Here is a 115343-nt window from a genome sequence, read left to right on the forward strand (position 1 = left end):
ACCACCAGCATAGGCAGCGTTTAGCTTCGCTTCTTCAATACTACCATCTTTATGTTGAATTTTAGTCAGGATATCACGTTCCAAACTCATCATCGTCGTTTTCTTTGTGTGAGGATTGACAGTCAGCAAAATCATACTGTCACTATTTCCAGCCCATTGATCTGTACGCTCTACATTCCCAGTATCAACCCCCATTAACAGAATGGTCAAAGGCTCTGTTGCTTCAATAACCTTGGTTTCTTCCCCTATTTTTTTATAGGTCTTTGATAAGGTTTGTGTGCCTTGCTGATAAATAGTATAAGCAAAAACACCGACACCCAAAACTGTCACAGCTAGAAAAGCTAATACCATTCCAATAATTTTTTTAACCATATTTCTACTAATCTATCAGTTTACCCATCAAGTAAACATCGATAAATTTCCCTTCTTCTATATATGCTCCACGCTCTTGGCGACCTTCAATTACAAAGCCATGCTTTTGATAAAGATGGACTGCTGCTTGATTACGAGTTTGGACAGTCAGCTGGAGACGACGCAGAATGCCACTTGCTTGTGCCCACTCTATCGCTTCTTCTAACAACAAACTTCCCAATCCATTATTCCAATATCTTTTTCCAATCACAATGAAGAGATCTCCAATATGACGGACTCTCTTACGCTGGTCAGCTGTAATATTTACAATACCAGCAATTTTATCATTTAAGAATGCAAGTAAGGTTATCTGATTGTCCGAACTAGCTTGCTTGTTGAGAAATATTTCCATCTCCTCACTGGTCAAGAGAATACCATCTCTGTCTAGGCTGGTAAAATCTGTCTCCAAACTTACACGATTTAAAAAGGCCACTAATTCAGCTGCATCTTTAGGCTCTGCTTCCCTAATGAGCAATTCATACTCCATGTTGAAGCTCCTCTAAAAGCTTTTCTGCACGCAAACCCTTTGCTTGGAAATGTAATCTGCGACCGTCTTCTTCTTTTAGAATTTCCAACTCTAAATAAGTATCTGGCAAGGCATCTCCTAAGAGATTTCCCCACTCGATAACAGTCACCCCGCCACCAAAGAGAAATTCATCTAAATCAATAGAATCAGCATCCCCTTCAATACGATAAACATCTAGGTGATAAAGTGGCAGTCTGCCTTCATACTCTCTTACGATAGTATAGGTTGGACTTTTAATCATTTGAGAAATCTGTAAACCTTTAGCAAGTCCTTTAGTAAAGGTCGTTTTACCTGCACCCAGTTCTCCAGTTAAGATTAAAACATCATTCTTTTCTAATAAATGGCCCAAACACTCCCCTAAGGCTTGCAGCTCTTCTTCATTTTTTGTGTACATACTCTTATTATACCAAAAACTTTTCTTTTGTGTCTATTTTCCTGCTAAACTTACCATCATAACATCCATAAAAACAAGCTTTCTCTAAAAGAAAATGAGCATAGCAATGACCAATACAAGATCTCGGAAAATATGACCATAAAAGGAAACTTCCTTCTTGACCGAATTTGGGACAAGATAGGCTGCAAAAAACAAACCCAGTCCAATATAAATCAAAAGAGAGACAATGGTCATTGGATTTCTTAAGAAGAGAAGTGTTGCTAAAATAGTCACCAAAACTGTCTTTTTTCTGTCTAGCAGGACAAGAAAATCGCGCATGTATTTTTTCAAGGGTAAAAAAATCAGCAAATCTAGCCCAAATAGAAAGAAAAAGGATGGCAATAAAAAGTCGACTAATTCTTGCTGCAACGTATTTTTGATGAACAAGTTGTCTGACAAAACAAGAACAGCTCCTAACAAATTAATTAAGAGTAACATACTGTAAAAAAGCTTCACCGACTTCTTACTGGCTAGGACACTATGGACTTCTTGCTTACGGGTATAAAGATAATTTACTCCAGCACAGATTCCTGAAACGAAGACCATACTTCCGATGAAAAAACCTGTACTTTGTTTAAAGGACAAGATGCACTCTTTCCATAGGAAACAGCTACTCAAACTGATTTGAATTAAGGCTAACAAAAATAAGATTCTCATTGATTTCATCTTTTCTCTCCCTTCCTACCAATCATTATACTAGGAGAAAAAGAATAACTGTTTCTAATCTTCTCAAATGTCTCTTTTAGACGCTAAACAAACACCAGAGGCTAATACTCAATAAAAATAAGGCTGATAGTATTAATTTCACTATCAGCCTTACAGGTTATTTAACGTTTCAGAAAAACTATAATGTCAAGATTAACTAAACAGTATCTAATTCCTTCAAATAATTTTCTATCTTCATCAACATTAAAGGATTGTTATAAATCTTACATAACTCTCTTGCTTCTATATAATAATTTTTGACTTGTTCTTTGTCTAGAAATTTGGCTCCAGCATTTCCTACAAGAATAAGTAGGGGAGCCAGTTGGTAGCTTGTCTGTCTTTGTTTACAGAGTTCAATCGTCTCAAGAGCTTCTTGGATGGCTTCGTTATATTTTTCCTTTGATACTAGGTAGTGAGCGTAGTTGTAACGAACTCTGATGTAGCCAAATAAAAACTCTTGATGCTCAAAATTTTTTGTCTGATATAACTCCATTAAATGAAAGTAGTTTGCCTCATATTCTTGTTCACGACCCACTAAGGAATAGAAATTAGATAGAGTATTCAATGCCTTTAAATAAATCAGAGTATTTGAGGAGACTTTTAATAATATATTTTCCAATGAAGAAATAGCCTCACACTTACTGTCATATTGATAGAAGTCAATAATAGCTTTAATCCATTCAAGGTAAGTTCGGTCTTCTAGTGTTAGAAAAGTACTTCGTTCAATCTCTATTCTATAAATATATTCCAAATCGTCATAATTTCTGTCATCTAATAGTCGAGCAGATAATTGCTTGAAATTAGAGAGGTTAGATTTAATTTCAATTTGTTCATTAAAAAAATAATCTAATGGCACTTCAAGTCGTTGAGAGAGTTTGAATAACAAGTCTGCGGAGGGAATAAAATGACCTCTTTCAATTTTACTAATCTGGCTTTGTTCACAAATTCCTTCTGCAAGAGTTTGTTGGGAGAGTCTCAACTCTTTTCTTTTCAATCTGAATTTCTCTGCGAGTGTATTCATTAAAGATAATAAACCTTCCTATTTGCTTAATTTCATTATAAAGTTTTTAGTTCAAAATAGCAAGTTAAAGGAATAAATAATTCCTTATGGTAATAAACTGTAAAAAAAGTCAAAAATTACATAAAAATGCTTGGCTAAATAAAATATATCTGTTAAAATAATGATAATGAAAAAGAAAAGGGTTTCACGAATGAAGAAAAATTGTGGAATTCAAAAATTAGCTATATTTGCATTACTAGGTGTTTTTATGTTTAGTAATACAATTCCTTACCAACAGTTTATTCAGAAGAATAAACAATTGGAGATTCGAGTCCAATCACAAAAGAAGTCCAATGGTTTTGATGTTGGGAAGGCTGATTGATTTCGTATTACTTTAAAATTCAACTATTTAGAGAAAGGTATTCTGATGAGAGCTTGTAACAATACCAGATAGATATAAGAATGGAGATGTTTGATAAAATGCTTTCATAGCTAACCAACTGTTGAAAATTATGAGTTACAAAATCTAAAGTATTTAAGATTGGTTTATAAAATTAGGTCTCTGTCTGTAGAAAGGAACGTGCAGTTAGAAAGGAGGAAAAAATAGGATACTATAATTCAGACTGAGATTTCTAATTAAAATATGTAGTTGCATCATCCCTTGCCGTTTTGGCATTTAGTTTGGCTCTTCCTGTTTTGGTAGCTTCTCACCGTGGTGGCGAGTGGACCTATGGAGGCTATCATGATCCAAATAATTGGGGAGCAAATTACATTTGATGCGGGATGGTAAAGAATAATTGAAGAAGATTCTTTTATCAATAGTTTAGTAAGCTTGTTAGTTTATAGAGGGCATGGGTATTTCTGTCCTCTATTTTAGAATAAGGAATGCACTATGAAAAAATTATTTATACTCATATCCAACCTGCTTGCTAGTTTGTTCTTTGTTTGGGTATTTACCATTTGGACTGATACATATGTCTCCAATTATTACCCCAACGTTGTTGTACGTGATTCTTCCCCTGAAACAACTTTTCAGCATGTTGCTACACGCTTGGAAAAACTAGCAGAAGAAACGGATAGCTTTATTGCGATTCAACACCAGGATCTTAACTCAGAAGGTACTCCAGTGTTTTCTTATACGACCTTTGGGAACGGAAAGTTGCCTGATGGGCTACAGGAAAAAAATCTAGAAGATGCTCAAAGTAGTAGTGTTGAAACAAACTATTTTGTATTCGATGGAAACCTTGATATTCACTTGCTAAGGGAGGAGCTAAGTCAACTTGGCTTGACTAACATGCACCTGATAATTCCATCTAAACTATCTACGTTAATGGCTATCTTTAGTAACGGATTTCAGTTAATCAGTTTATTGATTTTCATCTTAACCTTTTGAGCACTGACTTTAATTAGTCAAATTAGCCAATTACGGTCGTCGGGCGTTCGCCTCATTTCAGGAGAGAAACGGTGGTCCATTTTCCTTAGACCAGTTGGTGAGGATTTGAAAGGGATAGCTGTTGGTTTCAGTTTAGCTGGCGTGCTCGCCATTCTTATGCAAAAAATTCTGTCGCTTCCAACGCAATCCCTAATGACCATAGGAGAAGGCTTGCTCAGTTATAATCTCATCTTGTTGTCGATCTCCCTGTTTTTCGCTCAACTCTTCGCAGTTGGGATAAAAAAGATACACCTGATGCAGATTATAAAAGGGCAAGTGCCTGTCAGAGGAATCATTAGTTTGATTTTAATCGGTCAACTATTAGCGATTATTATTGTAACGCTGGGAATAGGGAGTAGCTTAAAGTATTCCCAAGCCTGGCAACAGCATCGGATTGGACAAGAGGCTTGGAGCCAGGAAAGGCAACTGATTACCCTATCATTCAGCCGTGAAGGAGCGGGTCCTGGTTTTGATGAACAAGCTCAAAGGAAACTCAGAACTTGGTATCAATTGATGGATTTGGCTGTTTCAGAAAAAAAGGCTTTCTTATCTAGACACCAGTTAATTGACCGTTCTTTGCAAAATGGCATGGCTTCCTCCAAAAACTTGACAACCTCTACAGAATGGCACGATTACAGCCCGAATGGCAATGTCCTTATCGTCACACCGCAATACTTGGAGCGTCAAAACATTCCTGTAGATACAACTATTGAGCAAAAGATGAATCACCTTGATGTAGGGGAGTTTGTCTTATTGCTGCCTGAACACCTCCGTTCAGAGGAAGAACATTATAAATCTGTTTTTGAAGACGACTTAACCAGTCGCATGTCTAGTCGAAATGAACGACAGCAAATGACTGCTACGGTAGGTTATTTGGAATCAGGTCAGGATCGTTTTGTGTATAATACGACCCCTATTTCTTACCAGCAGTTTTTGAAAGATCCAATCATCATTGTTATAACACCCCAATCAACTGGTCCACAGTCCGTTTTGTTTTGGGTAGACGCAGTACAAAACTACGTTCTCTTTAATCAATTGTCTGATGCCCAGGAGCTTATCCAGAGACAAGGCATTGAAAATTGGGTCTCAGAAATGCAAACAGGTTACCACAACTACATCACATTATTGGATAATATCCAGAGGGAACGTTGGGTAATGCTAGCAGGAGCTGTGCTTGGGATTGCAACTTCAATCTTGTTGTTTAACACTATGAATAGGCTCTACTTTGAAGAATTTAGACGTGCCATTTTTATCAAACGCATTGCAGGTCTCAGGTTCTTAGAAATCCATCGCACTTATCTCTTTGCTCAACTGGGTGTGTTTTTACTGGGATTTGTTGCGAGTGTATTTCTTATGGTAGAGATAGTAGTTGCTTTCTTAGTCTCGTTACTCTTTACTGGTCTATCTCTTTTACAGTTACATGTCCAAATGCGGAAAGAAAACAAGATGTCCATGCTTGTTTTGAAGGGAGGTTAATATGATTGAACTTAAACAGGTGAGTAAATCTTTTGGAGAACGAGAGTTATTTTCGAATCTTTCAATGACATTTGAGGCTGGAAAAGTCTATGCCTTAATTGGTTCAAGTGGTAGCGGAAAAACAACCTTGATGAACATGATTGGGAAATTAGAATCTTATGATGGGACGATTTTTTACCGAGGTAAAGACTTGGCCAATTATAAATCGAGTGATTTTTTCCGTCACGAATTGGGCTACCTCTTCCAGAACTTTGGCTTAATTGAAAACCAAAGTATTGAAGAAAACCTTAAGCTAGGTCTCATTGGTCAAAAGTTGAGTCGGTCGGAACAGCGGTTGAGGCAGAAGCAGGCTTTAGAACAGGTCGGCCTGACTTATCTTGACCTAGATAAGCGCATCTTTGAGTTATCGGGCGGAGAATCGCAACGGGTTGCCTTGGCAAAAATTATCTTAAAGAATCCACCCTTTATTCTGGCAGATGAGCCAACAGCTTCAATAGACCCAGCAACCTCTCAGTTGATTATGGAGATTTTGCTATCTCTTCGAGATGATAATAGGCTAATCATTATCGCAACACATAATCCGGCAATTTGGGAGATGGCTGATGAAGTGTTCACGATGGATCGTCTGAAATAAAAATCCTTGTTTTTAATTGCACGATGAGTTACTGAAATATTATAATGAATCAATAATTGGAGTTAATTTAGAATTGTACTTTATTAATATTGAGGTAACTTTTTCTTGATAAAGGAAGAAATAGTGGAGAGGAAGTTAGAATGAAAAAATTCGACAATTATATTATTGAGAAGCCTTGCGATTCTAATTCAGATAAACTGCAAAAAATCTTAATAATTGAAAGTTTGGTAGATGATATTTTGCAATTTTCTCTCAGAATCAATAATAGTGTAGGAGAGATTTTCCTCCTACAACCGTTTCAAAAGAAAACTATCTTTATTCCATGTTATTTTGAGGAAGACATTGTGAAAGTCAAAGATGATGATAAAGTTGAGTGGAATTTGTTAGAATTTCAAAAATTTAGAGCATTTTTGGCTTAGTAATCTGTGTTGAAGGTTCAAAACCTATGGTAAAAAAGTAGCTTTGAAAACGTATTGCCTCCAAAGATTTAGTTAAATAATGATTTAACACAAAAAGAAATTATTGAAGTTCTGGAAAGATGTTGTTTCAGTATTGAGAAAAAGTGGGAAAAACTTGCGATTTTCACAGAGAAAGAAAAAGTATAGAAATATAGTCAATTGAAACAAGAATAGGACAAAAGAACCCTTTGTGCCATATTTTTCTCCTTTCACTTTACAATTGGCTTGAACACCTTTATTGTATCGCGTTTGGAGTTTTTTTGGTATAACCTTCGACGCGCACCCGCATAGCGGGTGATTTTTTTGTCTCGCACCTAGCGGAGCGAGACGAACTAATAGTCACTTAATCAAAAAACGCACCATATCAAAAACTAAAAAGTTTGATATCATGCGTCATGTCTTAAACTAATTGACTATACTTTCTATTCAAATGGGCTTTTAACCAATTGATTGAGCCAATCCACTCTTAAAACCAAAGAGCAATTTCTCGCTTAGCTGACTCTTCTGAATCTGAACCATGTACAACATTTTGGATAACCTCATTTTCTCCAGCAGCTTTTGCAAAATCACCTCGAATAGTGCCTGGTAAAGCTTCTTCTGGACGAGTCGCTCCCATCATAGTCCGCCAAGTTTCAATTACTTTGGGACCTGAAATAACACCCACAATAACTGGGCCTGAAGTCATAAATTCACGAATCGGTGGATAAAAACTTTGGCCAACCAAGTCCTGATAGTGCTGGTCAATCAACTCTTCTGAAACCTGTAAACGCAACTCCAATTTTTCGATTGTAAATCCACGCTGTTCGATGCGTTTCAACACCTCACCCACTAATCCTCTTTTTACACCGTCTGGTTTAATGATAAAAAATGTTTGTTCCATACCCGTCTCCTTTGTCAGCTTCTTTCTTTTATTTTACCACATTTCATGGAAAAATGGAGAAAGTTTTCAGAAAAGAGAAAGAGAACCCGAAGGCTCTCTCATCTGCTTTTATTCTACTGTTTCTTCCACAGTTTCAACGGCAGTATCCACAACTACTTCTGTTGTTTCTTCATTTCCTTCTTCCTCTACTGGAGGATTAAGGTATTCTTCTTCGTTGATAGCATGTGGTTCAAGGTTGCGGTAACGAGCCATACCAGTACCTGCTGGGATGATCTTACCGATGATAACATTTTCTTTAAGTCCAAGGAGATGGTCTTTCTTACCACGGATAGCCGCATCTGTAAGGACACGAGTTGTTTCCTGGAAGGAAGCCGCTGACAAGAAACTGTTTGTTTCAAGTGAGGCTTTGGTAATTCCCATAAGGACTGGGCGACCTGTCGCTGGAACTCCACCTGCGATAAGAACATCTTTGTTGGCATCTGTAAAGTCATTGATATCCATAAGGGTACCCATGAGAAGGTCTGTATCTCCTGGATCCATGACACGGACTTTACGGATCATTTGACGAACCATTACCTCGATGTGTTTGTCACCGATTTCTACCCCTTGGCTACGGTAAACTTTTTGTACTTCACCTAGAAGGTAAGTTTCAACCGACAAGACATCACGAACTGCAAGGAGACGTTTTGGTTGGATAGAACCTTCTGTAAGAGCAGCACCACGCGCTACTTGGTCCCCAACTTCGACACGCATACGGGCGGTAAATGGAACAACATATTCACCTTCACCAGTTTCACCCTTAACAAAGACTTTCTTAGTACGAGTTGATGCATCTTCTTCGATAGCCGTAACTTGTCCTTTCACCTCTGTGATAACCGCTTCCCCTTTAGGATTGCGTGCTTCAAAGATTTCTTGGACACGAGGAAGACCCTGAGTGATATCGGTATTTGAGGCAACCCCACCCGTGTGGAAGGTACGCATTGTAAGCTGTGTACCAGGTTCCCCGATAGATTGGGCAGCGATTGTACCAACTGCTTCACCAACTTCAACCGCATCACCAGTCGCCAAGTTGATACCATAACAGTGACGGCAGACACCATGACGAGTGTTACATGTAAATACAGAACGGATAGTCACTTCTTCCACACCAGCATTAACAATTTCACGCGCCTTGTCTTCTGTAATCAATTCATTTGGACCAATGATAACTGCACCAGTTTCTGGATGTTTAACAGTTTTCTTAGTGTAACGACCATTGAGACGCTCTTCGAGTGACTCGATCATCTCTTTTCCTTCTGCGATAGAGCGGATCAAGAGACCACGGTCAGTTCCACAGTCGTCCTCACGGATGATAACGTCTTGGGCAACGTCAACCAAACGACGAGTCAAGTAACCTGAGTCGGCTGTCTTAAGGGCCGTATCGGTCATACCTTTACGCGCACCGTGAGTTGAGAAGAACATTTCCAATACCGACAAACCTTCGCGGAAGTTTGAAAGGATTGGCAATTCCATGATACGTCCGTTCGGAGCCGCCATCAGACCACGCATACCGGCAAGCTGTGAGAAGTTTGAGATATTACCACGAGCTCCAGAGTCCATCATCATAACGATTGGGTTCTTAGGATCTTGGTTGGCAATCAAACGTTTCTCTAGTTTTTCACGGGCAGCACGCCATTCAGCTGTAACAGCATTGTAACGCTCGTCGTCTGTGATCATACCACGACGGAATTGTTTTGTGATTTGTTCTACACGTTTGTGTGATTCTTCAATGATTTCAGCCTTGTCATCAACGACTGGGATATCGGCAATACCCACTGTCAATCCTGCAAGAGTTGAGTGGTGGTAACCGAGGTTCTTCATACGGTCAAGTAGGGCAGAAGTTTCTGTCGTACGGAAACGTTTGAAGATTTCAGCGATGATATTTCCAAGGTTTTTCTTCTTGAATGGAGGATTAAGCTCAAGATTGCTGATAGCTTCCTTGATATCTCCACCAAGTGGCAAGAAATATTTAGCTGGAACGCCTTCTGTCAAGTTGGCATTGTTTGGTTCTTGCAAGTATGGTAGACCCTCTGGCATGATGTCGTTGAAGAGGATTTTACCAACTGTTGTAAGCAAGACTTTATGTTTTTGCTCTTCTGTCCATGGTTTGTTGAGGCTGTCTGTTGCAATACCAACACGTGAGTGGAGGTGAACATAACCATTACGGTAGGCCATAACCGCTTCGTCACGGTCCTTGAAGACCATTCCTTCACCTTCACGACCAGCTTCTTCCATGGTCAAGTAGTAGTTACCCAAAACCATGTCCTGAGATGGAGTAACAACTGGTTTACCATCTTTCGGGTTCAAGATATGCTCAGCAGCTAGCATCAAGATACGAGCTTCTGCTTGAGCTTCTTCTGAAAGCGGTACGTGGATGGCCATTTGGTCCCCGTCAAAGTCGGCATTGTAGGCTTCACAGACAAGTGGGTGCAAGCGAAGGGCCTTACCATCAATCAAGACTGGCTCGAAGGCTTGGATACCCAAACGGTGAAGGGTCGGTGCACGGTTCAAAAGCACTGGGTGTTCTTTGATCACTTCTTCAAGAATATCCCAGATACGCTCATCTCCGCGTTCCACCAAGCGTTTAGCAGCTTTGACGTTTTGCACGATATCACGGGCAACGATTTCACGCATCACGAATGGTTTAAAGAGCTCGATTGCCATTTCACGTGGCACACCACATTGGTACATCTTAAGAGTTGGACCAACGGCGATAACGGAACGGCCTGAGAAGTCAACACGTTTACCGAGCAAGTTTTGACGGAAGCGTCCTTGTTTACCTTTAAGCATGTGGCTCAATGATTTCAATGGACGGCTACCTGGTCCTGTAATTGGACGACCACGACGACCATTGTCAATCAAAGCGTCAACCGCTTCTTGAAGCATACGCTTCTCATTTTGAACGATGATACCTGGTGCATTCAACTCAAGCAAACGAGCCAAACGGTTGTTACGGTTGATAACACGGCGGTAAAGGTCATTCAAGTCAGATGAAGCAAAACGACCACCATCCAACTGCAACATTGGACGAAGATCTGGTGGAATAACCGGAAGGATGTTGAGAATCATCCATTCAGGTTTATTTCCAGACTTGTAAAAGGCATCCAAAACATCCAAACGACGGATAGCTTTGACACGTTTTTGTCCAGTCGCTGTTTTCAACTCTTCTTTGAGTTCAGCAATTTCTTTTTCAAGATCTACTTGTTTCAAAAGGTCTTGGATGGCTTCGGCACCCATTTTGGCAACGAATGATCCATAACCATACTCACGCAAGCGCTCACGATATTCGCGCTCTGTCATGATAGACTTGTGCTCAAGTGGTGTATCCTTAGGATCAATCACCACATAAGCCGCAAAGTAGATAACTTCCTCGAGAGCACGAGGGCTCATATCAAGGGTCAAGCCCATACGGCTTGGAATCCCCTTGAAGTACCAGATATGAGATACAGGAGCTTTCAACTCGATGTGCCCCATGCGCTCACGACGAACTTTCGTACGCGTTACTTCAACCCCACAACGGTCACAAACAATCCCTCTGTAACGAATGCGTTTGTACTTACCACAAGCACATTCCCAGTCTTTTGTAGGACCAAAGATAACTTCATCAAAGAGTCCTTCACGTTCTGGTTTCAAGGTACGGTAATTGATTGTTTCAGGTTTTTTGACTTCTCCATAAGACCATGAACGGACTTTACTTGGAGAAGCTAGGGTGATTTGCATACTTTTAAAACGATTTACATCAACCACTATTTCTTCCCTTTCTATTCTAAGTGAACTGCTTATTCTTGTTCAGCAGCTTCTTCTGTTGCTTCCGCTTTTGTTGCTTTCTCAGCTTCTTCAGCTTCAAAGGCTGCTTTAGCCTCTTGTGCTGCTTTTTCGCGGGCTTTTTCAAGGTCATCTACGTGGATGACATCTTCGTCCATTCCTTCATCCAAGTCGCGAAGTTCCACTTCTTGATCATCTTCGTCAAGGACACGCATGTCAAGACCAAGAGATTGCAATTCTTTTACAAGAACTCGGAAGGATTCTGGAACACCTGGTTTTGGAATTGGTTTTCCTTTTGTAATAGCTTCATAAGCTTTCAAACGTCCGTTGATATCGTCAGACTTGTAAGTCAAGATTTCTTGAAGGACATTTGACGCACCGTAGGCTTCAAGAGCCCAAACCTCCATCTCACCGAAACGTTGTCCACCAAACTGAGCTTTACCTCCGAGTGGTTGTTGAGTAACAGTTGAGTAAGGTCCAACTGAACGCGCGTGCAATTTATCATCAACCATGTGGTGGAGTTTAATCATGTACATGACTCCGACAGAAACACGGTTATCAAACGGTTCACCAGTACGGCCATCGTAAAGGATTGTCTTGGCATCGCTATCCATACCTGCTTCTTTAACAGTTGACCAAAGGTCTTCAGAACTTGCTCCGTCAAAGACTGGTGTTGCGATGTGGATACCAAGAGTACGAGCCGCCATACCAAGGTGAAGCTCCATAACCTGACCGATATTCATACGTGATGGCACCCCAAGTGGGTTCAACATGATGTCGACTGGAGTTCCGTCTGGAAGGTAAGGCATATCTTCTACAGGAACGATACGAGAGACAACCCCTTTGTTTCCGTGACGTCCGGCCATCTTATCTCCGACCTTGATCTTACGTTTTTGAGCGATGTAGACACGAACCAGCATGTTAACACCTGATTGCAACTCATCTCCATTTGCACGTGTAAAGATCTTAACATCACGAACAACACCATCGGCACCGTGTGGTACACGAAGAGAAGTATCACGAACTTCACGAGACTTGTCTCCAAAGATAGCGTGCAAGAGACGTTCTTCAGCTGAAAGGTCTTTCTCACCCTTAGGTGTTACTTTACCTACAAGGATATCACCTTCTTTAACCTCAGCACCGATACGGATAATACCCATTTCGTCAAGGTCTTTAAGGGCATCTTCCCCAACGTTTGGAATTTCGCGAGTGATTTCTTCAGGCCCAAGCTTTGTATCGCGTGTTTCTGATTCGTATTCTTCAAGGTGGACAGATGTATAGACATCGTCTTTAACCAAGCGTTCGCTCATGATAACGGCATCCTCGAAGTTGTAACCTTCCCAAGTCATGTAGGCAACGATTGGGTTTTGTCCAAGCGCCATTTCTCCATTTTCCATAGAAGGCCCGTCAGCGATGAAATCGCCTTTTTCAACGACATCACCAACTTTAACAAGCGTACGTTGGTTGTAGGCAGTACCTGAGTTTGAACGACGGAATTTTTGAATATGGTAAACGTCTAATGAACCATCTTCACGACGAACTTCTACCTTGTCAGCATCTGCATAAGTAACTTTACCATCATACTGAGCAATCACAGCAGCTCCTGAATCGTGGGCTGCTTGGTACTCCATACCAGTACCAACGTAAGGTGCCTGAGGATTGATCAATGGCACAGCCTGACGTTGCATGTTGGCTCCCATGAGGGCACGGTTGGAGTCATCGTTTTCCAAGAAAGGAATACATGCTGTCGCAACGGCAACTACCTGTTTTGGTGATACGTCCATGTAGTCAACAACATTCGCTGGATACTCTTGGTTGACCCCTTGGTGACGTCCCATGACAACTTTCTCAGCAAATGTTCCATCTTCATTCAGACGAGAGTTAGCCTGTGCTACAGTAAATTCATCTTCTTCATCGGCTGTCAACCAAACGATTTCGTTTGTGACAACACCTGTTTCACGGTCAACCTTACGGTATGGTGTTTGAACAAAACCATACTTGTTCAAGTGTCCGTAAGATGACAAGTTATTGATCAAACCGATGTTAGGTCCTTCAGGTGTCTCGATTGGACACATACGACCGTAGTGAGTGTAGTGCACGTCACGTACTTCATATCCAGCACGGTCACGTGTCAAACCACCGGGTCCTAAGGCTGACAAACGGCGTTTGTGAGACAACTCAGAAAGTGGGTTGTGTTGGTCCATGAACTGTGACAACTGTGATGAACCAAAGAATTCTTTAACCGCAGCTGTTACAGGACGGATATTGATAATTTGTTGTGGTGTCAAGACTTCGTTGTCCTGGACAGACATACGTTCACGGACATTACGTTCCATACGAGAAAGTCCAAGACGTACTTGGTTGGCAAGCAATTCACCAACTGCACGGATACGACGGTTCCCAAGGTGGTCGATATCATCTACACGGCCAAGCCCTTCAGCCAAGTTGAGGAAGTAGCTCATCTCAGCAAGGATATCTGCAGGAGTGACGATACGAACCTTGTCATCTGGATTAGCATTACCAATAATAGTTACAACACGGTCTGGATCAGTTGGAGCAACAACCTTGAATTTTTGAAGAACAACTGGCTCAGTCACAACCGCAGCATCATTTGGAATGTAAACAATCTTGTTCAAATCACCATCCAAATGGTTTTCAATGCTTTCAATCACACTACGAGTCATGATTGTACCAGCTTCTACCAAGATTTCGCCTGTTTCAGGGTCTACCAATGGTTCCGCAATTGTTTGGTTGAGCAAGCGTGTTTTGACATTGAGTTTTTTGTTAATCTTGTAACGACCAACTGCTGCCAAGTCATAGCGACGTGGATCAAAGAAACGAGCCACAAGCAAGCTACGTGAGCTTTCAGCAGTCTTAGGCTCACCTGGACGAAGGCGTTCGTAAATTTCTTTCAAGGCTTCGTCTGTACGAGAATCCATTGGGTTCTTGTGGATATCTTTTTCAACAGTGTTGCGAACCAATTCGCTGTCACCAAAGATATCAAAGATTTCATCATCACCTGAGAAACCAAGGGCACGAACCAAGGTTGTAAATGGAATCTTACGAGTACGGTCGATACGAGTGTAGGCGATATCTTTTGAGTCACTTTCAAGTTCCAACCAAGCTCCACGGTTAGGGATAACCGTTGAACCGTAGCCCACTTTACCGTTTTTATCAACTTTATCGTTAAAGTAAACACCTGGTGAGCGGACCAACTGAGATACGATGATACGTTCACCACCATTGATGATAAAAGTACCCATCTCTGTCATGATTGGGAAGTCTCCAAAGAATACTTCTTGAGTCTTGATTTCGCCTGTTTCTTTATTGATCAAGCGGAAGGTTACAAAAATTGGTGCTGAATAGCTAGCATCGTGGATACGAGCCTCTTCTAGCGTGTATTTTGGTTCCTTGATTTCATATCCAACAAATTCCAACTCCATTGTGTCTGTGAAGTTTGAAATTGGCAATACATCTTCAAACACTTCCTTAAGACCATGGTCTAGGAAATCTTTGAATGAGTCAGTTTGAATTTCAATCAAATTTGGTAAGTCAAGAACTTCTTTGATTCTTGAAAAACTACGACGGGTACGATGTTTCCCGTATTGAACGTCATGTCCTGCCAAGATGATTCTCCTTTGTAAATAAGTTCCAAGCCTTGTCAATCAGGCTTTCTAATCGTCATATGGTTGTAAAACCCCTATCACCGTGTCCCTTTGATAAATTTTCAGAATCTTTAAGTCTTTGTTACAAGTACTCAAATTCCTGAAAAAAAGCACAAAAAGAGCAGCTAAATCTGACTTTTTCAGAAGATTTAACTGCTGTGAGCCTTGTCTGGACAATATTTCAGACAAAACCTACGACAAATGATTACTCATATTATACCCTATTTAGCTAGATTTTTCAAGGGGATTAACGATTTTTTGACAAAATCTTTTCCTATAAGAAATACTAGCTAAATCGTAGCAAAACCTGTTGCGATTTTCTTTTGTTTTAATTTTGAGAAAACGCTTGCATATTGTTTTACTACATGCTATACTGATATAGAAATTTATTGATTGGAGAATCATCATGAGAAAAACACCAGCTCAAACTGAGAAAAAAATGGTCTACAGCATCCGTTCCCTCAAAAATGGAACTGGTTCTGTCCTTATTGGAGCAAGCCTTGTCCTACTTGCCATGGCTACACCAACTATCTCAGCCAACGAAAATACACCAACCACTAACGCAAGTAATAGTGAAACTACTACTGCCCTTGCCCAACCTCTTACTGATACAGCAACGAGCACTGGTAAGAAAGAAAGCGATTTTTCTTCACCTAACAATGCAAACGCTTCCCTAGAGAAAAAAGAAGAAAAACCTGCAACAGAGCCAACTACTCCTGTTGCAGGCCCAGCCGATTCAGCACCACAAACCGGGCAAGATCGTTCAAGTGAACCAACTACTTCTACGAATCCAGTAACAACTGAAACTAAGGCAGAAGAGCCAATCGAAGACAACTACTTCCGTATCCATGTCAAAAAACTTCCTGAAGAAAACAAGGATAGTCAAGGACTATGGACTTGGGATGATGTTGAAAAACCTTCTGAAAATTGGCCAAACGGAGCCCTGTCCTTTAAGGATGCCAAAAAAGATGACTACGGCTACTACCTAGATGTCAAATTAAAGGGAGAACAAGCCAAAAAAATTAGCTTCCTCATCAATAATACAGCTGGAAAAAATCTAACCGGCGATAAATCGGTAGAAAAACTGGCACCAAAGATGAATGAGGCTTGGTTAGACCAAGATCACAAGGTTTTCTCTTACGAGCCACAACCTGCAGGAACTATTCGCGTCAACTACTACCGTACAGATGGCAACTATGACAAGAAATCTCTCTGGTACTGGGGAGATGTGAAAAATCCAAGTAGCGCTCAATGGCCTGACGGAACAGACTTTACAGCTACAGGCAAATATGGCCGCTATATCGACATTCCTCTTAAGGATGCCGCCAAAGAATTCGGCTTTTTATTACTAGATGAGAGCAAAAAAGGAGACGACGTGAAAATCCGTAAAGAAGATTATAAGTTTACAGATTTGAAAAATCATAGCCAAATTTTCCTAAAAGACGATGATGAATCGATTTACACAAATCCATACTATGTCCATGATATCCGTATGACAGGTGCCCAACATGTAGGAACTTCTAGCATTGAAAGTAGTTTTTCAACACTAGTCGGTGCCAAAAAAGAAGATATCCTCAAGCACTCCAACATCACTAATCACCTAGGAAACAAAGTAACTATCACCGATGTTGCAATCGATGAAGCTGGTAAGAAAGTGACCTACAGCGGAGATTTCTCTGACACAAAACATCCATATACTGTTAGCTACAATTCCGACCAATTCACTACCAAAACAAGCTGGCGCCTGAAAGATGAGACTTACAGTTATGATGGCAAACTGGGAGCTGACCTAAAAGAAGAAGGAAAACAAGTTGATTTGACCCTTTGGTCACCAAGTGCTGATAAGGTTTCTGTCGTTGTCTACGACAAGAATGACCCTGACAAAGTAGTTGGAACTGTCGCTCTTGAAAAAGGGGAAAGAGGAACTTGGAAACAAACTCTAGATAGCACAAACAAACTCGGAATCACTGATTTCACTGGCTACTATTATCAATACCAAATCGAGCGTCAAGGGAAAACTGTTCTTGCACTCGATCCTTACGCTAAGTCCCTCGCTGCTTGGAATAGTGACGATGCCAAGATTGACGATGCCCATAAAGTGGCTAAAGCCGCCTTTGTAGATCCAGCTAAACTAGGACCTCAAGACTTGACTTATGGTAAGATTCACAACTTCAAGACTCGTGAAGATGCCGTTATCTACGAAGCTCATGTGCGTGACTTCACTTCAGATCCGGCCATTGCAAAAGACTTGACCAAACCATTTGGTACTTTTGAAGCCTTTATCGAAAAACTAGACTATCTAAAAGACTTGGGTGTAACCCACATCCAGCTCCTTCCAGTCTTGTCTTACTACTTTGTCAATGAGTTGAAAAACCATGAACGCTTGTCTGACTATGCTTCAAGCAACAGCAACTACAACTGGGGATATGACCCTCAAAACTACTTCTCCTTGACTGGTATGTACTCAAGCGATCCTAAGAATCCAGAAAAACGAATCGCAGAATTTAAAAACCTCATCAACGAAATCCACAAACGTGGCATGGGAGCTATCCTAGATGTCGTTTATAACCACACAGCCAAAGTCGATATCTTTGAAGATTTGGAACCAAACTACTACCACTTTATGGATGCCGATGGAACACCTCGAACTAGCTTTGGTGGTGGACGTTTGGGAACAACCCACCATATGACCAAACGGCTCCTAGTTGACTCTATCAAATACCTAGTTGATACCTACAAAGTGGATGGATTCCGCTTCGATATGATGGGAGACCATGACGCCGCTTCTATCGAAGAAGCTTACAAGGCTGCACGCGCCCTCAATCCAAATCTAATCATGTTAGGCGAAGGTTGGAGAACCTATGCCGGTGATGAAAATATGCCTACTAAAGCTGCTGACCAAGATTGGATGAAACATACCGATACTGTCGCTGTCTTCTCAGATGACATCCGTAACAACCTCAAATCTGGTTATCCAAATGAAGGTCAACCTGCTTTTATCACAGGTGGCAAACGTGATATCAATACTATCTTCAAAAATCTGATTGCTCAACCAACCAACTTTGAAGCAGACAGCCCTGGAGATGTCATCCAATACATCGCAGCCCATGATAACTTGACTCTCTTTGACATCATCGCTCAGTCTATTAAAAAAGATCCAAGCAAGGTCGAGAACTATGCTGAGATTCATCGTCGTTTGCGACTTGGAAACCTCATGGTCTTGACAGCTCAAGGAACTCCATTTATCCACTCTGGTCAGGAATATGGTCGCACCAAACAATTCCGTGATCCAGCCTACAAGACTCCAGTAGCAGAGGACAAAGTTCCAAACAAATCTCACTTATTGCGTGATAAGGACGGCAATCCGTTTGACTATCCTTACTTCATCCATGACTCTTACGATTCGAGTGATGCTATTAACAAGTTTGACTGGACTAAGGCTACAGATGGAAAAGCATATCCTGAAAATGTCAAGAGTCGTGACTATATGAAAGGGTTGATTGCCCTTCGTCAATCTACAGATGCCTTCCGACTCAAGAGTCTTAAAGATATCAAGGACCGTGTCCACCTCATCACTGTTCCAGGACAAAATGGCGTGGCAAAAGAGGATGTAGTGATTGGCTACCAAATCACTGCTCCAAACGGAGATATCTACGCAGTCTTTGTCAATGCGGACGAAAAAGCTCGTGAATTTAATTTGGGAACTGCCTTTGCACATCTAAGAAATGCTGAAGTTTTAGCAGATGAAAACCAAGCAGGGCCAGTCGGAATTGCCAACCCGAAAGGACTCGAATGGACTGAAAAAGGCTTGAAATTAAACGCCCTTACAGCTACTGTTCTTAGAATCTCTCAAGGCGGTGCCATCGTTGCCCCAGCTGTGGAAGAAAAACCAGAATTTGACCTTTCTAGCTTAAAACAAGAACAAGGGCAAAATAACAGCCAAGACAATATGTCAAACCGAGTAGTCAAACCGGAACAGCAAACTCCAGCTCCACAAACTAAACCTGATTCTGCAAAACCAGATACAAAAGTAGCTGATGCAGAAAATAAACCTAACCAAGCTACAGCTGATTCACAAGCTAAACTACCAAATACAGGAACCAAAAATGATCACAAACTCCTGTTTGCAGGAATTAGTCTCCTTGCCCTTCTAGGTCTCGGGTTCTTGCTAAAAAACAAAAAAGAGAACTAAACTAGCCCTCCTATAGAACAATCCCCCAAGCCTTAACGCTCGGGGGATTGATTTTTGCACAATATTTGTAGTCCTAATAAGCTCGATTAGGATTTTTTATTAAACCTCTTTCATGGCAAAGTAAGCTCGGATTTTCGGTGCCACTTGCGTTCCGAAGAGTTCAATAGCTCTCAGGACTTGTTCATGTGGCATAGAACCAAGCGATAGGTGCAACATAAAACGATCCAAACCTAAGTCTTCAATCATGCGAATCAATTTTTCGGCCACCTGATCTGGATTGCCCACAAACATAGCACCATTTGGCCCAACTTGCTCCAAATATTGCTCATAACGCAATTCCTGCCAGTGCGGACGGTCTTTGGAAATAGCATCCACCACTTGCTTAGTCGGATGGAAATAATCTTTTACCACTTGCTCGCCCTCCTCAGCAATCCACCCCCAAGAATGGGCTCCAACCTTTAGTTCATGACTGGCATGACCCGCTTCGCTCCCAATCTCACGATAAGCCTGAATCAACTTTTTAAAATAACGCGGATTGCCACCAATAATAGCATAGACAATCGGTAGGCCTGCCTGAGCAATCTTCACTGTTGATTCGACATGACCACCTGTCGCTATCCACAAGGGTAATTTGTCCTGAACTGGACGAGGATAGACTTCTTGACCAGAGATTGTTTGGGTCAAGCGACCTTGCCAGTCTAACTTGGTCTTTTCATTGACTAACTGGAGCAAGTCTAATTTCTCATCAAAAAGGGCTTCGTAGTCTTTCAAATCATATCCAAACAAGGGAAAAGATTCCGTGAAAGAACCCCTTCCAGCCATAATCTCCGCACGTCCATTTGACAAAGCATCGATAGTAGCATACTGTTGGAACAAGCGAATCGGATCCATGCTCGAGAGAATACTAACTGCGCTGGTCAAACGGATTTTCTTGGTATTGACTGCCCCAGCTGCTAGTACAATCTCTGGAGCTGATACCGCAAAATCTGCTCGATGATGCTCACCAATCCCATACACATCCAAACCAACCTTATCAGCCAGCTCAATCTCCGCCACCAACTGGCGAATACGTTCGGCATGACTGTAAGTCTGTCCAGTCCCTTCAAGCTCCGTTGTTTCTCCAAATGTTGAAATTCCCAATTCTACCACAGTGATTCTCCTTGTCTACCTCTGTCCTTCAATTTGAAAAATTATTCTAACACGAATCTTGACTACAAGCAACCCATTTGCTCACAAGAAAAAGCCTAGATAACTAGACTTTTTTAGCTTATTCTACCGTTACTGATTTAGCAAGGTTACGTGGTTTATCCACATCCAGACCACGGTGTAGTGTTGCAAAGTAAGCGACCAATTGCGTTGGTACGACCATTGAGATTGGTGAGAGGTAAGGGTGTACGGTTGTAAGAACGATATCGTCTGTATCTTTGGCAACATTTTCTTCTGCGATTGTAAGCACCTTGGCACCACGGGCTGTGACCTCTTGGATATTTCCACGAGTGTGGTTAGCAAGGACTGGGTCAGACAAGAGGGCCAAGACAGGTGTTCCTTCTTCAATCAAGGCAATGGTTCCGTGCTTGAGTTCTCCTGCCGCAAAACCTTCACACTGGATGTAAGAAATCTCTTTAAGTTTGAGGCTTGCTTCCATAGCTACGTAGTAATCTTGGCCACGTCCGATATAAAAGGCGTTACGAGTTGTTTCAAGAAGCTCACGAACCTTGGCTTCGATGGTTTCTTTCTCTGAAAGAGTTGATTCGATAGACTGAGCTACGATTGACAACTCATGAACAAGGTCAAATGCTTGCGCTTTGGCATTGCCGTTTGCTTCACCGACTGCTTTTGCTAGGAAGGCAAGGGCTGCGATTTGTGCTGTATAAGCCTTAGTTGATGCCACGGCAATTTCAGGACCTGCATGAAGCAACATGGTATGGTTGGCTTCACGTGAAAGGGTTGAACCTGGCACGTTTGTCACTGTCAAGCTTGGGATTCCCATTTCATTAGCCTTGACCAAAACCTGACGGCTATCAGCCGTTTCGCCAGACTGACTGATAAAGATGAAAAGTGGTTTCTTGCTGAGAAGTGGCATACCGTAACCCCACTCAGATGAGATTCCAAGTTCGACTGGTGTATCTGTCAATTCTTCCAACATCTTCTTAGAAGCAAATCCTGCATGGTAAGATGTTCCAGCCGCAAGGATGTAGATGCGATCCGCCTCTTGAACAGCCTTGATGATAGCTGGATCTACGACTACTTGACCAGCCTCATCTGTGTAGGCTTGGATGAGTTTACGCATAACCGTTGGTTGCTCATCAATTTCCTTGAGCATGTAGTAAGGATAAGTTCCCTTACCGATATCTGACAAATCAAGCTCAGCAGTGTAGCTAGCACGCTCACGACTATTACCATCATAGTCTTGAACTTCTACACTGTCAGCCTTGACGATTACCAACTCTTGGTCATGAATTTCCATGTATTGGTTGGTCTCACGAATCATAGCCATAGCATCTGAGCAGACCATATTGTAGCCTTCCCCAAGACCAATCAAAAGTGGTGATTTATTCTTAGCTACGTAGATAACTTCAGGATTTTGTGAGTCAACCAAGGCAAAGGCATAAGAACCACGGATGATGTGAAGAGCTTTTTTGAAGGCTTCAAGAACTGAGAGACCTTCTTCTGCAAATTTTCCAATCAAGTGAACGGCGATTTCCGTATCTGTTTGCCCCTTGAAGTGGTGTCCTGCAAGGTATTCTTCCTTGATTTCAAGATAGTTCTCAATCACCCCATTGTGAACCAAGACAAAACGTTCTGTCTCAGAGCGGTGTGGGTGAGCATTATCCTCAGTTGGTTTCCCGTGAGTTGCCCAACGAGTATGTCCGATACCAGCTGTTCCCTCAACACCAGCTGTCTTGGCAGACAATTCTGCAATACGACCTACAGCCTTGACTAGATGGTTTTCAGCACCACCTAGGACAAAAATTCCCGCAGAATCATAGCCACGGTATTCGAGCTTTTCAAGCCCTTGAATCAAAATATCAGTTGCATTTGTGTTCCCAACAACACCAACAATTCCACACATAGTATATACGACACAGACCAGCTGTGCTTTCTCCTTAAAATTGGTATAGTCTAATTCCTCTTTTATAGAACCAGCAAGAACAGTATATACTTGTTTCTTTCACTTGTCAAGAGTAAAAATTGGTATAGTTCATATTAACTTCTTGTAAACAAAAAAACTCTGACCAATTAGGATAATCAGTCAGAGTCCTTTTTTAAAATCCATTATTATCGCTTAATTCCTTGAACCAGTTCCCTGATTTTTTCAGACGACGTTCTTGCGTTTCCAAGTCTAATTCGACCAAACCATAGCGATTTTTATAGCTGTTGAGCCATGACCAGCAATCAATAAAGGTCCAGATTAAGTATCCTTTACAGTTGGCTCCATCTTCAATGGCACGGTGCAGTTCACGCAGATGACCTTTTACAAAGTCAATACGGTAATCATCTTGAATCATTCCATTCTCACGGAATTGTTCTTCCCCTTCAACACCCATACCATTCTCAGTCAACATCCACTCGATATTACCATAATTTTCCTTGATATTTTGGGCGATGTCATAAATCCCTTGCTCATAAATCTCCCAGCCACGATGAGGATTGATTTTACGTCCAGGCATCACATAAGGCTCGTAAAAATGTTCTGGTAAGAGTGGACTCTCTGGATGCTTAGCAAATCGAGGCGCCATAACACGCAAAGGTTGATAGTAGTTGACACCAAGGAAGTCCACCGTATTATCACGAATGAGTTCCAACTCCTCCTCCGTAGTATCAGGTAAGAGACCGTGTTCATGCAAGATTTCTACCAACTCCTGTGGGTAAGTCCCCAAAACAGATGGGTCTAAAAAAGATTGAGCCTGGAAAAGGTCTGCAATACGAGCAGCCTTGACATCAGCAGGATGCTGGCTACGTGGATAAGCCGGTGTCAAGTTTAAAACAATCCCAATCTTGGAATCTGGCAAAAGTTCATGACAGGCCTTAACCGCCCGACTGCTAGCCAATTGTGTATGATAGGCTACTTTAACGGCTGCTTCTGCATCCAACTTATGTGGATAATGGGCATCGTAAAAATAGCCAAACTCTACAGGAACGATGGGCTCGTTAAAGGTAATCCATTGATCCACTAAATCTCCATAAGTCTCAAAACAAAAACGAGCATAATCTTCATAAGCTGAAACTGTCGCCTTATTTTCCCAACCATCACCAGCTTCTTGAAGAGCAAAAGGCAAATCAAAATGATAAAGATTCACTAAAAGACGAATCCCTTTGGCCTTAATAGCCTCAAAAACCTTACGGTAAAAGTCTACACCTTGAGGATTGACTTCCCCACGCCCTTGTGGAAAAATCCGTGACCACTGAATAGAAGTCCGAAAGGCCGTGTGACCAGTTTCTAACAGTAGCTCAATATCCTTTTCCCAGTTTTCATAAAAGGTTGATGTTTTATCTGGACCAATCCCATTATAGTAACGATTTGGCTCCACTTGGTACCAATAATCCCAGAGATTATCTCCCTTGCCGTCACCAGCTACACGCCCTTCTGTCTGCGGCCCAGAAGTGGAGGAACCCCAGACAAAATCCTTTGGAAATCTTAGCATACATTTACCTCTTTATCTACTCATTTTTCCCATTATACAGAAAAAACAAGGTAAAAACTAGTTACATTTTTTCCTTGTTTTTCTTCTGATTATAGTTTTTATTTCTTGCTTAGGATTTCAAGCGTTTCGAGCACATTATCTGCATGAACTTCGATAGTGTCACCAGTCGCTTTAATCTTGACTTCTACGATACCATCAGCTGCTTTCTTCCCAACAGTGATGCGGATTGGCAACCCAATCAAGTCGCTGTCGCTGAATTTGACTCCGACACGTTCGTTACGGTCATCTGTCAAGACTTCGTAACCAGCTCCCATCAAGCTTGATTCAAGTTTTTCTGTCAAGTCTTGCGCTTCTTCGTCCTTGACATTGACAGTAATCAAGTGCACATCAAATGGTGCCAATTCTTTAGGGAAGTTGATTCCCCAAGCGTAACGGTATTCACCTTTTGGCGTTTTGTTAACAAAGAGGCTAGCGTGTTGCTCCATCACTGCTGAAAGGAGACGGCTGACACCGATACCGTAACATCCCATGATAATTGGCACAGCACGGCCATTTTCATCCAAAACATCTGCTCCCATGCTTGCTGAATAGCGAGTGCCGAGTTTGAAGATGTGACCAATTTCGATACCACGCGCAAAGTTAAGGACTCCTTGCCCGTCTGGGGAAATTTCACCCTCACGAACTTCACGTATATCCACATATTCTGCAGTAAAATCACGACCTGGGTTCACACCAGTCAAGTGGTAGCCATCTTCGTTAGCACCGACAACTGCATTGTGAACATCTTGCACCTTACGGTCTGCAATGATTTTAACATTCTCTGGCAAACCAACTGGTCCAAGTGAACCGAACCCTGCTTGAACAAGATTCGCCACTTCTTCTTCGCTCGCAACGTCAAAAAAATCTGCTCCCAAGTGGTTCTTCAACTTAACTTCATTGAGTTGGTCATTTCCAACTAGAAGGGCCGCAACAAGCTCCCCATCTGCCATGTAGAAGAGGATTTTGATCGTTTGTTCTTCTGGAACGTTTAGGAAGGCTGCCACTTCATCGATTGATTTAACATCTGGCGTTGCAACACGAGTCACTTCCTCTTCAGCGACAACACGGTTGCTTGGTTTGTACTCGTTTGTTGCCATTTCCAAGTTGGCCGCATAGCTAGATTCACTTGAGTAGGCGATGGTATCTTCACCAGAGACCATCCATTTAAGCAATTCTGCCTTGATTTCTTCTTGCACCTCTGCAGGAATCTCATCAAATGAGGCAACTGACTTGTCCAAAACAACCCAGCGGTCAAGGTCTGTACGAGCAGGTGTAATGGCCATAAATTCTTGGCTGTCCTTACCACCCATGGCTCCACCGTCACCAATGATAGCCTTGAAGTCTAAACCACTACGAGTGAAAATACGCTCATAAGCAGCCTTGTACTCATCATAAACACTATCCAAGCTATCATAGTTAGCGTGGAAGCTGTAGGCATCTTTCATGATGAACTCACGTGTACGGAGAAGTCCATTACGTGGACGTTTTTCATCACGATACTTAGGTTGGATTTGGTAAAGGTTAAGTGGCAATTGCTTGTAAGACTTAACAGAATCACGGACAATAGCTGTAAAGGTTTCTTCGTGAGTTGGACCTAGGATAAAGTCTGATTTTTCACGGTTTTTTAGTTTGTAAAGGTCTTCACCATAAGTTTCGTAACGACCTGATTCGCGCCACAATTCTGCACTGAGAAGGGCTGGAGCTAACATCTCAACGGCACCAATCTTGTCGAATTCTTGACGCATGATATTTTTAGCTTTTTCAATCACACGGTTGGCAAGTGGTAGGTATGAATAAACACCTGCTGAGACTTGACGAACATAACCAGCTCGCAACATAAGAGCATGGCTGATAACTTGAGCATCGCTTGGCATTTCGCGAAGCGTTGGGATAGGCATTTTACTTTGTTTCATAATATTCCTCGATTATCTAAAAAAGAGTCGCATGATGTCATTCCAGGTCACAGCAATCATCAAGACAACCATGATGACCACTCCGGCCAAGGTGACATAGGTTTCAATTTCTTGTTTCAATGGTTTGCGGCGGATAGCTTCTAGGATATTGAGCACAATCTTACCACCATCCAGAGCTGGAATCGGAATAAGATTAAAAATCCCGATATTGATGGAAATCATTGCCAAAAAGTCCAAGACATTCTCAATTCCATTTTTAGCAGCATCACTACTTGCCTTAAAGATGGCAACAGGTCCACCCAGCTTGTTCAAATCCGGTTGGAAAATCAGATTTTTCAGAGCTGAGAGAATTCGGAGAGCCGAGTCAGCAGCAGTTGTAAAACCACCCACAAACATAGATAGAAAATCTGACTTAATTCCCGGTTGAACGCCTAGAAGGTAACGACCTTGACTTTCTTCAGGAGTAACAGTGACTTGTTTGTCACTCCCCTTTTCAGAAATAGTCACATCCAAGGTCGGGGCCGTCTTATCTTTGGTTTCTGCTTCCACAGCCTGGATCAAACTTTCCCAGTTGCTAATCTCATGTGAACCAATCTTGGTAATCTGAGCTGTCTCTGGTACTCCCACCTTAGCCAAGGCCCCTTGGGGCATAATATGGAACTGGTTGGTATCGACATCTCTGACACCACCCTGCATAAAGATTAAAATCCAAAAAACAACGACACCTAAGATAAAGTTGTTCATAGGACCTGCAAAGTTGGTAATCAGTTTGCCCCAGATAGTTGCATTTTGATATTGTACATCCAAGGGAGCAATCCGAACCTCAGTTCCATCTGCTTCCACAACCGTTGCATCGTGATTCACTGCAAATGTTTTTTCTTCTTCCAGAACCAAGCCCTTGATAAAGAGCTTGTCTTCAAAGTCAAACTGGGTCACCTGCATAGGGAGGGCCGTTTGATCCAACTTTTTACCTGAGAGATTGATGCGTTTAACCTTACCGTCATCAGTAAGCGTCAAACTGACAGGAGTCCCTGTCTTGATTTCAGTCGTATCATCACCCCAACCGGCCATACGAACATAGCCACCCAAAGGCAAGATTCGAATGGTATAGGCCGTTCCATCCTTACCAATATGAGAAAAGATTTTGGGTCCCATACCAATTGCAAATTCACGCACTAGAATTCCTGATTTCTTGGCAAAGTAGAAGTGTCCGAACTCGTGCACCACCACAATAATCCCGAAAACCAGAATAAAGGTTAAAATTCCGAGCATAGTATTTCCTCCGTCTTTTGATTAAAAGAGTCCAAATAAGTGCATGATTGGAAATACAAGCAACATACTATCGAAACGATCCAAAACACCACCATGTCCAGGGATAAATTTCCCAGAATCCTTAACACCAAAGTGACGCTTAATCGAACTTTCTAGTAAATCACCAAATTGTCCAGCTATGCTAAAGAAAATAGCAAAGACTGACATCTTGTAAATTCCATACGGAAGAGCAACTGTACTGTCAACTATCATAAAGATAATGGTTACTAAAATTGCTCCTAAAACACCGCCAAAGGCACCCTCAAGTGTTTTATTAGGCGATACCCTTGGTGCTAATTTTCGTTTCCCATAGTTCATCCCAGCAAGATAGGCACCACTGTCGGTCGCCCAGACGATACACAAAGCTAAGAGAGCCTTGTCCAAACCTGCAACACGAGCATCTAGTAAGGCATTAAATCCAAAGCCCACATAGAAACTCATAGCAAGAGGGAAAACAGCATCCTCAATCGTATAAGACTTGCTAAAAACAGTCGTTCCTAACATAATTGAAATCAACACACTATAGGCAACCACATTCCCATCAACTGGCAAAAAAGTCAGGTAATTCTCCAAGGGAATGGTCAGGGCAAAGGTTGCAAAGAGGGTCAAGAGCCCCTCCATAGTCATGGTCTCTAAACCTCTCATCTTCAAAAGTTCATGCATGGCTAGCATGGCTATAATTCCAATTGCTATCTGAAGCAAGAGTCCCCCAATCATCAAAATCGGTAGGAAAATAGCCAGGGCAATCCCTGCAAACAAGGTTCTTTTTTGTAAATCCTTTGTCATATCTCCTCCTAAACTCCTCCAAATCGGCGATGACGACGATTGTAGGCAAGAATGGCTTCCTGCAAGGCTACTTCGTCAAAGTCAGGCCACAAGGTATCTGTAAAATAGAGTTCACTATAGGCCCCCTGCCATGGAAGGAAATTACTCAAACGTAATTCTCCACTAGTACGGATAATCAAGTCCGGATCTCGTACATCCTTAGGCAAATGCTGGGTGAAGAGATAGTTGCCAATCAATTCCTCTGTGATGTCACCTGGGTTGATTTTGTCATCTAAAACATCCTGGGAAATCAACTTAAGCGCCTGTGTAATCTCAGCACGTCCACCATAGTTGAGGGCAAAATTAAGAATCAATCCTGTGTTGTTCTTAGTCAATTCCTCAGCCTTGGTTAAAGCTTCAAAGGTTTGCTTAGGCAGGCGATCTGTCTCCCCAATCATTTGAATCTTAACATTATTCGCATGCAATTCCGGGACATAATTGTCATAAAACTCTACTGGTAAGTTCATGATAAACTTGACTTCCTGATCGGGGCGGGTCCAATTTTCCGTAGAAAAAGCATAAACTGTAATAACCTTAACTCCCAGTTTGTTGGCTGCCTTGGTCACAGTTTGCAATGCTTCCATGCCCGCCTTGTGTCCGAAGACTCGCGGTTGCATACGTTTTTTAGCCCAACGGCCATTGCCATCCATGATGATGCCGATATGAGCAGGAACCTGTGTCGGAACTTCTACTTCCACAGCCTTATCTTTCTTAAAAAATCCAAACATGATCTTATTCCTATTCAAAAATCTATCGTTTCATTATACCATATTTCCCTATTTTCTTCTATCACTAAGCTATTTATACTCTTCGAAAATCTCTTCAAACCACGTCAGCTCTATCTGCAACCTCAAAACAGTGTTTTGAGCAACCTGCGGTTATCTTCCTAGTTTGCTCTTTGATTTTCATTGAGTATTATTCTCAGGCACAAAGCCCATTTCCAAAAAAATAAGCCGCCTGATTGGGCGACTTTATTTTTTATAGGGAGATTATTATGAAAAAGTTTTAGGAGTTTAAGTTAAGGTCTTCTTAACTTATGTACTTAGTATACACTTCCTAGCTTAAAGTTTCCTTAAGTATTTTTAAAAATCAAATTTTTCCATTTCTCCTGCCAATTTTTCTTGGATAAACGTGTTTGATAGAGCTCCATTCGGTCTTCATTTTCTAAAAAATGAGGAGTTGGGCAAACTTGAAAATTCAAAATATCCTCAAGTCCATAAGGAGTAAAAAGTTCCAAAGCGGAGTCTTCATTCAAGCGAAGCCCAACTGCCGTACACCGTTCTGGATACTTACTCATAGCATCACGAGAGCTGGTATAGGGCGCAGTATGAGGACTGTGCTGGTGCATATAGACCTGATTTTTCAATTCCCACTGGTACTGAGGAAAATCCGCTCTCAACTTTTTCTCTAGGGACAAGGTTTCCTCGTAAGAAAGATCTGAATCAAAGAAAATCACATCCACATCCGTTTCACAGTCAAAAGGGGGTTTCTCTGACAAAAGATTCCAGATAAAATTTCTGACAGAACCTGCTGCCAACCACGAGTCTTTCAGACCAAGGTCTCGTATAATCGTCAGAATAGCCATCATATCCGGATTTTCTCTGAAAGCTTCTAGAATTTCTTGCTTATTTTTCACTATATTCATAACCCAAATGCTCATAAGCCTTAGCCGTTGCCACCCGTCCAGACCGTGTTCGCATGATAAAACCTTTCTGGATTAGGTAAGGTTCGTACATATCCTCAACCGTCTCACGCTCCTCAGCAATATTAACAGAAAGAGTTCCTAATCCGACAGGACCACCACCGTACATCTCAATCATGGTCCGAAGGATTTTCTGGTCTACATAGTCCAAACCTTCATGGTCAACATCCAGCATGGCCAAAGCCTTATCGGTAATAACATCATCGATCACCCCATTCCCCATTATCTGGGCAAAATCTCGCACGCGCTTGAGGAGACGATTAGCAATACGAGGGGTCCCACGGCTACGTAGGGCCAACTCAGACGCTGCCTCATGAGTGATTTCCATCTCAAAAATATCTGCCGTCCGCTCGACAATTTCTGTCAAGTCAGCATGGGCATAATACTCCATATGACCTGTAATTCCAAAACGTGCCCGTAGCGGATTTGACAGCATACCAGCCCGAGTCGTCGCACCAATCAAGGTAAAAGGTGGCAACTCCAAATGAACACTGCGACTGCCTTCACCAGCACCAATCATGATATCAATGTAAAAGTCCTCCATGGCACTATAAAGCACCTCTTCCACTGACATTGGCAAACGATGAATCTCGTCTATAAAGAGGACGTCCCCAGGTTCTAAGTCATTCAGAATCGCTACCAAATCACCTGCTTTTTCAATGACTGGACCCGAAGTCTGCTTGAGATTGACACCTAGTTCGTTGGCAATAACAAAAGCCATGGTCGTTTTCCCGAGGCCTGGAGGACCAAACAAAAGCACATGATCCAGCGCCTCATCCCGCATTTTGGCAGCCTCGATAAAGATTTGAAGCTGATCCTTGACCTTGTCCTGCCCGATATATTCACGTAAGTACTGAGGACGGAGCGTGCGTTCTACTAACTCCTCGTCCCCCATTATCTCATTATCTAAAATTCTACTCATAGCTCTATTATATCAAAAAACCAAGCCACAAACAAAAAAGCCACTGGATTGGTGACTCCCGAGTTTAACACTTATGTGGAATAATATTATACGGCACTTCTACACCGCCTACGAAAGGAGGTGAGATAGCCCATGATGGAATTAGTGCTCAAAACTATCATCGGACCAATTGTGGTCGGTGTCGTTCTTCGATTAGTCGATAAATGGCTAAACAAGGACAAATAGTGTCAAAAAAGACCTCAAGCTTATTTGGTCGTGAGCTTGGGGGCTTTTCTAGCCTATGATATAGAACTAGTATTCAATTCCTTTTTATTATCCCACAGTTCACAAATTTTGTCAAAGATTTATATCCTCATCTACTCAGCTTGTCATTTATAAGCAAAAATAATGTTCATCATGCGTTTATCTGCCAACAAATAAAGGAGACATGCCACCAAGGTAACTAGCCATATGGCATATACAAAAACTGTTAAAACCGTGAAGTCCTCCATGATGATTAGTAGTAAATTTGCCAGATAATACCGCCCAACAACCGTTGTTAAAGCAAACAAACCTGCAAATGACAATAAAAAGGCAAGTGGTAGGGCAAGGATAAGTTCCTTCCGATATTTTCCTAAGAAGAGGACAATAATACCAGCAGACAGTGTATAAGCAAAAGCAATTGCTCCATAAACAAGTCCCCAAGATAACATTGCAAGACTAGAGAAAGCAAAATCACCATCCATTAGCTCCAGGGCAAGCATAGTTAAAAATGCAATCTCGCTAACTAGCAGATTTATCAACAAAGCAAGCATAAACTTCGCTTGGAGTAATTGTTTCAAATCGACAGGAATCAGTCTGAGATTTGAAATCGTTTTAGACACTTGTTCTATTCTTATCAAATCCACTAAAATCATGCTCGCAAAAGGGAGGAGAAAATAGTAATTCAAAAAGAAGAAACCATTTTCTACATACCAGCCATTCACACTACCGTACGAATGCCCTTGATAAATCTGATGACCAATCATAAACTCTAACAAAAAGAGCAGGATGGCTACAAAGGGAATCATATACAGTATCTTTCGCCTTCTTAGTTTAGTCAATTCTAGCATCAACATTTATTCATCCACCTTTCTTAACCAAGATTTAATGGACAAGAAAGACAAAAAAAGTAAAGATAAACCTAGTACAACAATCGATAAGATAGTTGGCTGTTGAAGCACCACTCCTTCTCTGTTTCCTTCCCAGATTAAACTGTTAGCACTTGTTACTGGACTGATATTTGGACTCGTCCTTGCTAAAAAAAATGACACTAAAACATACATGACACCGACCAAATTCCCAACTATCTCCTTGCCTCTGACTTTTATCATGACCAAAGCAACTAAAGGAAATACTCCCATGGGAATTAAGATACCACTACTCATACAAAGATAGAAGAATCTTAATAATAAAGACAAACTGACTGTCGAAGAAAAGCGGGATAGTAGTGCGAATAAGGAAACCGAAATATAGGTGAATAACATGATACACAGAGCGTTGATTTCTATATACAAAATCTTAGCCCAGAATGTCTTCATTAGATTTGCTGAAGCGAGTTTCAAGTTGTTCATGATGCGATAGCGATATTCTACACCAAATGCCTGTATTGTATAGGAAACACAATACAAAGGGAGAATCAAAAAGTTTAAATAAGACAAAGAGAATTTATAGACAAAGGGAAAGGAGTCAAACAAGCCTCTCGCATCATTTACATAATAACAGATGAGAGCTAGGTAGAGGGAAACAACACCATATACGACAAAATTCAGTTTTTGATGCCTTTGTTTGAGAAATTCAATCTTCACTAAATCAAGCAATTCCCTCACCTCCTGTTATCCGCTTAAAGTAATCCTCTAAACTTTCATTGTTTTTATAAGAATATTCTTTTAGAACTATTCCGTTGTCTTTTAAGGAGTTAGATACGACTGCAATGTCAAAAGTAGGTAATTCTCCCTGAAGTTCAAGTTCTATATCCGAAAGAATACTAATCTGTTCTTGCAGATTTATCCTGCAAAGCACTTCCTTAGCTTGAGGAGCATCCGAAACAATTAGGTGGATTTTCCTTTTATCTGCACCATCTATTAATTCCTTCATAGTCTTTTCAGCCATAAGGTGGGCATCATGCAGTATCCCAACTCTATCTACAAGCTTTTCAAGTTCTGAAATAATGTGGCTGGATATTAAAATCGAAATGCCATGATTGGTACTGAGTTCCTTTAGATAACGGCGCATTTCAAGGATACCAATAGGATCCAAACCATTTGTTGGTTCATCTAATATCAGAATTTTCGGCTGGTGCATAATAGCGTTAGCAATTGCTAACCTTTGCTTCATTCCCAGAGAATACTGCTTGAATAGTTTTTTATTTTCCCCATCTAATCCTACTACTTGTAAAGCTTGCTCCACCTGTTTTAGCGAAATCCCTCTCAATCTTGCAAAAATAGAGAGATTTTCAGGTCCCGTTAAATTAGGATAAAAAGAAGCACTGTCCAATACCACACCGATTTGAGATAGCAAATCCTTAGAAAATTCACCTAACAGTTTTTCAGATAGAATATTCACTTCACCACTATCCATAGCTGTCAAGCCTAAAATAGCCTTGATAAAGGTTGTCTTTCCAGCGCCATTTCTTCCTAGTAAGCCATAAATTTCACCCTGTTTTAGCGTAAAATCTATCTTATCTAAGACAATTTTCCCATCATAGGATTTTGATAAATTAGATGTCTGTATTACTGGATTTCTCATTTTATTCTCCTCCTAACATCTATACACCCACATCAAGAGATATAATAGAGTAGTTCCTGTATAACCACTTATATGAGAAGGTAATAGGGTATAGCAAACTTACAATCCCCCTTTAAGTCCTTCAATCTGTGGCACGATCCATTTTATAAATGTTACTTCACAAAAAGTTTAATAAATCAATCCGCCAGCTCAAGATCAACTCCACTAGTTGTTGCAGCTTATTGTATAACTCTCGAACCCCAAATATATTGTGATTGATTTACAGTTTTTAAACGCAATCGCTTACAAATAATCCTGAAAAAAGATAATCTAAAAATGATTTTACGAAACTTTGCTAAAATACTCATATTAACCACCTTTTTCTTATCTTTACACTTGTAAGTGTACTACTTTAAATATTCTTTGTCAATAAAAAGTATTCTTTTTTTCAGTTTATTTTCTATTAATTCTTTTAAGACTATTTTTGTGCCAGGAAGTTGAAAAATAGAGATTAAAAGTATATAATTAATCATAAATTTATTTAAAGAAGGTTTAAAGATGAGCATATTATCTGACAAACTAAAAGCAAAGAGGAAAGAAAAAGGCTTCTCACAAAAAACACTTTCCGAAGGAATTTGTGAGCAAAGCCAAATCAGCAAAATAGAACGTGGCAACTATATGCCTGCTGCTGATTTACTCTATAAACTTGCAAATCGGCTTCAAGTTCCTTTAGAATATTTTTTCGATGAACAGATTGAAATGACTTCCAATATAACACCGTTTAAGAAATTAGCAGAAAAATTACTTGAAGATCGTAATTACGAGGATTTAGAATACCTCTTAAACTTAGAAAAAGAAAAGTATCAGTATCTGTCTACTGAGGATGAATTTTATCTTCTATGGATTCAAGCGATTATCCTTTTCTACTTACATAGTTCCAAAGATGAAGCTATCGCCAGTCTAGAAAACGCTTTGCCAAAGCTTTCGGTCAGCTCATCTGTATATCTTAAACTTCTCAATACTTTATCTAATTTTTATTTTTCTGTAGGGCGTGATGCAGAATACGAAGAAAATAACTCACTTCTTATCAGTTTGTATCAGGAAAAAGATTTAAACCACCAAGAGTATTTATTTGGTTATATTCGAGTTAAACATAACTTCGCCTATTATTTACACTCTAAAGGGAAGGAATTAGAAGCCGTCCAGGAAGCCTTGGAAACCATTGACTTTTGTAAACAAAAAGAGACCAGCTATCAGCTGGCGCCTCTTTTAACTATCGTTGCAAATGCCGGAAAAGATTTTTTAAAGCACGATGAAATTCTTGACTATTATTTACAGGCGCGTGATATCTGTAAAATATACGAGCACAAGCTCATGATGGCTAAGATTGATCATTTTTTGAAAGATAAGGATAGGTGACTTCAATCGTAATAAGTTATAATTACCAATTAGCTATAAACGTAAAAGTGGAGAGAAACTAATGTCGTTTTCTCCACTTTTGTTAATATCCCCTCTTCCACTTGTATCCTGCCCAGCATGCTAAAGCAAGTAAAACTAAATTAAAGATGATAAACAAAGTCGTAAAATCAAATAATCCATTTTGTGACAAATCTGCCGTGTAAAATTCAGTTTCTGTAAAGAGAAGGTAAGAAAACTGACAAAACCAAGCATGAGTCTGAGAAAAAAGTCTTTAAAATCAAAAAACGTATAATATCAGGTGTTGAAAAACCTTGATACTATGCGTTTTATTGTGGAAAGATTTACTTCATTTTCTCCTGAAATTGAGTTTTTGTCCAATTTCTCTTTTATGGTATAATATTGTTCGGCACTGCTACACCGCCTACGAAAGGAGGTGAATTAGCCCATGATGGATACAATACTTAAAACTATCATCGGACCAATTGTGGTCGGTGTCGTTCTTCGCTTAGTCGATAAATGGCTAAACAAGGACAAATAGTGTCAAAAAGACCCCAAGCTTATTTGGACGTGAGCTTGGGGTCTTTTCTAGCCTATGATATAGACACAATACTTAATTCCCTTTTATTATCCCATAGTTCACAAAATTTGTCAAAGGTTTATATCCTCTTGAACCTCTGTACTACAAGACGTTCAAGATTAAGCGAAAGCTATCGGAAAATGATGTTTAGAAAACTCCCGAAAAGCCTGAAATAGAGCCAAAAAACTCCACCTGATTGGGTGACTCCCGAGTTTAGCACTTATGTGGTATAATATTGTTCGGCACTGCTACACCGCCTACGAAAGGAGGTGAGATAGCCCATGATGGAACTAATCCTTAAAACTATCATCGGACCGATTGTGGTCGGTGTCATCCTTCGCTTAGTCGATAAATGGCTAAACAAAGATAGATAGTGTCAAAAAAGACCCCAAGCTTATTTGGACGTGAGCTTGGGGTCTTTTCTAGTCCATGATATAGAACTAATCCTTAATTCCTCTCCATTATCCCATAGTTCACAAAATTTGTCAAAACTTTACAACCTCAGCTTCTCAAGCTTTAACCGCTTTACAACAAAACGGTCAAGATTAAGAGAAAGTTAGGGATTCTATCAATTTCATAGAAATTTTGATTTCGTAAACGAAGAGACAATCTTATATGTCACTCCTCATTTAATACGCCACTACTGGACAAGCAAAATCATTATTACAGCAGTTTCAGTCCTTCAATTAACAGTCACTTACAATCAAATTGAGTTTGAAGTAGCTGAAGTAACAGCAAACCTATTTCTTAGTCATATTCGCTAAAAAAATCCCCGCCAAAATCTCAAAAAGTCCCCGCCAATTCCCCGACCAAAATCCGAAAAATATCGGAAAATGATGTTTAAAATAGTCCCCAAAAGCCTGAAATAGAGCCAAAAAACTCCACCTGATTGGGTGGAGTTAAGGGAGATTATTATGAAAAAGAAAAGTTTAGGATTTTATTAAATAAAGTTAGGAGGTCTTTATTTAATGACTATATGATACAAGACGAAGCTTAAAACTAGCTTAACTTTTCTCAAATTTTACTATTCTGCAAAAAAATTCTATCACCATCACCTACCCACGAAAAAAGCCACCTGATTGGGTGGCTTCATTAGGAGATTATGATGAAAAAAGTTTTAGGATTTCATTAAATAAAGTTAGGAGGTCTTTATTTAATGACTATATAATACTAGACCATCCTTAAACTTTGCTTAATAACAAACAAGTTTTATTATTTTTCTCGATTCATCCAAGTCATTCCTATACAATTATAGGTGGATAAGATTTCAAAGCCCATAGAACGATAAAATCCCACGTTTTTTTCTGTCTCTTCTGTCACCAGCTGGACTTGATAGGCATCTTTGTAATCCTCTAAAGCCTCTTTCATCAAGGCGCTACCAATCCCTTGACGCTGATAGATTGGTAAAACAATTAAATCCTGAACCAATACTGATGAAAATCCATCGCCAACCAAACGAATCAAGCCTACCACAGCATCGCCATCAAGTGCCACATAAATCGCTAATGAATGAGATAAGGCCTGCTCCAGCATCTCTGGTTGATGGGTATAATTTGTCCAACCGACAACCTGATAGAGATGCAAAACATCCTCTAGCTTGACAATTTCTTGCTTTTTAATAGTAATCATCTCAACACCTCTTAGAGTTCTCTCAAGCTCTTGTACTGCTGTCCATTTTTGTCAAAATTTTCAGGACGCAACCATGTTTCCAAATGAGATTTTACTTTGGGCCAATCCTTATCAATCATGGACAACCAATCCGTATCTCTTGTACGCCCCTTATAAACCACTGCCTGACGAAAGGTTCCTTCATAGACAAAGCCCAAACGCTCCGCAGCTCGTCTTGATGGCATGTTAAGAGCATCGCATTTCCACTCATAGCGACGATAGTTAAGCTCCTCAAAGACATAGCAAGCCAAGAGATACTGGGCTTCTGTTCCTATCCGTGTCCCCCTGAGCTCTGGAGAAAAAGTGACAGCTCCCACTTCTATTACTCGGTTATTCTGATCAATTCGCATGAGAGAAAATGTTCCCAAAGCCTTACCAGTTGCCTTGTCTACAATCGCATAGTAAAAACGATCCTTACGAGCCAACATCTGATTTAAAAGGCTAACCAACTCCTCCAGATTTGCCACTGACTCCTGAAAGAGGTAGGTCCACATCTCCCGAGGGGTATCTGGACCATAAACAGATAATAAATCCTCCGCATGCTTTTCCACTGAAAGAGTCTCTATTCGAGCATAACGGCCTTCTAAGAAATCAATAGAAGGCAATTCACCTGGTGTATAACCTTCCATTGACTCCCCAACCATTTGACCATATTCGTTTACTGGCATAACTTTCCCCTTGTTTCGCTTTTCAAACTTTATAGTTGCCCATAGTATATCATACTTTCATAAGAAGATTCAAAAAATCCTCCAGATTCTACTCTGAAGGATTCCTATCTTATTTCACAACAATATTAACCAATTTAGTTGGCTTCAATAGTCCAGTGGACTATTGAAGGTGGCAGATAGAGCTAATAAACTCGTTATTTAACGACGATATTAACGAGTTTGTTAGGTACACTAATCACTTTCACGATTTCCTTACCGTCAATTTCTGCTTTGACTTTTTCATCAGCGAGAGCAATTTCTTGCAATTCTTCGCGTGATAGATCTTTAGCAACCATGAGTTTGGCACGAACTTTTCCTTTGATTTGAACGACGATTTCGATTTCATCTTCAACTAATTTGCTTTCGTCCCATGTTGGCCAAGCCACGTAAGAGATTGATTCACCTGTTGCTGCAACAGTTTGCCAGAGTTCTTCTGCCAAGTGAGGTGCAAATGGAGCAATCAATTGGATAAATCCTTTGGCATAGTCAACATAGAGTTTGTCTTCCTTGTTGGCCGCGTTGACAAAGACCATAAGTTGGGCAATAGCTGTGTTGAATTTCAATGATTCGATTTGTTCTGTGACAGCTTTAACGGTTTCGTTATAAACCTTATCAAGAGCACCATTGTTTTCCGCAACGATTTCCTTACTCGTAATCAAACGGTAAACACGGTCAAGGAATTTACGGCTTCCTTCCAAACCTTCTTCTGACCAAGCGATTGAAGCATCAAGTGGTCCCATGAACATTTCATAGACACGAAGGGTGTCAGCACCGTATTGTTCCACCACATCATCTGGGTTGACAACGTTCTTGAGGGATTTAGACATCTTAGCTGGCGCTTGCTCCAACTCCTCTCCTGTTTCCACATGGAAGAAAGAACCGTCACGTTTTTCAACCTTATCGGTTGCCACAAGAGCGCCACGGTGGTCACGGTAGCTTGTTCCCAAAATCATCCCTTGGTTAAAGAGTTTTTGGAATGGTTCCTTAGTCGGAACAACACCGAGGTCATAGAGGAATTTGTGCCAAAAACGAGCATAAAGCAAGTGAAGAACAGCATGCTCTGCACCACCCACGTAGATATCTACTGGCAACCATTGTTTGAGAAGGTCCTCATCAGCCAATTTCTCAGTATTGTGTGGGTCAATATAGCGGAGGTAGTACCAGCTTGAACCAGCCCACTGTGGCATAGTATTGGTTTCACGACGACCTTTGACGCCATCTTCACGAGTCACTTCAAGCCAGTCTGTCAAGTTAGCTAGTGGACTTTCACCAGTACCTGAAGGACGGATATCCTTGGTTACAGGCAAGACAAGTGGCAATTCACTTTCAGGGACAGCTGTTGAAGTTCCATCTTCCCAATGAATGATAGGAATTGGCTCACCCCAGTAACGTTGACGGCTAAAGAGCCAGTCGCGGAGACGGTAGGTAACCTTCTCTTGTCCACAGCCTTTTTCTTCCAACCAAGCCACGATCTTAGCAATAGCGTCTTCTTTGTTGAGTCCATCTAGGAAGTCTGAGTTAACATGAAGCCCATCTTCTGTGTAGGCAGCTTCTGCTACGTTTCCACCTTCAAGTACTTCTACGATTGGAAGTCCAAACTGTTTGGCAAATTCCCAGTCACGTTGGTCATGGGCAGGAACAGCCATGACCGCACCTGTACCATAGCTAGCAAGAACATAGTCCGCAATCCAGATTGGAATTTCCTTGCCATTGACAGGGTTGATGGCATAAGCACCTGTCCAGACACCAGTTTTTTCTTTGGCAAGGTCTGTACGAGCCAAGTCAGATTTGAGGCTAGCTTGATGTTTGTAGTCTGCTACTGCCTCTGCTTGCTCTGTGCTTGTGATGGCATCTACTAATTCATGTTCAGGAGCCAAAACAGTGAAAGTCGCACCGAAAAGAGTATCAGGACGAGTAGTAAAGACAGTGAATTCCTTATCAGTTCCCTTAACTTTAAAGGTTACATTGGCACCAGTTGATTTCCCAATCCAGTTGCGTTGCATGTCCTTGATAGACTCTGGCCAATCAAGTTCATCTAAGTCATTAAGCAAGCGCTCCGCATAGGCCGTGATTTTGAGCATCCATTGGCGCATTGGTTTGCGGACAACTGGATAGCCTCCACGCTCAGAAGTTCCGTCAGGAAGAACCTCTTCGTTGGCGATGGCTGTTCCCAATTCCTCAACCCAGTTTACTGGCACTTCAGCTTCATAGGCCAAGCCTTTTTCGTAAAGCTTAGTGAAAATCCATTGTGTCCACTTGTAGTAGTTTGGATCTGTTGTGTTGACTTCACGATCCCAGTCATAAGAAAATCCAAGCGCATTGATTTGGCGTTTGAAGTTAGCAATGTTCTCAGCTGTAAATTCTGCTGGGTCATTACCAGTATCCATAGCGTATTGCTCTGCAGGCAAACCAAAAGCATCCCATCCCATTGGGTGAAGGACATTGTATCCTTGCGCACGTTTGAAACGGCTGAGGATATCAGTCGCTGTGTAGCCTTCTGGGTGTCCTACGTGCAGACCCGCTCCAGACGGGTAAGGGAACATGTCAAGTGCATAAAACTTCGGTTTTGATGCATCTGTTCCTGTCTTAAATGTATGATGTTCTGCCCAGTAGCCCTGCCACTTAGGCTCAATTTCTTTATGATTGTAAAAACTCATGGTCTCTCTCCAATTTTGTGATGTTACTATTATACCATTTTTGAGAGAATTTGAAAGATGAGAAATGTTCTTTTAGACTTGGATGGTAAGAAAGACTGAATCGCAAATCCAGCTTATTTAGCAGTATAAAAAATTAGCTCACACTTGGAGCTAACTTCTATAGATTGTTTGTCTCCTCCATCTTCTCACGTCCTAGTTCTCGGTAACTACGGTCGCCGACAACCTCAACGCTAAACTGACCGTCCTCATATTCAAGGATCGTCACGCTACCATTATCGAGACCATGCGGATGCATGCCATTAATCAGATAAACAATGGTTCCAATGGTCATTCCATGGCTGACAACGAGAGCGTTGCCCCCACCTTGTTCTTCCATTTCTTTGGCAATCGCTTCAAAACCTTCCTTGATTCGGCCACTGAGTTTTTCCCAGCCTTCAGCCCAACCAGCTGTATCAACCTCTACCAAGCCCTCAGCCAGTTCAGCATAAGACAATTGGTGAACGTGGTCCACATTAAAGATACGAGGAATAATGCCCATGAAAAGATCGCCATCGTAGGCCCCGTCAAAGCTACCAAAACACCATTCTCTGATACGCTTGTCCATGCAATAAGGGATTTTCCCCTGCAAACCAAGTTCTTCAAGGATAATTCCCATTGTCTGAATGGTGCGGCCAGAATCACTGGAATAAGCGCGCTCAAACTGCAGACCAGATTCTCGCAAACCGATTCCTAATTCTTGAATCCCTCGTTCACCTTCAGCAGTTAAGGGAGTATCGCTCCAACCTTGCGCGCGACCAATCGTGTTAAACATAGTCTTGCCATGACGTACCAAATACAATCGTACTTTTACCATTTTCCGTCCTCCATTTGCTTCTATTATATCATGGATGATAAAACAAAAGCCACCCAGACAGGTGACTTTTGCAGGAGATTATTATGAAAAAGTTTAGGAGTTCTATTAAATAAAGATATTAGATGAAAATCAAATTCAAACTAAATCAGTGTTATCTGTTTCAAATAATATTAGGAGGTCTTTATTTAATGATTATAGTATACACATCCAACCTTAAATAGAACTTAAAATTTCTCCTATTTTCTTAATTTTTAAAACTATGAATTGGTGCTGGGATTTGTCCTCCACGAGAGATGAAATCAACAGACGAAGCCCCATTGACCTTCATAACTGGAGCTGTACCAAGAAGACCACCAAACTCAATCATATCGCCTTCTTTTCCTTTTGGAATGATACGAACAGCTGTTGTTTTCATGTTAATGACACCAATTGCCGCTTCATCTGCAATCATAGCCGCAATGGTTTCAGCAGGTGTATCCTCCGGAATGGCAATCATATCCAAACCAACTGAACAGATAGCCGTCATGGCCTCTAGTTTTTCTAAATTAAGAGAGCCATTTTGCACTGCAGCAATCATCCCCTCATCCTCAGAAACAGGGATAAAGGCACCAGACAAACCACCGACTTGGTTGCAAGCCATAACTCCTCCCTTCTTAACTTGGTCATTCAAGAGTGCCAAGGCAGCCGTCGTCCCGTGTGTTCCAACTGTTTCTAACCCCATTTCTTCAAGGACACGTGCAACAGAATCTCCAACCGCAGGAGTTGGCGCCAAACTCAAGTCCACAATACCAAACTCCACACCCAGTCTCTCACTGGCCATTTGACCAACTAATTGACCGATACGAGTGATTTTAAAGGCAGTTTTCTTAACTGTTTCGGCTACTACATCAAAGCTCTGTCCACGAACTTTTTCCAAGGCACGTTTCACCACACCAGGACCGGAAACGCCGACATTGATGATAACATCTGCCTCCCCAACACCATGGAAGGCACCCGCCATAAATGGATTGTCCTCAACAGCATTAGCGAATACAACCAACTTGGCCGCACCCATATCTGATAGAGTTGCCGTTTCCTTGATAACTCGTCCCATATCTGCCACAGCCGTCATATTAATACCAGACTTGGTTGAGCCAATATTAACTGACGAGCAGACCTTGTCCGTTTCAGCCAAAGCACGAGGAATAGAATTGATAAGAATCTCATCTCCCTTTTGATAACCTTTTTGTACTAAGGCAGAAAAACCACCAATAAAATCCACACCAATCTCTTTCGCAGCCTTATCAAGCGCTTTTGCCAGAATCACGTAGTCCGTCGCATCTGTCGCGGCCCCAAACAGAGAAATAGGAGTCACCGATACACGCTTATTAACGATAGGAATTCCCAACTCAGCAGCAATTTCATCACCAACAGCCACTAAATTAGCTGCCTTGGTCGTAATCTTTTGATAAATTTTCTCCGCAGCACGATTGATATCTGGATCAATACAGTCTAATAGGGAAATCCCCATGGTAATAGTTCTGATATCGAAGTTTTGCTCCTCAATCATAGCGATGGTTTCAGTAACTTGTCTAATATCCATGATAACCTCCTAGATATTATACATAGCTTCGAAAATCGCTGCACTCTGAATATTGATTTTCACATTCAAAGTTTGCCCAAAAGTTTCAAACTCATTTCGCAGATAAGTAAAATCCTGCTTTTCATCACTAGAGACAACAGCCATCATCGTGAAATATTCATCCAAAACAGTTTGAGAGATATCATCAATATTCAAACCCAATTCTGCAATTTTACCAGAAACACCTGCAACAATTCCAGATTTATCTTTACCAACAACAGTTATAATCGCTTTCATAAGCAAACTCCAATTCTTCTTAAAATAAGAAACCTGAACATTAAACAGGATTCTTTTCAAATAGTATAGCATAATTCTAACGAAAATACTCAAAAACGCCTGCTTACGAAGTTGTTCTTAAGCAAAAAACAATTTCGTAAACAAGCGTCTACTATCCCAACTTATGATGAGTGTTCCCGCTAGGACCGAAATCCTAGCGGTAGACCAGAGCTAGACTAAGAGCACAAGACTCCATCATCATAACACTCAACAAAATTGATGATTTTATACTAATTCGATGATCGCCATTGGCGCTGCATCACCACGACGTGGTTCAGTTTTAAGGATACGAGTGTATCCACCGTTACGTTCAGCATAACGAGGTGCGATTTCTGAGAACAATTTTTGAAGTGCTGTAGTAGAAGTGTACTTATCAGTTGCTTCATCATAGTTTTCAGATGCGATTTCATTACGTACGAAAGCAGCTGCTTGACGACGTGCATGCAAATCACCACGTTTACCTAGAGTAATCATTTTTTCAACAGTTTTACGGATTTCTTTAGCACGAGCTTCAGTTGTCACGATTGATTCGTTGATCAAAAGGTCAGTTGTCAAATCGCGAAGCATTGCTTTACGTTGTGAGCTAGTGCGTCCTAGTTTACGGTAAGCCATGTATTCCTCCTTTATTTATCTTTTAATCCAAGACCCAAATCAATGAGTTTGAGTTTCACTTCTTCCAAACTCTTGCGTCCAAGATTTCGTACTTTCATCATCTCTGCTTCAGATTTTTCTGTCAAATCATGCACAGTATTGATACCGGCACGTTTCAAACAGTTGTATGAACGCACAGACAAGTCCAGTTCCTCAATCGTACGATCCAAAATACGGTCGTCAGATTCAGTATCAGCTTCTTTCATCACTTCAGTTGACTTAGCAATCTCAGTAAGATTTGTAAACAAATCAAGATGTTCTGTCAAAATACGTGCTGAAAGCCCTAAAGCATCTTCTGGAATAATTGTTCCATTTGTCAAGATTTCAAGGGTCAATTTGTCAAATCCATCATTGCTACCTACACGAGCAGGTTCCACTTGATAGTTGACTTTTGTAACTGGTGTATAAATAGAATCTACAGCAAGTGTTCCAACTGGTGCATTATCTTTTTTATTTTCATCAGCAGGTACATATCCACGACCACTGTTAACAGTCATAGTCGCTTTTAGAGAAGAACCTTCACCGATTGTAAAGAGATAATGATCTGGATTTACAATTTCAATATCGCTATCTGTCAAAATGTCACCAGCTGTTACTTCAGCAGGACCTTCAACATCCAGTTCGATGATTTTTTCGTCTTCAACGTACGATTTCACTGCAATTCCTTTAATGTTCAGAATGATTTGCATCACGTCTTCACGAACACCTGGAACTGTGTCAAACTCATGTAACACACCATCAATGTTGATAGATGTCACAGCTGCTCCTGGTAGAGAAGCTAGAAGTACACGACGAAGAGAGTTACCAAGAGTTGTACCGTAGCCACGTTCAAGTGGTTCGATTACAAACTTGCCATAATCTTTATTTTCATCAATTTTTGTTATATTTGGTTTTTCAAACTCGATCATTTAGTTACTCCCTCTTAAACGAAAAGCAGTGTAATGCGATGATTATACACGGCGACGTTTTGGAGGACGAGCACCATTGTGTGGCACTGGAGTCACATCACGAATTGCTGTTACTTCAAGACCAGCGGCAGCAAGCGCACGAATAGCTGACTCACGACCAGAACCTGGACCTTTTACAGTAACTTCAACTGATTTAAGACCGTGTTCTTGTGCAGATTTAGCAGCAGCTTCAGAAGCCATTTGAGCAGCGAATGGTGTAGATTTACGAGAACCTTTGAAACCAAGAGCACCAGCTGATGACCAAGCAATTGCATTACCATGCACATCAGTAATCATAACAATAGTGTTATTAAATGTAGCGTGAATATGAGCAATACCAGATTCGATATTCTTTTTCACACGACGTTTACGTGTTGGTTTAGCCAAGACTTTTACCTCCTATATTATTTTTTCTTACCAGCAATCGCAACAGCTTTACCTTTACGAGTGCGAGCGTTGTTTTTAGTGTTTTGTCCACGGACAGGAAGTCCACGACGGTGACGGATACCACGGTATGAACCGATTTCCATCAAACGTTTAATGTTCAAGTTTACTTCACGACGAAGGTCACCTTCAACTTTGATTGCATCCACTTCACGACGGATAGCATCTTCTTGATCTGATGTCAAATCACGTACACGAACATCTTCTGAGATTCCAGCAGCAGCCAAAATTTTCTTAGATGTTGCAAGTCCGATACCATAAACATAAGTCAATGAGATTACTACGCGTTTGTCATTTGGAATGTCAACTCCAGCAATACGAGCCATGTTTTCTCCTTTCTATCTTATCCTTGACGTTGTTTGTGTTTTGGATTTGCTGGGCAAATTACCATAACACGACCATTACGACGAATAACTTTACAGTATTCGCAAATTGGTTTGACCGATGGTCTTACTTTCATTTCTTATCCCTCCAAGTTTTTCGATTATTTAAAGCGGTAAGTGATACGTCCACGTGTCAAGTCATATGGACTCATTTCGACAGTAACACGATCTCCCGCTAAAATACGAATATAGTTTTTACGAATTTTACCAGAAACTGTTGCTAAAATCTGATGTCCATTTTCAAGTTCAACCGTAAACATTGCATTCGGCATTGTATCAACTACTTTGCCTTCAACTTCAATCACATCGTCTTTTGCCACGCAAAAGCACCTCCATAAATTTCGATTCGATGCCTCTAGACACAGAGACAACAATTATAAGTCAGACTATCTTAGTATAACATTTGTAGCGGATTTTTGCAAGTGTGAAAAACGCTTTATTTCAAATTTGTCAATACTTTTTCGATATCTGAGAAGACATCATTGATATCTTGATTACCTTCGATGTCATGAACCAAACCTTTGGCACGGTAGTGAGCAATGATTGGTTCTCCTTGAGCAATATTCACATCCAAACGACGTTTTACTGTCTCAGGCTTATCATCTTCACGTTGGTAGTAATCTTCTTCTTTATAGTCAACTGGTGGGTTAAAGACCTTGTGGAAAGTTTCTCCAGTTACGCGGTGGATGATACGGCCACTCAAACGTTCCAAGAGGCTATCTGGATTCACTTCGATGTTGATAACACCTTCTAGTTCGATGCCAAGTTCAGCCAATGTTTTGTCTAAGGCATGAGCTTGTTCGATTGTACGTGGATAACCATCCAACAAGAATCCTGTTTCTTTAATATCATCTTGTGAAAGACGTTCTTTTACGATTCCATTTGTAACTTCGTCAGGAACCAATTCACCCTTGTCAATGTATGACTTGGCAAGAACACCCATTTCAGTTTGATTTGCCATAGCAGCACGGAACATATCACCTGTTGAGATATGTGCAACATGGAATTGTTCTACGATTTTTGCTGCTTGAGTTCCCTTACCTGCACCAGGTAAGCCCATAATCAAAAGATTCATGATTTGATCTCCTTATTTTATTTTTAAATAGAAGCAAAAATTCTTTTCACCCCTATTTAAAAACAAAATAGAAGAGGGGAGACCAAACTCTCACTAATGTTAGAGTTAAACCTCCACTCCCTCAGCATTTACTGACTCAGTAAATACTTTTATTCTGTTCTGTCCATGAAACCAACATACTTACGTTTCAATAGGTAACCTTCCAATTGCTTGATTCCTTCGATACCAGTAGAGATAATGATCAAGAGACTTGTTCCACCAAAGGCAACAACATCAGAAAGACCAAATACATCTTTAGCTGCAATCGGCAAAATGGAAATCACACCAAGGAAGAGGGAACCAACAGTTGCAAGACGACGAAGAAGTTTAGACATATATTCTTCTGTACCTTTACCAGGACGAACTCCATGGATATAGGCACCGCTCTTTTGTAGGTTCTCTGCCACTTTTTCAGGATTAATCTGTACAAACGTATAGAAGAATGTAAAGAGAATAATCAACAAAGCATACATGGCAATACCAGTTGGAGAAGTGGTTGCCAACATCTCTTGTGCTACCCTTACCCAAGCCCAATCATGACCTGTAGCGCTCAAAAATTGAAGAATCGCCGCAGGCGCTGCAGTAATCGAACTTGCAAAGATAACAGGGATAACTCCAGCAGGGTTTAACTTCAATGGAAGGTAAGAGCTAGATGGAGCACCTTGTGCAACCTTAGTATATTGGATTGGAATTTTGTATTCTGCTTGTTGAACATAAGTTGTAAAGTAAATAATCAACAATACAGTAATAATCAAAATGATTACGAAAATGATGGATGAGTTGATACGGCTACTTGGGACGTTCACAAAGTAGTCCACATAGATGCCCTGAATCATCTCTGGAATTGAGGCAACAATCCCGGCAAAGATAATCATAGAAACACCATTTCCGTATCCCTTATCTGTAATTTGCTCTCCCAACCAAGTCACAATCATACTACCAGCTGTTAAGATGATACCAATCATGATAAAGACTTGTGGAGTAAGAGCTGTTTTCAACAATTGAGCTCCAGCCAAAGTATTAAAACCAGCTGTAATCCCGATAGATTGCACAAAGGCTAGAACAAGAGCAATATAACGAGTAGCTTGATTTAATTTTCTTCGACCTACTTCCCCTTGTTTACCCCACTCTACAAACTTGGGTAAAATATCCATTTGCAAGAGTTGGACAACGATAGAGGCCGTAATGTAGGGACTAACACCAAGAGCAAAAACTGAGAAGTTTTTCATGGCATTCCCTGATACCAAGCTCAACATGTTTAAGAAGGATAATCCACTTAAAGCATTCAAGCTATTGGCATTCACACCAGGAACTGTAATGCTAGTTCCGATACGAAAGACCAAAACGATAAAAATTGTAAATAAAATTTTTGATCTAACCTGCTTGACTTTAAGAGCTTCTCTTAATAATTTAAAAAACATAGGTCACCTCTCTTAGATGACTTCTACTGAACCACCTTTAGCAGTGATAGCTTCTTCAGCTGATTTAGAGAATTTAGCTGCTTTCACAGTCAATTTCTTAGTCAACTCACCGTTACCAAGAATTTTAATACCTGATTTTTCAGCTTTAACAATTCCTGCTTCGATAAGAACAACTGGAGTAACTTCAGCACCATCTTCAAAGACGTTCAATTGGTCAAGGTTCACAATTGCGTATTCTTTAGCGTTGATGTTAGTGAATCCACGTTTTGGAAGACGACGGAACAATGGAGTTTGTCCACCTTCAAAACCAAGGCGAACTCCGCCACCGCTACGAGCTTTTTGACCTTTTTGACCACGACCAGATGTTTTACCGTTACCTGATGAAGTACCACGACCAACGCGGTTACGTACTTTACGAGAACCTTCTGCAGGTTTCAATTCATGAAGTTTCATTTTTATTTTCTCCTCTTTTGTAAAATGCTAGCGCCGATAAGGGAGAAAAGGTTGTCTCCCCCATCAACTCGCCTATACAACATCATCATAGATGACTATATCTAGTTTTAGGGGATGGTATAGTGCACATCCCCTAAAAATTCATTAGTTTACTTCTTCAACTGTTACCAAGTGAGATACTGCTGTGATCATACCACGGATAGCAGCGTTATCTTCTTTAATAACAGAGCTGTTCAATTTGCCAAGTCCAAGTGCTACAACAGTTTTACGTTGTGATGGAATGCGTCCGATTGGAGACTTAGTCAAAGTAATTTTAATTTGAGCCATTTTATCCCCTTTCTTATGCCAAATCAGAAACTGAAATACCACGAAGGGCAGCAACTTCTTCAGCGCGTTTCAATTGTTTCAAACCTTCAACAGTTGCACGAACAATGTTGATTGGAGTGTTAGAACCAAGTGATTTAGATGTAATATCTGCCACACCTGCCAATTCCACAACGGCACGAACTGCACCACCAGCGGCAACTCCAGAACCTTCTACAGCAGGTTTCAACAATACTTTAGCTCCACCGAATTCTGAAAGAACTTCGTGTGGGATTGTTGTTCCAACCATAGGAACTTCGATCAAGTTTTTCTTAGCATCATCTACTGCTTTACGGATTGCTTCTGGAACTTCTTGAGCTTTACCAGTACCAAATCCTACGCGACCGTTGTGGTCACCAACAACAACAAGAGCTGCGAAACGAAGACGACGTCCACCTTTAACAACTTTTGTAACACGGTTGACAGCAACTACGCGTTCTTCTAATTCAACTGCATTGTCTTTAAATGCCATTTTCTAGTGTCCTCCTATTAGAATTTCAATCCGTTTTCACGAGCTGCATCAGCCAAAGCTTTCACACGTCCGTGATATAGATATCCACCGCGGTCGAACACCACTTCTGAAATACCTTTAGCGTTTGCACGTTCTGCAACGAGTTTACCGACAGCAACGGCTTGTTCAGTTTTAGTTCCTTTTGAAACTTCTTTGTCAAGAGTTGAAGCACTTGCGAGCGTTACACCCGCTACGTCATCAATCACTTGAGCGTAGATGCCTGTATTAGAACGGAATACGTTCAAACGTGGGCGATCAGCAGTTCCAGAGAGTTTTCCGCGAACGCGACGGTGGCGTTTTTGGCGGAGTTTGTTTTTATCTGGTTTTGAAATCACAGTTTTCACCTCTTTAGTTTTAAATCGTGTGCTATGCACAAAGTTGGAAAATAGGTTGGTGGTTGAGAATCAACCACTCAACATTATTTACCTGTTTTACCTTCTTTACGGCGAACGAATTCACCAACGTAACGGATACCTTTACCTTTATATGGTTCTGGTGAACGAAGGCTACGTACGTAAGCAGCTGTTTGACCAACTACTTCTTTTGAAATTCCGCTAACAACGATTGTTGTTGGGTTTGGAAGTTCAAAAGTAATTCCTTCTGGAGCTTCAACTTCGTCTGGATGAGATTTACCAACAGCCAAAACAAGTTTAGATCCTTGAAGTTGTGCACGGTAACCAACCCCGCGCATTTCAAGTTCTTTCTTGAATCCTTCTGATACACCAACAACCATGTTGTTCAAAAGGGCACGAGTAGTTCCGTGGATAGTTTTCATTTCTTTTGAATCGTTTGGACGGTGAAGAGTTACTTCAGTACCTTCCACACGGATTTCAATATCTTTTGAGAACTCACGAGTAAGTTCTCCTTTAGGTCCTTTTACAGTTACAACGTTGTCATTGTTAGTGAGTTCAACACCAGCAGGCAACACGATAACTTTATTACCAATACGTGACATGTTTATTTTCTCCTGTTAAATTGTCAGGCCAGAACGGCCAGTTTTCACGGGGTTAAATCGATTCCTCGATTTAAAGGAACATTTAGGTTTCAATTTCAAAGTGAATCTAAGCAGCGTCTCGCAGGCATAACTTTAGGTTAGGCAAGAGACGATAACGAAGAGTCACAAAGAAATTGGGAGCTAAATATTACCAAACGTAAGCGATAACTTCCCCACCAACATTCTTTTGGCGTGCTTCTTTATCAGTAAGCAAACCTTCAGAAGTTGAAAGGATCGCAATTCCAAGTCCGTTAAGAACTTTTGGAAGGTCTTCACGTTTTTTGTAGACACGAAGTCCTGGTTTAGAAACACGTTTCAAGTTAGTGATAACTTTTTCACCGTTTGGTCCGTATTTAAGGAATACACGGATGATGCCTTGTTTGTCATCTTCGATGATTTCAACGTTTTTTACAAAACCTTCGCGTTTAAGGATTTCAGCAATCCCTTTTTTGATGTTTGATGCAGGTACTTCAAGTACTTCGTGTTTAGCTTGGTTAGCGTTACGAATACGAGTTAGGAAGTCTGCGATTGGGTCAGTCATAACCATTTTGTTTTTCTCCTCTTACTAGTAGTTTGCAAGTTGCACTTGCTAGTTAATACATGATACAAAGAGCGTAACAGCAAGAGCAAAAATAGGCAATTTGATGCAGGAGCGATGCTCCAAAGAAAATTGGTCTTTTTTGCCAAAGCTGTAGCTCGTGTTCAAATTGGCAAGCCCAACTGAACCCGGGCTAAACTCTGTGTGAAAAAGATAAACTTTCCTAGAAACTTCAGTTTCTTCGTCAAGTTTCCTATTTTCACTTAGAGTTTTGACGCCCTTGATATCTTAAATTACCAAGATGCTTTTGTTACACCAGGGATTTGTCCTTTGTAAGCTAATTCACGGAAGCAAACACGGCAAAGTTTAAATTTGCGGTAAACTGAATGTGGACGACCACATTTTTCACAACGAGTATAAGCTTGAGTAGAGAACTTCGCTGGACGTTTGTTCTTAGCAATCATTGATTTTTTAGCCATTAGATTTACCTCCTATATTATTTTGCAAAAGGCATTCCAAGGCCTGTAAGCAATGCACGTGACTCTTCGTCAGTGTTAGCAGTTGTTACGATAACGATGTCAAGACCACGAGTTTTGTCAACGTCATCAAAGTTGATTTCTGGGAAGATCAATTGTTCTTTCACACCAAGTGTGTAGTTTCCGCGTCCATCAAATGATTTTGTTGGAACACCGTGGAAGTCACGTACACGTGGAAGTGAAACTGAAACCAATTTATCCAAGAATTCGTACATACGTTCACCACGAAGGGTAACTTTTGCACCAATCGCAACACCTTCACGAAGACGGAAGCCGGCGATTGATTTTTTAGCTTTAGTGATAAGTGGTTTTTGACCTGAGATAAGTGCCAATTCTTCAGCAGCTTTTTCAAGGCTTTTAGCGTTTGATACAGCTTCACCAACACCCATGTTCAAAACGATCTTATCTACTTTAGGCACAGCCATCACTGATGAGTAGTTGAATTGTTCTGTCAAAGTAGGAACTACTTCATTAAGATATTTTTCTTTTAAACGATTTGCCATTATACTTCTCCTTTCCTTCGTGATTAATCAAGCACTTCGCCTGATTTTTTGTTGTAGCGAACTTTTTTACCGTCTACAAATTTGTAACCAACACGACCAGCTACACCATTTTTGTCCAAAACTTGAACGTTTGATACGTGGATAGCTGCTTCTTTCTCGATGATACCACCTTGAGGAAGCTCGTTAGTTGGACGTTGGTGTTTCTTAACGATGTTAACACCTTCAACGATAACTTTGTTTACTTTTGGAAGGGCAGTAAGGACAACAGCTTCTGTTCCCTTATCTTTACCAGCGATTACGCGAACTTTGTCGCCTTTTTTTACAAACATTAGGTTTCTCCTTGATTTTTCTTACGCCCATAAGGGCACCCTGGAGGTAAATCCAGGGGACTAGTTTGTTTCTAAAAATTAAAGTACTTCTGGAGCAAGTGACACGATCTTCATGAAGCCACCTTCACGCAATTCACGTGCAACTGGGCCAAAGATACGTGTTCCGCGAGGAGTTTTGTCTTCACGGATGATAACTGCTGCGTTTTCGTCAAATTTGATGTATGAACCATCAGCACGACGAGCACCTGATTTAGTACGAACGATAACTGCTTTAACAACGTCACCTTTTTTAACCGCACCACCAGGAGTAGCTTGTTTTACAGATGCCACAATAACATCACCGATGTTTGCAAATTTACGTCCTGAACCACCAAGAACTTTGATAGTCAAGATTTCACGAGCACCGCTGTTGTCTGCGACTTTCAAACGAGTTTCTGTTTGAATCATTTCAGTTTTCTCCTTTCAGGTTTGATTAGATGATGACCGCTTCTTCAACAACTTCTACAAGACGGAAACGTTTTGTAGCTGAAAGCGGGCGAGTTTCCATGATACGTACGATATCGCCTTCTTTGGCAACATTGTTTTCATCATGAGCTTTGTATTTTTTAGAGTAGTTAATACGTTTACCATAGACTGGGTGGTTACGTTTTGTTTCAACTACAACTGTGATTGTCTTGTCCATTTTGTCAGATACAACACGTCCAACAAGAACTTTACGATTATTGCGTTCCATTGAAATTTCTCCTTCCCTAGTCTATTATTTCGCTTCAGATTGAACTGTTTTGATACGAGCGATTTGTTTTTTAACTTCTTTCAAGCGAGCTGTTTGTTCCAATTGACCAGTAGCAGCTTGGAAACGAAGTTCAAACAATTCTTTTTTCAATTCGTTTTCGCGCTTCGCGAGTTCTTCTTGAGAAAGACCACGAAGTTCTTTAACAAATTCTTTTACTTCATTAAGTTTCATGCCTTCTCCTTATTCTGCTTCACGTTTTACGAATTTACATTTAACTGGCAATTTGTGGCTAGCAAGACGAAGCGCTTCGCGAGCGATCTCTTCAGATACACCAGCGATTTCGAACATCACTTTACCACGTTTAACTGGTGCTACCCAACCTTCAGGTGCCCCTTTACCAGATCCCATACGCACACCGATAGCTTTAGCAGTGTATGATTTGTGTGGGAAGATTTTAATCCAAACTTTACCACCACGTTTCATGTAACGAGTCATGGCGATACGAGCAGCTTCGATTTGGCGGTTAGTGATCCAGTGGCTAGTTGTAGCTTGAAGACCGTATTCACCGAATGCTACTTCTTTTCCACCTTTTGCTTCACCGCGCATTTTTCCACGGAATTCACGACGGTGTTTAACACGTTTAGGTACTAACATTGGTTATTTACCTCCTTTAGTGTTTTTGCGAGCTGGAAGAACTTCACCACGGTAGATCCATACTTTAACACCAAGTTTACCGTATGTAGTATCTGCTTCTTCCCAAGCGTAATCGATATCTGCACGAAGTGTGTGAAGCGGAACAGTTCCTTCAGAGTATCCTTCAGCACGGGCGATATCTGCACCGTTCAAACGACCTGATACTTGAGTTTTGATTCCTTTAGCTCCAGCACGCATTGCACGTTGGATTGCTTGTTTTTGTGCACGACGGAAAGCAACACGTTGCTCCAATTGACGAGCAATTCCTTCACCTACAAGGTGAGCATCCAAATCAGGTTGTTTGATTTCGATGATGTTGATGTGTACTTGTTTTCCAGTCAATTTGTTAAGTTTTGCACGGAGTGCATCAACGTTAGCACCACCTTTACCGATAACCATACCTGGTTTAGCAGTGTGAAGTGAAACGTTAACTTTGTTTACTGCGCGTTCGATTTCGATAGTTGAAACTGCTGCGTCAGCAAGTTCTTTTTGAACGAATTTACGGATTGCAAGATCTTCATGAAGGTAATCCGCGTATTCTTTTTCAGCATACCATTTGGCATCCCAATCACGGATGATGCCGACACGCATACCAATTGGATGTACTTTTTGACCCACGATTTTACCTCCTTATTTTTCTGCAACAGCTACAGTGATGTGAGCTGTACGTTTGTTGATTGGTGAAGCTGAACCTTTCGCACGTGGACGGAAACGTTTCATAGTTGGTCCTTCGTTTGCGAATGCTTCAGATACTACCAAGTTAGCTTTATCCAAACCAAAGTTGTTTTCAGCGTTAGCTACAGCTGAGTTCAAAACTTTCAAGATGATTTCAGCAGCTTTGTTTGGAGTGAATGTCAAGATTGCGATTGCATCGGCTACGCTTTTACCACGGATGTTATCAAGAACAAGACGTGATTTACGAGGTGAAACACGTACTGTACGAGCCATTGCTTTAGCTGAAGTAATTTCTGCCATTTATGTTCTCCTTATTTTCTACGTGTTTTCTTGTCGTCTGCAGCGTGACCTTTGTAAGTACGAGTTGGTGCAAATTCACCAAGTTTGTGACCTACCATGTCTTCTTGGATGTAAACAGGTACGTGTTTACGTCCGTCATAAACTGCAATAGTGTAACCAATGAAACTTGGGAAGATCGTTGAACGACGTGACCAAGTTTTAATAACTTTTTTCTTTTCGTCGTTAGCTTGAGCTTCAACTTTTTTCATCAAATGCTCATCGACGAAAGGTCCTTTTTTAAGACTGCGTCCCATTTTTATATTTTCTCCTTTAAATGTTGTACCACAGCGGCTTGCGCTCCTATGGAGCGCTACCGAGTTGGCGGATTGATTTACTAGTTACTTAAGCGACTAGTTTAATATTATTTCTCGTTGCGACGACGAACGATAAGTTTGTCAGATTTCGCTTTCTTGTTACGAGTTTTAAGACCAAGAGCAGGTTTGCCCCATGGAGTAGATGGTGCTTTACGACCAACTGGTGCTTTACCTTCACCACCACCGTGTGGGTGATCGTTAGGGTTCATTACAGAACCACGAACTGTTGGGCGGATACCTTTCCAACGACTACGTCCTGCTTTACCAAGGTTTACAAGTCCGTGTTGTTCGTTTCCGACAACACCAACTGTAGCACGACAAGTTCCAAGAATCATACGAACTTCACCTGATTGAAGACGAACAAGAACGTATTTACCTTCAGAACCCAATACTTGAGCAGATGCACCAGCAGCACGTACCAATTCACCACCACGACCTGGTTTCAACTCGATGTTGTGGATCAAAGTACCAACTGGGATGTTAGCAAGTGGAAGAGCATTTCCGACTTTAATATCTGCTTCTGGACCTGAAACGATACGTTGACCTACTTCAAGACCTTTTGGAGCGATGATGTATGCTTTCACACCGTCAGTGTAGTGTACAAGAGCGATGTTTGCAGAACGGTTTGGATCGTACTCGATTGTTTTAACAACTGCTTCAACGTTGTCTTTGTTACGTTTGAAGTCAACCAAACGGTAGAAACGTTTGTGGCCACCACCTTGGTGACGAACTGTGATACGACCGTTGTTGTTACGACCAGCCTTGCTCTTCAATGCAACAAGCAATGATTTTTCAGGAGTGCTTGTTGTGATTTCAGCGAAATCCAAAGAAGTCATATTACGGCGACCGTTTGTTGTTGGTTTATAAACACGAATTCCCACGATATTTCCTCCTTAGATTATTCAGCTTCAGCAGCAAACAACTCGATTGCTTTAGAATCAGCTGTAAGTGTGATGATAGCTTTTTTAGTTTTGTTAGTAAAACCAGTGTAACGTCCAACACGTTTAGCTTTTGGTTTTACGTTGATTGTGTTAACATTAGCAACTTTAACACCTTCGAAAGCAGCTTCAACAGCTTGCTTGATCAAAAGTTTGTGTGCGCGAGTGTCAACTTCAAATACATATTTTCCTGCTTCAAGTTGAGCCATTGAGCTTTCAGTGATGACAGGTTTTTTGATAACATCATACAAATTCATTATGCAAGAACCTCCTCGATTTTAGAGATAGCTGCTTGAGTAACAAGAAGTTTGTCACTATTTGCGATGTCAAGAACACTTGCAGTTGTAGCAGTCGCAACTTTCACGTTTGGAAGGTTACGAGCTGAGAGAGCTGCGAATTCGTTTCCTTCTTCAAGAATAACAAGGACTTTAGAATCGATGCTCAAAGCTGCAAGAACTTTTGCAAATTCAGCAGTTTTTGGAGCTGTAAATTCAAGAGAATCAACGGCTACAAATTTATTTTCAGCAACTTTTTCTGAGTAAACAGATTTAAGCGCAAGGCGACGAACTTTTTGAGGAAGTTTGTACGCATAGCTACGTGGAGTTGGTCCGAAGACGATTCCACCACCACGCCATTGTGGAGAGCGGATAGAACCTTGACGAGCACGCCCAGTTCCTTTTTGACGCCATGGTTTGCGTCCGCCACCTGAAACAGCTGAGCGGTTTTTAACTGCGTGAGTTCCTTGACGAAGGCTAGCACGTTGGCTGATGATCACATCAAACACAACAGATTGGTTTGGTTCGATACCAAAGATTGCATCGTTAAGAACAACTTCGCCAGCTTGTTTACCAGTTTGGTCGAATAATGTTACATTTGCCATTTTGACTGTATTCCCCTTTCCTTATTATTTACCAGCTTTAACTGCTGATTTGATAGTGATAAGAGATTTCTTAGCACCTGGTACGTTACCTTTGATAAGGATAACGTTCTTTTCTGGAACAACTTGTACAACTTCAAGGTTTTGAATTGTTACGCGGTCACCACCCATACGTCCTGCAAGATTTTTACCTTTGAATACGCGGTTAGGTGCAACAGGTCCCATAGAACCTGGACGACGGTGGTAACGAGAACCGTGAGCCATTGGTCCACGTGATTGTCCGTGGCGTTTGATAACACCTTGGAAACCTTTACCTTTAGAAGTACCAGTTACGTCAACAACGTCTCCAGCTGCGAATGTTTCAACTGTGATTTCAGCACCAACTTCCAAGCCTTCAACGTTTTTGAATTCACGAATGAAGCGCTTAGGAGCCGTGTTAGCTTTCGCTACATGTCCTTTAGCAGGTTTGTTGCTCAATACTTCGCGTTTGTCATCGAAACCAACTTGGATAGCGTTGTATCCGTCTGTTTCAACAGTTTTAACTTGAAGAACAACGTTTGGAGTTGCTTCAATAACTGTTACAGGGATCAATTCGCCAGCTTCAGTGAAGATTTGAGTCATTCCCACTTTTTTCCCTAAGATTCCTTTTGTCATGAGAAAATAGTTCCTTTTCTATATTTTTTATTCAAAAAGTTTTTAACGAGCGTTTTTTATGCTCAAGTCTAAGATACAAAGGGCGTCAAACTCAAAGTGAAAATAGGAAACTGACGCAGTGTCTAGCAGACACTAGGAAGTTTATCTTTTTCACACCGAGTTTAGCCCGTGTTCAATTAGATTGAAACACCAGCCTCTGCTCTTTTATATTTTAGATTAAAGTTTGATTTCTACGTTTACACCACTTGGAAGATCCAATTTCATCAAAGCATCAACTGTTTTTTGAGTTGGATTAACGATATCGATCAAACGTTTGTGTGTACGCATTTCGAATTGTTCGCGAGAGTCTTTGTATTTGTGAGTCGCACGAATGATTGTGTAGAGGCTACGTTCAGTTGGAAGTGGGATTGGACCCGCAACTTGTGCACCTGTACGAGTAGCTGATTCTACGATTTTTGCAGCCGCTGTGTCAAGCGTACGGTGTTCGTAAGCTTTCAAACGGATACGGATTTTTTTGTTTGCCATCTTTTTCTCCTTTTCGTCTATTTAAGATAATAGGCTAGCTCCACAAGAAAACCGACGCGGTGTTGCGTGGCAATGCAACCGAGCGTGTCGCAACCTCTTGCATCAAAGCTAAAGCTGTAATTTACAGCACCATAATAGAATAACACAAAGCCCCTGCGATTGCAAGGGATTTGTTGCTGTTTTTTAAAATTTTTAACATGAAAATGTTTTCTTTTTTGACAGGTCATTTATTTAAGTATTCTATGGAAGAAAGTTACTCTCTCTTCACCTGTTCATAGCTTTCTTTTCCATCATTGAGTTTGTCCCAAATCACTACTTGCCCACTTTTGAGAGATTTTTGCACATCGATAATTCGTTGGTTGGACGAACCTCGAAACTGTAGCATGAGATTTCTCTTAGTTCGGTCATATCGTCCATCGACAAGAATGTCAATCAGTGACAAGAGTTCCAGTTTATCTGGAGTTTCCAACATCATTTCTTCCCAAGTGTAGCCAGTCCATGACCAGATGTCTTTTTCTGGCAATTCCTTCCGAATGCGTTTAACGAGAGGTAAGAGAATGCCCGTATTGAGAAAGGGCTCCCCTCCTAGCAAGGTCAATCCTTGAACATAGGGCTGGGCAAGGTCTGCCATGATCTGTTCTTCTAGCTCTGCTGTATAGGGAATGCCAGCATTAAAAGACCAAGTCGCAACATTATAACATCCCTCGCAGTGAAACATGCAGCCTGATACATAGAGGGAGTTACGCACACCTTCTCCATCTACAAAGTTGAAGGCCTTGTAGTCGATGATACGCCCTTGACTGAGTTCCTCGTTTTTCCATTCTTGTGGTTTTGGATTATTCATTCGCTACCTCTATCCAATAACGCTCAACTCCATTACGAACATCCTCAAATATTCCACCATTTGCTAGAATGACTGCTCTACTAGCAGGATTATTCACACTACAGGTCACAAGAGTTCTCTTGATGTTCTTTTCCTTAGCAACTTGCAAGCCCTGACGGAGAGTTTCCTTAGCATAACCCTTGCCTCTTTCTGATGGACGAATGGAGTAGCCAATGTGGCCAGCATAATTCAGTAAACCCTCATTCAGTCTTAATCGCAGATTCAAAAATCCTAGAGCACGACCTATATCATCAAATGATACAAACTGAATAGAAGGAACACGATTTTCAGGCAAGTTTATTCCCATCTCTTTTTGCATATTTGTTTCCAACCACTCTTCATACACAAAGTTCTCTGTATCCCAAAATCCACCATCATGGGCTGATTGGCTCTTTTCAAACTCTGCCATCATCTCTAAAACTGTTTCTTTATCTGCTAATCTTGGTCTGCGTAGTTCCATCCTTACCTCCCACTATGAGAAAAGTGAGAGCTGACTCTCATACTCTTCGAAAATCAAATTCAAACCACGTCAGCGTCGCCTTACCGTAGATATATGTAACTGACTTCGTCAGTCTTATCTACAACCTCAAAGCAGTGCTTTGAGCAACCTGCGGCTAGCTTCCTAGTTTGCTCTTTGATTTTCATTGAGTATCACTTTTATTTTTTCTTGTTCTTGTTTAAAAATTGTTCTCTGAGGCTAAGCAAACGTTCTTTCCTACCAGCTCCACCTTTAGAGTGTTTCTCGTGATAACGGGTCACTTGTGCACGCCCCTTATCGTCTAATTGATATTTTCCCATTTCATTTCTTTCTAATTGGTTACTTGGTGACCAGCTGTTTTAATCGTTGAACCATTCATGTGTTTGACACGCGCAGCGATTTCCTTGTGACGCCCATTAACCATCGGACGCGCTTGAGGATTGCCTAAATAGCCACAAGTTCGTTTAACAACGTCTACTGTTTTAGGGTCGCTATTGCCACAGTTTGGACAAGCAAATCCTCTCTCAGTTGGTTCAAAATCCCCTTCAAAGTCACACTTATAGCAACGGTCAATTGGTGTATTGGTCCCTAGATAGCCGACACGGTCATAGGCATAGTCCCAGACAGCTTCCAAGGCCTTTGGATTTTGCTGAAGGACTGGATACTCACAATAATGGATGAAACCACCTGACGCACCTGCTTCTGGATAGACTTTCTCAAAGTCTAATTTTTCAAACGGCGTTGGATTTTTACGAACATCGTAGTGGAAAGAATTGGTGTAGTATTCCTTGTCCGTAATATCAGGAATAGAGCCGAACTTTTCTGTATCTAGTCGGCAGAAACGATCTGTCAAACTTTCAGATGGTGTTGAGTAGATAGAGAAATGGTAGCCATATTGGTCAGACCACTCTTCTACACGGCGCTTCATATCGCGAATGATATCCAGCGTGAATTCCTTGGCTTCTGGATTGTGTTCCCAGCTATTTCCAAAGAAGACTGTCGCTACTTCATACAAGCCGATATAGCCTAGTGAAACTGTCGCACGACGATTCTTAAAGAGCTGGTCAACACTTTCTTCTTTACCTAGACGATGGCCAAAAGCACCGTACTGATAGAGGATAGGAGCATTGGCCGGCGTCGCTTCTTTAGTTCGTTCGACACGGTAAACCAGAGCATCTTCAGCGATATTCATCCGCTCGTTGAAGATTTCCCAGAACTTATTCATGTCGCCCTCAGACTCGAGGGCGATGCGAGGAAGATTGACCGTCACAACGCCTAGATTCATCCGACCCGAATTGACTTCTACACCATTCTCATCTTTCCATCCTTGAAGGAAAGAACGGCAGCCCATAGGAACTTTGAAAGAACCTGTCAAGTCAACAATCTTATCATAGGACAAAACATCTGGGTACATCCGCTTGGTTGCACACTCGAGGGCCAACTGCTTGATGTCGTAGTTGGGAGTCCCTTCCTCCAAGTTAAGACCTCTTTTAAGCGTAAAGATAAGTTTAGGGAAGATGGCTGTGCGGTGTTCTGATCCCAGACCCTTGATCCGAATGGTCAAGATAGCTTTTTGAATTTCACGCTCAAAACGACTAGTTCCTAGACCAAAACCTAGTGAAGTAAAGGGTGTTTGGCCATTTGAAGTGAAGAGAGTATTGATTTCATACTCAAGAGATTGCATGGCATCGTAGATGTCTTTTTGTGTTTTCTTCCAAGCGTAATCTTCCCGTTTGTCAGGCAAAACCCACTCTTCTGCATCTTTGAGATGTTTTTGATAGTTCTTCTCTGCATAAGGCGCCAAAACTTCATCAATACGGTCAGCTGAACAGCCTCCGTACTGGCTAGAAGCAACGTTGGCGATGATTTGGGAAATCTGAGCTGTCGCAGTCTGGATAGACTTGGGACTCTCTACCTCCGCATTTCCAATCTTAAAACCATTTTCCAACATCCCCTTAAAATCAATCAAACAGCAGTTGGTCATAGGGGTATAAGGACTGTAGTCCAAATCGTGATAGTGGATATCCCCCTTTTGGTGGGCATTAGCTACGTGCTTGGGAAGCATTTGCAGCCCGATTGACTTCCCAACAATCCCTGCTGTCAAATCACGCTGGGTGTTGAAGACATCGCTGTCTTTATTGGCATTTTCATTGACAACTGCCTGATCTTTATTGAGCAGTTTATGGATACTAAAGTTAATATCTGTCGCTTTTGAGCGCTCAAAATCTCTCTGTGTACGATAAGTAATATACTCCTCAGCCAATGCATATTCTTTGGCTTCAAGGAGTTCGTGTTCTACGATATTTTGGATTTCATAAATCTTAACTCCCTGTGGAAATCGACTATGAATTTCTGTGACAATTCGCTCAGTCAGAGCATTTAGGCGCTTTTCAACCAAGGGTGTCACATCCATAACCTTGTCAGCCGCCTTGTGGAGAGCCTTGTCAATCTTGTCCACATCAAATACAACACGTCTCCCATCTCGTTTTTCAACAAAGAGGGTTGGTAGGGTTGTAATTTTTTCTTCTAGTGCAATCATATGCATGCTCTTTTCTAAAATAGGATATCTAAAAAGTATTATACCACTCTAAAAAGAAAAATCAATATCTTGTGTTAAAAATCCTAAAATTTTTAAAAATACACAAGATATTGATTTAGTTATTTAATTTTATAGACTTTAAACTCTGAGTAATCTGTCTTTACTGGTTGGTAACTTTCTTTCAAGATTGTTTCCACTTCAGACCAGACTGCTACCTTATCATTCACCACAATCACCTTGGGTTGTTTTTCTTTCAAGTCATTGAGTAGCTTATTCCGATTTTCCTCAGTTGCTGTATAGTGCATCGGGGACAAAATAGCCGATGGCGACAAGCGCTCACTCTTACGATAAAGAGTTGCAGTATCATCCCATGCATATATAGCATCTTCCGTACTTGTCTCCTCTTTCACCAAATCAGCAAGACGTTCACGTTCTTGATAAGGTACTGGATAAAGGACAAATCTCATCAAAAAAGGAACAGCCAAAAGATATAACAAAGTTAAAATCGGTAGGTAAAGATTTCCTTTAGTATAGCGATGCCAGAGACTAACGGGCTCTTCTCTGCGTCTTCTTCTAACACTACGACCACTCTGTTGCCCCTTGATATTGGACACTAAAAGCAGAAGAAAGACAGGGAAAATAAGCATCAAACGGGATGCATGTAGAGGATCCTGTGTAAAGAAAATCACTACCAAACCTAAAATCAGGAACAAACTCGCAGGCACTGAGATGACATATAGTTTAGAGGATTTAGATTGAAAGAGACCTAAAAAGATAAAAACCAAAACTCCCATGCCAAGAGCCAACAACCCGTAAAACAAAACATTTTCTATCAATGCCGAAACAGAAACCAAACGAATGGAATGAATTGGATACAAAATTCCACTAATCGCATCCTCAAAACTTCCTGTTGCAACACTATAATAGGCAGTTGGATAAAAGACAAGTGAAAAACCTAAAGCCACTGCAAGAAACTGATAAAATCCATGTGCAAAACGTCTATGCCCAAGGTTAAAGACCAACAAGCCTAAACTCACTACAGCAATAAACAGGAGCGATGATAAGGGAGCAAAGAAAAATCCGCCCGCCAAAGCCAGCCCAATCCGTACAAATCCCTTGTCATGGCTTGGATTGCTTAGGTAAGTCGCAACTAAACTAAAGGCCGCGAATAAGAAGGGAAGTGCTAAAAGAGTCGCATAACCTCCACCAAAAGCAAGACCTGTAACTAGCATGTAAAAAATAGTCACCAGTTGTCCAGCTTGGTCTCCTTGCTCTGTCAAGGTGTCTGCCGATCGAAAGAGGAAAAATCCTCCTGCTACCAAGGCTAACCACTCAAAGATGGCAAAGAGAAATCCGCCCTGAGTCACGTAAGTCAGCAAATAATAAAGCAAACCTTGACTTCCATAATAGTCGCTGTAAATTTTCCCTGTCTGATGAAGGGCCCAACCTGCATAAAAATCCTGCACTTCCTGTGCACTCATTAAATCGAGTAATAGCGGTACTCCTAGAGTTATCACCGTTACAAGCGTACTCCATAGTAAAATTTTCACCAAAGGAAGACGACTTGATTCACGATGATGCGATTCTTGTTCGATTTGGTATTCTAGAGGTTCACGATTCTCCTGATGAACTTCTTCTACTCTACCATACACACTCATATCGTTTCTCCTATTCAATTTATCTGTCTTAGTATATCAAAAAGTCCTAGGATTGTCAGCTTGCGATGGGTGTTTGAGTGATTTTTTGCATAGTTTCACAAAGGTTTCAATTTCTCGAAATCGGTGTAAATGTGTCTGTTTAAATGTCATGATATAGTTCAATTCTTTCTGAGTCAGCATCTTTCCTCCTACATCTTCTTATTCGTAAAAGGCAAGAAAAATAGGACTGGTTTGTGTCCTCAGTCCTAGATTTCTTATAAGATAGGGGCGAATAACTGGGCGATTTCCTTAATCAATTTTTGATACCAGCTGTTTTTTATCGTATGAGGGAAAATTTCTTGCGATACCGAAAAAATCTCTTGAAAATCTTTTTGAATCTCAGTGATTGATTCTGTTTTATATAGCAAGACTGCATTTTCATAGTGGTGAAGCAAACTTCTATAATCTAAGTTAATGGTTCCAACTGCAGCAAAGTCCTTATCCACTAGGATTTGTTTACTGTGGATAAAGCCTGGACTATACTCAAAAATCCTTACTCCTGCTGACAACAAATCTGGATAAGCCCCTCTTGTGATGAGTTGGATTAATTTCTTATCTGGAATAAAAGGGGTCACAATGCGGACATCAACACCCCTCATGGCCGCATTTTTAATACTCTCTGTTAAGTCATAGTCAATAATCAAATAGGGCGTTGTAATAAAGACTGAATCAGTGGCCTGATTAATCAAACTTTGATAGACTTTTTTCCCTACCTGGGTACGGAAGATGGGCTTGGGTCCACTACCGTAAGGAATGCAGAGCCCTTGGCCAGAACAAGGCTGATTTTCCAAGTGATACTGATCAAAATCGCTGATTTCCCCACGATTGATATACCAAGTCATCAAAAAGAGACGGGTGAGAGCCTTGACACCAGGGCCATCTAAGCGAATCCCACTATCCTTCCAATAGCCAAAGCGTTCTACATGATTGATGTATTCATCGGCTAAGTTGATACCTCCTGTATAAGCTACCTGACCATCTATGACCAGAATTTTACGATGGTCACGATTGTTGTAAGCCACCGTCAAGCGAGGAACCACCTTGTTAAATTTATGGGCTTCAATTCCTCGACTACGAAGCTGAATAGTATAGTCTCCAGGTAAAGTCGCCATACAGCCGATATCATCATAGAGCATCTTGACCTCTACACCCTGAGCTGCCTTTTGCTCTAGTATGTCTAGTATGCTATTCCACATCAAACCTTCTTCGACAATATAATACTCTAGAAAGATAAACTTTTCAGCTTTCTTGAGGTCTTCCAACATATATTGCCACATGCTTTCACCCGAAGAAAAGAATTGTGAATCTGTTCGATCATAGACATCGGCATTGCTATCCATACTTAGCAAAGATTTGATAACTCCGTAAGCCGCCTTATCATCTTCCTTCAATTTCTGGCGGAGAGCTTTACTGTTATCCTCCCGAAAATGCATAGAACCAAGTTTGTCCAACTGTTTGATTTCTTTTTTGGATAATCGTCTTTCACCAAACATCAGATAGAGCAAGGGGCCGATGACAGGAACAAAAGTCACCACTAACCACATCACTTTACTATCAGGTGTCATAGAACGATTGACAATCGCGACAATAGTCGCCATACTCATAATGATTAAGAGAATCACCCAAAGAATAGGAGCCATCCGCCCTACATAAAGAAAGAGGCCAAAAACAAGAGAAAGTTCAAGTAGCATAATTGAAAGACTAAAGCCATACTTGGACATCAATAATTGAAATTTTCTATATTTCATATCCCCTCCTTGATATTTTGAATGATAAAAACAGGTAATTAAAACTAGTATAACTCAGGTATTCGGTAGAAGGCAAGTATTTATAATCATTTTTCTGAGCAAAAGCAAAAGAGACCGAAAATTCCAGTCTCCTCCTAGTCTATTTTGATAAAACGATGCGATCAAACGCTTCTCTATCCATATCGTCGATAATCATCTGATTACCATTGATTCCATAAATCTTGACATCATTACCAATAATCATGCGTTGATTAGCAGCGTCAAAGCTAACCTGCTTGAGTTCTTGTTCCCCATCAGTTTCTACCTGTGTCCAGGTGCCAGTTGTTCCAGTTACCACTAAAGTGATACGGTCTCTTTCGTCCTGACCAGTATAAGTTCTATCAATATTAGTTAGTTGAACCTCAGGCGCATTTTGTGAAGAACTTGTCGTTGCCCGGTTTGTATTTTCTGTGGAAGATGAAGTAGCAGGTTGTAATTGCTGAGTTTGTTGTGTTTGCGGTTGAGCTGCTGGTTGTTGAACCTGTTGAACTCTTTGTGAACAAGCTACTAAGAGACTAAGACTTGCTATAGAGGTCAATTTATCTGCTCATGCCCCAGTATGTCGCTCCGTACTTCTGAGATAAAATAGAGAGACCCTGTAATGAACAACAAATCCTGGGCATCTGCCCTTTCTTCAAAATCGCTAATAAATTTTCGGTAAGAAGAAACTATATCGTAACCTGTTACATCCGTCTCATCTAAAGAACCTTGATAGTCAAAACCAGTCACCTTGAGTTCCACCTGAGGTAAATTTTCAGTCAGATAACCCAACATTCCTTGATAATCCTTCCGTTTCAAGGCTCCAAAGAGGATTTGAGGACGATAACCTTCCTGCTCTTTTTCTTTGATAAACTCCACCAGGCGAGTCAAGGCAGGGAGGTTATGAGCACCGTCCAAGTATATCTGCGGACGAATACGCTCCAAACGCCCAGCCCAATGGGTCTTCTCCAAAGCCTGTCTTACAACCTGCTCATCAACAGCTTCCTTTCTTTCTCCCATAAAAAGAAGAAACGTTTGTAGCGCCAAGGCCGCATTTTCCTGCTGATAAGCTCCTTCTAAACCTATTTTCAACTGTGAAAGGTTACCCAAAGAGCTTGAAAAATCCCCATTCAGCATTGAAAAATCCTGACCTGCCTGGTAAAGGTCAACAGCTAAAGAGGCTGCTTTTTTCTGACAGACAAGTCTAGCTTCTGAAGGCAACTTAGCAATCACTGCCTTTTTACCAGCCTTGAAAATACCAGCTTTCTGCTCTGCAATTGCTGCTATACTGTCACCCAGAGTCTCCTGATGGTCAAGTCCGATGGAGGTGATGACAGCAAGCTCTCCAGTTACCACATTAGTCGTGTCAAGTAAGCCGCCAATTCCCACTTCTAGTAAAACCAAATCCACCTCTTGCTCTCTAAAATAAAGAAAAGCAATCAAGGTCAGCAATTCAAAAAAGGACAACTGGTCATGGGTTTGCAGAAGCGTCTTTTCCATCTCCCTGACCTGCTCAGCTAAACGGATGAAGTCTGCATCAGCTATTGGTTGCCCATTAATGCAGATTCGATCATTAATAGAGACGATATGAGGGGAGGTAAAGGTCGCAACTTTTTTGCCATGTCCCATAAATAACTCCCTCATAAAAGCAATGGTAGATCCTTTCCCATTAGTCCCTGTTACGTGGATAATAGGGTAAGACTGCTCAGGATTCCCCAACAAATCCACCGCTTGCTGTATTCGGCCCAAACCTGATCGAAAATTCAAACCAATCCGACTATGAAGCCATTCTTCTATTTCAAACATACACATCTCCTTGACAAAAGTCTAATCAATTATCTAGCAAAATTCCGTAGATAACAAAAAAATGAGGTCAGGATTTTCGTCCCGACCTCTTACCTGGTTAGCTAATAACTAGCTACTATAAATGTTAACGAGAGCTAAAAACATCCCCGGACTTACCAGTTCTCTCTTATTTAAAGGAACTGGGGTAAAAATGTTCACTGGACTTACTTACGGTATTTATTTTTAGCATAAGGCTAAAAACGTCCCCCAGACTTACCAGCTCTTTTTTATTTCAAAGAGCTGGGCTAAAAATATCCCCCGGATATTTTTACTCCTCCATAAAACTATTGAAGACTTCTTCAATCATGTTCCATTCGTCTTCTGAGTCTTCTGGGATTGGTTGCAATTCGCCTTCTGTCCCATCTTCGTTTTCGATGAATGAGTAAGCTTGGATTTCAACTTGTCCGTCTTCGTCTTCTTCTGCGTTAACTGGTACTAGAAGAACATAGTTTTTCCCAAATTCTTCTTTTCCATCAATCGTCAAAAGGATTTCAAACAAGGTTTCATTTCCTTGTTCATCTACTAGTGTAATTAATTCACGTTCTTCGTGGTCGTGGTTATGATCGTGTGACATAGCCTCTCCTTTATATTAAAATTTTCTATCTAAATAATTTTGTAAAATCAGCTGAGCTGCTAACTTATCAATGACTTTCTTGCGCTTATTGCGGCTAATATCTGCTTGTTCAATCAACATGCGCTCTGCGGCAACTGTTGTCAAGCGTTCATCTTGATAGTCTACTGGTAAACCAAAAAGCTCTTCTAGCTTTGCTCCGTATGCTTGACTAGCTTCCACGCGCGGTCCGCTTGTATTGTTCATATTTTTAGGTAAGCCCACTACAAATCGTTCCACCTTGTAAGTGTCAACCAACTCCTTAACGCGATCAAAACCAAATTGGCCTTGCTCCTCATTGATTTGGATGATTTCAAGCCCTTGAGCTGTAAAACCGAGCGGATCGCTAATAGCCACCCCTACCGTTTTTGAACCGACGTCCAATCCCATAATTCTCATAGGTTATAGATCGACTCCTTGTCCTTTAAGGTAGTAGCGGACCAATTCCTCAACGATTTCATCACGCTCATACTTACGGATTTGATTTCGTGCATTATTATAACGAGGAACGTAGGCAGGGTCTCCACTCAATACGTAACCTACGATTTGGTTAATTGGGTTGTAGCCCTTATCGTTCAACGAAGCATAGACATCAGTCAAAGTTTCGCTAATTTCTTTTTTATTGGAATCGTCCAATTTAAAACGTACTGTTTCTTCAGTAAATCCCATTCTAACACCCTCTTTCCTTAGAATAGTACCATTATAGCATAATTCCTTACGTTCTACAATTCAGGCAGTCTATTTATTTGGATTTTCTATTGTTCTGTCGCACCATTTGCCAATCGGTCTGAAATATATTTGCTTGGTTCATTCTTCAAGAGATTTTCTAAACCAATGTTCTTCAAATATTCCAACTGAGAAGCCTTCTTGACATCCAGAACTTGAAAATCAAAACTAGTCGTTGTTTGAAGTTCGGTTGCACTCAATAGTTTAGTTTCAAGCTTAAATCCTGCTAATTTACGAGCTTCTACGATGGATTCGTCTTTCTCTTCCGCCTCGAGAAGAGCTTTTTGGGTTTCTTCCACTCCATGTTGGTCAATATAAGTCTTCAACTCATCTGAGACTGGACGCTTTTGTTGAATGGTTAGGTTCAAAAAAGTCTTGTCTTTATAAGTAATGGTTTGGGTTTGCTGGCTACCATCATCTGATTTCGGCAAAACCAAAGTCTTGGTTACAACTGTATTCTTCTCGGCATTTTCAATAACTGGCAATGCCGACTGAAGCGTATCCTTTTCTGTTTTTGTAGCCGGTCCAGTTTCTTTTTTCTGTCCGCAACCAACCAGGACAAAAAGGAAAGCTAGACTAACAAGAACAATTTTTTTCATTTCTCTCTTCTTTCTTTTTGAAATTAAAATAAGACTGGGAGTTGCTCCCAGCCTTGATGTTTATAGAGCTGCACGCAAACGTGCTTCTGCATTTTCTACATTACGGACAGAGCGTGGTAGGAAGGCACGAATATCGTCTTCCTTGTAGCCAACTTGCAGGCGTTTTTCATCCACAAGGATTGGGCTCTTTAAAATTCTCGGTGTTTCCATAATCAGATTGAGGACTTCATTGACACTCAAATCTTCAATATCCACTCCAAGGGCTTTGGCATAGCGATTTTTAGACGAAACGATGCTGGCTATTCCGTTATCTGTTTTTGTCAGAATATCCAGTAATTCTTCTCGCGTAATTCCTTCTTTACCAAGATTTTGTTCTTTATAACTTAACTGGTGGGCATTGAGCCAGGTTTTTGCTTTTTTACAGCTAGTACAACTTGAGACTGTATAAATTTTAATCATGTACCTACCCCTTTCGCTACATGTTACTATCAGTTTAGTCTATTATACCATAAAAAACATCCGACTTGCGACCTATTTTTAAATTTTTTTAACTTTTTTCGTCATTTTCGTACTTTTTTCTTGACAAAATGAAATTTACAGCCATTCTTGATATTTCTTGATATAGATTTTTTTCACAATTGTCACGCTAATCATATACAAAATAATGATGAAAAGTAAAAAGATGAAATAAATCGGTTTTAAAGGAGTTAGATGAAGTAGGATTGCGAGTGGACTGTAGGGAAGGAAGGTCACAAAGGCTGCAGCCAATAAGGTTGTCACAAGGACTAGCCAAGCTGGACGACTTTGTAAAAAGGGAATTTTGGCTGAACGCAGCATATGGATAACCATGGTCTGTGACCACATGGACTCGATAAACCAACCTGTCTGAAACAAGACAATAAATTCTACGGCGGACTCTGCCCCATGAACATAAGCTTGACCTGTTGTCATGGGTACAATGATAAAATAAAGCAAAATAAAGGTCAAAATATCAAAGGCAGAAGAGATAGGTCCCATCCAAATCATGAAACGTGTGATGGACTTAGCTTCCCAGGTATGCGGATTTCTCAAAAAATCTTTATCCACCTTGTCAAAAGGCAAGGCAATACAAGACAAATCATAGACTAGATTTAGGATAATCAAATGGACTGGTGCCATTGGTAAAAATGGCAAAAAGATTCCAGAGACCAATAGGGATAAGATATTTCCAAAATTAGAACTCACTGTCATTTTGATATATTTGGTCATATTGGCATAGACCTTACGACCTTCAACAAGTCCTTTTTCAAGCACCATGAGATCCTTATCAAGTAGGATAACATCAGCCGTTTCTTTGGCAATATCTACTGCTGTATCAACAGAAATCCCCACATCTGCAACTTTCATAGAAGGAGCGTCATTGATTCCATCCCCCATATAGCCTACAGCATGACCATTAGCCTTAAATTGCAAAATAATCCTTGCTTTTTGGTCAGGAGAAAGTTTGGCGAAGACGGTTACCTCCTCTACGGCTTGGGCCAATTCTTGATCACTCATCTGATCAATTTCAGATCCTAACAGCATCTGATTGATATCCAAACCAACCTTTTCACAGACTGCTTGGGTAACTTTTTCGTTGTCTCCCGTCAAAATCTTTGTTTGAACCCCATGCTCTAACAGAGCCTTAATTGCTGGTGCAGCAGATGGTTTAGGAGGATCTAGGAAGGCTAAATAACCAGTTAGAATCATATCCCCTTCATCATCAACTGTATAGGCATGACCTTCCTTCAAACCTGACTTATAGGCCACTCCTAAGACACGCAAACCTTGTTGATTTAGTTGTCTGACTTCTGTTAAAATTTCTTCTCTAATAACATCTGTCAAGGGAGTAGTCACTCCTTGGTATTCCGCATAACTGGAAATCGTCAACATTTCCTCTAGGGCACCCTTGGTTACCAAACTAACAACTTCGTGTTCATCCTTAACGATAACACTCATCCGTCTACGTTCAAAATCAAAGGGAAGCTCATCTATTTTTTGAAAAGTTTGAGCCAGATTTTGTAAGAGGGTGTGTTCTTTGGCTTCCTTTTCAGTCCGTTTGATGATGGCTCTGTCCATCAAATTTTTCAAGCCCGTTTGAAAATAAGAATTGAGATAAGCTCGTCTCAAGACGGTCAAATCCAAGCGTCCGTGGATGTCCAAGGGATATTCAAGGACAATTTCGTCTTGGGTTAGAGTTCCTGTCTTATCTGTACACAAAATATCAATCGCCCCTAAGTCCTGTATGGCATTGAGTTTCTTGATAACTACTTTTTCCTTGGCCATAATGATGGAGCCCTTTGCTAGACTGGCCGTGATAATCATAGGAAGCATCTCAGGTGTCAATCCAACACCAACACTCAAAGCAAATACGCCAGCTTCTAACCAATCTCCATCTGTTAAACCATTGGACAAGAAAACGATGGGCACCATGACCAGCATCAAACGAATCAAGAGCCACGAAATACTATTCATCTCCCGCTCAAACGAAGTAGGCTCGTCATAGGTGTTCAAAGTCTGCTCAATGGCCCCCATCATGGTATCATCACCAACTGCTAAAACCACGGCCTTGGCACTACCAGACAAGACATTGGTTCCCATAAAGGCGAGCGCTTCTGCTTCTAGCAGACTATCAGATTGTTGAACTGTTGCCTTGGTCAAGGCCAATTTTTCAACCGATTCACTTTCACCTGTCAAGCCCGACTGTTGTACAAAGAAATCGCGCGACTCAAATAAAAGAAGATCTGCTGGAATCATGTCTCCAGCGCTTAATTTAACCACGTCACCCACTACCAAATCATCGATAGGTACTTCTTGAATTTCTCCTTGACGAATGACAGTCGCTGTGTTGACAATCATTTTTGATAGATTGGTCGCAGCCTTATCACTACGTAGTTCTTGGACAAAGCGTATGCCACCAGAAATGAGGACTAGGACAACGATGATTATAGAAGTCGTCGGATCCTCTTGACCTGGTTTTGCCAACCAGACATTGGTCACCAAGGAAATCACGGCGATGACCAGTAAGATGATCGTAAAAGGATTGATAATGGATTCGTAAATTTTTTTGAGGATACTGTCTTCTTGACCCTTTGTGATGGTATTTTCACCATATAGGTCACGATTTTTCTCCACCTGCTCCTCAGTCAAGCCTGTTAGACTTGTCTTATAAAAAGATAGAGTTTCGTTTAAAGATGTATGAATAGCTGTTGCTAATCTTTCTTTTGTTGTTTTCATTGGTTTCTCCTATCTGTATGAATGATGTGTTTCATACACAGAGACCAATCACTTTATAAGGGCAGAACGACACAAATCAGCGATTGGCTGTGTATGTGCGGTTCCGGATGGTCGTCAATTTGCATCGTCTGTCTCCTTTCTTTGTTTTAAACAGTAGAAAATCCCACCATAAAATGGCAGGATTAAAAAACTAATTATCTGTTTTTCGTTCAAGCTTTAACTCCATAGGGCAATGAAATGAGCTTAGTCTTGGCCTTCGCGACCAGGACTGTTGACCAACGAGTAGTGTCTCCACTGCTTTGCGGTAGTCATCCGTATCCCTATGGTAGCCTCACCTACCGTTTTCGTCTTTCAGTATAAACCTTTAAAATTTAAAAGTCAATTATTTGAGTTGTTTAACTCTTAAATAACTATCAACTCTTTTGGAGCTAGGGTCAATAATTCACAACCTGTCTCTGTAATCAGAATATCATCCTCGATACGAACGCCGTATTTGCCTTCGATATAGATACCTGGCTCATCTGTCAATGCCATACCTGCCTTAATAGTTTCTGTAGAAGTCTGGCTAAAGTATGGTTCCTCATGGATATCCAGACCAATGCCGTGGCCAATACCGTGGGTAAAGTAGTCGCCATAGCCTGCCTCGATGATAATATCACGAGGGATTTTGTCAAAGTCACGGAAACCTAATCCTGCCTTAGCCTGGTCAATCAAGGCTTGGTTGGCTTTCAAAACCGTATTGTAAATTTCTGCCTGCTCGTCGCTAACATGCCCTAGATAGATAGTCCGTGTCATATCACTGACATAGTGGTCATAAAGGCAACCGAAGTCCATTGTAATGGCTTCTCCTAGCTCCACTGGTTTGTGCATAGGATGGGCATGAGGTTTGGAAGAGTTGATGCCACTTGCTAAAATAGTATCAAATGATAGGCCTGAAGCTCCCAACTCACGCATACGGAAGTCAAGGAAGTTGGCAATCTCAATTTCAGTCTTTCCTGGCTTAATAAAGTCAAGCGCGTCGCGGAAAGCTTGGTCTGAGATTGAACAAGCCTTGCGAATAGCTGCAATCTCCACTTCATCCTTAATCATTCGAAGACCTTCGACAAACTGAGTTTGTGGAAGCAAATCAATTCCCTCAAAGGTTGCCTGCATACGGTGATAATAAGACACTGAAATCTCATCTTCAAAACCGATTCGAGACAAGCCCATGTCCTTGACAATTCCTGCAATGACAGCCAATTCATCACGGTCAGCCACAATCTCAAAACCACTGGTTTCTTGCTTGGCTGCAATGATATAGCGAGAGTCTGTCACCAAGACCTGACGGTCACGGCTGATAAAGACTGTTCCGTTTGAGCCCCAAAAACCAGTCAAATAATAGACGTTTTTAAGGTTATTGATGATGATGCCATCTAGTTCTTTTTCTTGCATTTTATCTAGAAATGCTTGTACGCGTTTATTCATGATGTAATTTTCCTTTCAAATAATGTCCTGTGTAGCTGGCTTGGTTAGCAGCTACTTCTTCTGGAGTTCCTGTTGCGATGATGGTTCCACCACCGACACCGCCCTCAGGTCCCAAGTCAATAATATGGTCTGCCGTCTTGATAACATCCAGATTGTGCTCAATGACAAGAACTGTATTGCCATCATCGACAAAGCGAGCTAAAACCTTAAGCAAGCGAGCGATATCCTCGGTATGAAGCCCTGTCGTCGGCTCGTCCAGAATGTAGAAAGATTTTCCTGTCGATCGTTTGTGGAGTTCACTAGCCAGCTTCATACGCTGGGCTTCTCCCCCAGAAAGGGTGGTAGCAGGTTGCCCTAGCGTTACATAGCCTAGCCCCACATCCTTGATGGTCTGAAGTTTGCGTTGAATTTTCGGAATGTGTTGGAAGAATTCCACCGCATCGTTGACAGTCATATCCAAGACCTGCGAGATATTTTTTTCCTTGTAATGGACTTCTAGGGTTTCACTGTTGTAACGGGTCCCGTGGCAAACTTCACAAGCCACATAAACATCTGGCAAGAAGTGCATCTCAATCTTGATAATCCCGTCACCTGAGCAGGCTTCACAGCGACCTCCCTTAACATTGAAACTAAAACGTCCCTTTTTGTAACCACGAATCTTAGCCTCATTTGTCTGGGCAAAAAGGTCACGTATATCGTCAAAAACTCCTGTATAGGTAGCTGGGTTGGACCTAGGCGTTCGTCCGATAGGACTTTGGTCAATGTCAATCAAGCGGTCTACATGCTCAATCCCCGTAATCGTTTTAAACTTACCAGGTTTGTCTGAATTACGGTTGAGCTTCTGAGCAATAGCTTTTTTGAGGATGCTGTTGATTAGGGTCGATTTTCCTGAACCTGACACCCCTGTCACTGCGATGAATTTTCCTAGTGGAAAGCGAGCCGTGACATTTTGCAAGTTGTTCTCACGCGCTCCTGTCACTTCTATAAAACGACCATTACCGACACGACGCTCTTCTGGTACTGGAATGGCACGTTTGCCTGACAAGTACTGACCTGTGATAGATTTACTGTTGCAAGCTACCTGCTTGGGTGTCCCTGCAGCGACGATTTCCCCACCAAATACTCCCGCACCAGGACCAACGTCAATCAGATAATCCGCCTCACGCATGGTATCTTCGTCGTGTTCCACCACGATAAGAGTATTACCCAAATCACGCATCTTTTTGAGACTGGCAATCAAACGGTCATTGTCCCTCTGGTGGAGACCGATTGACGGCTCATCCAGGATATAAAGGACACCTGATAGGTTAGAACCAATCTGAGTTGCCAAGCGAATACGCTGACTTTCCCCACCTGAAAGGGTTCCTGCTGAACGCGACAGGGTCAGATAATTAAGACCAACGTTATTAAGGAAGGTCAAGCGATCCTTGATTTCCTTGAGAATTGGCCGAGCAATGATGGCTTCATTTTCAGATAGAGTCAACTGGCTTACCAAGTCCAAGTGGTCTGCGATAGACAGGTCTGAGATTTCTCCGATATGTGGCCCTTGCTCACCACCCACACGGACAGACAAGGCCTGGTCATTGAGACGATAGCCGTGACAAGTTCCGCAGGTCAGCTCATTCATGTAGAGGCGCATCTGAGTGCGCGTGTAATCGCTGTTTGTCTCGTGATAGCGACGCTTGATATTATTGACAATTCCCTCAAAAGGAATATCGATATCGCGCACGCCACCAAATTCATTCTCATAGTGGAAATGGAATTCCTTGCCATCTGAGCCGTAGAGAATCAAGTTCTTATCCTCTTCTGGCAAGTCCTCAAAAGGCTTATCCATATCCACTCCAAAAGCTGTCATAGCCTGCTCTAGCATGTTTGGATAGTAGTTGGATGAGATAGGATTCCAAGGAGCCAAGGCTCCCTCGCGTAGCGTTTTGCTGGCATCTGGTACTACCAAATCAGTATCCACCTCCAGCTTGATGCCCAAGCCATCACACTCACTACAAGAACCAAAAGGAGCATTGAAGGAGAAGAGACGCGGCTCTAACTCTGGAACAGTAAAGCCACAAACTGGACAGGCATAATGCTCAGAGAACAACAACTCAGAGTCGTCCATGGTGTCGATAATGACATAACCTTCTGCAATACGAAGGGCAGCCTCAATGGAATCAAAGAGACGACTACGGATACCCTCCTTGATAACAATACGGTCAACCACGACATCAATATTGTGTTGCTTGCTCTTAGACAACTCTGGCACTTCGGTCACATCATAGACTTCCCCATCCACACGGACACGAACATACCCATCTTTCTGAACCTTCTCGATAACACTCTTATGTTGGCCTTTTTTCTTTCGGATGACAGGGGCCAAGATCTGCAAGCGCTGGCGTTCAGGCAATTCCAAAACCTTATCCACGATTTGCTCCACAGAAGAAGCCTTGATAGCCCCGTGTCCGTTGATACAGTAAGGCGTCCCCACACGCGCGTAGAGGAGACGCAGATAGTCATTGATTTCAGTCGTGGTTCCCACCGTCGAGCGAGGGTTTTTGCTAGTCGTTTTCTGGTCGATGGAAATAGCTGGGCTGAGGCCATCAATGGCATCCACATCAGGCTTCTCCATATTTCCCAAGAATTGACGAGCATAGGCTGACAAACTCTCTACATAGCGACGTTGCCCCTCCGCATAGAGGGTATCAAAGGCCAGACTGGATTTCCCTGAACCTGACAAGCCTGTCACGACAACCAGCTTGTCTCGCGGAATCTCCACATCAATATTTTTTAAATTATGGGCACGCGCCCCATGAATGACAATTTTATCTTGCATCTTTGTTCTTTCTAGTCCATTATTGCTTACCATTATACCAAAAAAAGTGAGATTCTATTACCCAAAAGGCTGATTTTGTAGTATAATTAAAAACTTATTTTTTTATGTTTCCTTAGGGTTCCCTAACCCTTATATCACGCGCTTTTGAACAAAAAACACTAACATTACTTTTTACTACTTGCTCCCCCAAAGTACGCAAAAAGGGGAGCAAAAAAGCCCCACAAAAGGGCTAGGATTTGACGAGTTCAGTAGGCAAGAAACTAGCACGGTCAAACGTGCTTTTTTAATTGCTGGTTGCTGATAGGTATATTATACCATGAAGCGCGTGGTTTATAAGATTATAGCCTTACAAAAGCCCCTAGTTTCGTTTCTAAGAGCTTGTAGTTTATCCGTGGAGTTTTAGTTGTCCAGTACGAAACAAAGCAAAATGGGGGGAAATATAAAGCCTATGCCTACATTTGCCAACATTTACACTTCTAATTTTTGTAGTAAAGTTAAATCTAAATCACATTTCCCACCTTGGCTAAGTTCTCCATGGCTTACTTCCTAATTCTATATACATTAACCTTGCTTATCTTCATCTCCCTACAAATCTGAGCCAAAGAGAGGTTATTCACATATAACATTGTCAATACTAACCATTCCTCAATTTCATCTAACTGGTCTATTAAATCCATAACTTCTATACGCTCATTCACAATGGTATTGAGTTGCTCTATTACCTCGTCTTTTAGTTGCAAGGTTTCAAGTAGCTTATTTTCAGTAGTATTTGTTTTGCTGGTTGTTACTCTTATGTCAGTTTGGTTAGATCCAGCTAATAGTCCATGGTTTAAACTGTCTAGCTTTAATTGCAATTTTTTAATGATCATATCTGACTTTTTACAATTCTTCAGTTTTTTCTCAATCTGTTCAACGTTCACGCTGGTACTCCTTTATACTTTTTTTGTGGTTGGAAAAGGGATATTTGAGTGGTATCTTTATAGATCAAAAAATCAAGCTAACTTCCTGATAGTACTACATTCTCTAATACTTATAAACATTTCAAAAAGGGAATTTTCTGCACAAAAGAGGGCAGCGTTCTTGTGCTTTAGCAAAATATCCCCCCGTCTAAAAATAAAGGGGGTATCTCTGCCTCCTGTCTTGCCTTCATGCCTGCTTAGTATCTTGTAATTGAACTGTTGTAACTGTGATCTTTATTTAGATTTGTTTGGAAATGTTTCAAAACACTACTTCAGATTGCTCAATCCATTCAGCCAAAAACTATCTCCTTTCTTGGTATAGTTCACAAACTTTTGATAATGCTTATAATACTTGCCACGTTTCATATACTTTGGTCTTTCAGGAAAACCATCGAACATATATCCGCCACGTTTGGGATTCCAACCTGGTTCCACCTTTCTAGCTTCCCTCAGTGCTCTCTCCCAATAGTATTGGCAATCTGTCTTACTTCGGTTCAGTGTTGATTTGTGTATTTTCTGGCATGATCCACAACCATATATCAAAAGTCTCTTATAGAGTTTTCTGCATCGATTACCACAAATAGGACAGAGAAAGAAGTAGCGATTGCCTCCCTTAGTTCCTGGTATACTTGCTAAATCAAAATGATCACGTTCAAAGGTGATATACAGGTTATCTAAGTCTATCTCTAGTTTTCTACCGTCCAACTCAGCAATACCGTGACTAATATTCTTGTTTTTCATTGGCTTTATAAATGTCTCTATGGTTATTGATTTTATAACTTCCATTCGTTCAAAAATCCCCCTATTATATAGAAAAACCCAAATTGATTGGGTTAGGTAGCAATGAAACTACAAAAAGAGGCTAGTGCCTCTCTTGATAGTTCTAGCTTTCTACCTCGGCCACATAATCAGCTAGGCCTTTATATTCGCCTTCTACGTCCAACTTTTGGAGTAGGCTAATACTTTCATTACCCAACATTTCCAAGGTACCAAAAGCGGTCATAGAGTCCATAGGGATAGGCTTATCAGAAAGCAAGCGATCAGCATAGTCTAATAACTCTAGCTCGTAGTCTGTGACCTTATTCAGCAAGCTCTCAAAGTTCTCTGACTCTTTGAGTTGAAGCACGCGCTCCTGTTTGTAACGTTCTTCAAATGCTTCATCGTCCACTGGTTGGTTGTAGTAGTCTTTGAAACTGTCACAAATACGCTTAAAGGTCTTGTTTAACTTCTTATCCTCCACATACTCAGCTACTAGTGTGCCTTTATCCTTGTAGGCCAATGAGATTGTAGGCTGGCAATATGTCCCAGTCATATATCCCAGCAGCGCGTGACCTGCTACCATAGCAGTGTCTAGGTCTTGAAATTCGTAAGTGAAAGTAAATGTTTTTGCTTTGTCTGAAAATGTTTTTAGTGTCATGTTTTTTCTCCTTTTTCTATTTTTCAATAATCAATACCAACAAATTTTTTACGGTTATCGAGAATAATATACCCCTGTTGTATAGCTAAAATTACAAAATATTTTAGTAGTTTGTCTTCATGCTTCAAGGTTTGGACAAGCTCACTGTTTTTAAAAGTTTCCCATTCAGAAATATAAGAAGCAGAACCTCCATTTTGTGGTGGAAGAAGATCCAATTCACTTTCTTCCATCTTCTCATATATACTCTTTGTGATGTACCTTAAACGTGGGGTTTTAGAAAGCAACTCCCTGGACTGCTTTCCATAATTCCTACCTTGCCACTTACAAATAGCTTTATCAAATACTAAATACTTTCTTACTCTATCAAAAATATATCTCATCGGTTCGTTCTCACCAGCCCACTTAATAACCTCTCCAATATTTTCCATGTAGGGCATTGACTTGAAGGCTAAAAAATTTTTGTCTTGGATAACTCGTTTATTTAATCTCTTCTTTACCACTAGTTCACTACTCCATTTTTTACAATATATATCCGCGCAACGTGGAAGTGTTAAAGGACAGGGTTACAGGGGGCGTAGCTCAATCGCCCCTGTTCCTGTTCCTTACTTCCACATTTCACGAAAATTGGACAAACTAGAATTGACGCTAGGCTATTCTAGTCATGTCCCTGATTTTACATCTGTAAAATTTACAAGTGTTTACAACCCTTTACAACTCTTAAAAAATCCAATAACACCAACGCCTTTTGGGTTATGTTTTATAATTTACAAGTGTAAAAAAATAATTGTTTTACATCTTTTACAATGAGTTGTAAAGGGTTGTAAATTTTACGTTTGTAAAGGTGTAAAATCATGTAAAATTTTTACACTTTTTTTACACCTTTTTACAACTTTTACATTTGTAAAGTTTACAACTCTTTACATATTTAAAGTTGTTAATAAGCAGGATTTTCTTGTATCATTCCATCGACGACCACGATGTTATTATCGGATTCATCAATCAATTTGTCTAAGGTAGGTCTGCTGATTTTGGCAAAACGAGAAAGCTCTGACTTATTGGGTAGTCTATTATTCGCCTGTTCAAAGTTTGCTATCATAGATTTTAATTTGTTTGTTGCTTTTTCTTTTGTTTCTTCATTAGCCCATGCTTTTTCTTTCTGTTCTTTTGAAAGTGGTAACCCTGGTTCGTGATAGGCTAATATTTTCTCCTTATCATTTATCAACTGTGGATAGTAGAAAAGAAAATTTTTCTCCCCGTCGTAATCAGCTTCCGAGGTAACTGCTTCAAGTCTCCAATAAGTTCGCGTTTTTAACGGCAAATCTATGTTATCAAAATGTTTTAGAATTTCCTGCGTCTGTTCAGTAGGTAAATGTTCTAGCGCTACCTCAATATGATTTCGTAGATCCTCGCTTGTTGCTCTCTTGTTTTTAAAACTGATATAATCATTTGTTACGTTTAGCTGAAAATATCTTTTATTGTACGTAGTCATTACATTCTTGGCCAAATCCCAGACAGCTTCTAGCCTCTCTAGGCGTAACAATTCTGGATCTAATTCCATCTTGAAAAATTCCAACAAGCTATCGCAATGAGCTAGAGACTCTGACCACTGCGCAAAGTCTGAACTTTCCGTAGTCCCTTTCGGTCTATCTCTATGACTTTGTGTATAGATCAGGCCGCCGCCTACGTGTTGGTTAATCTGTTGCAAATAATCCCCTAAGGAGCCCCCAAACTGTAGTAATTTCAAATTATCAATACTATCAATAATAACCACTTGAAAAGCGTTGTTTGATACTTTATCTTTTACAACTTTGGCTAAATCTTCTAAGGCCGTTGACTTTGGAAGAGTTAAGATAGAAATATTGTCAAGATCTTTTTGCTCAACTTCTAAAAGTTGGGCAATCTGCATGAACTTACTAAAACAGTCGTTTTCTTTATGATTCGTATTGATATACAAGACGTTGAAAGCTCTTTTACTCTTCCACTCTAGCCAATTACTCCCCTGGGCTAAAGATAAAGCTAGGGAAATAACTACGCTAGTCTTTAAGGATCTTCTTGGCGCCGATATACCCAATACTTGCCCGCGTCTCAACAATCCTGTCAAAATGCTAGCAGATGGCCCTATTGTCTCAGCAGGAACTTGTCCTAGTTTTTTAATTTCTGTCATTAGTTATCCTTTCTGGTTTTTCAATCGTTTCTTTTTCATTTTCTTTAATTGTTGTAACTCTTTGCGTTGCTCAAGCGTTAATTGTCTATTTTTCCAAGTGTAGCCGTTGGTAGTCCGGACAGATTTTCTCTGTCCGGGGAACCTTTCAAAGCTAGCCATTTCCCACCCCCAGAAACTTCCAGATGTCAGAAATTCTATAATAGATTTTCCTAGTGTCTTCTAGTGGGGGCTGGTAGCGTCTTAGCCCAGCATCTTCCCACTTCTGAAGTGTCTTGTACTTTATATCTAGCTCGTCCATGACTTCCTGGGCTGAGATTAACCCTGTCAATCGTGGTTTGACTGTATCACGGCTTTTTAGATAACGCTCAATAGCTTCTAATATTTTTGTTTTGAGTTCCTCAATCATCTTTTCAAACATACTAGCACCCCCACGGTCTCACCCCTGCAAGCTGGATATAACGGCCATAATCAGGGTTTAAATCCTCGCTAGGTGTTTCTATCGTCTGTTTACTTTCTCGCTCAATTTGGGCGCTTTTTCTGCGATCTCGGTGGTTTAGATAAACCAGTAGGCCAATCAACACCACCATGAAGATAAACGCTTGTGTGTTGCTTAAATCTAATTCATTCATGTTATGCCCTCGCTTTGTAATTCTTGATGTAGTTCACTTGGTTTCTATGCTCCATCTTCAGGAAGTCGTCCACCTCTTCGGTGCTTACTTTTCGATCTACAAAATCAGCAATAAACTGGAATAGGTTTGGATTTTCTGCCTTGATCTTAGCCATTCGTTTATCAAATTCTGCTTGTGTCATGTTATTTAAGGCTAGTGTCATTTCATCGCCTCCTCAAACTGCTCTATAAGATGATCTTTACTTACTTTCCGATTAGCATTTTTAGAGTTAAAAAGAATGTCTCTTAAGGTTATAGTAGCCTCTAAATACGCCTTTTCAGCATGTTCTATATATGCCTGTTGCTCTTCTTCGTTGTCAAAAAAGTGCTTAGCTTGGCGTTTAAAGAATGCTTGTCGCATAGCGTCCATTTCAAAAATACCAGGGTGGAAAAACATTCCCGTAGTGCTTTTAGAGACCGCTTCGATTTTATGGCTGTCATTCAATTCAGGAAGTTCAATCCAAAGTAAACGGGACAAATCTTCTTTGATAGTTTTTGTCTGACTTGCCAATAACGATAGTCTCCTCAGGCCATTTTTTTCGCTAATTTCTCGCATCTCTGCGCTAATTCTGTCTATACGTCTAGTTAAATTCTCATATGTTGTTTCTGCCATGTTTTTTACCTCTGTTTCTATGTTTGTGTAATTGCCTTGATGGCCTTTTAATTGTCGTTTCCTATACATGATTAGCACCACTCCAAACGCTGGGCGATTGCCCCAAGTTGGCGGACGCTTGTAGTGATGACCAGTTTAAAGAGTTAGCGCTCTATATGGTCAAAATGCCCTAGATATGCTATAATCTAGTTATAAATCTTTACTAAAACCCTTTTAATAATAGCTTGCCTGCTTTGTTAAATTCGTTTTAGTGTTAGTGTGAAAGGCTTTGCTGATTGGTCTCGGTAAGCCTTTTTTGTTGCGATCACGCGCATTGAGTGCGTGGTTTTTTATTTCTGAATACCAGGGACTTAATTTCCTGATAACTCATATTCAAGCCAATCATGGCTATGACCATGTCTTCAAATGCCTGGTATTGCTTCAACTCGTCACTGGTCAAGCTATCAATGCCATTGTAGCCCCCACGTTCTTCCCTTAACTGTTTTGCGTTCCTGTCGGTTACTGCCTTCAGTAGCAGGTTGTTCATGGTGCTATGCGCGTGCTTGGGTGCTTGTTCCCAGTTCTCAATGCTGTCATGCAAGGTTTTTCTTTTTGGCTTTTCTAGCGCCCTCTGCATACGAAACTTAGAAAGTTCCTCACGCATTTCAAAGAAGGCTTTGACTAGGTTGGTTTTGAAGTTGGCCACTTGCTCAGTATTTTTTAAGAATGTAACTAACAAGGTCGCTTGTTGCTCATTCAAAATATAGTCCTTGGTATTCTGGCCGCTTTCCATAGCTTGGATTTTAAATCCAACCTTTCCGAACTGTTCAAACCTTGCTTGATGTTTGCGGATCGTCTTGGTTATTGTGTGATGTTGCAATCCCGTGCATTCTGCCACAATACTGCTTAATGTGTACGGCTCTTTCTTACCGTCCATGTAGACTAGTTCCATTGGTTCGCTCCTTTCTAGCTATAAAATAGTTCATCTATGGTTATATCTGATTTGATTTCTGCAACCATTGACTTAATCGCTAGACGTTCTTTGTCATTGAATGGCGTTTTACCTAATTCTTTGTTGTTGTACGACTGCAAAGAAATTTTTAGCTTGTCCGCCATTTGTTGCTGAGTTAGTCCTAACATAACCCGATAGCCTCGTAGTTTGCTCATAGGTTTCCCCCTTTCTAAAAAAGCAACCTCCCCATAGATTGATAGCGAAAAGGTAACATGGGGAAGTTTTGATATAGTTTTCTATACCTTTACTGTTATTATATATAGTTTTTTATTATCTGTCAATAATATTTTTAAAAAATATATAGTTTTCTTTGATTTTTTAAAAACTCTTGTGTATAATCAACTATGAAAGGTAACAAAAATTATGAATAGATTGAAAGAATTGCGAAAAGAAAAAGGTCTAACTCAAGAAGAGTTATCTAATGAAATAGGTACTACTAAACTAACTATTTCAAATTGGGAAAATGAAAAGCACTCTATTGGATCCGAAAAGGCTAAACTGCTAGCCGACTTATTCAATGTATCCGTTGGATACTTGTTAGGGCACAGTGAGTATAGAGACAGCCAAGAAGCAAGCTATCAACTTTACCAAAAGGATCCCGATGATCCAAATAACCATGTAAAGGCTAGGGTTTATTCTATTCTTGGCGATGATTTAATGAAGGTGCTGGAAGAGCGATATATAACTGGTCATGATGAACCTGATTATTCTAATCTTACTTCATTCTTATCTGCAGTAAATCAGCTTTCATATACCGATGAAGAAGAGTTATTACTAAATTATGGAATACTCCCTAAGGAAGATAAAAAGATAATAAAGAATCTGGTTTCTGATATGGCTGAAAAAGTAAAAATGGCCACTAAGATTAAGGAGGAACAAAAGAAAGAAAAAGAACCATGGAGGAAAGGATTCTAAACCCACGCGCCACAATGTTCAACAATCCTGAAGCGCGTGATTTCTCTTACTTCGCTCTTTGTTCGATAGGTTATAAAACGATTCAAAGGAACAAATTTCATGAAAAGCACAAGAAAAAATAAATCTTTTTTAAAAGAAAAGAGTCGTGTAATATTAGTATTTATTATCATTTATGTATTAGCTCTTTTTTATGGTGCATATCTTGCGTTAGACAACGAGTATATTAAACTTGCTCTTGAAACAATTCTAAGTCCACTTCTAATTGGGTTGATTTTTGGATTTATTGATAGTTTAAGAAGAGATTATAACGAGTATTATCAGAACCTTGCTGATGATTATAAAAAAGAGGAAAAGAACGACTGAACAAAAACAAAGCTTTTCTAAGGCTTATTTAAAGCCCTATACACGCTTTCTACAATCCGATATATAATAATGATACCGTCTGACTATTTAAAATCGAATACGGGGCAAACTATGAAGCCCTAGCATGATTTAAACCACAATCTAAAACCTTTTTAATAATAGCTTGCCTGCTGATGTATTTTAGAAAGGTTTATCATCATGAAAATAACTGAAGTTATAAAAAAAGACGGTTGTAAAGTTTACCGTGCTAATGTATATCTAGGAACTGACCAGGTAACAGGAAAGAAAGTTAAAACTAAGGTAACAGGGCGGACACAAAAGGAAGTTAAACAGAAAGCTACTCAAGAAAAAATTGCTTTTCAAAAAGCAGGATCTACTAGACAAAAAGCTAGTACCATAACAAGCTATCAAGAATTAGCTAATCTCTGGTTGGAAAGTTATCAGAATACGGTTAAGCCAAACACTCAAGGCAATGTTAAAAAGCTAATTGATAATCATATATTGCCTAATTTTGGGGCCTACAAGCTCGATAAGCTCACTACTCCACTTATCCAGTCAATTATCAACAAACTTGCTGACAATACTAACAGAGGGGAAAAGGGGGCTTTTCTACACTATGACAAGATACATGCTTTAAACAAACGTATCTTACAGTATGGCGTAACCATGCAAGCGATACCGTCCAATCCTGCCCGTGATGTTGTTTTACCTCGTAACACTCAGAAAGCAAAACGCCAAAAAGTAAAACACTTTGAAAATCCAGAATTAAAAAAGTTTCTTGTTTATCTCGATAATTTAGATAGTCATAGATTCCGTTATTACTATGAGGTAACGCTCTATAAGTTCCTACTGGCTACTGGTTGCCGTATCAATGAGGCTCTAGCACTTAGCTGGTCTGATATTGACTTAGATAATGCCGTGGTACATGTTACCAAAACACTAAATCGTGATCTAGAAATCAATAGCCCAAAATCTAAAGCTAGTTATCGGGATATAGATATAGATCAAGCAACTGTTAGCATGCTGAAGCAGTACAAACTACGCCAAGCTAAAGAGGCCTGGAAGATAGGACAACGTGAAAGCGTGGTATTCTCTGATTTCATTCATGAATATCCTTGCAGTTCAAAACTTAAAAGAAGATTGCTAACACATTTTAAGCGTGCTGATGTTCCTAACATTGGCTTTCACGGATTCCGTCATACTCACGCTAGTTTATTGCTTAACTCTGGTATTCCTTACAAAGAACTTCAACACCGTTTAGGTCATTCTACTTTGTCCATGACCATGGACATCTATAGCCACCTCTCAAAAGAGAACGCAAAAAAAGCAGTCTCATTCTACGAAACTGCACTAAAAGCACTATAAGGGGAGCAAAAAGGGGAGCAAATTCAAAAATCAACGTTTCAAGACAAAGTGAAAAGCCAATAACAACGGTACTTTTGTAAGATTTTATTTGAAAAAAGCCGATTTTGTAGTATAATAGTACGGTGTGAAAAAATCTGAAAAATGAGAAAGGATAAGGGATATGAAACAAGTTTTTCTCTCTACAACAACTGAATTTAAAGAGATCGATACGCTTGAACCGGGTACTTGGATCAATCTCGTCAATCCGACTCAAAATGAATCACTCGAAATCGCTAATGCCTTCGATATCGACATTGCCGACCTTCGTGCACCGCTCGATGCGGAAGAAATGTCTCGTATTACCATTGAAGACGAGTATACCCTGATTATCGTAGACGTGCCGGTCACAGAAGAAAGAAATAACCGCACCTACTACGTAACCATCCCGCTTGGTATTATCATCACCGAGGAAACCATTATCACTACGTGTTTGGAACCATTACCAGTCCTCGATGTCTTTATCAACCGTCGCTTGCGTAATTTTTATACGTTCATGCGTTCGCGTTTCATCTTCCAGATTCTCTATCGCAATGCAGAGCTTTACCTAACAGCCCTTCGTTCGATTGACCGTAAGAGCGAACAAATCGAAAGTCAACTGCATCAATCAACTCGTAATGAAGAATTGATTGAGCTCATGGAATTGGAAAAAACCATCGTCTATTTCAAGGCCTCCCTCAAAACAAATGAGCGTGTGATTAAGAAATTGACCAGCTCAACCAGCAATATCAAGAAATACCTTGAGGACGAAGACCTGCTTGAAGATACCCTGATTGAAACCCAACAGGCCATCGAGATGGCAGACATTTATGGAAACGTCTTGCATTCTATGACAGAGACCTTCGCCTCTATCATTTCTAACAACCAGAACAACATCATGAAAACCTTGGCCCTTGTGACCATCGTCATGTCCATCCCAACCATGGTCTTTTCTGCCTACGGGATGAACTTTAAGGATAATGAAATCCCCCTAAACGGCGAGCCAAATGCCTTCTGGTTAATCGTCTTTATCGCCTTTGCTATGAGTGTCTCGCTCACTCTCTATCTCATCCATAAAAAATGGTTCTAAGAGGAGTTCCTATGTCTCAGATTGATCTACAAAAATTAACCAAGAAAAACCAAGAGTTTGTCCACATCGCTACCCAACAATTCATCAAAGATGGGAAAACAGATGCTGAAATTAAGGCTATTTTTGAGGAAGTTATTCCCCAAATCCTTGAAGAGCAAGCCAAAGGTACGACCGCTCGTTCCCTCTATGGCGCACCGACTCACTGGGCTCATAGCTTCACTGTCAAGGAGCAATATGAAAAAGAGCATCCAAAAGAAAATGATGATCCAAAACTCATGATTATGGACTCGGCTCTTTTCATCACTAGCCTCTTTGCCCTCGTCAGCGCCCTTACAACCTTCTTCTCAGCAGATCAGGCTATCGGTTACGGTTTGATTACCCTTCTGCTAGTTGGACTGGTTGGTGGATTTGCCTTCTACTTGATGTACTACTTTGTTTACCAATATTATGGACCAGACATGGATCGCAGTCAACGCCCACCTTTCTGGAAATCTGTACTGGTTATCCTAGCTTCTATGTTCCTTTGGTTGCTTGTCTTCTTTGCAACAAGCTTCCTACCAGCTAGCCTTAACCCAGTACTGGCTCCATTGCCACTAGCTATTATCGGAGCGGCCCTCCTAGCTCTTCGCTTCTATCTCAAGAAACGCTTGAACATCCGAAGCGCAAGCGCGGGCCCATCACGTTATTAAGAAAAGTGAAAAGCTATGGCATATAGTCAATCTTTAGCTAAGCAGATTCGAAAAATTCTAGCACTCAAACTTCCTCCCCAAATTTTCGAAGAAGAGTTAGAAGAAAAGAAACTGTTTGGTGGTCTGGCCTTTATAATTCGTGGGAAAATGGTCCTTACTGTCAGTTCCAGAAAGGACGAGCTGGTTATGGTGAGAATTGGCAAAGAAACGGAAAAGCAAGTTCTACCCCGAACAGGAGCTCATACCACATTGATGAGAGGGCGACCTTATCATGGCTATATAGACCTAGATATCGAAGGTCAAAAAGAACTTCCTTACTGGATTGATTTAGCCCTCTCCTATAATCAAGAGTTGACCAAGTAACTCATATCTAGTGAGATTAGAAAAACGAAAAGCAACTGCACAGGCGGTTGCTTTTTCACTTGCTTTCTTGAGATTCAATAGTACTTCTGACTCTAATTCCTATAGTTTTCTCTCATTTTTTGTGATAAAATAGGCTCATACTCAATGAAAATCAAAGAGCAAACTAGGAAGCTAGCCGCAGGCTGTACTTGAGTACGGCAAGGCAAAGCTGACGTGGTTTGAATTTGATTTTCAAAGAGTATCAATCTATTTCTAGGAGGATGAGATATAATTTCTACTATTGGTATTGTTAGTTTATCTAGTGGCATTATCGGAGAAGACTTTGTCAAACACGAAGTGGACTTGGGTGTCCAACGTCTCAAGGACTTGGGACTCAATCCTATCTTTTTGCCCCATTCGCAAAAAGGATTAGACTTTATCAAGGATCATCCTGAAGCTCGTGCAGAGGATTTGATTCATGCCTTTTCTGATGATAGCATCGACATAATCCTATGCGCCATCGGTGGAGACGATACCTATCGCTTACTACCTTATCTTTTTGAAAATGACCAACTCCAAAAGGTTATCAAACAAAAAATTTTTCTTGGTTTCTCGGATACAACCATGAACCATCTCATGTTGCATAAACTAGGAATCAAGACTTTTTACGGTCAATCCTTCTTAGCAGACATTTGTGAATTAGACAAAGAAATGCTAGACTATAGCCTTCACTACTTTAAAGAATTGATTGAGACGGGAAGAATCTCAGAAATCCGCCCTAGTGACGTTTGGTATGATGAAAGGACTGACTTCAGTCCCAAGGCTCTGGGGATACCTCGTGTCAGTCATACAAATACTGGTTTTGAGTTGTTGCAAGGAAATGCCCAGTTCGAGGGAAAAATCCTCGGTGGTTGCCTCGAATCCCTCTACGATATCTTTGACAACTCTCGATACGCAGATAGCACGGAGCTCTGCCAAAAATACAAACTTTTCCCTGACTTATTAGACTGGGAAGGAAAAATCCTCTTGCTCGAAACAAGCGAAGAAAAGCCTGAGCCGGAAGATTTCAAAAAGATGTTGCAGACTTTAAAGAACACTGGTATATTTGAGGTCATCAGCGGACTCTTGATCGGGAAACCTATGGATGAAACTTTCTATGACGACTATAAAGACGCACTATTGGATATCATTGATAGCAATATCCCGATTGTCTGTAATTTGAATGTTGGCCACGCAACTCCAAGAGCAATTGTCCCCTTCGGAGTTCACGCCTATGTAGATGCAAAGGAGCAAATCATTCGCTTTGACTATAACAAAAAATAAATAGTTTCTCTATTTTTGTGCTTTTGTATTGGTTTTCGTTACAATTTGTATCTGAATTTATTGCATTTCGCTAATTTCTATGATATCCTTTTGAAGGAGGTGTATATGACAAAACAAAAAATTAATCGAATCGTAGGTTCTATTGGTGCCTTTATTGGAATTATAGTATTTATTGCCTACATACCTCAAATTATCGCTAATTTACAGGGAAATAAAGCTCAACCATTTCAACCTTTATCAGCTGCTATATCTTGCTTAATCTGGGTTATTTATGGATGGACAAAGGAACCTAAGAAGGATTGGATACTAATCATTCCAAATTCAGCTGGTGTTATTTTAGGTGGAATCACTTTTTTGACTTCACTCTAACAAATCTAATAGTATATATAAAAAGCTGGGAAAAGTTTCTCAGCTTTTTTCTATATTCTATTCTCAGATATGCTAGTTACCTGTACACACTAATGACCGCTTTTCCACTCACAATCATTCTCGTGGTCATCAACTAGCCCTGCTGCTTGTAGAAAAGATAAGACGGCGACTGGGCCTGTGAACTTGAAGCCTCGTTTTTTGAGATCTTTGGCTAATTTCTCAGACAAAGCGGTTTTAGCTGGAGCTTGGCGGTAATCGGGAACATCGTTAACGATCGTTTTCCCTTCAACAAAAGACCAAAGATAGGCATCAAAAGAGCCGTACTCTGCCTGTAGTCGTAGAAAGGCTTGGGCGTTAGCGCGTGTAGCAAAAATCTTGGCTCTATTTCGGATGATGGCTGGATTATCCAGCAAGGCTTCCAATTCGGTATCGGTCATCTCTGCAACTGCTTGAATTTGATAGCCATGAAAGGCTTCTCGGAAAGCTTGACGTTTGTTGAGTACCGTTTCCCAAGACAGGCCTGCCTGATAAGTTTCCATACACAACAATTCAAACAATGCTTGGTCATCATGGAGGGGCTGGCCCCACTCCTCATCATGATAGGCGATGTAGAGCGGATTGGTCATCTTGACCCACGAACAACGTTTTGTCATGCTCTACTCCTATTTGACCAACATTTTAAGGGCCGACTTGATATAGTTCTCAGCTGTATCTGTCGTTCCTTCGAAGAATTTCTTGATTTTCTTGAGCTCGGTCGCCTTGTAGCCCAGAGCCAACATGGCCTCCATAGCTTCTTCCAATTCTTGGTTTTCAGCGCTAGCTTGCACTGCGACCTTGGCAGGAAGGTCGTCTCCTGCAACTACTACCTTGCCTTCCAAGTCCAGCACCATCTGCTGGGCTGTTTTCTTGCCAATTTTAGGGAACTTGGTCAAATAAGTGATGTTCTTGGTTTCAATGGCTTGAACCAAGCCAGCATTGTCATCAGCAGCGATAATAGCAAGAGCTGATACAGGACCAATCCCAGAGACCGAAATCAGACTGAGAAAGAGCTTTTTCTCGTCTTCTGAGCGAAATCCATAAAGTAGATGGGCGTCCTCACGCACGACCTGATGAACATAAATTTGAGCTTCTTGGTTAACCTGACCTGAGTAGGCATAAGGATTGGCCACATGCAGGATATAACCAATACCATTGGTTTCAAGAACAATGTATTTGGCAGTGATTTTGGTAATGATTCCTTTTAAATATTCGTACATAGTTTTCCTTTTAGTTTAATATTTCCCCAATTCACGGAGACTGGTGTGATTTTCCTGAATACGTCGGAACATCTTTTCCATATCTGACTTGGTAAAATGCACCAAAACAGGACGTCCATGGGGACAGTTATAGGGATTGTCACATTGAGAAAGTTGATAGAGGAGCTGTCTAGCCGAGTGGTCATCGATACGATGGTTAGCCTTGATAGACCGCTTGCAGGACATCATAATAGCCAACTCTGCTCGGTATTTCTTGATAGAAACTTCCTTGGTCAAAAGGAGCATGTCACACATTTCATAGATGCCTGACTCGATTTCCTCCTCTGCCATCCAAATAGGATGTTCACGTAGGATAAATTGATTTTCCCCGTACTCTGCTAGAAAGACCCCCACTTCCTCTAAGAGAGGCATTCTTTCCTTGAGACGCAGGGCATCATCCGCAGGAAATTCAAAGATATAGGGCACTAGGAGTTGCTGCTGGCTCTGGTCAACATTGCCAATGCTTTCACGGTACTCCTCGTACTTGACCCGTTCCTGCGCCGCATGTTGGTCTATGATGTAGAGCCCATCTCGCCCTTGAGCAAAGAGATAGGTTCCATGCATTTGCCCGAAAAATTCCAACTCTGGGAAGCTTGATGATTCTTCTCGCTCCAGCTTGTCATAAGCCTTATCCAGACTGGCTAAATCTAGCTCTGGATGGTCTAGTTGGTCATAATTAGCAGGCTTTCTCTCTGCAAAATGCAGTTTTGCTGGCTTGGTCAGCTGATCCAAGGTTTCCTTGGCAAATAAAGTTAAATCCTGTCCTTCATCAGTCAATTCTACCTGATAATCAGCTACTTCAGCTTGACTAGGTCTTGTCGGCTCAGTATTCTCATAGTAGAGCGTATTTTCTTTGAGCGGGAGAATAGTTTGTTCCACCTTCTCACGATTTCGCACAGTCGATTTGGCAAGATTTTCCAAGGCATCTGGAATCAAGGTTTGTTCCTTGAGACTATTAGAAATAGCTTCTGAAACCAGGGTCATCAGTTCTTTTTCCTTGGAAATCCGCACCTCTTGCTTGGTTGGATGCACATTGACATCCGCTAGATAAGGGTCAATATGGATATGAATGACAGCCAGTGGAAAACGGCCTACCATGAGCTTACTTCCGTAACCATCTAAAATAGCACGATTGAGTAGGAAGTTCTTGATATAACGGCCATTGATGAAGAGACTGATATAGTTGCGGTTAGCACGAGTCAACTCAGGCAAGGACACAAAACCTGAAATTTCGAAATCAAGGTCAGAGTTCTCAATTTCAATCATCTTCTTTGCACTCGCCAAACCGTAAATCCCTGCGATAGCTTGGCGCAGGTGACCAGTCCCTGCTGTCCGCGTCATTTCCTTGCCATCACTAATCAAGCTAAAAGAAATCTCAGGATGGGCTAAGCCCAGACGGTTGACAATATCAATGATATGAGACAACTCTGCTTGCTGGCTCTTCATATACTTGAGGCGGGCAGGCGTGTTGAAGAAGAGGTCCTCCACACAAACCTTGGTCCCCACAGGACTAGTCGCTGGGATGACTTCCTCAACTTCTCCCCCACGCGCGACTAACTTAGTCCCATGACTCGCACCATCCACCGCCGTCAAAAGGGTCAGAACACTAACAGAAGCGATAGAAGGCAAGGCTTCACCACGAAAACCAAGCGTCCGAATCCGAAAAAGATCTGCTTGATTTTTTATCTTACTGGTTGCGTGGCGACGCAGGGCCAGCTCTACCTCATCGTGAGCAATTCCATGACCATTATCTGTGATTTGAATTTTCTTGAGACCAGCTTCCTCAATCTCAATGATAATCTGACTAGAACCCGCGTCAATGGCGTTTTCTACCAACTCCTTAACAACGCTAGCTGGACGCTCGATAACCTCTCCAGCTGCAATCTGGTTTGCCAGCACCTCTGGCAATTCAATAATATGAGACATCTTTCAGCCCCTTTCTGTATCTATTTTCCTATAAATTGATTAGTGCTATTATACCATATTTCAGATAGGACAGAAAAGCTAGCACCACATAGGAGCCAAATCCCTCCACATAGACAAAGTCCCTTGCAAGGGGCTGAAAAATAGTGTTTAATAAAGATATACAGGAAGTGATCACAACCTTGTATAACTAAAAAGGAGAGAAGTTTATGAAAATAGAACTACAGATTAGTGAGACTTACAAGGAGGAAAAGCTGATTGTTCAAGCACCTCAGCCGACTGATAAAGTCCAGAAAGTCATCGAGTTCGCAGAAAATCTGGATCTAACAGAAAAAATCAAAGGGAAAATCAATAATCAGGTCTATCTAGTCGAGATTGTCAAGATTCAACGCTTCTATATCGAGAATCGGAAGGTTCTAGCAGAAACGGCGAGCCAGACCTACAGCATTGATTTGCGACTCTATCAGGTCCTTGAAATTCTGCCAACCAATTTTATCCAAATTTCCCAATCAGAAATCATCAATATCAACTCCATCTCTCATCTCAAGCTCACGCCCAACGGTCTGGTAGAAATCTTTCTAAAAAACGAAAGCTTCACCTACTCTTCACGCCGTTATCTAAAAACCATCAAGGAGAAATTAGAACTATGAAAAAACAAATCTTCCACGACGCAGCTACTGGTGTCCTCATCGGCCTCATCCTCTCTATCATCTTTTCACTCATTTATGCACCAAGTACCTACGCTCCGTTAAGTCCCGACTCTCTCATCGGACAAGTAATGACTCAACATCAAGTTCACGGTGCCCTGGTCTTGCTCTACTGTACACTTATTTGGGCAGCCATCGGTATTCTCTTCAACTTTGGTAAACGATTATTCAGCCGTGATTGGAGTATGCTTCGTGCCACTCTGACTCATTTCTTCCTTATGCTGGCTGGCTTTATCCCACTAGCAACTCTGGCTGGTTGGTTCCCCTTCCACTGGTTCTTCTATCTCCAGCTCATTATCGAGTTTGCGATTGTCTACCTCATCATCTGGACTATCCTCTATAAAAGAGAGGCTAAAAAAGTAGAACACATCAATCAACTCTTGGAGCATAAAAAGTAAGAACCTCATAATAAGCAAATACGAGAAAGAAACTTCTCGGTTTTTCTTTATCCTGCTGCACCTTGCTATCATAGCAGTTATTTTCAGATCTTCTTTGTAAATTTTCTGTAATTTTCTATCTTTTTTCAAAATATTCTTGCATTTTCCCAAAGTTTTTTGTAGAATATAGATTACATATCCAGATTATTCTGAAAATTCAAAAAGGAGCATCTATCATGTCACAAGCTATTTCGTTAAATCAATCAACCTGGACAAGTAAACTAAAAGCAATGGGACCTGGAATCCTAATGGCTTCTGCTGCTGTTGGAGGTTCTCACATTGTATCTTCCACTCAAGCTGGTGGTTCTTATGGGTGGTCTCTACTACTCTTGGTCATCTTAGCCAATGTCTTTAAATATCCATTTTTCCGTTTTGGTGCTGAATACACCGCTGATACTGGAAAGACTTTGGTTGAAGGTTATGCCGAAAAAGGAAAACTCTATCTCTGGATTTTCTTTATCCTCAATGTCTTTTCGGCTATGGTCAACACAGCTGGTGTCGCCATTCTGTGCTCAGCTATCATCGCCAGCGCCTTCCCAATGATCGGTCTTAGCATCACTCAGTGGTCCCTCATTCTCGTTGCCATCATTTGGGCTATGTTACTCTTTGGAGGCTACAAACTCTTAGACGGCATGGCAAAATGGATCATGTCAGCTTTGACCATTGCAACTGTTCTTGCAGTTATCATCGCGGCGGTCAAGCATCCCGAATACAGCTCTGATTTTGTCGAAAAGACACCTTGGCAAATGGCAGCTCTACCATTCATCGTTTCCCTCTTAGGGTGGATGCCGGCTCCTATTGAAATTTCAGCTATCAATTCACTTTGGTCTGCTGAAAAGAAAAAGACCGTCAACTTTAACACCGAGGACGCTCTATTTGACTTTAACGTTGGTTACATTGGAACAGCTATCCTAGCTGTGTTCTTTGTAGCACTGGGAGCACTGATTCAGTATCCTACAGGGCAAGCAGTTGAAGCTGCTTCAGCCAAATACATCTCTCAATTCGTGGGCATGTATGCCTCTGTTCTTGGCGAATGGTCCCGTTACTTGATTACCTTTATTGCCTTCCTGTGTATCTTTGGAACAGTTATTACTGTTATCGATGGCTATTCTCGTGTCAATCAGGAATCTCTCCGACTGCTAATCAGTCAAAAAGAAGACAATCGTAAATCTTTGAACATCTGGATGACCATCACTGCTATCATCGGTATCGTCATTATCAAGTTCTTCGCTGGTCAGGTTTCAACCATGCTCCGCTTTGCTATGATTGGTTCTTTCCTGACAACACCATTCTTCGCTCTTTTGAACTACGCCTTGGTAACGCGTGAAAACAAAAATCTTCCTTCTTGGCTCAAACACCTTGCCATTGCAGGATTGATTTTCCTCTTTGGCTTCGCCATCTTCTTTATCTACGCACTCGCAATCGGAAAAGCAGGATAGCTGACAAGCGCGAGATGAAGATAAGGTTTCATTTCAAGAGAAAATTCAGCAAATATTTCTATAATAAAAAGCATAAGAACAAGGTTTTGAATACCTGAACTTATGCTTTTTTACGTTCTCAAAGACTGTTTATACTCAAAAAACAGTTGAACAACTTCAACCACCTCTTATAAGAACTTTATACTATTCGAGAATCTCTTCAAACCACGTCAGCTTCGCCTTGCCGTACTCAAGTACAGCCTACGGCTAGCTTCCTAGTTTGCTCTTTGATTTTCATTGAGTATAAAATCGATAGGTTAGACAAAAAAACGAACAAAACAGAATTCTAAGTTTCAGATAACTCGTTTTGTTCGTTTTTTATATTTAAGGTTAGACTTTTGTCCCAGCCTCTTCCAACTCATACAAATCTGCGATAATCGCTGCAACACGTTTGATATCTTCCAGCATGCCTCGCATTTCAAAGTCAGCCAATACAGGGAAACCAAAACGTTGACTGTATTGCTTGGCTGTCAGGCAGTATTGGTTATTAAAGTTACGATTTCCTGAACCAACTACTCCAAAACACTTACTAGCATTGTCACCATAGGCGATAAAATCCCCCACTGGTGTCGTCAAGATCTCGACATCTCCGTTATCAACGCCATTCCCACCTTCAAGGTAGGTCGGTAGAAAGGCGACGTAAGGGTGGTCCATTTCATAGAAATCGTGACCTTCCTTGACCAAATCCTTGATATGAATCTTTTGAACCTCTATTCCCTCGTACTGGGACAAGAGATAGTCTTTCAAGCGCGTCACAAAACTCTCAGTATTGCCACTCAAACTAATATAAACTAAAGAAATTGTCTTCATATTTTCCTCCATGATTTTATTTTTAATCGAAAAAGAACTACCAAGATTGTAACTTGATAGCTCTTTTTTGTCAATACTTAAGCAACTTCTTCTGTTTCCTCTTCTTCTGCCAAGGCTTTTTGTTGACGCCACATCTTATAGAAGACAAGGGCTAGGAAAAGAACATTTATGACGATATAGAAAATGCTAACAGCTTGTGAAATAACACTTATCCCTAAACGCATGGTCTCATCGTGAACTAACTGCACAGCGTCTTGTAAAGTCACATAGCCATAAATCGAACCAATAATAGCTAACAAAACATAGCCAACGTAAGTATAGTTTGCATATTGCAAATTCTTACGAATAAGGAATACAATCGCTACTACCACTAAAATAGCAGATAGCACAATCAAGGCCATATTAAAAATAGAATGAGTTGATTCTGCTACTCTATAGGTGTAATTGATGTTGTCTTCTAATTGCTGAGCACTGACCCCTGCAACTTGTTTCTGAGCGGCACGAAGGGCTTCTTTACTAGGCAAGGGACTCAACATTCCAAACAGAGACATAGCTGAAATAAGAGCAGACAAGATTAGCAAGACCCATAGATAAATCGGTTTCTTTTTCATGATAGAACCTCCTGATATTATTATTGATATTATAGCACCTTTTGTAAGGGAATACAAATCTTATAGTATAGTTTCTACCTGTTTTCGGTAGGCTTTTGGCGATTTTCCGCACAATTTTCGGAACACTTTATAGAAATATCCCACGTTACTGTAACCAACAGCATAGCAAATATCTTCAATACTGTCACTGGTTGAAAGTAAGAGTTGCTGGGCAGCCTTAATGCGTTGTTTGTTTAGTAATTCTGCGAAAGTCGAATTTGTTTCTCGTTTAATCAACTGACCTAGATAGACAGGATTGATAAAAAGATCCTGACTGATATCCTTGAGCGAAAGTTCTTTCTGATAATCACGCCCAATAACTTCCAGTACACTGACCACATTTTCATTCATGCGATATTGCCCAAAAAAGCGGGTCAGAGTTTCCTTAATATAAGGAACCAATTCATCAAAGGATTGAATAGCATGAATGGTTTTGACAATGTCCGTCATATCATCAGCTTTTAGATGCTCAAACAAGTGAAAAACATCCATGACAAACTGGATAAAAAGCTGTTTGGTAATCGGAACACGGGGTATATTTTCAAGAACCACCTTCTCCAAGAGGTTTAACTCTTCCACGATTTGACTGAGATTCCCCTGAATGATAACCCTATAAATCGGTTCGTAATAAGCAAAGAGACTCTCAGACTGTTTTAAATTTACAGAACCGTAAAAGAGGGCTTTCTCAGCATTCAGCTTCCAGCGTTCAAAGTGTTCTTGATAAGGAGCTTCAAAGGGAGTAACGACTAAACCATCTAGGGGTTGATCAGAAATAAAAATCTGCCAATCTTGTCCTAACACATAATATGGAATAGTGAAAGAACCTTGTTTTTCCTTTGAAAGACCAATCCACCAGTTCTCCTTACTCCCTAAATAACTGACAAATCCAGCCTCGTCTAAATCTTGACTGAGGGTCTGACTTTTCTTTCCTCTCTCGCCGAGCTGACCTGCAATCTTCTCCAGCAGATTTCCTAGCTCTACCTTATCAACAGGCTTAACCAGATAGTCCACCACACTAAGGTTCATAGCTCTTTTTACATAATCAAACTCCTGATAACCTGACAGCAGGATATAGGCGGCATCTGGTAAGATCTCTTTCATTTCCCGAATCATATCAAGTCCTGTTTTGTCGGGCATATTGACATCTGAAATGATGACATCGACGGGATTTTCCTGAACATATTCTAGGGCTTCATCGGCATGACTGGCTGTTGCGACGACCTCCATATCCCACTTATCAAAGGGAATCAAACGTTTCAGACCTTCCGTCACCATGTACTCATCATCTACTAATAATACTTTATACATTTTCTCCCTTTCTACTCATCTTGAATTGTAATACGATACTGAACACCTGCTTGCTCTGCAGACTCTATAGTAATAGCATATCGATCCCCAAAATAGAGCACAAAACGCTCATGTACATTGACAATCCCGATAGACTGCTTTTGATCACTGTAACTGGCTTGGTGTTCAAAATGTCTCTGACTTAATTTTTCTCGAATATTTGCCAGCTTTTCAGCAGACATCCCACGACCATTATCTACCACTAAAATTTCCACAAAACCATCTCGTTTAAGCGCCTTAATGCTAATCACATTATCTGTCCGTCTGTGGTCAACACCATGCGCGAAATAATTTTCTACCAGCGGTTGCAAGGTAAACTTAGGAATTTTCATATTCTCTAACTCTGGATCTATCTTGAAACCATAGGCAATGGACTTGGGATAACGAACCATGCAGAGATAGCTGTATTTACGGCAAAATTCTAATTCCTGTTTGAGAAGAGTTTCTCTTTCGTCAGAAATATTGTTACGCAAGAGACTACTGAATTCATAAATGATATCTGCTAACTCATCTTGACTCTGCATGACTGCGTACATACGCAAAAACTCTAGCGTATTATACATAAAATGAGGATTGATTTGCGCCTGCAGGGCTCGCATGTTGGCATCTTTTTGACTAAGCTCTAACTGGTAAATATCATGGATATTCTTTTCCAATCGATCCAACATATCATTGGTCGTCTCTGCGATTAAGAGCAATTCCTGATCCTTTTCAAGTGTGTCAATGCGAAGACCTTCTTCCCCTTGAGCAATAGCTTGGATGGAATCCACCAGATCCACTACCTGCTTTTGATAATTAGCAAAGGTCTGCCTCAACGTCAGATAGAGAATGACAATAAATAGAAGGCTCAAGCCCACAATCAAAGCAGAGCTGGTCACTGTTCCTTGTAAAACAAAGTTTTTGGGAACTGCCACCTGAACCTGATAGCCATGAGAGGTCACACCGACAAACCAGTTTTCATGCTCCCTATCGACCCTCTCACCAATATGAAAAATCTCCGTATCAAATGGTGATGTCACAGTCACAGCCATCGGAATATGACCTCGGGTATTGTCTACAGCATGGTATAAGATTTCTGGATCCAAGGAAATATAAACAACCCCTATAGATTGATCCGTCGCTGGATCTAAAATAGGAACTCCAAAACTATTGGCCTCTGGTTTAAAGCCTTCCGCAAGTACCGAATGACCCCCTCTCTCATTTCTGCTCGAAACATAAACTTCTTTAAAGTCCTGCAAGACGATTGCAACACCCGTTATATAGTCATTCTGAACATACAGGTCATCGATATTTTCATACAGAGAAATAGAAGTTGACGAAGCCGCTTGATGCTCCAACAGCCAATAAAAATACTCAGAAGTTGACAGGCTAAAGTACTTATAAACCCCTTGTATCCGGTCTTGATTGGCTACTAAATCTTGCGCTAGCTGGGCTGACTCGCGATAATAATATTCCACCTCTTCGACTGTTCGAGTGGTTACACGCTGGGCTACTCTCTGAGCTTCCTTTTCCCGTGAATCCCAGTCAGCGTAAGAGAGTAAGATTGCAAAACTCGCAATAATAATCATCATAACTGAACTGTAGGTTCTCAGAAGCGTATGTAGCCAAAACTGCTTCATTCTATTTTGTCGCCAATTTTTCATGGATACTTTCATAGATCGGTTCCAACATATCACTGATAAAGAAATGCCACATCCCAATTCCTACAAAGAAAAGTAGGGCAGGCATATAGTAACCAATTGCCACAAGTAGCACAGTTCCAAGGAGAACCTTGGCCACAGCTGCTAAGCTCATAAAGATGCCAATCAAGGATAGTTTGAGACTATTTCGATAAGACAAGTCAAAATAAACTTGTAATTTCAAAGATACTGTATAAGCCAAAAAGATCAGGGTAACTACTAGAACATTCAAAAAGGTCGCAATCAAATGAATAATAGTCTGATGAGGCAATTGTACCAAGAGATACAGGCCATAGACCAAAATCAAATCCACTCCTATAAAGCTATAGAAAATCAGGTTGCTTGATACAAAATTTTGCTTATAAAGAGACCAAGCCTCCTTCAAACTGTATTCCCGAAAGCTATAACCATGTTCTGCACACAAGCTCATCAAGGTGGCACTAGCAGGCGCTAGACCAAGAATAATCCCTCCTGCCAATGTTAATATCCAAAAGAAGCCTGTCGCAATCATCCCTAAAAAGAAACGATTAAAGACAAAGTCTAAAAATCTCCCCATGATATCCCCCTAAAAATAACTATGAAACTATTATATCATATTTCAAGCGTTTTCAAAAACTTCTAGTATCCATTTACAATCCCACCAAACCGTGGTACAATGAGAATTGTGAGAAAATTATCAGGAGACAATTCATGAAAAAATCTATCTTAACTACACTGCTTTTTGCAGTTCTTTACTTCCTCTGCATGGGGATTGGTGTCCTTTTGGGCAATCTCTTTGACCAAGCTGGAAACATGTTTTATGCGCCTGCCTTTACTGCCCTTGTCGGCGGTAGCGTCTATATGATCCTAGTCGCAAAAGTTCCGCGCTTTGGAGCCATTACCACTATCGGCCTTGTTATTGCCCTCTTTTTCTTGGGAACTAAACACGGTGCTGGTGCCTTCCTTCCTGGAATTATCTGTGGTCTCCTAGCAGATGGAGTAGCTAGCCTCGGAAAATACAAGGACCAAACTAAGAATTTCCTTTCTTTCATACTCTTTGCCTTTAGCACATCAGGACCAATCTTACTTATGTGGATTACTCCCAAAACCTATATGACAACTCTTCTAGCAAGAGGAAAATCCCAAGAATATATCGACCGTATCATGGTCGCGCCAAACTCTGAAACCATCCTTCTATTTATAGCAAGTATTGTCATCGGAGCCCTAGTGGGTGCCTTGATTGGACAAGCCTTGAGTAAAAAATTGGCACAGAAAATCTGATTACTAAAAAAGAGCCAGGCGGCTCTTTTTTATTTATGACTCAATTTCTTAGTCAAGAAATCTCCCAAGAATTGGATTGCAAAGATAATCAAAATGATAATGATGGTTGCCAAAATGGTCACATCGTGATTGTAGCGGTTAAATCCATAAGCGATGGCTACGTTACCAATACCACCAGCTCCAACCGCACCAGCCATAGCTGTTTCCCCAACAAGGGAAATCAAGGTCACAGTTGTCACACGAATCAAATCTGGAAGACCTTCTGATAGGTAAACACCCACAATATCCCAGAAGGTAGCTCCGCTTGCTTGAGCCGCCTCAATGACACCCCCGTCTAGCTCAGCCAAGACAACCTGTACCTGACGGGCAAAGAAGGCAAAGACTGCAAAAGATAGCGGTACGATAGCCGCATTTGGACCAATGCTTGTTCCTACTATTAGATGAGAGAAGGGTGACAAGACTGCCAAGAGGATGATAAAGGGAACTGCACGGAAAATAGAGGTGATTTTATCCAAAATCCAGAAAACGACCTTATTTTCCAAGACACCACCCGGCGCAGTCAAGACAAGGAAGAGACCTGCCACTAGCCCCAAGAAACCTCCGATGATGAAGGAAAGAACTGTCATATAGAGGGTTAGGTAGATGGCTGTTCCCCAGCCTGCTTGACCAGCCCAGCCCATTTTATAAACATTTGGTAAATAGGTTTGAATCAATGATTCCATCTTACTGTCCTCCCTTCAATACTTTTAGTTGTACGCCTGCTTGACGAATGGCTTCTTGGGCACCTGCTAGCGCTGCTTTTTCACCCGACAAGACCACAACTAATTCTCCAACAGGAGTGCTATCGAGGATTTCGATATTGCCATAGAGAATATTAGCCGTTACTTGGTAATGCTTGTACAATTCATTCAAAAGTGGCTCGTCTGTTGAAGCCCCTGCATACTTGAGTTGCACCAAGAGACTGTTTTCAGACAGATGTTCCACGATTTCTTGCTTCTCGATTTTGACCATGGCTTCGTCAATACCTGTAGCTGTTGAGATAAAGTCTTGAGTCAAAGGTTGTTTAGGGTCTGAGAAGATTTCAAGCACACTGCCCTCTTCAATCAAATGCCCATCCTGCATAACTGCCACACGGTTGGCAATGTCTTTGACAATCTGCATTTCATGCGTAATCAAGACAACAGTCAAACCTAATTTTTGGTTCAAATCTTGCAACAAGGTCAAAATCTGCTTGGTTGTCTTCGGATCAAGCGCAGAAGTTGACTCATCTGAAATCAAGATTTTTGGATCATTGGCCAAGGCACGCGCAATGGCCACACGCTGTTTTTGCCCTCCAGATAGTTGTGAAGGGTAGTTTTCAGCACGGTCCGCCAAGCCAACCAAGTCCAACAACTTAGCAACTTTAGCTTTCTTTTCTTCCTTGCTGAGTCCAGAGTGTTTAAGGGCAAAGGCTACATTCTCCTCTGCTGTCTTTTGGCTCATCAGGTTGAAATGTTGGAAAATCATTCCGATATCCTGACGTTTACGACGCAACTGTTCTGCCGTCAAGGTCACCTTGCCATCAAAAATCACATCGTCGTCAATGGTAATTTTCCCTGCAGATGGCTTTTGCAAGAGATTAATCACCCGTACAAGGGTTGATTTCCCTGCTCCAGAATATCCAACGATTCCGTAGATATCTCCTTCTTGGATGTGAATGGTCACATCCTTGACCGCTGTGATGGTTCTCTTCTTTTGGTGAAAAGTCACATCAATCTGATCTAACTTGATAATATCTCTACTCATAGCTTCTAATCAGCTCCTCTACTAATTCAATATGGGTGTAATAATCGGCGATTCGCACATTTTCATCTCCACCGTGGTCTCGGCTGTTAGCATTTCCTAGACCGAAGGCCACCATTGGCACCTCTAGGGCATCAAAGACCGTATGCATAGGCCCTGTCCCCGCTGTCGTCGGCAAGACTGAAACACCCTGTGGATAGAATTTCTTGGCCAACTCGATTACATTGAGAATGGCTGGCGCGCTCATATCGCTTCGATAGCTCATCTCTCCCAAGGTATAGTATAATTCTACCTTATCAAAGCCATTTTTGTCTAGCTGTTTCCTAATTTTTTCCAGAACATCATGCGGTTCTAGGCCAGGAACCAAACGAACCTCTAACTTGGCACTAGCTTCTGCTGGCAAAATCGTTTTAACTCCTTGCCCTTGATAACCTGACTGGATCCCCTCGATATTAAGAGCTGGCTCGAAAAAGAAACGTTTTAGAAAGGCTGCACGGTCCTCTTGTAAGAGAGGCAATTCCAAACCATAAATCTGGCTGATTTCCCCTGGATTTCGTTGGGCATAGGTATCCACCAAAGCCAATTCACGTTCATTTGGCTCTTGTACTTCTTCGTACAAGCCTTCAACCAAGATACGGCCATCTGCAGCACGAAGAGACTGTAGAGCTTGAAGGAGGTACCATGGAGCTGATTCCACAACCCCACCATAACTAGAATGGATATCCACATCAGCGCTTTTTACCTTGGCATCAAAGGTCACAATCCCCTTATTTCCACCAGAAATTTCTAGCTGTTCCAAGGCATTTTTGGTTCCCTGTTCCCAGACTAACAAGTCAGCGCCTCGTAGCTTTTTAGCATGCTTTTCTAGGTATTTGTCCAAGTCAACAGAGGCTGACTCCTCTGCCCCTTCCATGATAAAGCTGATGTTAACAGGGAGATCGTCATGATCTTGCATGTATTTTCTCAGCGCACTGAGTCGTGCAGTGATATGACCCTTGTCGTCATCAACCCCACGCCCATACATGAAGCCATTGCGGACCGAAAGCGTAAAGGGATCCTCTGTCCACACCTGATCCCCGTCCGCTGGCACAGTGTCATAGTGGTTATAGAAAATCAAGGTCTTGGCATCTGGACGCGAACTCTTGAAATGTGCCATGACAAAGGGCGCTGTATAAGTCTCATCAATCTCCACTTCAGCTCCCACACGCTTGAAAATCTCACCCAGATAGTTGGCAACTTCTTTGAGACCCACCTGTTGGGCAAAGACCGACTTCTTAGAAATCAAGGTACGCAAAACCTCAAAATAATGCTGGGCTACATGATCCTTTTCAAATTTTTCAATCTGTTCTTGTTCGCTAGGAAAAACCATATTCTCTCTACCTTTCTATGAACCTATAGTCTTCTTTACAATCCATGCTCTATACAAAAGCAAGAGGTGGAATTTTCTCTCCCACCTCCCTGTTTCTTATTACCAAACTGGTTGATCCAAACCGTCTGATGTTTCTTCGATAACTTTTTTCACGTCATCTGTGTGGTAAGCTGCGATCACTTTCTTGATAGCATCAGCTTTTGGTGATGATTCCCAATCTTTTTTCGCAACGATGATGTTGTACCATTGTTTTGAGTTTTCATCAGCTTGTTCTTTGAAAAGTGCTTTCTTGTAGTCCAATTTTGCTTCTGTAACGAAGGTATTGTTTACAACGGCAGCGTCAACTGATGACAATGAACGAGCTGTTTGGCTAGCGTCCAATTCAGTGATTTTCAAGTTCTTTGGATTTTCTTTGATGTTAGCAACTGTTGCAAGAGCAGTTCCTGAAACGTCCAATTTAATCAAGCCAGCTGATTGAAGCAAGTAAAGCGCACGGCTTTCGTTTGTAGCATCGTTCGGTACAGCAATTTCTCCGTTTGCTGGGATGTCTTCTACTTTAGTGTACTTGTTGTCACTTCCATTCAAACCTGAGTAAAGGCGGATTGGAGAGATGTAAGTATCTGCAATCGCTACAAGGTCTTTCCCGTTTTCTTTGTTCCAGTTGTTCAAGAAGTTATAGTGTTGGAAAGCGTTCAAATCTACTTCGCCATCAGCAGTTGCCTTGTTTGGTTGTGAATAGTCTGTGAACTCTGTAAATTCCAAAGTGATACCGTCTTTTTTAACCAATTCTTGGATTTTGTCCCAACGTTTTTCTTCAGAACCGCTACGGTTAACAGTTGCGATTTTGATAGTTGTTGCATTGTCTGCTTTCTTTTCTGAATTTCCGCAAGCTGCAAGAGCCAAACCTGCGACTGTAGCAAGAGCTGCCACACCAAGCCATTTTTTGATTTTCATGATTCTTTCTCCTTAAAAATAATACCGTACTAGTATCTCACAATTTGTTTGATTTCACAAATTGTTATTAGATAATCAGATATATAGTTTAAAACTATATCCCTAAAAACTGAGAAATCATCCACCTGATTCAGAATGGATGATTTCACAAAATTATTTAATATCAGCTTCTGCTGGTAGGTAAGTGTCTCCGAAGAATTGTTTAGACAACTTTTCAAGCGTTCCGTCTTTGTAGAGTTCTTGGATACGTTTATCTACAAATGATTTCAACTCATCTTGACCTTTAGCAAGAAGTGGGTAAACGTAAGGTTGTTGGTCGCTTGGAAGTTCAATAACTTTCAAGTTGTCCAAACCTTGGTCCTTGATGACTGTTTCAACACCGATTTTATCAAAAATCTTGTAGTCAAACTGTCCATCGCTCAAGCGTCCCATGATTTGTTGGAAGTCTGCTTTAGTATACTTTAGGACAGTTGGATTATCTGAATGTTGTTTGTTGTAGTCTTCTAGCTGTTTAGCAGATGTTGTCCCTTGAACAACTTCTGTTGATTTTCCACCGATATCATCAAGCGATTTGATGCTAGGGTCATCTTTTTTCACTACAAGAACGTTAGGGTTTTTAGCAGTTGGAGCTGCGTAAAGGTATTTTTCAGCACGTTCTTTAGTGTAGCTGATGTTGCTAACAGCCATATTGTAACGGTCGGCATCAAGTCCTGCAAAGACTCCTGACCACTCTGTCTTCTCAAACTTGACATCATACTTGTCAGAGTCTTTAAAGATAGCGCGAACCACTTCAATTTCGTAACCAGTCAATTCGCCATTTTCTTCATAGTTGAATGGTTTTGGTGTAGCATTAGTTGCAACGATAATTTCTTTCTTGCTAGCTGCTTCTCCTTCTTTCTTAGCACCACCTGAGCAAGCTGCTAGTACACCTGCAGCAACAAGCCCTAGGGCAGCAAGAGATGAGTATTTAACGATTTTTTTCATGTCATTTCCTCCAAAATAGAATACCTTATAATCTTAACAGAAAAAGACCATTTGCGCCATTATATGATATCTATATCTGTGATAGGTTTTCTTTATGGCTGATTTATACTCAATGAAAATCAAAGAGCAAACTAGAAAGCTAGCCGCAGGCTGTACTTGAGTACGGCAAGGTGAAGCTGACGTGGTTTGAATTTGATTTTCGAAGAGTATTAAAAGACCAAACGTAAAACTGCAATTAAGACCACTCCAAAGAGAACTGTTCCGACTAGATTGCGGTAACGAAAGGCCACCCAAGCCGTTGGAAAGACTGCTAAGAAGTCCAGCCATTTGATTTGAGGAAGGCTACCAACCTTGCCTGTCACTACACTTGAAAGAATCAAGGCAAAGATAATAGAAACAGGCAAGAATTTCAAAAAACGCTCAACGATTGCAGGCAAGCCCTTATACTTGACCAAGATGAAGGGAATCATACGGGGAATCCAAGTCACCAAGCCAGAGAAAATAACTGCTAATAAAAGATACTTACTGACCATCTAAAACCACCCCCATTGTACAACCTAGCAAGGTCGCAAACAGAACAGCTAGTGACTGAGACACCACTGTCAAGAGCAAAAAGAAGGACACCGCAACAACCGCTAGGATGATGAACAGATTGCGGACAGGAATCCGTCTTTGCATAATCTGGAATTGCGAAGCAAAAATTCCAATGAACATCCCAACCAGGGCAAAATCCAATCCAAAGATTTCTGGATTTGGCAGTAGACCACCCAGAGCCGTTCCGACAACTGTTCCCACAAACCAAGCCACATAGCTGTTGAGATTGTTTCCGTGCATCCACATAGGATTGACCTTGTCTGCATGGGCCAATTCGCCCATCAAAACGCCATAAGTCTCATCCGTCAAAAGACTAGACATACCGATATTTTGCCAGAGACTGGTATGACGGAAATAAGTCGATGCGTGTAAACTCAACAAAAAGAGACGTAAATTAATCAAAAAAACCGTCATAGCAATAGCTGCCACAGGTGCTTGAACCGCAATCAGTGCCAGCATGGCAAACTGGGCACTCCCAGCATAAACAAAGAGGCTCATCAAGCCCATCTCAACAGGTGTCACATAGGGCGCACCGATAATCCCACAGGCCAAGCCAATACTGACATAACCAAGGGCCGTTGGCATGGCCGCCTGCGTCCCTTCCCAAAATCCTTTTTCTTTCATCTTTCTCCTCATATTGTCTTAATAATACTCAATGAAAATCAAAGAGCAAACTAGGAAGCTAGCCACAGGTTGCTCAAAACATGTTTTGAGGTTGCAGATAGAAGCTGACGCGGTTTGAAGAGATTTTCGAAGAGTATAAGTAGGCTGAATCGGTTCCAGCCACAGCATGGACTATTATAACACATTCGGGAAAGAGAAAAAAGTCTGCTGATTTTGACCATCATAAAAAGACTGGCAATCCAGTCTCAAACATATATTATACAAATTCTCCGCTAAACACTTTCACGGATATTCAGGAGCATGAAAAAGGCGACTAGAAGAAATAGCAATAAAACAAAGCTAGTAGCAATAGTTACTAAAACTAAGATCATTTTTATGAAAAGGATACCTAAAAATGCGATTACAAACAAATATAAGAGTATTCAGCAAGGAAATAAACTAGATGGGTAGAATACCTAGGAACACTCTTCCTAAAATATTACTAAGCAAATGAAATTACAGCAACGGTAAAATTTGACCAATACCATTGTAGACTATATGCAGTCCAATAGGCCAATAAATTGACTTTGTCATTCTAAATAAGACTGCAAATATAAGACCTCCACCCATATAGAAGACAAAGTCTGTCAAGACCCAACCGTGATTACTAATGTGCGAGACCCCAAATAAAACAGCGGAACCAAGTACATCTAGCCCCCATTTCTTTCCTTTTTCCAGAGCAGTCATCACTAATCCACGATAAATCATGTCTTCAAAAATGGGACCTGCAATCACAGGATAAAAAAAATACATCAAAAATGCCGTAGCTCCTGTAAAAGTAGGAGCAGCATGTTGATAAGAAATTTCATTTCGAGTAGGTGGGAAAAGAAAAAAGGTGACGAAATTCCAAACAACAAAAGCAAGCAAAGCTAGGAAGGAATAGAAAAGATAGGATCCTTTAAACTTTCTACTGTTGATTTGTTGCCATTTTCCCGACCAAATCATAGCAATAAGAGCAAATAAAACCACAAGAAAATTCAACATCATATCCGACAGATAATAGGCAAAGTCAGATAGACCAAGAGCAAAGTCGCTAGATAAAACCAGACCACTGAACTTCTGGTCAGCAATAACTAGTAGAGCAGCTATAATAAAGTAGTAGCGTGAGATTATCTTTTTCATCCTATTTTCTCCTATATTACGAAATAAAGAAAGCCCTAACCCAAACAAAGGCAAGGGCTTTAAATATCAATGACTACGATTAACAGTGGAAGAATCATGGTTAAAATATTTCTTCCAGAAATTAGTGATTGACCAAGGTGCTCCTAAGCCTACTCCAATTCCACCGCCTGGGTTAACCACAGTGTTGCCTCCTCTAACATCTTGCAACTCATCTTCTGTCAATTCCATCGTTTCTGCAAATTGTAAATTTAACATCTTTTATACTCCTTCAATTGTTTTCTTCTTGTAAACCACTTCTGCGACCTAGGATTTGCTTCAAATGTTTTACAAGGTCAGTATAACATGGAAATTGGCTTATTTTAGAAAATCGCATATTTGATATTTTTTCTTATAGAAATTTCACATTTGCGATTTTAGTAGATTTGATTATTTCACTGGTATAATAAAGTTACTACTAACAAGGAGGGATATAATGATGAAGAAAAGAAAAATCCAACTGATACTCCTGCTTATTTCGGAGTGGGTTATCGTCTTCCCGTTTCTAATTAATCGATAAGTTCTTTGTATTGCTGAAAACGCAATTCGAAGAGGGCTAGCAATTGTGGATTTTCTAATACTTGCAGAGATTGGATAAAGTGTTCAATCTCTTTTTGATTGCTTCCTTTGGTTTGAAGAAAGACACTCATTTTCTTTAAAAATTGCCATGATACTTTCTCAAAAACATCGTACGAGCGGAGCATACTCTCCAACTCGGCCTCAAAGATTGGAATATAAGAAAATAGCTTACGCTCCATGAGTTCTGATATAATATTCAGAAATCCACTTTTCATATACAGTCTATTATGTACTAACTCTTTAAATTCTTTGGATTTCTCAATTAAAGCGGTTGATAAAAATATCAAATCTTGGTTACTCAAGAAGGGCATAGTATTGCAAAAAAGATAGAGTTCAAACCAGGTCCAAGACTCAATAGCGTAGAGGTAGGTAGTCAAAAACTCGCTATCCTCCTCTGCTAGCGAATAGCTTTTATCCAAGGAATGGAGTGCGTTTTTAATTACAATAGCATTCAAACGACGATAGGTCTGCGCCATCTGTTCTCGCTCGACTTCCTCCAACAGTTGCTCTAAACCAGCAATATCTTGATGGGCAAAGCAATCCTCAACCTTTCTACCAATTCGCATATGTGGAGATTCTTGATAGTTGTTGAGCTTGTGTCCAAACTCATCAAAATTCATATTGATCCCTTGAATGGCTAGGATCAACTTATCCGCAGATAGCATAGACTGCCCTAGCTCAAACTTTGACAACTGAGAGGCTGTTAGTCCAGCACAAGCCACATCTGACTGCTTGAGCTTTCTAGCCAAGCGCAATTCCTTGTAAAATTCCCCCAATTCCATTCTCTCAATCATCTTGCTACCTCCTAGATTTTGCATATTATATCATTATTTTTATAGTTTTGTCAAAATATTCTGACATTTCGTCGAGTGAAAAAGCCAGCCTCAAGCTGACTCTTTATTCTATCGTATCAAAAGCGAGGCTAGGTTTGGCATTGAGGTCCAAGCTTGCAAAATTTTCTTTGTTCCACTCGCTGACGCTAGCATAGGCAATCATACCTGCATTGTCTCCGCAGAGGCGCAGTGGTGGGATGATAACCTTAACATCTGTAACATCGGCTGCTAGGCGTTCTCTGAGACCTTTATTGGCTGCCACACCACCTGCCACGACAAGGGTTTTAACAGGGTATTTCTCCAAAGCCTTCTTGGTTTTTGCCATGAGAATATCCAGTACAGCTGCTTGGAAGGAAGCACACAAATCCTCTGTTGACAAGCTCTCTCCCTTTTGCTCGGCATTGTGGTGAAGGTTGATAAAGGCAGATTTCAAACCTGAGAAGGAGAACTCCAGATTATCTTCCTTAATCATGGCACGTGGGAAATCATAAATATCCTGCCCCTGATGAGCCAGCTCGTCAATCTCGCGACCTGCTGGATAGGTCAGTCCCATGACGCGACCTACCTTATCATAAGCCTCACCAACCGCGTCATCTCGCGTTTCCCCAACAATCTTGTAATCACCAGCCTCGGAAACATAGACCAACTCTGTGTGACCGCCACTAACCAAGAGGGCTAGCAAAGGAAACTCCAAAGGCTCTACACTTTGAGCTGCCATGAGGTGACCAGCCATGTGGTTAACGGGAATCAGCGGAAGTCCATGTGCCCAAGCAAAGGCCTTGGCAGCTGACAAACCAACTAGTAAAGCTCCAACTAAGCCCGGTCCATAGGTAACTGCAACAGCTGTAACATCGTCTTCGGTAATCCCTGCTTCTGTCAAAGCTTCCTCAATACAGGCTGTAATGACCTCGACATGGTGACGACTGGCTACTTCAGGCACTACGCCCCCAAAACGTTTGTGACTCTCAATTTGACTAGCAATGACATTGGACAAGAGCTCATCGTCGTTTTTCAAGACGGCGACACTGGTCTCATCACAGGATGTCTCAAATGCTAAAATATATCTATCCTTCATCTATTTCTCTCTTCATGATGATGGCGTCCTCGACTGGATCATGGTAGTAGGCCTTTCGCTCAGCGATGACCGCCATCTTTTCTTTCTTGTAAAATGCTTGCGCTCGTTGATTTGACTTTCTGACTTCGAGGAAAATCTCCTTTTCTGCCGGCAATTTAGCAAACAAGGCTGACGCAATCCCCTGACCCTGATAGGTTTGCTTGACAGCGATTTGCAGGACTTCTGCCTCAAATAGATTCTCCTGAACAGCTAAAAATCCAATCACTTCCGTCCCATCATAAGCTAGAGCATACCAAGTCTGGTCTTGGGACAGGTCTGCTTGGATTTGTTCCAACGTCCAAGGACTGACTGGGTAAACAGCTGCCATGACAGCGTAGATGGCTTGTGCCAAGTCAGGCTGCTGTTGGATTCGTTTGATTTCTATCATAGGCGTTTAATGTAAGACTCACCAGACTCGGTATGGTTCTTGAGCCAGTTTTCCTCAGCCTCGACTCGTTTGAGGTAATTGGGAACAAAGTCGTGCAAGGAGTCTGCTTCCTTATCCCAGGCCAAAAGAGCAAGATTGGCTGCATTAGGCAAGGTTTCTTTGAAATTAGTCCTTGGCAAATGTTCTTGAATTTGCTCCACAAAGGGGCCAACTTCTCCGACAAAGGTTACCTGACTAGCACCCTTGATTAGCTCGATGACTCGCTCAAAAGGCAGGTGTGCTTCTGGCATGACAGGTTTGGCATTTTCATAAAATCCTGCATAAACATTGTTACGACGCGCATCCATCAAAGGAACGAACAAGCCTTCTTGCTGGTATGGCACCAGAGCTAAGAGACTCGACATACCAACCAACTCGATGTTCAGAGTGTGAGCTAAGGTTTTGGCAGTTGCTACCGCAATTCGCAAGCCTGTGTAGCTCCCCGGCCCTTCAGCTACCACGATTCGGTCCAAATCCTTGGGCGTCCAGTCCAAACTTGCCATCAAAAAATCGATGGCAGGCATGAGGGTAATACTGTGATTTTTCTTAATATTAATCGTCGTCTCGGCAAGAACCTGCTTGTCCTCTAAAATAGCGAGAGAAAGAGCCTTGCTGGACGTATCAAAAGCTAATACTTTCATAACACATTCCTATCTTTTTGTCTGCTTACTATTATACTACAAAAGCTGGCGCATGGGAATTTTCTTTATCCCCAAACAAAATGCCCCAGCATGAGCAGGGCATCTAAGCATTTAATCCAAAGTAAAATACAAACCAAACGATATAGGTTACGAGGAGGAGAAAAAGCGAGTAGAGAGTCACAAAGGTAATTTTCCACAAGAACTTGCTTTGTCGTCGTTCCAGTTTGGCAAATAGAAGATTCCCCGCATAAACGCAAGCAACAAAAACAATAAAAGCTACCAAGCGAGCTCCGATAGCAAAAGCAAATAAGTTATACATAGGGCAACCTCCTTGACTTAAAATCTATATGGAATTATGACAAGCAATAAATTTCACTTCCGTTATCAATATAACACATTTTCTTTGTTTTTTGCAAGCGCTTCCCAAAGAAATCGTCCCATGACTTTCTCGTTTCCGTCTTTTACTAATTTTTCATTTTGTGGTATAATTGAAATAATTGTAACGAATCAAGGTCAATCTAGACACAAAATGGAATGAAATCAAGCAAATCTCTGCTAAAAGTTTGGAATAAGCTGACCTGTAAAATAGAAAGGAACTATATGATTTACAAAGTTTTTTATCAAGAAACAAAAGAACGTAGCCCACGTCGTGAAACAACACGCGCACTTTACCTAGACATCGATGCCAGCTCAGAACTTGAGGGTCGCATCGCTGCTCGCCAACTTGTAGAAGAAAATCGCCCAGAGTACAACATCGAGTATATCGAACGCTTGTCTGACAAATTGCTAGATTACGAAAAAGAAACTGGCGCCTTCGAAATCACGGAGTTCTAATATGGCCTATACTCTTAAACCTGAAGAAGTCGGCGTTTTTGCCATCGGTGGTCTGGGAGAAATCGGGAAAAACACATACGGAATTGAATACCAAGACGAGATTATCATCGTCGATGCTGGGATTAAATTCCCAGAAGATGACTTGCTTGGTATCGACTATGTCATTCCTGACTACTCTTACATCGTAGACAATATCGACCGCGTCAAGGCTGTTCTGATTACACACGGACACGAGGACCACATCGGTGGGATTCCATTCCTACTCAAGCAAGCAAATGTCCCAATCTATGCTGGACCACTTGCCTTGGCTTTAATCCGTGGAAAACTCGAAGAACACGGTCTCTTGCGCAACGCCAAACTTTACGAAATCAACCACAACACTGAGTTGACCTTTAAAAATCTCAAGGCAACTTTCTTTAGAACGACTCACTCTATTCCAGAGCCTTTGGGGATTGTTATCCATACTCCTCAAGGAAAAATCGTCTGTACGGGTGACTTTAAGTTTGACTTAACACCAGTTGGTGAACCAGCAGATTTGCACCGTATGGCAGCCCTTGGTGAAGACGGCGTGCTCTGTCTCCTGTCTGACTCAACAAATGCGGAAGTGCCAACCTTTACCAACTCTGAAAAAGTCGTTGGCCAGTCCATCATGAAGATTATCCAAGGCATCGAAGGACGTATCATCTTTGCATCCTTTGCCTCAAATATCTTCCGTCTCCAACAAGCAACAGAAGCTGCTGTTAAGACAGGACGTAAGATTGCGGTCTTTGGCCGTTCTATGGAAAAGGCTATTGTCAACGGAATTGAGCTTGGTTACATCAAAGCTCCTAAGGGAACCTTTATCGAGCCAAATGAAATCAAAGACTACCCTGCAGGAGAAATTCTGATTCTCTGTACAGGTAGTCAAGGCGAGCCTATGGCAGCCCTCTCTCGTATCGCCAACGGAACCCACCGTCAGGTGCAACTCCAACCAGGTGATACCGTTATCTTCTCTTCAAGTCCAATCCCTGGAAACACGACTAGCGTCAACAAGCTGATTAACATCATTTCTGAAGCTGGTGTCGAAGTTATCCACGGTAAAGTGAACAATATCCATACATCTGGACACGGTGGTCAGCAAGAGCAAAAACTTATGCTCCGCTTGATTAAGCCAAAATACTTCATGCCTGTCCACGGTGAATACCGCATGCAGAAAGTCCATGCTGGACTAGCGGTGGATACTGGTGTCGAGAAGGACAATATCTTTATCATGAGCAATGGTGATGTGCTTGCCCTCACTGCTGACTCAGCTCGTATAGCAGGCCATTTCAACGCCCAAGATATCTATGTCGATGGAAATCGTATCGGTGAAATCGGCGCAGCTGTCCTCAAAGATCGTCGTGATCTATCTGAAGACGGTGTCGTTCTAGCAGTCGCAACTGTTGA

At 41.0% G+C, this 115343-nt stretch carries 127 protein-coding genes, 2 pseudogenes and 1 riboswitch (2 of these 130 running past the window's edge); of the genes and pseudogenes, 23 read left to right on the plus strand and 106 right to left on the minus strand.

The window, feature by feature from the left end:
* The 5 genes from lytR to CYK18_RS05205 all read right to left on the minus strand — a co-directional run.
* On the minus strand, positions 1-372 hold the 5' portion of the coding sequence (gene lytR, locus CYK18_RS05185) for a glycopolymer--peptidoglycan transferase LytR (protein ID WP_101785483.1). Its footprint begins 645 nt before the window's first position; only the first 372 of its 1017 coding nucleotides appear in the window; its start codon is at positions 370-372; the stop codon falls past the left edge of the window.
* 7 nt (positions 373-379) lie between these two features.
* Positions 380-898, minus strand: coding sequence for a GNAT family N-acetyltransferase (locus CYK18_RS05190; RefSeq protein WP_101781719.1), 519 nt, complete (start codon positions 896-898; stop codon positions 380-382).
* Positions 888-1331, minus strand: coding sequence for a tRNA (adenosine(37)-N6)-threonylcarbamoyltransferase complex ATPase subunit type 1 TsaE (tsaE, locus tag CYK18_RS05195; protein WP_101781721.1), 444 nt, complete (start codon positions 1329-1331; stop codon positions 888-890). Before tsaE ends, CYK18_RS05190 begins: the two co-directional genes overlap by 11 nt.
* Positions 1332-1415: 84 nt before the next feature.
* Positions 1416-2036, minus strand: coding sequence for a hypothetical protein (locus CYK18_RS05200; RefSeq protein WP_101781724.1), 621 nt, complete (start codon positions 2034-2036; stop codon positions 1416-1418).
* Between the two features lie 196 nt (positions 2037-2232).
* On the minus strand, positions 2233-3096 hold the full coding sequence (locus CYK18_RS05205; protein WP_101781726.1) for a helix-turn-helix domain-containing protein: 864 nt from the start codon (positions 3094-3096) through the stop codon (positions 2233-2235).
* Between the two features lie 190 nt (positions 3097-3286).
* Between CYK18_RS05205 and CYK18_RS11075 the strand changes: the two genes are divergently transcribed.
* The 4 genes and pseudogenes from CYK18_RS11075 to CYK18_RS11195 all read left to right on the plus strand — a co-directional run bounded on the left by CYK18_RS11075 (position 3287) and on the right by CYK18_RS11195 (position 7036).
* Positions 3287-3457, plus strand: a complete 171-nt coding sequence (locus CYK18_RS11075) for a PhrA family quorum-sensing system peptide (protein WP_101785485.1) — start codon at positions 3287-3289, stop codon at positions 3455-3457.
* 510 nt (positions 3458-3967) lie between these two features.
* Positions 3968-5983: pseudogene (locus CYK18_RS05225) on the plus strand (bacteriocin-associated integral membrane family protein).
* Between the two features lies 1 nt (position 5984).
* Positions 5985-6617 (plus strand): ABC transporter ATP-binding protein, encoded by a 633-nt coding sequence (locus CYK18_RS05230; protein WP_101785489.1) that lies wholly within the window; start codon positions 5985-5987, stop codon positions 6615-6617.
* A gap of 140 nt (positions 6618-6757) precedes the next feature.
* Positions 6758-7036: a hypothetical protein gene (locus CYK18_RS11195; protein WP_000712968.1), complete on the plus strand. Its 279-nt coding sequence runs from the start codon at positions 6758-6760 to the stop codon at positions 7034-7036.
* A gap of 505 nt (positions 7037-7541) precedes the next feature.
* Here CYK18_RS11195 and ndk read toward each other — a convergent pair.
* The 3 genes from ndk to rpoB form a co-directional block, all read right to left on the minus strand.
* Positions 7542-7955 carry a nucleoside-diphosphate kinase gene (gene ndk, locus CYK18_RS05245; RefSeq protein ID WP_101785491.1) on the minus strand — a complete coding sequence of 138 codons (414 nt, stop codon included), beginning with the start codon at positions 7953-7955 and terminating at the stop codon, positions 7542-7544.
* 108 nt (positions 7956-8063) lie between these two features.
* Positions 8064-11741, minus strand: coding sequence for a DNA-directed RNA polymerase subunit beta' (gene rpoC / locus CYK18_RS05250; RefSeq protein ID WP_000228746.1), 3678 nt, complete (start codon positions 11739-11741; stop codon positions 8064-8066).
* Between the two features lie 32 nt (positions 11742-11773).
* Positions 11774-15385: a DNA-directed RNA polymerase subunit beta gene (gene rpoB / locus CYK18_RS05255; protein ID WP_101785493.1), complete on the minus strand. Its 3612-nt coding sequence runs from the start codon at positions 15383-15385 to the stop codon at positions 11774-11776.
* 445 nt (positions 15386-15830) lie between these two features.
* Here rpoB and CYK18_RS05260 point away from each other — a divergent pair, with 445 nt between their 5' ends.
* On the plus strand, positions 15831-19616 hold the full coding sequence (locus CYK18_RS05260; RefSeq protein WP_101785495.1) for a pullulanase: 3786 nt from the start codon (positions 15831-15833) through the stop codon (positions 19614-19616).
* 99 nt (positions 19617-19715) lie between these two features.
* On the opposite strand, the gene CYK18_RS05265 is transcribed toward CYK18_RS05260, so the two are convergent.
* From CYK18_RS05265 to ruvB, 9 genes are all read right to left on the minus strand, one after another.
* Positions 19716-20765, minus strand: a complete 1050-nt coding sequence (locus CYK18_RS05265) for an LLM class flavin-dependent oxidoreductase (protein WP_101785497.1) — start codon at positions 20763-20765, stop codon at positions 19716-19718.
* A gap of 118 nt (positions 20766-20883) precedes the next feature.
* Positions 20884-22689 carry a glutamine--fructose-6-phosphate transaminase (isomerizing) gene (gene glmS / locus CYK18_RS05270; protein WP_101785499.1) on the minus strand — a complete coding sequence of 602 codons (1806 nt, stop codon included), beginning with the start codon at positions 22687-22689 and terminating at the stop codon, positions 20884-20886.
* A gap of 193 nt (positions 22690-22882) precedes the next feature.
* Entirely contained in the window at positions 22883-24262 is a 1380-nt protein-coding gene (gene bglA / locus CYK18_RS05275) for a 6-phospho-beta-glucosidase (protein ID WP_101785501.1), read from the minus strand.
* Between the two features lie 98 nt (positions 24263-24360).
* A complete protein-coding gene (locus CYK18_RS05280) occupies positions 24361-26214 on the minus strand; it encodes a proline--tRNA ligase (RefSeq protein WP_101785503.1) in 1854 nt (617 codons plus the stop codon).
* Positions 26215-26226: 12 nt separating this feature from the next.
* Positions 26227-27486 (minus strand): RIP metalloprotease RseP, encoded by a 1260-nt coding sequence (gene rseP, locus CYK18_RS05285; RefSeq protein ID WP_101785504.1) that lies wholly within the window; start codon positions 27484-27486, stop codon positions 26227-26229.
* A gap of 21 nt (positions 27487-27507) precedes the next feature.
* A complete protein-coding gene (locus CYK18_RS05290) occupies positions 27508-28311 on the minus strand; it encodes a phosphatidate cytidylyltransferase (RefSeq protein ID WP_101785506.1) in 804 nt (267 codons plus the stop codon).
* 8 nt (positions 28312-28319) lie between these two features.
* The gene (locus tag CYK18_RS05295; RefSeq protein WP_101785508.1) at positions 28320-29078 is read right to left on the minus strand and encodes an isoprenyl transferase; all 759 of its coding nucleotides are present in this window, start codon (positions 29076-29078) and stop codon (positions 28320-28322) included.
* 344 nt (positions 29079-29422) lie between these two features.
* On the minus strand, positions 29423-29995 hold the full coding sequence (locus tag CYK18_RS05305) for a nucleotidyltransferase family protein (protein WP_101785510.1): 573 nt from the start codon (positions 29993-29995) through the stop codon (positions 29423-29425).
* Positions 29976-30974 (minus strand): Holliday junction branch migration DNA helicase RuvB, encoded by a 999-nt coding sequence (gene ruvB / locus CYK18_RS05310; protein ID WP_101785511.1) that lies wholly within the window; start codon positions 30972-30974, stop codon positions 29976-29978. Before ruvB ends, CYK18_RS05305 begins: the two co-directional genes overlap by 20 nt.
* A gap of 132 nt (positions 30975-31106) precedes the next feature.
* On the opposite strand from ruvB, the gene CYK18_RS05315 reads away from it, so the two are divergent.
* Positions 31107-31199, plus strand: a complete 93-nt coding sequence (locus CYK18_RS05315; protein ID WP_000970382.1) for a type I toxin-antitoxin system Fst family toxin — start codon at positions 31107-31109, stop codon at positions 31197-31199.
* Positions 31200-31342: 143 nt separating this feature from the next.
* Here the strand turns inward: CYK18_RS05315 and CYK18_RS05320 are convergent, their stop codons facing one another.
* The 3 genes from CYK18_RS05320 to CYK18_RS05330 are packed head-to-tail and all read right to left on the minus strand — an operon-like array spanning position 31343 to position 33740.
* Entirely contained in the window at positions 31343-32071 is a 729-nt protein-coding gene (locus tag CYK18_RS05320; RefSeq protein WP_078352628.1) for an ABC transporter permease, read from the minus strand.
* Positions 32072-32812: an ABC transporter permease gene (locus CYK18_RS05325; protein WP_078352629.1), complete on the minus strand. Its 741-nt coding sequence runs from the start codon at positions 32810-32812 to the stop codon at positions 32072-32074.
* On the minus strand, positions 32805-33740 hold the full coding sequence (locus tag CYK18_RS05330) for an ABC transporter ATP-binding protein (RefSeq protein WP_101785513.1): 936 nt from the start codon (positions 33738-33740) through the stop codon (positions 32805-32807). Before CYK18_RS05330 ends, CYK18_RS05325 begins: the two co-directional genes overlap by 8 nt.
* A gap of 537 nt (positions 33741-34277) precedes the next feature.
* Between CYK18_RS05330 and CYK18_RS05335 the strand changes: the two genes are divergently transcribed.
* On the plus strand, positions 34278-35138 hold the full coding sequence (locus CYK18_RS05335) for a helix-turn-helix domain-containing protein (protein ID WP_101785515.1): 861 nt from the start codon (positions 34278-34280) through the stop codon (positions 35136-35138).
* 82 nt (positions 35139-35220) lie between these two features.
* Here the strand turns inward: CYK18_RS05335 and CYK18_RS11245 are convergent.
* A pseudogene (locus CYK18_RS11245) lies at positions 35221-35355 on the minus strand (DUF5966 family protein); the annotation flags it as partial.
* A gap of 228 nt (positions 35356-35583) precedes the next feature.
* Between CYK18_RS11245 and CYK18_RS05340 the strand changes: the two are divergent.
* On the plus strand, positions 35584-35676 hold the full coding sequence (locus tag CYK18_RS05340) for a type I toxin-antitoxin system Fst family toxin (RefSeq protein WP_000969509.1): 93 nt from the start codon (positions 35584-35586) through the stop codon (positions 35674-35676).
* Between the two features lie 320 nt (positions 35677-35996).
* Positions 35997-36089 carry a type I toxin-antitoxin system Fst family toxin gene (locus CYK18_RS05345; RefSeq protein WP_000970294.1) on the plus strand — a complete coding sequence of 31 codons (93 nt, stop codon included), beginning with the start codon at positions 35997-35999 and terminating at the stop codon, positions 36087-36089.
* 838 nt (positions 36090-36927) lie between these two features.
* On the opposite strand, the gene CYK18_RS05350 is transcribed toward CYK18_RS05345, so the two are convergent.
* From CYK18_RS05350 to CYK18_RS05665, 63 genes are all read right to left on the minus strand, one after another.
* Positions 36928-37344, minus strand: a complete 417-nt coding sequence (locus CYK18_RS05350) for a GNAT family N-acetyltransferase (protein ID WP_101785517.1) — start codon at positions 37342-37344, stop codon at positions 36928-36930.
* An 11-nt stretch (positions 37345-37355) separates the two neighbouring features.
* Positions 37356-38051, minus strand: coding sequence for a GNAT family N-acetyltransferase (locus tag CYK18_RS05355; protein ID WP_101785519.1), 696 nt, complete (start codon positions 38049-38051; stop codon positions 37356-37358).
* Between the two features lie 194 nt (positions 38052-38245).
* Entirely contained in the window at positions 38246-40747 is a 2502-nt protein-coding gene (gene leuS / locus CYK18_RS05360) for a leucine--tRNA ligase (protein ID WP_101785521.1), read from the minus strand.
* Between the two features lie 157 nt (positions 40748-40904).
* Positions 40905-41600 (minus strand): histidine phosphatase family protein, encoded by a 696-nt coding sequence (locus CYK18_RS05365; protein WP_101785523.1) that lies wholly within the window; start codon positions 41598-41600, stop codon positions 40905-40907.
* Positions 41601-41844: 244 nt separating this feature from the next.
* Entirely contained in the window at positions 41845-43182 is a 1338-nt protein-coding gene (locus CYK18_RS05370; RefSeq protein WP_101785525.1) for a PFL family protein, read from the minus strand.
* 9 nt (positions 43183-43191) lie between these two features.
* Positions 43192-43458, minus strand: a complete 267-nt coding sequence (locus CYK18_RS05375) for an ACT domain-containing protein (RefSeq protein ID WP_000644126.1) — start codon at positions 43456-43458, stop codon at positions 43192-43194.
* A 264-nt stretch (positions 43459-43722) separates the two neighbouring features.
* The gene (rplQ, locus tag CYK18_RS05380) at positions 43723-44109 is read right to left on the minus strand and encodes a 50S ribosomal protein L17 (protein WP_000331493.1); all 387 of its coding nucleotides are present in this window, start codon (positions 44107-44109) and stop codon (positions 43723-43725) included.
* 11 nt (positions 44110-44120) lie between these two features.
* Positions 44121-45056 carry a DNA-directed RNA polymerase subunit alpha gene (locus CYK18_RS05385; RefSeq protein WP_000568988.1) on the minus strand — a complete coding sequence of 312 codons (936 nt, stop codon included), beginning with the start codon at positions 45054-45056 and terminating at the stop codon, positions 44121-44123.
* Between the two features lie 42 nt (positions 45057-45098).
* On the minus strand, positions 45099-45482 hold the full coding sequence (gene rpsK, locus CYK18_RS05390) for a 30S ribosomal protein S11 (protein WP_001118385.1): 384 nt from the start codon (positions 45480-45482) through the stop codon (positions 45099-45101).
* A 17-nt stretch (positions 45483-45499) separates the two neighbouring features.
* Positions 45500-45865 (minus strand): 30S ribosomal protein S13, encoded by a 366-nt coding sequence (rpsM, locus tag CYK18_RS05395; RefSeq protein WP_000090781.1) that lies wholly within the window; start codon positions 45863-45865, stop codon positions 45500-45502.
* Between the two features lie 17 nt (positions 45866-45882).
* Positions 45883-45999: a 50S ribosomal protein L36 gene (rpmJ, locus tag CYK18_RS05400; RefSeq protein WP_001808836.1), complete on the minus strand. Its 117-nt coding sequence runs from the start codon at positions 45997-45999 to the stop codon at positions 45883-45885.
* A 24-nt stretch (positions 46000-46023) separates the two neighbouring features.
* A complete protein-coding gene (infA, locus tag CYK18_RS05405) occupies positions 46024-46242 on the minus strand; it encodes a translation initiation factor IF-1 (protein WP_001029883.1) in 219 nt (72 codons plus the stop codon).
* Positions 46243-46358: 116 nt separating this feature from the next.
* Positions 46359-46997: an adenylate kinase gene (locus CYK18_RS05410; protein WP_001050436.1), complete on the minus strand. Its 639-nt coding sequence runs from the start codon at positions 46995-46997 to the stop codon at positions 46359-46361.
* Between the two features lie 149 nt (positions 46998-47146).
* Positions 47147-48457 (minus strand): preprotein translocase subunit SecY, encoded by a 1311-nt coding sequence (gene secY / locus CYK18_RS05415; protein WP_101785528.1) that lies wholly within the window; start codon positions 48455-48457, stop codon positions 47147-47149.
* Positions 48458-48469: 12 nt separating this feature from the next.
* The gene (gene rplO / locus CYK18_RS05420; protein WP_000766087.1) at positions 48470-48910 is read right to left on the minus strand and encodes a 50S ribosomal protein L15; all 441 of its coding nucleotides are present in this window, start codon (positions 48908-48910) and stop codon (positions 48470-48472) included.
* Between the two features lie 144 nt (positions 48911-49054).
* A complete protein-coding gene (gene rpmD / locus CYK18_RS05425; protein WP_000057241.1) occupies positions 49055-49237 on the minus strand; it encodes a 50S ribosomal protein L30 in 183 nt (60 codons plus the stop codon).
* Positions 49238-49250: 13 nt separating this feature from the next.
* Positions 49251-49745 (minus strand): 30S ribosomal protein S5, encoded by a 495-nt coding sequence (gene rpsE, locus CYK18_RS05430; RefSeq protein WP_000874202.1) that lies wholly within the window; start codon positions 49743-49745, stop codon positions 49251-49253.
* A 17-nt stretch (positions 49746-49762) separates the two neighbouring features.
* Positions 49763-50119 carry a 50S ribosomal protein L18 gene (rplR, locus tag CYK18_RS05435; protein ID WP_000624044.1) on the minus strand — a complete coding sequence of 119 codons (357 nt, stop codon included), beginning with the start codon at positions 50117-50119 and terminating at the stop codon, positions 49763-49765.
* Between the two features lie 83 nt (positions 50120-50202).
* Entirely contained in the window at positions 50203-50739 is a 537-nt protein-coding gene (gene rplF, locus CYK18_RS05440) for a 50S ribosomal protein L6 (RefSeq protein WP_000086640.1), read from the minus strand.
* A 187-nt stretch (positions 50740-50926) separates the two neighbouring features.
* The gene (rpsH, locus tag CYK18_RS05445) at positions 50927-51325 is read right to left on the minus strand and encodes a 30S ribosomal protein S8 (RefSeq protein WP_000245504.1); all 399 of its coding nucleotides are present in this window, start codon (positions 51323-51325) and stop codon (positions 50927-50929) included.
* A gap of 284 nt (positions 51326-51609) precedes the next feature.
* Positions 51610-51795 carry a type Z 30S ribosomal protein S14 gene (locus CYK18_RS05450; protein WP_001085697.1) on the minus strand — a complete coding sequence of 62 codons (186 nt, stop codon included), beginning with the start codon at positions 51793-51795 and terminating at the stop codon, positions 51610-51612.
* Between the two features lie 17 nt (positions 51796-51812).
* Positions 51813-52355, minus strand: coding sequence for a 50S ribosomal protein L5 (rplE, locus tag CYK18_RS05455; protein WP_054380890.1), 543 nt, complete (start codon positions 52353-52355; stop codon positions 51813-51815).
* Between the two features lie 23 nt (positions 52356-52378).
* Entirely contained in the window at positions 52379-52684 is a 306-nt protein-coding gene (rplX, locus tag CYK18_RS05460; protein WP_000497691.1) for a 50S ribosomal protein L24, read from the minus strand.
* Positions 52685-52762: 78 nt separating this feature from the next.
* Positions 52763-53131, minus strand: a complete 369-nt coding sequence (gene rplN / locus CYK18_RS05465) for a 50S ribosomal protein L14 (protein ID WP_000616545.1) — start codon at positions 53129-53131, stop codon at positions 52763-52765.
* A 25-nt stretch (positions 53132-53156) separates the two neighbouring features.
* On the minus strand, positions 53157-53417 hold the full coding sequence (gene rpsQ / locus CYK18_RS05470) for a 30S ribosomal protein S17 (protein ID WP_000440801.1): 261 nt from the start codon (positions 53415-53417) through the stop codon (positions 53157-53159).
* Positions 53418-53441: 24 nt separating this feature from the next.
* Positions 53442-53648, minus strand: a complete 207-nt coding sequence (rpmC, locus tag CYK18_RS05475) for a 50S ribosomal protein L29 (RefSeq protein ID WP_000772918.1) — start codon at positions 53646-53648, stop codon at positions 53442-53444.
* 9 nt (positions 53649-53657) lie between these two features.
* Positions 53658-54071, minus strand: coding sequence for a 50S ribosomal protein L16 (gene rplP, locus CYK18_RS05480; RefSeq protein ID WP_000960946.1), 414 nt, complete (start codon positions 54069-54071; stop codon positions 53658-53660).
* A 3-nt stretch (positions 54072-54074) separates the two neighbouring features.
* Positions 54075-54728 carry a 30S ribosomal protein S3 gene (gene rpsC / locus CYK18_RS05485; protein ID WP_000529936.1) on the minus strand — a complete coding sequence of 218 codons (654 nt, stop codon included), beginning with the start codon at positions 54726-54728 and terminating at the stop codon, positions 54075-54077.
* Positions 54729-54740: 12 nt separating this feature from the next.
* Complete coding sequence (gene rplV, locus CYK18_RS05490; protein ID WP_000818137.1) at positions 54741-55085, minus strand: 50S ribosomal protein L22; 345 nt, start codon at positions 55083-55085, stop codon at positions 54741-54743.
* Positions 55086-55096: 11 nt separating this feature from the next.
* The gene (gene rpsS, locus CYK18_RS05495; RefSeq protein WP_000533766.1) at positions 55097-55378 is read right to left on the minus strand and encodes a 30S ribosomal protein S19; all 282 of its coding nucleotides are present in this window, start codon (positions 55376-55378) and stop codon (positions 55097-55099) included.
* A gap of 107 nt (positions 55379-55485) precedes the next feature.
* Entirely contained in the window at positions 55486-56319 is an 834-nt protein-coding gene (gene rplB / locus CYK18_RS05500; protein WP_000512911.1) for a 50S ribosomal protein L2, read from the minus strand.
* Positions 56320-56336: 17 nt separating this feature from the next.
* Complete coding sequence (locus CYK18_RS05505) at positions 56337-56633, minus strand: 50S ribosomal protein L23 (RefSeq protein ID WP_001055347.1); 297 nt, start codon at positions 56631-56633, stop codon at positions 56337-56339.
* Positions 56633-57256, minus strand: coding sequence for a 50S ribosomal protein L4 (gene rplD / locus CYK18_RS05510; RefSeq protein WP_000024549.1), 624 nt, complete (start codon positions 57254-57256; stop codon positions 56633-56635). The genes CYK18_RS05505 and rplD overlap by 1 nt, the downstream gene beginning before the upstream one ends.
* Before the next feature lie 24 nt (positions 57257-57280).
* On the minus strand, positions 57281-57907 hold the full coding sequence (rplC, locus tag CYK18_RS05515; protein ID WP_000160197.1) for a 50S ribosomal protein L3: 627 nt from the start codon (positions 57905-57907) through the stop codon (positions 57281-57283).
* Positions 57908-58123: 216 nt separating this feature from the next.
* Positions 58124-58432, minus strand: coding sequence for a 30S ribosomal protein S10 (rpsJ, locus tag CYK18_RS05520; RefSeq protein ID WP_001284513.1), 309 nt, complete (start codon positions 58430-58432; stop codon positions 58124-58126).
* Between the two features lie 253 nt (positions 58433-58685).
* Complete coding sequence (nrdG, locus tag CYK18_RS05525; RefSeq protein ID WP_101782120.1) at positions 58686-59276, minus strand: anaerobic ribonucleoside-triphosphate reductase activating protein; 591 nt, start codon at positions 59274-59276, stop codon at positions 58686-58688.
* Entirely contained in the window at positions 59269-59775 is a 507-nt protein-coding gene (locus CYK18_RS05530) for a GNAT family N-acetyltransferase (RefSeq protein ID WP_101782119.1), read from the minus strand. Before CYK18_RS05530 ends, nrdG begins: the two co-directional genes overlap by 8 nt.
* 197 nt (positions 59776-59972) lie before the next feature.
* Positions 59973-60113: a hypothetical protein gene (locus CYK18_RS05535; protein ID WP_101782118.1), complete on the minus strand. Its 141-nt coding sequence runs from the start codon at positions 60111-60113 to the stop codon at positions 59973-59975.
* An 11-nt stretch (positions 60114-60124) separates the two neighbouring features.
* Complete coding sequence (gene nrdD, locus CYK18_RS05540) at positions 60125-62332, minus strand: anaerobic ribonucleoside-triphosphate reductase (RefSeq protein ID WP_180947936.1); 2208 nt, start codon at positions 62330-62332, stop codon at positions 60125-60127.
* Between the two features lie 119 nt (positions 62333-62451).
* On the minus strand, positions 62452-63990 hold the full coding sequence (locus CYK18_RS05545; RefSeq protein ID WP_101785530.1) for a damage-inducible protein CinA: 1539 nt from the start codon (positions 63988-63990) through the stop codon (positions 62452-62454).
* 254 nt (positions 63991-64244) lie between these two features.
* A complete protein-coding gene (gene cls, locus CYK18_RS05555) occupies positions 64245-65777 on the minus strand; it encodes a cardiolipin synthase (protein WP_101785532.1) in 1533 nt (510 codons plus the stop codon).
* A 139-nt stretch (positions 65778-65916) separates the two neighbouring features.
* Positions 65917-66354: an SP_0198 family lipoprotein gene (locus tag CYK18_RS05560; protein WP_101785534.1), complete on the minus strand. Its 438-nt coding sequence runs from the start codon at positions 66352-66354 to the stop codon at positions 65917-65919.
* Complete coding sequence (locus CYK18_RS05565) at positions 66351-67601, minus strand: folylpolyglutamate synthase/dihydrofolate synthase family protein (RefSeq protein WP_101785536.1); 1251 nt, start codon at positions 67599-67601, stop codon at positions 66351-66353. Before CYK18_RS05565 ends, CYK18_RS05560 begins: the two co-directional genes overlap by 4 nt.
* Positions 67602-67908: 307 nt before the next feature.
* A complete protein-coding gene (locus CYK18_RS05570) occupies positions 67909-68214 on the minus strand; it encodes a DUF1292 domain-containing protein (RefSeq protein ID WP_000017620.1) in 306 nt (101 codons plus the stop codon).
* A 15-nt stretch (positions 68215-68229) separates the two neighbouring features.
* Positions 68230-68649 carry a Holliday junction resolvase RuvX gene (ruvX, locus tag CYK18_RS05575; RefSeq protein ID WP_004239076.1) on the minus strand — a complete coding sequence of 140 codons (420 nt, stop codon included), beginning with the start codon at positions 68647-68649 and terminating at the stop codon, positions 68230-68232.
* 3 nt (positions 68650-68652) lie between these two features.
* Positions 68653-68919, minus strand: a complete 267-nt coding sequence (locus CYK18_RS05580) for an IreB family regulatory phosphoprotein (RefSeq protein WP_000507059.1) — start codon at positions 68917-68919, stop codon at positions 68653-68655.
* Between the two features lie 86 nt (positions 68920-69005).
* Positions 69006-69575: an SP0191 family lipoprotein gene (locus tag CYK18_RS05585; protein WP_101785538.1), complete on the minus strand. Its 570-nt coding sequence runs from the start codon at positions 69573-69575 to the stop codon at positions 69006-69008.
* A 60-nt stretch (positions 69576-69635) separates the two neighbouring features.
* The gene (spx, locus tag CYK18_RS05590) at positions 69636-70034 is read right to left on the minus strand and encodes a transcriptional regulator Spx (protein WP_000591165.1); all 399 of its coding nucleotides are present in this window, start codon (positions 70032-70034) and stop codon (positions 69636-69638) included.
* A 135-nt stretch (positions 70035-70169) separates the two neighbouring features.
* Complete coding sequence (gene mgtA / locus CYK18_RS05600; protein WP_101785540.1) at positions 70170-72830, minus strand: magnesium-translocating P-type ATPase; 2661 nt, start codon at positions 72828-72830, stop codon at positions 70170-70172.
* A gap of 194 nt (positions 72831-73024) precedes the next feature.
* A riboswitch (M-box (ykoK) riboswitch) is annotated at positions 73025-73175 on the minus strand.
* A gap of 57 nt (positions 73176-73232) precedes the next feature.
* Positions 73233-74294 carry a M24 family metallopeptidase gene (locus tag CYK18_RS05605; protein ID WP_033678537.1) on the minus strand — a complete coding sequence of 354 codons (1062 nt, stop codon included), beginning with the start codon at positions 74292-74294 and terminating at the stop codon, positions 73233-73235.
* The gene (gene uvrA / locus CYK18_RS05610) at positions 74287-77118 is read right to left on the minus strand and encodes an excinuclease ABC subunit UvrA (protein WP_101785542.1); all 2832 of its coding nucleotides are present in this window, start codon (positions 77116-77118) and stop codon (positions 74287-74289) included. Before uvrA ends, CYK18_RS05605 begins: the two co-directional genes overlap by 8 nt.
* Before the next feature lie 539 nt (positions 77119-77657).
* Complete coding sequence (locus CYK18_RS05615) at positions 77658-78038, minus strand: DUF1492 domain-containing protein (protein WP_101785544.1); 381 nt, start codon at positions 78036-78038, stop codon at positions 77658-77660.
* Between the two features lie 306 nt (positions 78039-78344).
* Positions 78345-78854: a hypothetical protein gene (locus CYK18_RS05620; protein ID WP_180948013.1), complete on the minus strand. Its 510-nt coding sequence runs from the start codon at positions 78852-78854 to the stop codon at positions 78345-78347.
* Between the two features lie 106 nt (positions 78855-78960).
* Positions 78961-79494: a hypothetical protein gene (locus CYK18_RS05625; RefSeq protein WP_101785549.1), complete on the minus strand. Its 534-nt coding sequence runs from the start codon at positions 79492-79494 to the stop codon at positions 78961-78963.
* Positions 79495-79517: 23 nt separating this feature from the next.
* Positions 79518-79922 (minus strand): hypothetical protein, encoded by a 405-nt coding sequence (locus CYK18_RS05630; RefSeq protein WP_231082577.1) that lies wholly within the window; start codon positions 79920-79922, stop codon positions 79518-79520.
* Between the two features lie 506 nt (positions 79923-80428).
* A complete protein-coding gene (locus tag CYK18_RS05635; RefSeq protein WP_101785551.1) occupies positions 80429-81658 on the minus strand; it encodes an AAA family ATPase in 1230 nt (409 codons plus the stop codon).
* Between the two features lie 3 nt (positions 81659-81661).
* Entirely contained in the window at positions 81662-81817 is a 156-nt protein-coding gene (locus CYK18_RS10790) for a hypothetical protein (protein ID WP_013903991.1), read from the minus strand.
* Positions 81810-82076, minus strand: a complete 267-nt coding sequence (locus tag CYK18_RS05640; RefSeq protein WP_101785553.1) for a transcriptional regulator — start codon at positions 82074-82076, stop codon at positions 81810-81812. Before CYK18_RS05640 ends, CYK18_RS10790 begins: the two co-directional genes overlap by 8 nt.
* Before the next feature lies 1 nt (position 82077).
* A complete protein-coding gene (locus CYK18_RS05645) occupies positions 82078-82287 on the minus strand; it encodes a hypothetical protein (RefSeq protein WP_101785555.1) in 210 nt (69 codons plus the stop codon).
* A 1-nt stretch (position 82288) separates the two neighbouring features.
* Positions 82289-82489 carry a hypothetical protein gene (locus CYK18_RS05650; RefSeq protein WP_101785557.1) on the minus strand — a complete coding sequence of 67 codons (201 nt, stop codon included), beginning with the start codon at positions 82487-82489 and terminating at the stop codon, positions 82289-82291.
* Positions 82486-82938: a hypothetical protein gene (locus CYK18_RS05655; RefSeq protein WP_101785623.1), complete on the minus strand. Its 453-nt coding sequence runs from the start codon at positions 82936-82938 to the stop codon at positions 82486-82488. The genes CYK18_RS05650 and CYK18_RS05655 overlap by 4 nt, the downstream gene beginning before the upstream one ends.
* A 304-nt stretch (positions 82939-83242) precedes the next feature.
* Entirely contained in the window at positions 83243-83869 is a 627-nt protein-coding gene (locus tag CYK18_RS05660; protein WP_101785559.1) for a Rha family transcriptional regulator, read from the minus strand.
* Positions 83870-83883: 14 nt separating this feature from the next.
* Positions 83884-84084, minus strand: coding sequence for a helix-turn-helix transcriptional regulator (locus CYK18_RS05665; protein WP_000040966.1), 201 nt, complete (start codon positions 84082-84084; stop codon positions 83884-83886).
* Between the two features lie 208 nt (positions 84085-84292).
* Between CYK18_RS05665 and CYK18_RS05670 the strand changes: the two genes are divergently transcribed.
* The 8 genes from CYK18_RS05670 to CYK18_RS05710 all read left to right on the plus strand — a co-directional run bounded on the left by CYK18_RS05670 (position 84293) and on the right by CYK18_RS05710 (position 90400).
* Complete coding sequence (locus CYK18_RS05670) at positions 84293-84844, plus strand: helix-turn-helix transcriptional regulator (protein ID WP_101785561.1); 552 nt, start codon at positions 84293-84295, stop codon at positions 84842-84844.
* Positions 84845-84943: 99 nt separating this feature from the next.
* Positions 84944-85207, plus strand: coding sequence for a hypothetical protein (locus CYK18_RS05675; RefSeq protein ID WP_101785563.1), 264 nt, complete (start codon positions 84944-84946; stop codon positions 85205-85207).
* A 198-nt stretch (positions 85208-85405) separates the two neighbouring features.
* The gene (locus CYK18_RS05680; RefSeq protein ID WP_101785565.1) at positions 85406-86572 is read left to right on the plus strand and encodes a tyrosine-type recombinase/integrase; all 1167 of its coding nucleotides are present in this window, start codon (positions 85406-85408) and stop codon (positions 86570-86572) included.
* 160 nt (positions 86573-86732) lie between these two features.
* Positions 86733-87677, plus strand: coding sequence for a magnesium transporter CorA family protein (locus tag CYK18_RS05685; RefSeq protein WP_000815623.1), 945 nt, complete (start codon positions 86733-86735; stop codon positions 87675-87677).
* A gap of 11 nt (positions 87678-87688) precedes the next feature.
* The gene (locus CYK18_RS05690; protein ID WP_101782109.1) at positions 87689-88366 is read left to right on the plus strand and encodes a DUF1129 domain-containing protein; all 678 of its coding nucleotides are present in this window, start codon (positions 87689-87691) and stop codon (positions 88364-88366) included.
* A gap of 15 nt (positions 88367-88381) precedes the next feature.
* The gene (locus tag CYK18_RS05695) at positions 88382-88729 is read left to right on the plus strand and encodes a TfoX/Sxy family protein (RefSeq protein ID WP_101782108.1); all 348 of its coding nucleotides are present in this window, start codon (positions 88382-88384) and stop codon (positions 88727-88729) included.
* A 267-nt stretch (positions 88730-88996) separates the two neighbouring features.
* A complete protein-coding gene (locus CYK18_RS05705; protein ID WP_101785567.1) occupies positions 88997-90031 on the plus strand; it encodes a S66 family peptidase in 1035 nt (344 codons plus the stop codon).
* 105 nt (positions 90032-90136) lie between these two features.
* Positions 90137-90400 (plus strand): SemiSWEET family transporter, encoded by a 264-nt coding sequence (locus tag CYK18_RS05710; protein ID WP_000166114.1) that lies wholly within the window; start codon positions 90137-90139, stop codon positions 90398-90400.
* Positions 90401-90489: 89 nt separating this feature from the next.
* Here the strand turns inward: CYK18_RS05710 and CYK18_RS05715 are convergent, their stop codons facing one another.
* The 3 genes from CYK18_RS05715 to mutL are packed head-to-tail and all read right to left on the minus strand — an operon-like array spanning position 90490 to position 93621.
* Entirely contained in the window at positions 90490-91053 is a 564-nt protein-coding gene (locus CYK18_RS05715) for a DNA-3-methyladenine glycosylase I (RefSeq protein ID WP_101785569.1), read from the minus strand.
* A gap of 9 nt (positions 91054-91062) precedes the next feature.
* Complete coding sequence (gene ruvA, locus CYK18_RS05720; RefSeq protein WP_000273417.1) at positions 91063-91656, minus strand: Holliday junction branch migration protein RuvA; 594 nt, start codon at positions 91654-91656, stop codon at positions 91063-91065.
* Between the two features lie 15 nt (positions 91657-91671).
* Complete coding sequence (gene mutL / locus CYK18_RS05725) at positions 91672-93621, minus strand: DNA mismatch repair endonuclease MutL (RefSeq protein ID WP_101785571.1); 1950 nt, start codon at positions 93619-93621, stop codon at positions 91672-91674.
* 206 nt (positions 93622-93827) lie between these two features.
* Here mutL and CYK18_RS05735 point away from each other — a divergent pair, with 206 nt between their 5' ends.
* The 3 genes from CYK18_RS05735 (at position 93828) to CYK18_RS05745 (ending at position 96201) form a co-directional block, all read left to right on the plus strand.
* Positions 93828-94268, plus strand: a complete 441-nt coding sequence (locus CYK18_RS05735) for a LytTR family DNA-binding domain-containing protein (RefSeq protein WP_101785573.1) — start codon at positions 93828-93830, stop codon at positions 94266-94268.
* Positions 94265-94723, plus strand: coding sequence for a DUF3021 domain-containing protein (locus CYK18_RS05740; protein ID WP_101785575.1), 459 nt, complete (start codon positions 94265-94267; stop codon positions 94721-94723). Before CYK18_RS05735 ends, CYK18_RS05740 begins: the two co-directional genes overlap by 4 nt.
* Before the next feature lie 215 nt (positions 94724-94938).
* The gene (locus tag CYK18_RS05745) at positions 94939-96201 is read left to right on the plus strand and encodes an NRAMP family divalent metal transporter (RefSeq protein ID WP_101785577.1); all 1263 of its coding nucleotides are present in this window, start codon (positions 94939-94941) and stop codon (positions 96199-96201) included.
* A gap of 369 nt (positions 96202-96570) precedes the next feature.
* On the opposite strand, the gene nrdI is transcribed toward CYK18_RS05745, so the two are convergent.
* The 5 genes from nrdI to CYK18_RS05770 form a co-directional block, all read right to left on the minus strand.
* A complete protein-coding gene (nrdI, locus tag CYK18_RS05750) occupies positions 96571-97050 on the minus strand; it encodes a class Ib ribonucleoside-diphosphate reductase assembly flavoprotein NrdI (RefSeq protein ID WP_101785579.1) in 480 nt (159 codons plus the stop codon).
* Positions 97051-97127: 77 nt separating this feature from the next.
* Positions 97128-97661, minus strand: a complete 534-nt coding sequence (locus CYK18_RS05755; protein ID WP_000729014.1) for an ABC transporter permease — start codon at positions 97659-97661, stop codon at positions 97128-97130.
* Between the two features lie 60 nt (positions 97662-97721).
* Positions 97722-99008, minus strand: coding sequence for a response regulator transcription factor (locus tag CYK18_RS05760; protein ID WP_101785581.1), 1287 nt, complete (start codon positions 99006-99008; stop codon positions 97722-97724).
* 11 nt (positions 99009-99019) lie between these two features.
* Entirely contained in the window at positions 99020-100690 is a 1671-nt protein-coding gene (locus tag CYK18_RS05765) for a sensor histidine kinase (RefSeq protein WP_308300790.1), read from the minus strand.
* Positions 100668-101282: a YesL family protein gene (locus CYK18_RS05770; RefSeq protein ID WP_101785585.1), complete on the minus strand. Its 615-nt coding sequence runs from the start codon at positions 101280-101282 to the stop codon at positions 100668-100670. The genes CYK18_RS05765 and CYK18_RS05770 overlap by 23 nt, the downstream gene beginning before the upstream one ends.
* 134 nt (positions 101283-101416) lie before the next feature.
* On the opposite strand from CYK18_RS05770, the gene CYK18_RS05775 reads away from it, so the two are divergent.
* Positions 101417-101986 (plus strand): MptD family putative ECF transporter S component, encoded by a 570-nt coding sequence (locus CYK18_RS05775; RefSeq protein WP_101785587.1) that lies wholly within the window; start codon positions 101417-101419, stop codon positions 101984-101986.
* Between the two features lie 29 nt (positions 101987-102015).
* Here CYK18_RS05775 and CYK18_RS05780 read toward each other — a convergent pair whose 3' ends face one another.
* From CYK18_RS05780 to CYK18_RS05855, 14 genes are all read right to left on the minus strand, one after another.
* Positions 102016-102708, minus strand: coding sequence for a methionine ABC transporter permease (locus CYK18_RS05780; protein ID WP_000444647.1), 693 nt, complete (start codon positions 102706-102708; stop codon positions 102016-102018).
* A 1-nt stretch (position 102709) separates the two neighbouring features.
* On the minus strand, positions 102710-103771 hold the full coding sequence (locus CYK18_RS05785) for a methionine ABC transporter ATP-binding protein (RefSeq protein WP_101785589.1): 1062 nt from the start codon (positions 103769-103771) through the stop codon (positions 102710-102712).
* Entirely contained in the window at positions 103764-105137 is a 1374-nt protein-coding gene (locus CYK18_RS05790) for a M20 family metallopeptidase (protein ID WP_101785591.1), read from the minus strand. The genes CYK18_RS05785 and CYK18_RS05790 overlap by 8 nt, the downstream gene beginning before the upstream one ends.
* A gap of 99 nt (positions 105138-105236) precedes the next feature.
* Positions 105237-106091 (minus strand): MetQ/NlpA family ABC transporter substrate-binding protein, encoded by an 855-nt coding sequence (locus CYK18_RS05795; RefSeq protein WP_101785593.1) that lies wholly within the window; start codon positions 106089-106091, stop codon positions 105237-105239.
* Between the two features lie 153 nt (positions 106092-106244).
* Positions 106245-107075, minus strand: a complete 831-nt coding sequence (locus CYK18_RS05800; protein ID WP_049500712.1) for an amino acid ABC transporter substrate-binding protein — start codon at positions 107073-107075, stop codon at positions 106245-106247.
* 209 nt (positions 107076-107284) lie between these two features.
* Entirely contained in the window at positions 107285-107608 is a 324-nt protein-coding gene (locus tag CYK18_RS05810; RefSeq protein ID WP_000253936.1) for an AzlD domain-containing protein, read from the minus strand.
* On the minus strand, positions 107598-108293 hold the full coding sequence (locus CYK18_RS05815) for an AzlC family ABC transporter permease (RefSeq protein WP_101785595.1): 696 nt from the start codon (positions 108291-108293) through the stop codon (positions 107598-107600). Before CYK18_RS05815 ends, CYK18_RS05810 begins: the two co-directional genes overlap by 11 nt.
* Positions 108294-108788: 495 nt before the next feature.
* Positions 108789-109454, minus strand: a complete 666-nt coding sequence (locus CYK18_RS05825; protein ID WP_101785601.1) for a CPBP family intramembrane glutamic endopeptidase — start codon at positions 109452-109454, stop codon at positions 108789-108791.
* Positions 109455-109520: 66 nt separating this feature from the next.
* Positions 109521-109709: a peptide pheromone VP1 gene (locus CYK18_RS05830; RefSeq protein WP_101785603.1), complete on the minus strand. Its 189-nt coding sequence runs from the start codon at positions 109707-109709 to the stop codon at positions 109521-109523.
* A 290-nt stretch (positions 109710-109999) separates the two neighbouring features.
* Complete coding sequence (locus tag CYK18_RS05835; RefSeq protein ID WP_101785605.1) at positions 110000-110863, minus strand: XRE/MutR family transcriptional regulator; 864 nt, start codon at positions 110861-110863, stop codon at positions 110000-110002.
* Positions 110864-110966: 103 nt separating this feature from the next.
* Positions 110967-111977, minus strand: coding sequence for a tRNA (adenosine(37)-N6)-threonylcarbamoyltransferase complex transferase subunit TsaD (tsaD, locus tag CYK18_RS05840; RefSeq protein WP_101785607.1), 1011 nt, complete (start codon positions 111975-111977; stop codon positions 110967-110969).
* The gene (gene rimI, locus CYK18_RS05845) at positions 111967-112404 is read right to left on the minus strand and encodes a ribosomal protein S18-alanine N-acetyltransferase (RefSeq protein WP_101785609.1); all 438 of its coding nucleotides are present in this window, start codon (positions 112402-112404) and stop codon (positions 111967-111969) included. The genes tsaD and rimI overlap by 11 nt, the downstream gene beginning before the upstream one ends.
* Positions 112401-113084 carry a tRNA (adenosine(37)-N6)-threonylcarbamoyltransferase complex dimerization subunit type 1 TsaB gene (gene tsaB / locus CYK18_RS05850; protein ID WP_049513052.1) on the minus strand — a complete coding sequence of 228 codons (684 nt, stop codon included), beginning with the start codon at positions 113082-113084 and terminating at the stop codon, positions 112401-112403. The genes rimI and tsaB overlap by 4 nt, the downstream gene beginning before the upstream one ends.
* 103 nt (positions 113085-113187) lie before the next feature.
* Positions 113188-113403 (minus strand): hypothetical protein, encoded by a 216-nt coding sequence (locus tag CYK18_RS05855; RefSeq protein WP_101785611.1) that lies wholly within the window; start codon positions 113401-113403, stop codon positions 113188-113190.
* 281 nt (positions 113404-113684) lie between these two features.
* On the opposite strand from CYK18_RS05855, the gene CYK18_RS05860 reads away from it, so the two are divergent.
* Complete coding sequence (locus tag CYK18_RS05860) at positions 113685-113918, plus strand: DNA-dependent RNA polymerase subunit epsilon (RefSeq protein ID WP_000639575.1); 234 nt, start codon at positions 113685-113687, stop codon at positions 113916-113918.
* A gap of 1 nt (position 113919) precedes the next feature.
* Positions 113920-115343: the 5' portion of a ribonuclease J1 gene (gene rnjA / locus CYK18_RS05865; RefSeq protein WP_101782088.1), read on the plus strand. The gene runs 256 nt beyond the window's last position; 1424 of the gene's 1680 nt are visible here — the first part of the coding sequence; the start codon lies at positions 113920-113922; the stop codon falls past the right edge of the window.

This window comes from Streptococcus mitis (genome assembly GCF_002860865.1).
In the GTDB taxonomy this organism is placed as follows: domain Bacteria; phylum Bacillota; class Bacilli; order Lactobacillales; family Streptococcaceae; genus Streptococcus; species Streptococcus mitis_AT.

Coding starts and splice junctions, on each gene's coding strand:
- CYK18_RS05190 (WP_101781719.1), bottom strand. CDS start 898: ATGGAGTATGAATTGCTCATTAGGGAAGCAGAGCCTAAAGATGCAGCT.
- tsaE (WP_101781721.1), bottom strand. CDS start 1,331: ATGTACACAAAAAATGAAGAAGAGCTGCAAGCCTTAGGGGAGTGTTTG.
- CYK18_RS05200 (WP_101781724.1), bottom strand. CDS start 2,036: ATGAAATCAATGAGAATCTTATTTTTGTTAGCCTTAATTCAAATCAGT.
- CYK18_RS05205 (WP_101781726.1), bottom strand. CDS start 3,096: ATGAATACACTCGCAGAGAAATTCAGATTGAAAAGAAAAGAGTTGAGA.
- CYK18_RS11075 (WP_101785485.1), top strand. CDS start 3,287: ATGAAGAAAAATTGTGGAATTCAAAAATTAGCTATATTTGCATTACTA.
- CYK18_RS05230 (WP_101785489.1), top strand. CDS start 5,985: ATGATTGAACTTAAACAGGTGAGTAAATCTTTTGGAGAACGAGAGTTA.
- CYK18_RS11195 (WP_000712968.1), top strand. CDS start 6,758: ATGAAAAAATTCGACAATTATATTATTGAGAAGCCTTGCGATTCTAAT.
- ndk (WP_101785491.1), bottom strand. CDS start 7,955: ATGGAACAAACATTTTTTATCATTAAACCAGACGGTGTAAAAAGAGGA.
- CYK18_RS05260 (WP_101785495.1), top strand. CDS start 15,831: ATGAGAAAAACACCAGCTCAAACTGAGAAAAAAATGGTCTACAGCATC.
- glmS (WP_101785499.1), bottom strand. CDS start 22,689: ATGTGTGGAATTGTTGGTGTTGTTGGGAACACAAATGCAACTGATATT.
- bglA (WP_101785501.1), bottom strand. CDS start 24,262: ATGCTAAGATTTCCAAAGGATTTTGTCTGGGGTTCCTCCACTTCTGGG.
- CYK18_RS05280 (WP_101785503.1), bottom strand. CDS start 26,214: ATGAAACAAAGTAAAATGCCTATCCCAACGCTTCGCGAAATGCCAAGC.
- rseP (WP_101785504.1), bottom strand. CDS start 27,486: ATGCTCGGAATTTTAACCTTTATTCTGGTTTTCGGGATTATTGTGGTG.
- CYK18_RS05290 (WP_101785506.1), bottom strand. CDS start 28,311: ATGACAAAGGATTTACAAAAAAGAACCTTGTTTGCAGGGATTGCCCTG.
- CYK18_RS05295 (WP_101785508.1), bottom strand. CDS start 29,078: ATGTTTGGATTTTTTAAGAAAGATAAGGCTGTGGAAGTAGAAGTTCCG.
- CYK18_RS05305 (WP_101785510.1), bottom strand. CDS start 29,995: ATGAATATAGTGAAAAATAAGCAAGAAATTCTAGAAGCTTTCAGAGAA.
- ruvB (WP_101785511.1), bottom strand. CDS start 30,974: ATGAGTAGAATTTTAGATAATGAGATAATGGGGGACGAGGAGTTAGTA.
- CYK18_RS05315 (WP_000970382.1), top strand. CDS start 31,107: ATGATGGAATTAGTGCTCAAAACTATCATCGGACCAATTGTGGTCGGT.
- CYK18_RS05320 (WP_078352628.1), bottom strand. CDS start 32,071: ATGTTGATGCTAGAATTGACTAAACTAAGAAGGCGAAAGATACTGTAT.
- CYK18_RS05330 (WP_101785513.1), bottom strand. CDS start 33,740: ATGAGAAATCCAGTAATACAGACATCTAATTTATCAAAATCCTATGAT.
- CYK18_RS05335 (WP_101785515.1), top strand. CDS start 34,278: ATGAGCATATTATCTGACAAACTAAAAGCAAAGAGGAAAGAAAAAGGC.
- CYK18_RS05340 (WP_000969509.1), top strand. CDS start 35,584: ATGATGGATACAATACTTAAAACTATCATCGGACCAATTGTGGTCGGT.
- CYK18_RS05345 (WP_000970294.1), top strand. CDS start 35,997: ATGATGGAACTAATCCTTAAAACTATCATCGGACCGATTGTGGTCGGT.
- CYK18_RS05350 (WP_101785517.1), bottom strand. CDS start 37,344: ATGATTACTATTAAAAAGCAAGAAATTGTCAAGCTAGAGGATGTTTTG.
- CYK18_RS05355 (WP_101785519.1), bottom strand. CDS start 38,051: ATGCCAGTAAACGAATATGGTCAAATGGTTGGGGAGTCAATGGAAGGT.
- leuS (WP_101785521.1), bottom strand. CDS start 40,747: ATGAGTTTTTACAATCATAAAGAAATTGAGCCTAAGTGGCAGGGCTAC.
- CYK18_RS05365 (WP_101785523.1), bottom strand. CDS start 41,600: ATGGTAAAAGTACGATTGTATTTGGTACGTCATGGCAAGACTATGTTT.
- CYK18_RS05370 (WP_101785525.1), bottom strand. CDS start 43,182: ATGGATATTAGACAAGTTACTGAAACCATCGCTATGATTGAGGAGCAA.
- CYK18_RS05375 (WP_000644126.1), bottom strand. CDS start 43,458: ATGAAAGCGATTATAACTGTTGTTGGTAAAGATAAATCTGGAATTGTT.
- rplQ (WP_000331493.1), bottom strand. CDS start 44,109: ATGGCTTACCGTAAACTAGGACGCACTAGCTCACAACGTAAAGCAATG.
- CYK18_RS05385 (WP_000568988.1), bottom strand. CDS start 45,056: ATGATCGAGTTTGAAAAACCAAATATAACAAAAATTGATGAAAATAAA.
- rpsM (WP_000090781.1), bottom strand. CDS start 45,865: ATGGCTCGTATTGCTGGAGTTGACATTCCAAATGACAAACGCGTAGTA.
- rpmJ (WP_001808836.1), bottom strand. CDS start 45,999: ATGAAAGTAAGACCATCGGTCAAACCAATTTGCGAATACTGTAAAGTT.
- CYK18_RS05410 (WP_001050436.1), bottom strand. CDS start 46,997: ATGAATCTTTTGATTATGGGCTTACCTGGTGCAGGTAAGGGAACTCAA.
- secY (WP_101785528.1), bottom strand. CDS start 48,457: ATGTTTTTTAAATTATTAAGAGAAGCTCTTAAAGTCAAGCAGGTTAGA.
- rplO (WP_000766087.1), bottom strand. CDS start 48,910: ATGAAACTTCATGAATTGAAACCTGCAGAAGGTTCTCGTAAAGTACGT.
- rpmD (WP_000057241.1), bottom strand. CDS start 49,237: ATGGCTCAAATTAAAATTACTTTGACTAAGTCTCCAATCGGACGCATT.
- rpsE (WP_000874202.1), bottom strand. CDS start 49,745: ATGGCATTTAAAGACAATGCAGTTGAATTAGAAGAACGCGTAGTTGCT.
- rplF (WP_000086640.1), bottom strand. CDS start 50,739: ATGTCACGTATTGGTAATAAAGTTATCGTGTTGCCTGCTGGTGTTGAA.
- rpsH (WP_000245504.1), bottom strand. CDS start 51,325: ATGGTTATGACTGACCCAATCGCAGACTTCCTAACTCGTATTCGTAAC.
- CYK18_RS05450 (WP_001085697.1), bottom strand. CDS start 51,795: ATGGCTAAAAAATCAATGATTGCTAAGAACAAACGTCCAGCGAAGTTC.
- rplE (WP_054380890.1), bottom strand. CDS start 52,355: ATGGCAAATCGTTTAAAAGAAAAATATCTTAATGAAGTAGTTCCTACT.
- rplX (WP_000497691.1), bottom strand. CDS start 52,684: ATGTTTGTAAAAAAAGGCGACAAAGTTCGCGTAATCGCTGGTAAAGAT.
- rplN (WP_000616545.1), bottom strand. CDS start 53,131: ATGATTCAAACAGAAACTCGTTTGAAAGTCGCAGACAACAGCGGTGCT.
- rpsQ (WP_000440801.1), bottom strand. CDS start 53,417: ATGGAACGCAATAATCGTAAAGTTCTTGTTGGACGTGTTGTATCTGAC.
- rpmC (WP_000772918.1), bottom strand. CDS start 53,648: ATGAAACTTAATGAAGTAAAAGAATTTGTTAAAGAACTTCGTGGTCTT.
- rplP (WP_000960946.1), bottom strand. CDS start 54,071: ATGTTAGTACCTAAACGTGTTAAACACCGTCGTGAATTCCGTGGAAAA.
- rplV (WP_000818137.1), bottom strand. CDS start 55,085: ATGGCAGAAATTACTTCAGCTAAAGCAATGGCTCGTACAGTACGTGTT.
- rpsS (WP_000533766.1), bottom strand. CDS start 55,378: ATGGGACGCAGTCTTAAAAAAGGACCTTTCGTCGATGAGCATTTGATG.
- CYK18_RS05505 (WP_001055347.1), bottom strand. CDS start 56,633: ATGAATTTGTATGATGTTATCAAAAAACCTGTCATCACTGAAAGCTCA.
- rplD (WP_000024549.1), bottom strand. CDS start 57,256: ATGGCAAATGTAACATTATTCGACCAAACTGGTAAACAAGCTGGCGAA.
- rplC (WP_000160197.1), bottom strand. CDS start 57,907: ATGACAAAAGGAATCTTAGGGAAAAAAGTGGGAATGACTCAAATCTTC.
- rpsJ (WP_001284513.1), bottom strand. CDS start 58,432: ATGGCAAACAAAAAAATCCGTATCCGTTTGAAAGCTTACGAACACCGT.
- nrdG (WP_101782120.1), bottom strand. CDS start 59,276: ATGAATAATCCAAAACCACAAGAATGGAAAAACGAGGAACTCAGTCAA.
- CYK18_RS05530 (WP_101782119.1), bottom strand. CDS start 59,775: ATGGAACTACGCAGACCAAGATTAGCAGATAAAGAAACAGTTTTAGAG.
- CYK18_RS05535 (WP_101782118.1), bottom strand. CDS start 60,113: ATGGGAAAATATCAATTAGACGATAAGGGGCGTGCACAAGTGACCCGT.
- nrdD (WP_180947936.1), bottom strand. CDS start 62,332: ATGATTGCACTAGAAGAAAAAATTACAACCCTACCAACCCTCTTTGTT.
- CYK18_RS05545 (WP_101785530.1), bottom strand. CDS start 63,990: ATGAGTGTGTATGGTAGAGTAGAAGAAGTTCATCAGGAGAATCGTGAA.
- cls (WP_101785532.1), bottom strand. CDS start 65,777: ATGAAATATAGAAAATTTCAATTATTGATGTCCAAGTATGGCTTTAGT.
- CYK18_RS05565 (WP_101785536.1), bottom strand. CDS start 67,601: ATGTTTGAAATAGAAGAATGGCTTCATAGTCGGATTGGTTTGAATTTT.
- CYK18_RS05570 (WP_000017620.1), bottom strand. CDS start 68,214: ATGTCACACGATCATAACCACGACCACGAAGAACGTGAATTAATTACA.
- ruvX (WP_004239076.1), bottom strand. CDS start 68,649: ATGAGAATTATGGGATTGGACGTCGGTTCAAAAACGGTAGGGGTGGCT.
- CYK18_RS05580 (WP_000507059.1), bottom strand. CDS start 68,919: ATGGGATTTACTGAAGAAACAGTACGTTTTAAATTGGACGATTCCAAT.
- CYK18_RS05585 (WP_101785538.1), bottom strand. CDS start 69,575: ATGAAAAAAATTGTTCTTGTTAGTCTAGCTTTCCTTTTTGTCCTGGTT.
- spx (WP_000591165.1), bottom strand. CDS start 70,034: ATGATTAAAATTTATACAGTCTCAAGTTGTACTAGCTGTAAAAAAGCA.
- mgtA (WP_101785540.1), bottom strand. CDS start 72,830: ATGAAAACAACAAAAGAAAGATTAGCAACAGCTATTCATACATCTTTA.
- CYK18_RS05605 (WP_033678537.1), bottom strand. CDS start 74,294: ATGAATAAACGCGTACAAGCATTTCTAGATAAAATGCAAGAAAAAGAA.
- uvrA (WP_101785542.1), bottom strand. CDS start 77,118: ATGCAAGATAAAATTGTCATTCATGGGGCGCGTGCCCATAATTTAAAA.
- CYK18_RS05625 (WP_101785549.1), bottom strand. CDS start 79,494: ATGACACTAAAAACATTTTCAGACAAAGCAAAAACATTTACTTTCACT.
- CYK18_RS05630 (WP_231082577.1), bottom strand. CDS start 79,922: ATGGAAAATATTGGAGAGGTTATTAAGTGGGCTGGTGAGAACGAACCG.
- CYK18_RS05635 (WP_101785551.1), bottom strand. CDS start 81,658: ATGACAGAAATTAAAAAACTAGGACAAGTTCCTGCTGAGACAATAGGG.
- CYK18_RS10790 (WP_013903991.1), bottom strand. CDS start 81,817: ATGGCTAGCTTTGAAAGGTTCCCCGGACAGAGAAAATCTGTCCGGACT.
- CYK18_RS05640 (WP_101785553.1), bottom strand. CDS start 82,076: ATGTTTGAAAAGATGATTGAGGAACTCAAAACAAAAATATTAGAAGCT.
- CYK18_RS05645 (WP_101785555.1), bottom strand. CDS start 82,287: ATGAATGAATTAGATTTAAGCAACACACAAGCGTTTATCTTCATGGTG.
- CYK18_RS05650 (WP_101785557.1), bottom strand. CDS start 82,489: ATGACACTAGCCTTAAATAACATGACACAAGCAGAATTTGATAAACGA.
- CYK18_RS05655 (WP_101785623.1), bottom strand. CDS start 82,938: ATGGCAGAAACAACATATGAGAATTTAACTAGACGTATAGACAGAATT.
- CYK18_RS05660 (WP_101785559.1), bottom strand. CDS start 83,869: ATGGAACTAGTCTACATGGACGGTAAGAAAGAGCCGTACACATTAAGC.
- CYK18_RS05665 (WP_000040966.1), bottom strand. CDS start 84,084: ATGAGCAAACTACGAGGCTATCGGGTTATGTTAGGACTAACTCAGCAA.
- CYK18_RS05670 (WP_101785561.1), top strand. CDS start 84,293: ATGAATAGATTGAAAGAATTGCGAAAAGAAAAAGGTCTAACTCAAGAA.
- CYK18_RS05675 (WP_101785563.1), top strand. CDS start 84,944: ATGAAAAGCACAAGAAAAAATAAATCTTTTTTAAAAGAAAAGAGTCGT.
- CYK18_RS05680 (WP_101785565.1), top strand. CDS start 85,406: ATGAAAATAACTGAAGTTATAAAAAAAGACGGTTGTAAAGTTTACCGT.
- CYK18_RS05685 (WP_000815623.1), top strand. CDS start 86,733: ATGAAACAAGTTTTTCTCTCTACAACAACTGAATTTAAAGAGATCGAT.
- CYK18_RS05690 (WP_101782109.1), top strand. CDS start 87,689: ATGTCTCAGATTGATCTACAAAAATTAACCAAGAAAAACCAAGAGTTT.
- CYK18_RS05695 (WP_101782108.1), top strand. CDS start 88,382: ATGGCATATAGTCAATCTTTAGCTAAGCAGATTCGAAAAATTCTAGCA.
- CYK18_RS05710 (WP_000166114.1), top strand. CDS start 90,137: ATGACAAAACAAAAAATTAATCGAATCGTAGGTTCTATTGGTGCCTTT.
- CYK18_RS05715 (WP_101785569.1), bottom strand. CDS start 91,053: ATGACAAAACGTTGTTCGTGGGTCAAGATGACCAATCCGCTCTACATC.
- ruvA (WP_000273417.1), bottom strand. CDS start 91,656: ATGTACGAATATTTAAAAGGAATCATTACCAAAATCACTGCCAAATAC.
- mutL (WP_101785571.1), bottom strand. CDS start 93,621: ATGTCTCATATTATTGAATTGCCAGAGGTGCTGGCAAACCAGATTGCA.
- CYK18_RS05735 (WP_101785573.1), top strand. CDS start 93,828: ATGAAAATAGAACTACAGATTAGTGAGACTTACAAGGAGGAAAAGCTG.
- CYK18_RS05740 (WP_101785575.1), top strand. CDS start 94,265: ATGAAAAAACAAATCTTCCACGACGCAGCTACTGGTGTCCTCATCGGC.
- CYK18_RS05745 (WP_101785577.1), top strand. CDS start 94,939: ATGTCACAAGCTATTTCGTTAAATCAATCAACCTGGACAAGTAAACTA.
- nrdI (WP_101785579.1), bottom strand. CDS start 97,050: ATGAAGACAATTTCTTTAGTTTATATTAGTTTGAGTGGCAATACTGAG.
- CYK18_RS05755 (WP_000729014.1), bottom strand. CDS start 97,661: ATGAAAAAGAAACCGATTTATCTATGGGTCTTGCTAATCTTGTCTGCT.
- CYK18_RS05760 (WP_101785581.1), bottom strand. CDS start 99,008: ATGTATAAAGTATTATTAGTAGATGATGAGTACATGGTGACGGAAGGT.
- CYK18_RS05765 (WP_308300790.1), bottom strand. CDS start 100,690: ATGAAAAATTGGCGACAAAATAGAATGAAGCAGTTTTGGCTACATACG.
- CYK18_RS05770 (WP_101785585.1), bottom strand. CDS start 101,282: ATGGGGAGATTTTTAGACTTTGTCTTTAATCGTTTCTTTTTAGGGATG.
- CYK18_RS05775 (WP_101785587.1), top strand. CDS start 101,417: ATGAAAAAATCTATCTTAACTACACTGCTTTTTGCAGTTCTTTACTTC.
- CYK18_RS05780 (WP_000444647.1), bottom strand. CDS start 102,708: ATGGAATCATTGATTCAAACCTATTTACCAAATGTTTATAAAATGGGC.
- CYK18_RS05785 (WP_101785589.1), bottom strand. CDS start 103,771: ATGAGTAGAGATATTATCAAGTTAGATCAGATTGATGTGACTTTTCAC.
- CYK18_RS05790 (WP_101785591.1), bottom strand. CDS start 105,137: ATGGTTTTTCCTAGCGAACAAGAACAGATTGAAAAATTTGAAAAGGAT.
- CYK18_RS05795 (WP_101785593.1), bottom strand. CDS start 106,091: ATGAAAATCAAAAAATGGCTTGGTGTGGCAGCTCTTGCTACAGTCGCA.
- CYK18_RS05800 (WP_049500712.1), bottom strand. CDS start 107,075: ATGAAAAAAATCGTTAAATACTCATCTCTTGCTGCCCTAGGGCTTGTT.
- CYK18_RS05810 (WP_000253936.1), bottom strand. CDS start 107,608: ATGGTCAGTAAGTATCTTTTATTAGCAGTTATTTTCTCTGGCTTGGTG.
- CYK18_RS05815 (WP_101785595.1), bottom strand. CDS start 108,293: ATGAAAGAAAAAGGATTTTGGGAAGGGACGCAGGCGGCCATGCCAACG.
- CYK18_RS05825 (WP_101785601.1), bottom strand. CDS start 109,454: ATGAAAAAGATAATCTCACGCTACTACTTTATTATAGCTGCTCTACTA.
- CYK18_RS05830 (WP_101785603.1), bottom strand. CDS start 109,709: ATGTTAAATTTACAATTTGCAGAAACGATGGAATTGACAGAAGATGAG.
- CYK18_RS05835 (WP_101785605.1), bottom strand. CDS start 110,863: ATGATTGAGAGAATGGAATTGGGGGAATTTTACAAGGAATTGCGCTTG.
- tsaD (WP_101785607.1), bottom strand. CDS start 111,977: ATGAAGGATAGATATATTTTAGCATTTGAGACATCCTGTGATGAGACC.
- rimI (WP_101785609.1), bottom strand. CDS start 112,404: ATGATAGAAATCAAACGAATCCAACAGCAGCCTGACTTGGCACAAGCC.
- tsaB (WP_049513052.1), bottom strand. CDS start 113,084: ATGAAAGTATTAGCTTTTGATACGTCCAGCAAGGCTCTTTCTCTCGCT.
- CYK18_RS05855 (WP_101785611.1), bottom strand. CDS start 113,403: ATGTATAACTTATTTGCTTTTGCTATCGGAGCTCGCTTGGTAGCTTTT.
- CYK18_RS05860 (WP_000639575.1), top strand. CDS start 113,685: ATGATTTACAAAGTTTTTTATCAAGAAACAAAAGAACGTAGCCCACGT.